This window comes from Rhodoferax sp. GW822-FHT02A01, assembly GCF_038784515.1.
Classification (GTDB): domain Bacteria; phylum Pseudomonadota; class Gammaproteobacteria; order Burkholderiales; family Burkholderiaceae_C; genus Allorhodoferax.
In genome coordinates this window covers 4,043,294-4,158,636 of sequence record NZ_CP152376.1, presented here as the reverse complement: position 1 = coordinate 4,158,636, position 115,343 = coordinate 4,043,294, and the positions used below count along the sequence as shown (strand labels likewise).

Annotated in this window: 102 protein-coding genes, 5 tRNA genes and 1 pseudogene (2 of these 108 running past the window's edge); 46 read left to right on the top strand and 62 right to left on the bottom strand. The window is 57.2% G+C overall.

Going from position 1 to position 115,343, the window contains the following annotated elements; translation table 11 throughout:
• A protein-coding gene (locus tag AAGF34_RS19775; protein ID WP_342617416.1) for a Fic family protein crosses the window boundary here: on the bottom strand, nt 1–370 show its start. 827 nt of this gene lie to the left of the window's left edge; only the first 370 of its 1,197 coding nucleotides appear in the window; the start codon lies at nt 368–370; its stop codon lies beyond the left edge, outside the window.
• Between the two features lie 215 nt (nt 371–585).
• On the opposite strand from AAGF34_RS19775, the gene AAGF34_RS19770 reads away from it, so the two are divergent.
• Nucleotides 586–2,394, top strand: a complete 1,809-nt coding sequence (locus tag AAGF34_RS19770) for a 3'-5' exonuclease (protein ID WP_342617415.1) — start codon at nt 586–588, stop codon at nt 2,392–2,394.
• Nucleotides 2,395–2,973: 579 nt separating this feature from the next.
• Here AAGF34_RS19770 and istB read toward each other — a convergent pair.
• On the bottom strand, nt 2,974–3,759 hold the full coding sequence (istB, locus tag AAGF34_RS19765; RefSeq protein ID WP_342617414.1) for an IS21-like element helper ATPase IstB: 786 nt from the start codon (nt 3,757–3,759) through the stop codon (nt 2,974–2,976).
• Nucleotides 3,752–5,275, bottom strand: coding sequence for an IS21 family transposase (gene istA / locus AAGF34_RS19760; RefSeq protein WP_342617259.1), 1,524 nt, complete (start codon nt 5,273–5,275; stop codon nt 3,752–3,754). Before istA ends, istB begins: the two co-directional genes overlap by 8 nt.
• A 238-nt stretch (nt 5,276–5,513) precedes the next feature.
• Here istA and AAGF34_RS19755 point away from each other — a divergent pair.
• A pseudogene (locus AAGF34_RS19755) lies at nt 5,514–6,146 on the top strand (DUF2130 domain-containing protein); the annotation flags it as partial.
• A 32-nt stretch (nt 6,147–6,178) separates the two neighbouring features.
• Here the strand turns inward: AAGF34_RS19755 and AAGF34_RS19750 are convergent.
• Nucleotides 6,179–6,640 carry a hypothetical protein gene (locus AAGF34_RS19750; RefSeq protein ID WP_342617413.1) on the bottom strand — a complete coding sequence of 154 codons (462 nt, stop codon included), beginning with the start codon at nt 6,638–6,640 and terminating at the stop codon, nt 6,179–6,181.
• Between the two features lie 187 nt (nt 6,641–6,827).
• Here AAGF34_RS19750 and AAGF34_RS19745 point away from each other — a divergent pair, with 187 nt between their 5' ends.
• Nucleotides 6,828–8,231: a Fic family protein gene (locus tag AAGF34_RS19745; protein WP_342617412.1), complete on the top strand. Its 1,404-nt coding sequence runs from the start codon at nt 6,828–6,830 to the stop codon at nt 8,229–8,231.
• Between the two features lie 6 nt (nt 8,232–8,237).
• On the opposite strand, the gene AAGF34_RS19740 is transcribed toward AAGF34_RS19745, so the two are convergent.
• A complete protein-coding gene (locus AAGF34_RS19740) occupies nt 8,238–8,705 on the bottom strand; it encodes a CreA family protein (protein WP_342617411.1) in 468 nt (155 codons plus the stop codon).
• Between the two features lie 208 nt (nt 8,706–8,913).
• On the opposite strand from AAGF34_RS19740, the gene AAGF34_RS19735 reads away from it, so the two are divergent.
• From AAGF34_RS19735 to AAGF34_RS19725, 3 genes are all read left to right on the top strand, one after another.
• The gene (locus AAGF34_RS19735) at nt 8,914–9,501 is read left to right on the top strand and encodes a DUF1439 domain-containing protein (RefSeq protein WP_342617410.1); all 588 of its coding nucleotides are present in this window, start codon (nt 8,914–8,916) and stop codon (nt 9,499–9,501) included.
• A gap of 280 nt (nt 9,502–9,781) precedes the next feature.
• Nucleotides 9,782–10,009, top strand: coding sequence for a (2Fe-2S) ferredoxin domain-containing protein (locus AAGF34_RS19730; protein WP_342617409.1), 228 nt, complete (start codon nt 9,782–9,784; stop codon nt 10,007–10,009).
• Nucleotides 10,006–10,485: a hypothetical protein gene (locus AAGF34_RS19725; RefSeq protein ID WP_342617408.1), complete on the top strand. Its 480-nt coding sequence runs from the start codon at nt 10,006–10,008 to the stop codon at nt 10,483–10,485. Before AAGF34_RS19730 ends, AAGF34_RS19725 begins: the two co-directional genes overlap by 4 nt.
• Nucleotides 10,486–10,581: 96 nt before the next feature.
• Here the strand turns inward: AAGF34_RS19725 and lpdA are convergent, their stop codons facing one another.
• From lpdA to aceE, 3 genes are read right to left on the bottom strand one after another with little or no spacing between them, the layout of a single operon-like run.
• Complete coding sequence (gene lpdA, locus AAGF34_RS19720) at nt 10,582–12,414, bottom strand: dihydrolipoyl dehydrogenase (RefSeq protein WP_342617407.1); 1,833 nt, start codon at nt 12,412–12,414, stop codon at nt 10,582–10,584.
• 14 nt (nt 12,415–12,428) lie between these two features.
• Entirely contained in the window at nt 12,429–14,081 is a 1,653-nt protein-coding gene (aceF, locus tag AAGF34_RS19715) for a dihydrolipoyllysine-residue acetyltransferase (protein ID WP_342617406.1), read from the bottom strand.
• 20 nt (nt 14,082–14,101) lie between these two features.
• The gene (gene aceE / locus AAGF34_RS19710; RefSeq protein ID WP_342617405.1) at nt 14,102–16,801 is read right to left on the bottom strand and encodes a pyruvate dehydrogenase (acetyl-transferring), homodimeric type; all 2,700 of its coding nucleotides are present in this window, start codon (nt 16,799–16,801) and stop codon (nt 14,102–14,104) included.
• 156 nt (nt 16,802–16,957) lie between these two features.
• On the opposite strand from aceE, the gene AAGF34_RS19705 reads away from it, so the two are divergent.
• The 5 genes from AAGF34_RS19705 (at nt 16,958) to AAGF34_RS19685 (ending at nt 23,830) form a co-directional block, all read left to right on the top strand.
• Nucleotides 16,958–19,492 carry a PAS domain S-box protein gene (locus tag AAGF34_RS19705; protein ID WP_342617404.1) on the top strand — a complete coding sequence of 845 codons (2,535 nt, stop codon included), beginning with the start codon at nt 16,958–16,960 and terminating at the stop codon, nt 19,490–19,492.
• 16 nt (nt 19,493–19,508) lie between these two features.
• Entirely contained in the window at nt 19,509–20,135 is a 627-nt protein-coding gene (locus AAGF34_RS19700) for a response regulator (protein ID WP_342617403.1), read from the top strand.
• Between the two features lie 81 nt (nt 20,136–20,216).
• Nucleotides 20,217–21,089, top strand: coding sequence for a bifunctional methylenetetrahydrofolate dehydrogenase/methenyltetrahydrofolate cyclohydrolase FolD (gene folD / locus AAGF34_RS19695; RefSeq protein WP_342617402.1), 873 nt, complete (start codon nt 20,217–20,219; stop codon nt 21,087–21,089).
• A 53-nt stretch (nt 21,090–21,142) separates the two neighbouring features.
• Nucleotides 21,143–23,173, top strand: a complete 2,031-nt coding sequence (locus AAGF34_RS19690) for a M3 family metallopeptidase (RefSeq protein ID WP_342617401.1) — start codon at nt 21,143–21,145, stop codon at nt 23,171–23,173.
• Between the two features lie 27 nt (nt 23,174–23,200).
• Nucleotides 23,201–23,830 carry a glutaredoxin family protein gene (locus AAGF34_RS19685; RefSeq protein WP_342617400.1) on the top strand — a complete coding sequence of 210 codons (630 nt, stop codon included), beginning with the start codon at nt 23,201–23,203 and terminating at the stop codon, nt 23,828–23,830.
• Here the strand turns inward: AAGF34_RS19685 and rpiA are convergent.
• Nucleotides 23,827–24,546 carry a ribose-5-phosphate isomerase RpiA gene (gene rpiA / locus AAGF34_RS19680; protein WP_342617399.1) on the bottom strand — a complete coding sequence of 240 codons (720 nt, stop codon included), beginning with the start codon at nt 24,544–24,546 and terminating at the stop codon, nt 23,827–23,829. The two genes, AAGF34_RS19685 and rpiA, sit on opposite strands and share 4 nt — an antisense overlap.
• 45 nt (nt 24,547–24,591) lie before the next feature.
• On the opposite strand from rpiA, the gene AAGF34_RS19675 reads away from it, so the two are divergent.
• A complete protein-coding gene (locus AAGF34_RS19675; RefSeq protein WP_342617398.1) occupies nt 24,592–25,671 on the top strand; it encodes a quinone-dependent dihydroorotate dehydrogenase in 1,080 nt (359 codons plus the stop codon).
• On the opposite strand, the gene AAGF34_RS19670 is transcribed toward AAGF34_RS19675, so the two are convergent.
• A complete protein-coding gene (locus AAGF34_RS19670; protein WP_342617397.1) occupies nt 25,649–26,767 on the bottom strand; it encodes an NAD(P)/FAD-dependent oxidoreductase in 1,119 nt (372 codons plus the stop codon). The genes AAGF34_RS19675 and AAGF34_RS19670 overlap by 23 nt on opposite strands.
• Nucleotides 26,764–26,976, bottom strand: a complete 213-nt coding sequence (locus AAGF34_RS19665) for a hypothetical protein (protein WP_342617396.1) — start codon at nt 26,974–26,976, stop codon at nt 26,764–26,766. Before AAGF34_RS19665 ends, AAGF34_RS19670 begins: the two co-directional genes overlap by 4 nt.
• A gap of 83 nt (nt 26,977–27,059) precedes the next feature.
• On the opposite strand from AAGF34_RS19665, the gene AAGF34_RS19660 reads away from it, so the two are divergent.
• Both AAGF34_RS19660 and AAGF34_RS19655 read left to right on the top strand, forming a co-directional pair.
• Nucleotides 27,060–28,100 carry an alpha/beta hydrolase gene (locus tag AAGF34_RS19660; RefSeq protein ID WP_342617395.1) on the top strand — a complete coding sequence of 347 codons (1,041 nt, stop codon included), beginning with the start codon at nt 27,060–27,062 and terminating at the stop codon, nt 28,098–28,100.
• A 3-nt stretch (nt 28,101–28,103) separates the two neighbouring features.
• Nucleotides 28,104–28,775, top strand: coding sequence for a PilZ domain-containing protein (locus AAGF34_RS19655; protein WP_342617394.1), 672 nt, complete (start codon nt 28,104–28,106; stop codon nt 28,773–28,775).
• A gap of 29 nt (nt 28,776–28,804) precedes the next feature.
• On the opposite strand, the gene AAGF34_RS19650 is transcribed toward AAGF34_RS19655, so the two are convergent.
• The 3 genes from AAGF34_RS19650 to xseA all read right to left on the bottom strand — a co-directional run bounded on the left by AAGF34_RS19650 (nt 28,805) and on the right by xseA (nt 31,147).
• Nucleotides 28,805–29,104, bottom strand: a complete 300-nt coding sequence (locus AAGF34_RS19650) for a flagellar basal body rod protein (protein WP_342617393.1) — start codon at nt 29,102–29,104, stop codon at nt 28,805–28,807.
• A 99-nt stretch (nt 29,105–29,203) separates the two neighbouring features.
• Nucleotides 29,204–29,785, bottom strand: coding sequence for a Fe-Mn family superoxide dismutase (locus AAGF34_RS19645; protein WP_342617392.1), 582 nt, complete (start codon nt 29,783–29,785; stop codon nt 29,204–29,206).
• 48 nt (nt 29,786–29,833) lie between these two features.
• The gene (gene xseA, locus AAGF34_RS19640; protein WP_342617391.1) at nt 29,834–31,147 is read right to left on the bottom strand and encodes an exodeoxyribonuclease VII large subunit; all 1,314 of its coding nucleotides are present in this window, start codon (nt 31,145–31,147) and stop codon (nt 29,834–29,836) included.
• A 295-nt stretch (nt 31,148–31,442) separates the two neighbouring features.
• Here xseA and AAGF34_RS19635 point away from each other — a divergent pair, with 295 nt between their 5' ends.
• The 6 genes from AAGF34_RS19635 to adk all read left to right on the top strand — a co-directional run bounded on the left by AAGF34_RS19635 (nt 31,443) and on the right by adk (nt 35,317).
• Nucleotides 31,443–32,069 carry a MotA/TolQ/ExbB proton channel family protein gene (locus AAGF34_RS19635; RefSeq protein ID WP_342617390.1) on the top strand — a complete coding sequence of 209 codons (627 nt, stop codon included), beginning with the start codon at nt 31,443–31,445 and terminating at the stop codon, nt 32,067–32,069.
• A gap of 28 nt (nt 32,070–32,097) precedes the next feature.
• Nucleotides 32,098–32,526 carry a biopolymer transporter ExbD gene (locus AAGF34_RS19630; RefSeq protein ID WP_342617389.1) on the top strand — a complete coding sequence of 143 codons (429 nt, stop codon included), beginning with the start codon at nt 32,098–32,100 and terminating at the stop codon, nt 32,524–32,526.
• Nucleotides 32,527–32,530: 4 nt separating this feature from the next.
• Entirely contained in the window at nt 32,531–33,598 is a 1,068-nt protein-coding gene (gene lpxK, locus AAGF34_RS19625; RefSeq protein ID WP_342617388.1) for a tetraacyldisaccharide 4'-kinase, read from the top strand.
• Nucleotides 33,579–33,761, top strand: coding sequence for a Trm112 family protein (locus AAGF34_RS19620; protein WP_342617387.1), 183 nt, complete (start codon nt 33,579–33,581; stop codon nt 33,759–33,761). Before lpxK ends, AAGF34_RS19620 begins: the two co-directional genes overlap by 20 nt.
• Before the next feature lie 11 nt (nt 33,762–33,772).
• The gene (kdsB, locus tag AAGF34_RS19615) at nt 33,773–34,561 is read left to right on the top strand and encodes a 3-deoxy-manno-octulosonate cytidylyltransferase (protein ID WP_342617386.1); all 789 of its coding nucleotides are present in this window, start codon (nt 33,773–33,775) and stop codon (nt 34,559–34,561) included.
• 102 nt (nt 34,562–34,663) lie between these two features.
• Nucleotides 34,664–35,317 carry an adenylate kinase gene (adk, locus tag AAGF34_RS19610; RefSeq protein ID WP_342617385.1) on the top strand — a complete coding sequence of 218 codons (654 nt, stop codon included), beginning with the start codon at nt 34,664–34,666 and terminating at the stop codon, nt 35,315–35,317.
• A gap of 61 nt (nt 35,318–35,378) precedes the next feature.
• Here the strand turns inward: adk and AAGF34_RS19605 are convergent, their stop codons facing one another.
• On the bottom strand, nt 35,379–36,359 hold the full coding sequence (locus tag AAGF34_RS19605; protein WP_342617384.1) for an asparaginase: 981 nt from the start codon (nt 36,357–36,359) through the stop codon (nt 35,379–35,381).
• 113 nt (nt 36,360–36,472) lie between these two features.
• On the opposite strand from AAGF34_RS19605, the gene lexA reads away from it, so the two are divergent.
• Nucleotides 36,473–37,147 (top strand): transcriptional repressor LexA, encoded by a 675-nt coding sequence (lexA, locus tag AAGF34_RS19600; protein WP_342617383.1) that lies wholly within the window; start codon nt 36,473–36,475, stop codon nt 37,145–37,147.
• A gap of 110 nt (nt 37,148–37,257) precedes the next feature.
• Complete coding sequence (locus AAGF34_RS19595; RefSeq protein WP_342617382.1) at nt 37,258–37,500, top strand: hypothetical protein; 243 nt, start codon at nt 37,258–37,260, stop codon at nt 37,498–37,500.
• A 28-nt stretch (nt 37,501–37,528) separates the two neighbouring features.
• Here the strand turns inward: AAGF34_RS19595 and AAGF34_RS19590 are convergent, their stop codons facing one another.
• Complete coding sequence (locus AAGF34_RS19590) at nt 37,529–38,044, bottom strand: DUF1993 domain-containing protein (RefSeq protein ID WP_342617381.1); 516 nt, start codon at nt 38,042–38,044, stop codon at nt 37,529–37,531.
• A 102-nt stretch (nt 38,045–38,146) separates the two neighbouring features.
• On the opposite strand from AAGF34_RS19590, the gene AAGF34_RS19585 reads away from it, so the two are divergent.
• Entirely contained in the window at nt 38,147–39,154 is a 1,008-nt protein-coding gene (locus AAGF34_RS19585; RefSeq protein WP_342617380.1) for a D-2-hydroxyacid dehydrogenase family protein, read from the top strand.
• Between the two features lie 6 nt (nt 39,155–39,160).
• Here the strand turns inward: AAGF34_RS19585 and AAGF34_RS19580 are convergent, their stop codons facing one another.
• Complete coding sequence (locus tag AAGF34_RS19580; protein WP_342617379.1) at nt 39,161–41,152, bottom strand: hypothetical protein; 1,992 nt, start codon at nt 41,150–41,152, stop codon at nt 39,161–39,163.
• A 139-nt stretch (nt 41,153–41,291) separates the two neighbouring features.
• Between AAGF34_RS19580 and AAGF34_RS19575 the strand changes: the two genes are divergently transcribed.
• Together AAGF34_RS19575 and AAGF34_RS19570 are read left to right on the top strand one after the other, a co-directional pair.
• Entirely contained in the window at nt 41,292–42,011 is a 720-nt protein-coding gene (locus AAGF34_RS19575; RefSeq protein WP_342617378.1) for a Crp/Fnr family transcriptional regulator, read from the top strand.
• Nucleotides 42,012–42,028: 17 nt separating this feature from the next.
• Nucleotides 42,029–43,111, top strand: coding sequence for a phosphotransferase (locus AAGF34_RS19570; RefSeq protein WP_342617377.1), 1,083 nt, complete (start codon nt 42,029–42,031; stop codon nt 43,109–43,111).
• Here AAGF34_RS19570 and AAGF34_RS19565 read toward each other — a convergent pair.
• The 32 genes from AAGF34_RS19565 to AAGF34_RS19410 form a co-directional block, all read right to left on the bottom strand.
• A complete protein-coding gene (locus AAGF34_RS19565) occupies nt 43,108–44,337 on the bottom strand; it encodes an HD-GYP domain-containing protein (RefSeq protein ID WP_342617376.1) in 1,230 nt (409 codons plus the stop codon). The genes AAGF34_RS19570 and AAGF34_RS19565 overlap by 4 nt on opposite strands.
• A 15-nt stretch (nt 44,338–44,352) precedes the next feature.
• Complete coding sequence (locus AAGF34_RS19560; RefSeq protein ID WP_342617375.1) at nt 44,353–44,979, bottom strand: DUF6806 family protein; 627 nt, start codon at nt 44,977–44,979, stop codon at nt 44,353–44,355.
• A 21-nt stretch (nt 44,980–45,000) separates the two neighbouring features.
• A tRNA-Leu gene (locus AAGF34_RS19555) sits at nt 45,001–45,093 on the bottom strand.
• Between the two features lie 69 nt (nt 45,094–45,162).
• Nucleotides 45,163–45,236 (bottom strand) — tRNA-Cys (locus tag AAGF34_RS19550).
• 54 nt (nt 45,237–45,290) lie between these two features.
• Nucleotides 45,291–45,366, bottom strand: a tRNA-Gly gene (locus tag AAGF34_RS19545).
• Nucleotides 45,367–45,439: 73 nt separating this feature from the next.
• On the bottom strand, nt 45,440–47,875 hold the full coding sequence (gene lon / locus AAGF34_RS19540) for an endopeptidase La (RefSeq protein WP_342617374.1): 2,436 nt from the start codon (nt 47,873–47,875) through the stop codon (nt 45,440–45,442).
• 146 nt (nt 47,876–48,021) lie between these two features.
• Complete coding sequence (gene clpX / locus AAGF34_RS19535; RefSeq protein WP_342617373.1) at nt 48,022–49,287, bottom strand: ATP-dependent Clp protease ATP-binding subunit ClpX; 1,266 nt, start codon at nt 49,285–49,287, stop codon at nt 48,022–48,024.
• Nucleotides 49,288–49,393: 106 nt separating this feature from the next.
• Nucleotides 49,394–50,023, bottom strand: a complete 630-nt coding sequence (gene clpP, locus AAGF34_RS19530; protein ID WP_342617372.1) for an ATP-dependent Clp endopeptidase proteolytic subunit ClpP — start codon at nt 50,021–50,023, stop codon at nt 49,394–49,396.
• A gap of 118 nt (nt 50,024–50,141) precedes the next feature.
• Nucleotides 50,142–51,452 (bottom strand): trigger factor, encoded by a 1,311-nt coding sequence (gene tig / locus AAGF34_RS19525; RefSeq protein ID WP_342617371.1) that lies wholly within the window; start codon nt 51,450–51,452, stop codon nt 50,142–50,144.
• Between the two features lie 86 nt (nt 51,453–51,538).
• Nucleotides 51,539–52,495 (bottom strand): GDP-L-fucose synthase, encoded by a 957-nt coding sequence (locus tag AAGF34_RS19520; protein WP_342617370.1) that lies wholly within the window; start codon nt 52,493–52,495, stop codon nt 51,539–51,541.
• A gap of 74 nt (nt 52,496–52,569) precedes the next feature.
• Nucleotides 52,570–53,640: a glycosyltransferase gene (locus tag AAGF34_RS19515; protein WP_342617369.1), complete on the bottom strand. Its 1,071-nt coding sequence runs from the start codon at nt 53,638–53,640 to the stop codon at nt 52,570–52,572.
• A 76-nt stretch (nt 53,641–53,716) separates the two neighbouring features.
• Nucleotides 53,717–54,592 carry a GDP-mannose 4,6-dehydratase gene (locus AAGF34_RS19510; RefSeq protein WP_342617368.1) on the bottom strand — a complete coding sequence of 292 codons (876 nt, stop codon included), beginning with the start codon at nt 54,590–54,592 and terminating at the stop codon, nt 53,717–53,719.
• The gene (gene gmd / locus AAGF34_RS19505; RefSeq protein WP_342617367.1) at nt 54,589–55,629 is read right to left on the bottom strand and encodes a GDP-mannose 4,6-dehydratase; all 1,041 of its coding nucleotides are present in this window, start codon (nt 55,627–55,629) and stop codon (nt 54,589–54,591) included. Before gmd ends, AAGF34_RS19510 begins: the two co-directional genes overlap by 4 nt.
• Nucleotides 55,630–55,692: 63 nt before the next feature.
• Nucleotides 55,693–56,985 carry a class I SAM-dependent methyltransferase gene (locus AAGF34_RS19500; protein ID WP_342617366.1) on the bottom strand — a complete coding sequence of 431 codons (1,293 nt, stop codon included), beginning with the start codon at nt 56,983–56,985 and terminating at the stop codon, nt 55,693–55,695.
• 64 nt (nt 56,986–57,049) lie between these two features.
• Nucleotides 57,050–58,429 (bottom strand): class I SAM-dependent methyltransferase, encoded by a 1,380-nt coding sequence (locus AAGF34_RS19495; protein ID WP_342617365.1) that lies wholly within the window; start codon nt 58,427–58,429, stop codon nt 57,050–57,052.
• Nucleotides 58,430–58,913: 484 nt separating this feature from the next.
• Nucleotides 58,914–59,855, bottom strand: coding sequence for a glycosyltransferase family 2 protein (locus AAGF34_RS19490; protein WP_342617364.1), 942 nt, complete (start codon nt 59,853–59,855; stop codon nt 58,914–58,916).
• 6 nt (nt 59,856–59,861) lie between these two features.
• Nucleotides 59,862–62,024: a glycosyltransferase family 39 protein gene (locus AAGF34_RS19485; RefSeq protein ID WP_342617363.1), complete on the bottom strand. Its 2,163-nt coding sequence runs from the start codon at nt 62,022–62,024 to the stop codon at nt 59,862–59,864.
• Entirely contained in the window at nt 62,021–64,570 is a 2,550-nt protein-coding gene (locus AAGF34_RS19480) for a glycosyltransferase family 1 protein (protein WP_342617362.1), read from the bottom strand. Before AAGF34_RS19480 ends, AAGF34_RS19485 begins: the two co-directional genes overlap by 4 nt.
• A gap of 42 nt (nt 64,571–64,612) precedes the next feature.
• A complete protein-coding gene (locus AAGF34_RS19475) occupies nt 64,613–66,370 on the bottom strand; it encodes a glycosyltransferase family 4 protein (protein ID WP_342617361.1) in 1,758 nt (585 codons plus the stop codon).
• Between the two features lie 480 nt (nt 66,371–66,850).
• Nucleotides 66,851–67,789: a hypothetical protein gene (locus AAGF34_RS19470; RefSeq protein ID WP_342617360.1), complete on the bottom strand. Its 939-nt coding sequence runs from the start codon at nt 67,787–67,789 to the stop codon at nt 66,851–66,853.
• A gap of 8 nt (nt 67,790–67,797) precedes the next feature.
• The gene (locus AAGF34_RS19465) at nt 67,798–68,403 is read right to left on the bottom strand and encodes a histidine phosphatase family protein (RefSeq protein ID WP_342617359.1); all 606 of its coding nucleotides are present in this window, start codon (nt 68,401–68,403) and stop codon (nt 67,798–67,800) included.
• Between the two features lies 1 nt (nt 68,404).
• A complete protein-coding gene (locus AAGF34_RS19460) occupies nt 68,405–69,592 on the bottom strand; it encodes a glycosyltransferase (protein WP_342617358.1) in 1,188 nt (395 codons plus the stop codon).
• On the bottom strand, nt 69,589–70,791 hold the full coding sequence (locus tag AAGF34_RS19455; protein ID WP_342617357.1) for a glycosyltransferase: 1,203 nt from the start codon (nt 70,789–70,791) through the stop codon (nt 69,589–69,591). Before AAGF34_RS19455 ends, AAGF34_RS19460 begins: the two co-directional genes overlap by 4 nt.
• A complete protein-coding gene (gene wecB, locus AAGF34_RS19450) occupies nt 70,784–71,908 on the bottom strand; it encodes a UDP-N-acetylglucosamine 2-epimerase (non-hydrolyzing) (protein WP_342617356.1) in 1,125 nt (374 codons plus the stop codon). Before wecB ends, AAGF34_RS19455 begins: the two co-directional genes overlap by 8 nt.
• On the bottom strand, nt 71,905–73,503 hold the full coding sequence (locus AAGF34_RS19445; protein WP_342617355.1) for a polysaccharide deacetylase: 1,599 nt from the start codon (nt 73,501–73,503) through the stop codon (nt 71,905–71,907). Before AAGF34_RS19445 ends, wecB begins: the two co-directional genes overlap by 4 nt.
• Nucleotides 73,500–74,882, bottom strand: coding sequence for a phenylacetate--CoA ligase family protein (locus AAGF34_RS19440; protein WP_342621141.1), 1,383 nt, complete (start codon nt 74,880–74,882; stop codon nt 73,500–73,502). Before AAGF34_RS19440 ends, AAGF34_RS19445 begins: the two co-directional genes overlap by 4 nt.
• Nucleotides 74,882–75,613, bottom strand: a complete 732-nt coding sequence (locus AAGF34_RS19435; RefSeq protein ID WP_342617354.1) for an ABC transporter ATP-binding protein — start codon at nt 75,611–75,613, stop codon at nt 74,882–74,884. The genes AAGF34_RS19440 and AAGF34_RS19435 overlap by 1 nt, the downstream gene beginning before the upstream one ends.
• 4 nt (nt 75,614–75,617) lie before the next feature.
• Nucleotides 75,618–76,451 carry an ABC transporter permease gene (locus AAGF34_RS19430; RefSeq protein WP_342617353.1) on the bottom strand — a complete coding sequence of 278 codons (834 nt, stop codon included), beginning with the start codon at nt 76,449–76,451 and terminating at the stop codon, nt 75,618–75,620.
• Complete coding sequence (locus AAGF34_RS19425) at nt 76,448–77,884, bottom strand: mannose-1-phosphate guanylyltransferase/mannose-6-phosphate isomerase (RefSeq protein ID WP_342617352.1); 1,437 nt, start codon at nt 77,882–77,884, stop codon at nt 76,448–76,450. The genes AAGF34_RS19430 and AAGF34_RS19425 overlap by 4 nt, the downstream gene beginning before the upstream one ends.
• A 137-nt stretch (nt 77,885–78,021) precedes the next feature.
• Nucleotides 78,022–78,108, bottom strand: a tRNA-Leu gene (locus tag AAGF34_RS19420).
• A 31-nt stretch (nt 78,109–78,139) separates the two neighbouring features.
• Nucleotides 78,140–81,295, bottom strand: coding sequence for an efflux RND transporter permease subunit (locus tag AAGF34_RS19415; protein WP_342617351.1), 3,156 nt, complete (start codon nt 81,293–81,295; stop codon nt 78,140–78,142).
• 7 nt (nt 81,296–81,302) lie between these two features.
• Nucleotides 81,303–82,427 (bottom strand): efflux RND transporter periplasmic adaptor subunit, encoded by a 1,125-nt coding sequence (locus AAGF34_RS19410; RefSeq protein WP_342617350.1) that lies wholly within the window; start codon nt 82,425–82,427, stop codon nt 81,303–81,305.
• 115 nt (nt 82,428–82,542) lie between these two features.
• On the opposite strand from AAGF34_RS19410, the gene hpnC reads away from it, so the two are divergent.
• Genes hpnC through AAGF34_RS19390 form a run of 4 tightly spaced genes read left to right on the top strand, consistent with a single transcriptional unit; the run spans nt 82,543 to nt 88,058 of the window.
• Complete coding sequence (gene hpnC, locus AAGF34_RS19405) at nt 82,543–83,397, top strand: squalene synthase HpnC (RefSeq protein WP_342617349.1); 855 nt, start codon at nt 82,543–82,545, stop codon at nt 83,395–83,397.
• Between the two features lie 34 nt (nt 83,398–83,431).
• Nucleotides 83,432–84,271, top strand: a complete 840-nt coding sequence (gene hpnD / locus AAGF34_RS19400) for a presqualene diphosphate synthase HpnD (RefSeq protein ID WP_342617348.1) — start codon at nt 83,432–83,434, stop codon at nt 84,269–84,271.
• Complete coding sequence (gene hpnE, locus AAGF34_RS19395) at nt 84,232–85,587, top strand: hydroxysqualene dehydroxylase HpnE (protein ID WP_342617347.1); 1,356 nt, start codon at nt 84,232–84,234, stop codon at nt 85,585–85,587. The genes hpnD and hpnE overlap by 40 nt, the downstream gene beginning before the upstream one ends.
• Nucleotides 85,588–85,616: 29 nt before the next feature.
• The gene (locus AAGF34_RS19390) at nt 85,617–88,058 is read left to right on the top strand and encodes a penicillin acylase family protein (protein ID WP_342617346.1); all 2,442 of its coding nucleotides are present in this window, start codon (nt 85,617–85,619) and stop codon (nt 88,056–88,058) included.
• A 13-nt stretch (nt 88,059–88,071) separates the two neighbouring features.
• Here the strand turns inward: AAGF34_RS19390 and AAGF34_RS19385 are convergent, their stop codons facing one another.
• Complete coding sequence (locus tag AAGF34_RS19385; RefSeq protein ID WP_342617345.1) at nt 88,072–88,767, bottom strand: HAD-IA family hydrolase; 696 nt, start codon at nt 88,765–88,767, stop codon at nt 88,072–88,074.
• Nucleotides 88,768–88,784: 17 nt separating this feature from the next.
• Between AAGF34_RS19385 and hemH the strand changes: the two genes are divergently transcribed.
• The 4 genes from hemH (at nt 88,785) to AAGF34_RS19365 (ending at nt 94,722) form a co-directional block, all read left to right on the top strand.
• Nucleotides 88,785–89,876 carry a ferrochelatase gene (gene hemH / locus AAGF34_RS19380; protein ID WP_342617344.1) on the top strand — a complete coding sequence of 364 codons (1,092 nt, stop codon included), beginning with the start codon at nt 88,785–88,787 and terminating at the stop codon, nt 89,874–89,876.
• 84 nt (nt 89,877–89,960) lie between these two features.
• Complete coding sequence (locus AAGF34_RS19375; protein ID WP_342617343.1) at nt 89,961–91,202, top strand: efflux RND transporter periplasmic adaptor subunit; 1,242 nt, start codon at nt 89,961–89,963, stop codon at nt 91,200–91,202.
• Entirely contained in the window at nt 91,199–94,297 is a 3,099-nt protein-coding gene (locus AAGF34_RS19370) for an efflux RND transporter permease subunit (protein ID WP_342617342.1), read from the top strand. The genes AAGF34_RS19375 and AAGF34_RS19370 overlap by 4 nt, the downstream gene beginning before the upstream one ends.
• 23 nt (nt 94,298–94,320) lie before the next feature.
• Nucleotides 94,321–94,722 (top strand): RNA-binding S4 domain-containing protein, encoded by a 402-nt coding sequence (locus AAGF34_RS19365; RefSeq protein WP_342617341.1) that lies wholly within the window; start codon nt 94,321–94,323, stop codon nt 94,720–94,722.
• 30 nt (nt 94,723–94,752) lie between these two features.
• Here AAGF34_RS19365 and AAGF34_RS19360 read toward each other — a convergent pair whose 3' ends face one another.
• Entirely contained in the window at nt 94,753–95,919 is a 1,167-nt protein-coding gene (locus tag AAGF34_RS19360) for a nucleotide sugar dehydrogenase (RefSeq protein WP_342617340.1), read from the bottom strand.
• Nucleotides 95,920–96,192: 273 nt separating this feature from the next.
• On the opposite strand from AAGF34_RS19360, the gene AAGF34_RS19355 reads away from it, so the two are divergent.
• The 13 genes from AAGF34_RS19355 to fabG all read left to right on the top strand — a co-directional run bounded on the left by AAGF34_RS19355 (nt 96,193) and on the right by fabG (nt 107,400).
• Entirely contained in the window at nt 96,193–96,480 is a 288-nt protein-coding gene (locus tag AAGF34_RS19355; protein ID WP_342617338.1) for a phosphopantetheine-binding protein, read from the top strand.
• Nucleotides 96,480–97,115, top strand: coding sequence for a hypothetical protein (locus AAGF34_RS19350; protein WP_342617337.1), 636 nt, complete (start codon nt 96,480–96,482; stop codon nt 97,113–97,115). Before AAGF34_RS19355 ends, AAGF34_RS19350 begins: the two co-directional genes overlap by 1 nt.
• Nucleotides 97,115–98,491, top strand: a complete 1,377-nt coding sequence (locus tag AAGF34_RS19345; protein WP_342617336.1) for an AMP-binding protein — start codon at nt 97,115–97,117, stop codon at nt 98,489–98,491. The genes AAGF34_RS19350 and AAGF34_RS19345 overlap by 1 nt, the downstream gene beginning before the upstream one ends.
• Complete coding sequence (locus AAGF34_RS19340) at nt 98,488–98,781, top strand: hypothetical protein (RefSeq protein ID WP_342617335.1); 294 nt, start codon at nt 98,488–98,490, stop codon at nt 98,779–98,781. Before AAGF34_RS19345 ends, AAGF34_RS19340 begins: the two co-directional genes overlap by 4 nt.
• Nucleotides 98,778–99,701 (top strand): acyl-CoA synthetase, encoded by a 924-nt coding sequence (locus tag AAGF34_RS19335; protein ID WP_342617334.1) that lies wholly within the window; start codon nt 98,778–98,780, stop codon nt 99,699–99,701. The genes AAGF34_RS19340 and AAGF34_RS19335 overlap by 4 nt, the downstream gene beginning before the upstream one ends.
• Nucleotides 99,688–100,287: a LolA-related protein gene (locus AAGF34_RS19330; RefSeq protein WP_342617333.1), complete on the top strand. Its 600-nt coding sequence runs from the start codon at nt 99,688–99,690 to the stop codon at nt 100,285–100,287. The genes AAGF34_RS19335 and AAGF34_RS19330 overlap by 14 nt, the downstream gene beginning before the upstream one ends.
• Complete coding sequence (locus AAGF34_RS19325; protein ID WP_342617332.1) at nt 100,284–102,638, top strand: MMPL family transporter; 2,355 nt, start codon at nt 100,284–100,286, stop codon at nt 102,636–102,638. Before AAGF34_RS19330 ends, AAGF34_RS19325 begins: the two co-directional genes overlap by 4 nt.
• Complete coding sequence (locus AAGF34_RS19320; protein ID WP_342617331.1) at nt 102,622–103,308, top strand: hypothetical protein; 687 nt, start codon at nt 102,622–102,624, stop codon at nt 103,306–103,308. The genes AAGF34_RS19325 and AAGF34_RS19320 overlap by 17 nt, the downstream gene beginning before the upstream one ends.
• Nucleotides 103,305–104,102 carry a polysaccharide deacetylase family protein gene (locus AAGF34_RS19315; RefSeq protein ID WP_342617330.1) on the top strand — a complete coding sequence of 266 codons (798 nt, stop codon included), beginning with the start codon at nt 103,305–103,307 and terminating at the stop codon, nt 104,100–104,102. The genes AAGF34_RS19320 and AAGF34_RS19315 overlap by 4 nt, the downstream gene beginning before the upstream one ends.
• A gap of 102 nt (nt 104,103–104,204) precedes the next feature.
• Complete coding sequence (locus AAGF34_RS19310; protein ID WP_342617329.1) at nt 104,205–105,398, top strand: beta-ketoacyl-[acyl-carrier-protein] synthase family protein; 1,194 nt, start codon at nt 104,205–104,207, stop codon at nt 105,396–105,398.
• The gene (locus AAGF34_RS19305; RefSeq protein WP_342617328.1) at nt 105,395–106,195 is read left to right on the top strand and encodes a beta-ketoacyl synthase chain length factor; all 801 of its coding nucleotides are present in this window, start codon (nt 105,395–105,397) and stop codon (nt 106,193–106,195) included. Before AAGF34_RS19310 ends, AAGF34_RS19305 begins: the two co-directional genes overlap by 4 nt.
• Nucleotides 106,186–106,668, top strand: coding sequence for a 3-hydroxylacyl-ACP dehydratase (locus AAGF34_RS19300; RefSeq protein WP_342617327.1), 483 nt, complete (start codon nt 106,186–106,188; stop codon nt 106,666–106,668). Before AAGF34_RS19305 ends, AAGF34_RS19300 begins: the two co-directional genes overlap by 10 nt.
• 12 nt (nt 106,669–106,680) lie before the next feature.
• Nucleotides 106,681–107,400: a 3-oxoacyl-ACP reductase FabG gene (fabG, locus tag AAGF34_RS19295; RefSeq protein ID WP_342617326.1), complete on the top strand. Its 720-nt coding sequence runs from the start codon at nt 106,681–106,683 to the stop codon at nt 107,398–107,400.
• Here fabG and AAGF34_RS19290 read toward each other — a convergent pair.
• The 11 genes from AAGF34_RS19290 to AAGF34_RS19240 all read right to left on the bottom strand — a co-directional run.
• On the bottom strand, nt 107,397–108,179 hold the full coding sequence (locus AAGF34_RS19290; protein WP_342617325.1) for a glycosyltransferase family 2 protein: 783 nt from the start codon (nt 108,177–108,179) through the stop codon (nt 107,397–107,399). The two genes, fabG and AAGF34_RS19290, sit on opposite strands and share 4 nt — an antisense overlap.
• A 1-nt stretch (nt 108,180) precedes the next feature.
• Complete coding sequence (locus tag AAGF34_RS19285; RefSeq protein ID WP_342617324.1) at nt 108,181–108,834, bottom strand: lysophospholipid acyltransferase family protein; 654 nt, start codon at nt 108,832–108,834, stop codon at nt 108,181–108,183.
• A gap of 441 nt (nt 108,835–109,275) precedes the next feature.
• Complete coding sequence (locus AAGF34_RS19280; protein ID WP_342617323.1) at nt 109,276–109,716, bottom strand: hemerythrin family protein; 441 nt, start codon at nt 109,714–109,716, stop codon at nt 109,276–109,278.
• Between the two features lie 201 nt (nt 109,717–109,917).
• Nucleotides 109,918–109,992 (bottom strand) — tRNA-Val (locus tag AAGF34_RS19275).
• A gap of 39 nt (nt 109,993–110,031) precedes the next feature.
• Nucleotides 110,032–110,736, bottom strand: a complete 705-nt coding sequence (gene dnaQ / locus AAGF34_RS19270) for a DNA polymerase III subunit epsilon (RefSeq protein ID WP_342617322.1) — start codon at nt 110,734–110,736, stop codon at nt 110,032–110,034.
• Between the two features lie 15 nt (nt 110,737–110,751).
• A complete protein-coding gene (fdx, locus tag AAGF34_RS19265; RefSeq protein WP_342617321.1) occupies nt 110,752–111,090 on the bottom strand; it encodes an ISC system 2Fe-2S type ferredoxin in 339 nt (112 codons plus the stop codon).
• Between the two features lie 8 nt (nt 111,091–111,098).
• The gene (hscA, locus tag AAGF34_RS19260) at nt 111,099–112,955 is read right to left on the bottom strand and encodes a Fe-S protein assembly chaperone HscA (RefSeq protein ID WP_342617320.1); all 1,857 of its coding nucleotides are present in this window, start codon (nt 112,953–112,955) and stop codon (nt 111,099–111,101) included.
• A gap of 8 nt (nt 112,956–112,963) precedes the next feature.
• Nucleotides 112,964–113,479 carry a Fe-S protein assembly co-chaperone HscB gene (gene hscB / locus AAGF34_RS19255; RefSeq protein WP_342617319.1) on the bottom strand — a complete coding sequence of 172 codons (516 nt, stop codon included), beginning with the start codon at nt 113,477–113,479 and terminating at the stop codon, nt 112,964–112,966.
• Nucleotides 113,476–113,799: an iron-sulfur cluster assembly protein IscA gene (gene iscA / locus AAGF34_RS19250; RefSeq protein ID WP_342617318.1), complete on the bottom strand. Its 324-nt coding sequence runs from the start codon at nt 113,797–113,799 to the stop codon at nt 113,476–113,478. The genes hscB and iscA overlap by 4 nt, the downstream gene beginning before the upstream one ends.
• Nucleotide 113,800: 1 nt before the next feature.
• Nucleotides 113,801–114,187 (bottom strand): Fe-S cluster assembly scaffold IscU, encoded by a 387-nt coding sequence (gene iscU, locus AAGF34_RS19245; protein ID WP_342617317.1) that lies wholly within the window; start codon nt 114,185–114,187, stop codon nt 113,801–113,803.
• A 22-nt stretch (nt 114,188–114,209) separates the two neighbouring features.
• A protein-coding gene (locus AAGF34_RS19240; protein WP_342617316.1) for an IscS subfamily cysteine desulfurase crosses the window boundary here: on the bottom strand, nt 114,210–115,343 show its 3' portion. 87 nt of this gene lie beyond the right edge of the window; 1,134 of the gene's 1,221 nt are visible here — the last part of the coding sequence; its start codon lies beyond the right edge, outside the window; the stop codon is at nt 114,210–114,212.

Genomic DNA, 115,343 nt, shown 5'->3' with positions numbered 1-115,343 from the left:
GGTGAATCACCTGCACCGCCTCTGTGGAATACAGCGCACGGGCGGCATCGCCACTCGCAAAGCGCTGCTCCAGTGCCACCTCGGCCTCAATATGCGCCACGGCCACACGCTGCTTGGCGGCCAGCTTGGCGTCTTTGGAAAAGTCTTTGCGCAGTGCCTGGTCAATCTCATGCGGGCGGGTGTGCTGCCCCTCAATGCGGTTGGTGTAGTAGGAGTTCATGCTGCGCAGCAAGGTGCGCAGCTCGCGCGGCACACGCGTGCCCGCCAACAACGTGGCAGCGCGAGACAGGTCATGCGCCTTGGCCAACAACGGCTCCAGGTGCGCATCCGCAGGCAGCAACGGCTCAAACTGGTGGGGTTCGCTATACATGCCACCATTTTGCCAAGTTATGAAACTTTGTAAATGGTTGATTTATTATGATTTTTTGTAATTTTCACCAGAACTTTTGCCAAGTTTTTTGCGAACTTTCCGGCAAAGTACGATCAGTCTGTAGTGCGCTTCCGACGCTCCCCTCTAGCCATGCTGCACCTTTGCCAGCATGATGGGCGCATAAAAACACCCATAACAAGGGAAGCGACTCTGGGATGGCAACTCTCATACCTTCAATAGGCTCGTGTATCGCGCGCATGACAAGCGGCGAGCGACGGCTGGCAGAGCGGCTGGAAAGCAAGCTCGATAACGATTACCTGCTCTGGTACGACGTGCCCATGGGGCCGCGCAACACCCACCCCGACTTTTGCATCATGCACCCGCGCCGCGGCATTCTGGTGCTGGAGGTGAAAGACTGGAAGCCCAGCACCATCCTGCAAGCCGACAAGCAAACCTGGGAAATCATGGGCGACAACGGCCCCAAGACCGTCATCAACCCGCTGGAGCAAGCGCGCCAATATGCCCACCAGGTGGTCAGGTCACTGGAGCGCGACACGCAACTGGTCCACCCCGATGGCCCGCACGCTGGCAAGCTGGCTTTCCCCTGGAGTTACGGCGTGGTGTTTACCAACATCACACGCAGGCAATTTGACGCGGCAGAACTGAACCGCGCCATAGAACCCCACCGCGTGGTGTGCCAGGACGAAATGCTGGAAAGCGTGGAAGCCGAAGCACTGCAAAGCAGGTTGTGGGACATGTTCCCGTTCATGATGCGCGGCGTCATGAGCCTGCCGCAGATGGACCGCGTGCGCTGGATCATGTTTCCCCAAGTGCGGGTGCAGGCGCAAGACACGCTGTTTGACGACAACGACGAAGAGGCCGAACTGCCCAGCATCATGCGTGTGATGGACCTGCAGCAGGAGCAGCTTGCCCGCTCGCTGGGCGAAGGCCACCGCGTCATCCACGGCGTGGCGGGCTCGGGCAAGACCATGATCCTGGGCTACCGCGCCGAGTACCTGGCCCAGGCCAGCACGCAGAGTAGCAAACCCATCCTCATCCTCTGCTTCAACGAGCCTCTGGGCGTGAAGCTGCACAGCGTGATGCAGGCCAAGGGCTTGGGCGGCAAAGTGCATGTGCGGCACTTTCACAAATGGTGCTACGACCAGCTCAAATACTCCGGGCAAGCCCTGCCGCCGCAAGGCCCCCGGTTTTCGGAAGAACTGGTGGAGCGCGTCATCCGCGCCGTGGAGCGCAGCCAAATCCCGAGCGGCCAATACCAGGCGGTAATGATTGACGAAGGCCATGACTTTGCCCCCGAGTGGCTCAAGCTGGTCACTCAGATGGTGGACCCCGCCACCAACAGCCTGCTGGTGCTGTACGACGACGCGCAAAGCATTTACGAGCGCTCGCGCTCCAAGCAGTTCAGCTTCAAGAGCGTGGGCATACAGGCGCAGGGCCGCACCACCATCCTGAAGATCAACTACCGCAACACCAAACAGATACTGCAAACCGCCAGCCTGGTTGCCGCCGACCTGCTGACAGCGGAAGACAAAGACGACGACGGCATCCCACTGGTCAAACCCATCAGCTGCGGACGCGAAGGCCCTGCCCCACTCATCATCCGCCTGCCCAGCCTGCGGGAAGAAGCCTTTGCCATTGCAGATGAAATGGCCCACGCACACCAAGAAGGCTTTGCCTGGGGAGACATGGCCATCCTGTGCCACGACTACTTCGCCATGGACCTGTGTGCCCATGCGCTAAACCAGCGCAAGCTGCCATTCAACGTGCGCAAGAAATCGGGCGACTTCAGACCCGGCGCCAACGCCATTCAGGTTATGACCATGAAGGTCAGCAAGGGTTTGGAGTTTCCGGTGGTGGCGTTGCCGGGTGTGGGACATATGCCTGCGCCTGGGGAGGATGAGAAGGAAGCGGCTCGGGTGTTTTATGTGGCGGCTACGCGGGCTACACAGAGGTTGGTGATGGGGGTGGGTGGTGGAGGCGGACTTGGAAATCGCCTTAAATAACGGTTCATTAGGGTAAGAGACAACTATGCAAATCGCACACATCGAAATAGCTAATTTCCGCAAACTACTTTCAGTTCGCATTGACTTGTCCAGCGAAAAAACACTATTTGTAGGCGCAAACAACAGTGGAAAGACTTCGGCAATGTTGGCGTTGAGAAGGTTCTTGGTTGAGAAAGGGAAGCGATTCAGAACTCAAGATTTCACCCTATCGCACTGGGAGGCAATTAATGAGATTGGAGTAAGGTGGGAGAGCTCCACGGGACTCGCTTCGACACAAGTTACCTCAGCGGAATGGTCGTCGCTGCTTCCCGCAATCGACATCTGGTTGAACGTCGGAAATACAGAACTTCATCACGTGAGTGCGCTGTTGCCCACACTAGATTGGACAGGTGGATTGCTTGGTGTCAGGATGAGACTGGAGCCAATAGACATCGAGGCTCTTTACCGGGAATATCGCACGGCGATTCAGAATGTGCGTGCGCTTCGCGAAGCAGCACCGGAGGGATCACTGTCCTTATGGCCTAAAAATTTGACAGACTTTTTAAGTCGTAGTCTGTCTCAACACCTTGCAATCAGGGCCTACAAATTAGATCCGACCAAACTGTTGCCGTCCAAGAAAGGACTGGCACAGCCGCAAGTGATTGCCGATGATGCCCTCCCGCTCGAAGGTGATCCTTTGCAGGGATTAAGCCTATCAAGCAATGCGGTAGTCATCTTTGCATCCCCGAACACGGCAGACCATTCCGCAAACGTCAGGTTGGTGGTGATCAGAACGCTGGTGTGTTCATAGAGCTTGGACAGCAGATGGAACAGCAAGGCGCCGCCCGCTTGGCTGAATGGCAAGTACCCTAACTCATCCAGAATGACCAAGTCCATTCGCATCAAACTCATGGCTATGCGTCCCGGAATGCCCTTGGCTTTTTCATGCTCCAACGCATTGACCAGATCCACTGTCGAGTAGAACCGCACACGCTTTGAGTGGTGGGTCAAGCCAGAGATTCCCAGTGCGGTTGCGAGGTGAGTCTTCCCGGTGCCGGGTCCACCAATCAATACAACGTTCTGCGCGTCCTCTGTGAAGGTCAGGTCTGCCAGCTTCTTGATGAGCGCCTTGTCGACTTGCGATACGTCGAAGTCGAAGCCCGCGAGGTCCCGATGAATCGGGAAGCGTGCAGACTTCATCTGGTGGGCAATGGAGCGCATATGCCGGTCCACATCCTCTGCCTGGAGCAAATGCTCGACCAGCCAGCGTGAGCTCTGAATTGCTGAGCCACCATCTTGTTCCATGAGATCGGCCCAGGCAGTGGCCATACCATTCAACCTCAGGGCCTTGAGTTCGCTCTGAACGTTTCGTTCTGAATCATGCATGGAAGACTCCTTGATCATCGTTATGAGTTGGGCGCAGGCGGTCGTAGCGTGCGGTATCGGCTATAGGAAGGTGGGTCAATTGCAGAGCAGTCTGTGCATGCTCCGGCACCGGTGGTGCATTCAGCCGCGCCAGCACATTGCGTACGTGCTCGGCACTGACGCTTCCGTTGGGTGTGGCCCCTTCAAGCACCAGATCCACCGCCACCAGAACCGCGTCTAATCCGGCTTGTGGAACGGTGGCCAGCACCTGTGCCATCGTGCGGTCACCGCCGGGGTGTCGCAGCAGCGATTTGCGCAACCGCTGTAATGACGCAGGAAGATCCAGAAACGGTGCCCCGTTTCTCAATGCGCCGGGCTTGCGTTGCACCAATTCGATGTAGTGCTGCCAGTCGTATGTCGTCTGACCGCTGCCAGGTGTTCGGGCATGACTGGCGATGATAGTTTCCGCGCAGGCAACATCCACCCGGTTCGGATACAGCCGGGTGCTCACCAAGTGCCCCGCCCATTCGCATGGCACGGAGTAACGGTTGCGTGCCACCGCGACCAAGCAGGTGCTGCTGACCCGAGCAGGCTTCTCCACATAGCCATCAAAGAGCACTGGCATAGACATGAGATGGGGGCGCTCGAGCTCCAGCATTTCTGCCACGGTGAATTGCTTGTGGATGGGATGCACCGTATCCGCCCAGATGGAGTGGCATCGTTCTCCGAGCCAGGCGTTGAGTTCAGCGAATGACCCAAAGCGTCTGGTGCCAGCCTCAATCCAGATCCGCCTGCGGCTGTCCTGAACGTTCTTCTCCACCACGCCCTTCTCCCAGCCTGATGCCACATTGCAGAAGTCCGGATCAAACAGGTAATGACTGCACATGGCAGAGAAGCGTGCGTTGACGATGCGGCCCTTGCCCTTCTTGACCTTGTCAACCGCCGTCTTCATGTTGTCGTAGATGCCACGCCTGGCAATACCACCCAACGCATGGAATAATCGGGTGTGCGCGTCGAACAGCATCTCGTGACCCTGGCCAGGGTATGCCACCAGCCAGAAGGCACGACTGGCACATAGCTTCAGATGGGCCACCTGCATCTTGTAAAACACCCCACCAACCAGCAGCCCCTCCTCACTCCAATCGAACTGGAATGCCTCGCCGAGCTCGAAGCTCAGTGGAACAAAAGCCCTGGTGGGATCCTTGACACTTTCCTCTCGCCAAGCACGAATGAAGGCAGTAACTGCGCTGTAGCCGCCTCGGTATCCCTGAGCCTGAATCTGCGCAAACAGCGCCTTGCCGCTGCGCCGTGCGTGCTTGGCCCTATGCGCATCCGTACGCAGCGCTTGCACCAGCACCGGCTCAAACGGCGTGAGCTTGCCATCCGCCTGCTTGCGTTGGTACTTCGGCGTTGTATCGCCGGGGGCTTTGAGCCACTTCTTGACCGTGTTTCTGGCCAGTCCCGTCCTTCTGCAAATCTCTCCGTCAGAGAGTTGGTCGCGCAACTTCATGCGCCGCACCTTGCCAATCATGTCCATGGTGATCACCTTTTACATCCCTGCTGAAAGTTTCAGCAGAGCAGTGGAACACCCCTGTCAATTTTGGATCGGCACTCTCGGCTTCAGACTGTCAATTTTCGGTCAGCGGCAACAGAGCAAGAACTTTGGTGATCTCAAATGTCCAACATACATCGGCGAAGGGCTCAAGTGGCTTGAGGATCGCCTTTGCAGTGAACGAAAAGAAGTTGTTGCATTACCCGGCGACGTGGTGGGAGCTGACTACATTTTTCGTGAGTCGGATGAGTCGGGCACCGAGATCGTTTCCATCATGTTCGAGATGAAGAACGAGAGCGACGAGACGGCAACCAAGAAGAGGAACGAAGATTTCCTGAAAGAGCTGGACAAGGACCGCACTGAAAAGGCGTGCGAATACGCGGTGCTGGTGTCCATGCTGGAGCCGGAGAGCGAGTTGTACAACAGCGGCATCGTCGATGTTTCGCACCGCTACCCGAAGATGTACGTGGTGCGGCCGCAGTTCTTTATTCCCCTGATAACGCTGCTGCGCAACGCAGCTTTGACCTCGATGAAATACAAGTCCGAGCTGGCGCTGGTGCGCTCGCAGAATGTGGACATCACAAAGTTCGAGACCCAGCTGGACGAATTCAAGACGGCGTTTGGGCGCAATTGGCGCCTGGCCTCCGAAGGCTTTGAAGAGGTCGTCAAACGCATTGACGAAGCGATCAAGGACCTGGAGAAAACCAAGGAAGCGCTGCACAAGTCCGCCAACAACTTGCGCCTGGCCAACGACAAGGCCGACGACCTGACGATCAAGAAGCTGACGCGGGGCAACCCGACGATGGCAGCCAAGTTTGCGGAGTTGTCGGGTGGCCCTCCCCTTGGCGGTGAATGAGGCCGTAGGTGTGACCGCACTGGATCGTATGTCTATACCCGGCCGCGAAAGACGCGCCACTGGTCTCGGGTGAACCAGCCAGTGACAACGCCGAGCGCCGCATAGAAAGCAAACAAAGCCCAATCTACCGTTGGAAAGTGCCAGATATCGCTGGCCACGGCCAATGCGCTGATCAAACACAGTACACCGGAAAGCAGCGCCCAGATCAGTGCCAGAAAACGCTCTACGCCGGTCTTGGCGTTCTGCATGGTCTTGCGCGTTTCTTGCCAGGCGTCGGCCGCGTCTTCCAAAGGGCTTTGTGCCTGGGCCTCCAGAGCTTGTGCGACGTTGCCTTGTTGGACCAGCGCAGCAAAGTCACCGTGTTGCGGGCGACGGGCCCGCTTGCGCCACCACAGGCCGAAAAAGACTGCGGCAAAAAGGGCGATGATGAGGCCGGCATACAGCAACTGGTCTTGCCAGGGGACTGCGCCAGCGTGCAGCACGTAATGGAGCATGGTGGGTTCCGGTGGGCTTTTAGGCGCTGGTTTCGAAGGATTAGGCTAGGAATTTCAACCGCTTGGAGCCAAGTGCAGTGAATATTGCACTTATTCGCTGCAGCACGCCACTTTAAATGACGCAATACATCTTGCGCGTCAGTTTAAGTGGCGCGATACTGGCGCGATTCCACTAAAACCCAAACACATGCCACGCCTTACGCCACAAACCGAGCTAGACCAACTGCTCGCGCTGATTGCTGCGCAACCCGATGGTTTGGGAATAGAGGCCATTGCCCAAGCGCTGGGCGACAGCTTGAAGCGGCGCACCTTGCAGCGTCGGCTGGCCACTTTGGTGGCGCAAGGGCTGGTTCACATGCAGGGCGAAGCGCGAGCAGCGCGTTATGTGCGCAACCCGCGGGCAGTTACCGGATTCCTTTCGGCACATGAGCCAGCGGACACGGTGCAGGCTGTTGCCGAGGTCTACGTGCCGACATCGCCAGAGGGCGAAGCAATCAAAGCATTCGTGCGCCAACCGCGCACCATGCGCCCCCCAGTGGGCTACAAGCAGTCGTTTCTGGAGCAATATCACCCCAACCACACGGCCTACTTGCCACAAAATTTGCGAGACCAGTTGCACGCCATGGGCAGCGCAAGCACCGAGCACACACCCGCTGGCACCTTTGCGCGCGACATTCTCAACCGCTTGCTGATTGATCTCTCCTGGGCTTCGTCGCAGCTAGAAGGCAATACCTACAGCAGGCTCGACACTGAGCGGCTCATCGAGTTTGGTCAGGCCGCCGAGGGCAAGAACGCGCTGGAAACCCAGATGATTCTGAACCACAAGCAGGCCATTGAATACCTTGTGCTTGACCCTGCGCATGCCCAGCTGACCCCTGACTGCATCATTGCCTTGCATGCATTTTTGTCGGATGGTTTGATGGCCGACCCCACAGCCGTCGGGCGTCTGCGCCGCCGGGCGGTAGAGATAGGTGGCAGTGTGTATTTACCTGTCGCCCTGCCGCAGCGGATAGAAGAACTGTTTGGCTTCGTCATGCAGATGGCGGCGCAAATTGGCGATCCATTCGAGCAGGCGTTTTTTCTGATGGTGCACTTGCCCTACCTGCAGCCTTTTGAGGATGTGAATAAACGCACCTCCAGGCTTGCGGCCAACATACCGCTGATTCGCCATAACCTGTGCCCTCTATCGTTCATCGACGTGCCGCAGTCGGCCTATGTGGACGCCATGATCGGTGTGTATGAGCTCAACCGCATGGAGCTGCTGCGTGACGTGTTTGTGTGGGCCTACGAGCGGTCATGCCAGCAATACGTGGCGGTCAAGCAAAACCTGGTACCGCCCGACATTTTTCGTCTGCGCTACCGTCAGGCCTTGAGCGAAGTAGTGGCCAACATTGTCAAACACAACGAGGCCCCAACCGCTGCCGCTGTAAATGCCAGGGTGCCCGCCACGGTCGCCGTGGCGGACAAGGCCCATTTCACACAACTGGTCCTGGAAGAGTTCGCCGCCTTGCACCCTGGGAACGCGGTGCGTTTTGGAATCAGGCCCTTGGAACTTGCTGCTTGGAAAGACCGGCATGGCGGTGCAGGTTGATGCTTGTTACTTCACCGGAATCGGCAGTTCCGCGGGCACGGCCACCGCCGTTACGTTGTTCTTGGGGCTGCCGTCGATGATCTTGTCGGAGTACACCAGATAGACCAAGGCGTTGCGCTTCACATCCACCATGCGCACCACGCGCACGTGTTTGAAGAGGAAGGAGGCGCTGGCCTTGAACACCTCGTCTTGCTTGTCGATCTTCTCCTTGAAGCGTATGGGGCCCACCTGACGGCAGGCCACGGCAGCGTCTGAGGTGTCTTCTGCCAAGCCCAGCGCGCCAGAGTAGCCGCCGGTTTTGGCGTGCGATAGATAACAGGCCACGCCGTCCACCGCGGGGTCGTCAAACACATCGACCACCACCTTGTCGTTGGGGCTGAGCAGTTTGAAGGTGGTGCTGACAGCGCCAATGGTCTCGGCGCTGGCGGCCAGCGAAAGGCTGCTGAGCAATAGGGAGGCAAATAGTGTTTTCATTGCAATATCTCTGGGTTGAATAGGGGCTGGTGCTTCATTGTGTGCCCATGCACACGCAACCCTCCAGCGGCTAGGGGCTCAGTTGGTTTGAATTTGCTGCCGCAATCTGCCTGAAGTCGGTGGAGATACGCACGTCGGAAGCGGCAGCATGTAGCGCTGCTTGCGCGCCGCCCCCGACAGCGCACAATCCCCCCAAAGGAGTCCATCCATGCGACGCCGGTTCTTTCTGCTGATTCCCGCTTTGCTTCCCCTGGCCCAACAAGCCTCGGCACAACCGGCCCAACCCGGCGCCGAAGACGCGCCACAGGCGCCACCCAACTACAAGGTGTCTGCCGCGCAGCTGCAGTCCGCCGTGGCGCAGCGCTTCCCGTTGCGCTATCCCCTGGCTGGTTTGATGAATCTGGACGTGCAGGTGCCGCAGCTGCGTCTGCTGCCTGCACTGAACCGCCTGAGCGCCGAGATGGTGGTGAACGCGGCCGGCCCTGCCCTGCAGCGCAGCCACCAGGGCACGCTGGAGGTGGAGTTTGCATTGCGCTATGAGGCCACCGACCGCACGGTGCGGGCGCACCAGCTGCGCCTGGTACGTCTGCAGTTCCCCAGCTTGCAGCCCGGCGTCGTGGAGTTGATCAACACCTACGGCCAGCAGCTGGCTGAGCAGACGCTTCTGGAAGTGGTGCTGCACCGGCTTCGCCCGCAGGACCTGGCGTTGCCTGATTCAATGGGCTTGCAGCCTGGCAACATCACGGTGACGAACGAAGGATTGACGATTGCATTTGTTCCCAAGGCGTTGAGCTAAGCAATTGCCCCGCTAGCAAGCCCTTTGTCGCATCCCCTTCAAACCCGCCAAAAAGACGACTGAGTCGCAAGGAAATACACCCGAAATACATGGTTTGAGCGCATTTCGGTATGGCACCAAAAATGCGTAGTCCTGACATCCACCCAACCCTTGACCAACAAGCTGGTCACACTGGAGTCTTGCCATGTCTCGCCCCGAACGCAGTGTTTTTGTTTGCTCACAACAGCGCCCGCCTGGTCATCCCCGCGGCTCCTGCGCAGCGCAAGGCAGTCAGGCTGTCTTGCAAGCTTTCTGGAAAGAATTGCAAACCCGCAATGCCTTTGAAAAAGTCGGCATCACCTATTCTGGCTGTTTGGGCCCGTGCGAAGGTGGAGTGAACGTGGTGGTCTTCCCCGACAGCGTGCTCTACAGCCGGGTCACGGTCGACGACGTGCCGGAAATTTTTCAAAAACACCTTTTGGACGGCGAGGTCGTGGCACGCCTGGCGGCGTCTGCGGGCACCTGGTGAACATCCTCACGGGCGAACCGTCAACCGAACTGTTCGGTGGCGAAGTTCCTGAGTCGGTCAAACCGCTGCTTGACCAGGCACGCGCTGCTGAGTCAACTGAAGAAGTCTTGGCGCTCTTGTTGACAGCCCAGGTCAGCGCACCGGACTCTGCGTCTTTGTACTACTTGCTTTACAAGTTCTACGCCAGACAAGCGGACTTCGAGCAGGCGGAACGGGTCGCGCTCAAAGGCCTGGCTGTGGCCGCCAAACAGGCGCACTTGCCTGACGATTGGCGCACCGTGACACCCGACATGGCCGATTTCACATCTCCTGGGCCTGCACGCTTTTGGCTGTTCACGCTCAAGGCGCTGGCCTTTATCCGATTGCGTCAAGATGATTCGACATCGGCTACCGCCTACCTGGCCAAGGTCCAGTGCCTTGACCCTGAAGGTGGCACAGGTGCGGGGGTGATTGAATCCTTGATTAAAGGCAGTTGAACCTGCAGCGGCGCTACTGGCGTTGCAATAAAAAACCGCGCAGCCCTTTCGGGTCCTGCGCGGCTGACTACTGGGTTTGTAGCTTCAGGCTTTGGCCTACTTGCGCTGTGGCGGCACATCCGTGCAACTGCCGTGTGCAATCTCCGCCGCCATGCCAATGCTCTCGCCCAGCGTGGGGTGCGGGTGGATGGTCTTGCCGATGTCCACGGCGTCTGCGCCCATCTCGATGGCCAGGGCGATTTCGCCGATCATGTCGCCCGCGTGGGTGCCGACCATGCCGCCGCCCAGGATCTTGCCGTGGCCGTGGGCTTCGGGGGAGTCATCAAACAGCAGCTTGGTGACGCCTTCGTCGCGGCCATTGGCAATGGCGCGGCCCGATGCGGTCCAGGGGAACAGGCCCTTCTTGACCTTGATGCCTTGTGCCTTGGCCAGGTCTTCGGTGAGACCCACCCAAGCCACTTCGGGGTCGGTGTAGGCCACGCTGGGGATCACGCGGGCGTTGAAGGCGGCGGATGCCAACTCCTTGTTGCCCTGCAGTTCACCGGCGATGACTTCTGCTGCCACGTGTGCCTCATGCACCGCCTTGTGCGCCAGCATGGGCTGGCCGACGATGTCGCCGATGGCGAAGATGTGCGGCACGTTGGTGCGCATCTGGATGTCGACGTTGATGAAGCCACGGTCCGTCACCGCTACACCGGCCTTGTCGGCGGCAATCTTCTTGCCGTTGGGCGTGCGGCCCACGGCCTGCAGCACCAGGTCGTACACCTGCGGTGCCGGAGCAGTGCCGCCCTCTTCCGCCGACGCAAAAGTAACTTCAATGCCTTCGGGCAAGGCCCGTGCGGACACGGTCTTGGTCTTGAGCATGATGTTGTCGAAGCGCTTGGCGTTCATCTTCTGCCAGATCTTGACCAGGTCGCGGTCGGCGCCTTGCATCAGGCCGTCGAGCATTTCCACCACGTCCAGGCGTGCGCCCAGCGTGCTGTACACCGTACCCATTTCCAGGCCGATGATGCCGCCGCCCAGGATCAGCATGCGCTTGGGCACATCCTTAAGCGCAAGTGCGCCGGTGGAGTCGACCACGCGCGGGTCGTTGGGCATGAAGGGCAGACGCACGGCTTGCGAGCCTGCGGCAATGATGGCCTTTTTGAACGCCACCACTTTCTTGGTTCCGGTCTTCTCTTGGCCGTCGCCCGTGGTCTCTTCCACTTCCAGGTGGTTGGCACCCACGAATGCGCCGTAGCCGCGTACGGTGGTGACCTTGCGCATCTTGGCCATGGCAGCCAGACCGCCGGTGAGCTTGCCAATGACTTTTTCCTTGTGACCGCGCAGCTTTTCGATGTTGACCACGGGTTTGCCGAAATCCACGCCCAGGTCGGACATGTGGCTGACTTCGTCCATGACAGCCGCCACGTGCAACAGCGCCTTGGACGGGATGCACCCCACGTTCAGGCACACGCCACCCAGTGTGGCGTAGCGCTCCACGATGACGACCTTGAGGCCCAGGTCAGCAGCACGGAATGCCGCGCTGTAGCCGCCGGGGCCGCCGCCCAGAACCAGCACGTCGCACTCCAGATCGGCGCTGCCGCCGAAACTGGAAGCCGTGGGCGCGGGAGCCGCGGGGGCTGCCGGTGCGGAAGCAGCAGCAGGCGCTGCAGCGGGCGCAGCGGCAGGAGCCGGGGCAGCAGCAGCACCCTCGCCTTCCAACACCAGTACCAGCGTGCCTTGCTTGACCTTGTCGCCGAGCTTGACTTTGAGTTCCTTGACCACGCCGCCGTGGCTGGAGGGAATTTCCATGGAGGCCTTGTCGCTCTCCACAGTGATCAGGCTCTGGTCCGGCTTGACGGTATCGCCCACCTTGACCATCAGCTCAATCACGGTGACTTCGTCGAAGTCACCAATATCGGGAACCTGGATGTCTATGTTTGCCATTCCGATTCCTTCGCTTAGAGCAATACGCGGCGGAAGTCGCCGAGGATCTGGGCCAAGTACACGTTGAAGCGTGCGGCGGCAGCACCGTCAATCACGCGGTGGTCCCACGCCAGCGACAGGGGCAGCATCAGGCGCGGCTGGAAGGCCTTGCCGTCCCACACCGGCTCGGTGGTGGAGCGGCACACGCCCAGGATGGCCACTTCCGGCGCATTGATGATGGGCGTGAAGTAACGCCCGCCAATACCACCCAGCGACGAGATGGTGAAAGTGGCACCGGACATTTCAGCGGGGCTGAGCTTGCCGTCGCGGGCCTTCTTGGCCAGCTCGGACATTTCCTGGCTGATCTGGAAGATGCCCTTCTTGTCGGCGTCCTTGATGACCGGGACCATCAAGCCATTGGGCGTGTCGGCGGCAAAGCCGATGTGCCAGTAGTTCTTGTAGATGATCGCGTCGCCGTCCAGCGAGCTGTTGAACTCGGGGTACTTCTTGAGCGCGGCCACACAGGCCTTGATCAGGAAGGCCAGCATGGTGACTTTGACGCCGCTCTTCTCATTCTCCTTGTTGGTGGAGACGCGGAAGGCTTCCAGATCGGTGATGTCGGCGTCGTCGTGGTTGGTGACGGCCGGAATCATGATCGCGTTGCGCAGCAGGTTGGCGCCGCTGATCTTCTTGATGCGGCTCATCTCCTTGCGCTCGATCGGGCCGAACTTGGCAAAGTCCACCTTGGGCCAAGGGATCAGGCCCAACGCAGCGCCGTCGCCACCGCCACTGGACTTGTTCTGTGCCGCAGCAGCCAGGGTCTGCACCGCACCGCTCATCACCGAGCGGGTAAAGCTCTGGACGTCGGATTCGGTGATGCGGCCCTTGAGACCGGTGCCTTTGACTTCACTGAGCGGCACACCCAGCTCGCGAGCGAACTTGCGTACCGAGGGCGACGCATGCGGCAGACCGATGGGCGCGGCACCCGGCACATGGGCCGGTACCGCTGCTGCTGCCGCCGGAGCCGCTGCAGCTTGTGCAGGTGCTGCGGCAGGCGCCGCGGCCGCAGGTGCGGGCGCTGCAACCGCTGCTGGAGCGGCGGCTGCGGGAGCACCCACGCCTTCCAGTATGGCCACCAGATCGCCCACATTGACCTTGTCACCCAGCTTGACCTTGAGTTCCTTGACCACGCCGGCGGCGCTGGAGGGGATTTCCATGGAGGCCTTGTCGGACTCCACAGTGATCAGCCCTTGATCGATTTTGACCGTGTCGCCCACCTTGGCCAGCAGTTCGATGACTGCCACATCCTTGAAGTCACCGATGTCGGGAACACGCACTTCCACCGGACCGGCAGCAGCCGCAGGTGCCGCCGCAACGGGCGCAGGCGCTGCTACGGGTGCAGCAGCGGGAGCCGGAGCACTGGCCGCGGGCGCGGCAGCAGATGCTTCGCCCGCCGCTTCCAACACCAGCACCACAGTGCCTTCCTTGATCTTGCCACCCAGGGCGACCTTGATTTCCTTGACCACGCCAGCGTGGCTGGAGGGGATTTCCATGGATGCCTTGTCGGACTCCACGGTGATCAGGCTTTGCTCAGCCTTGACTGAGTCGCCCACCTTGACCATCACTTCGATGACGGAGACTTCATCGAAGTCGCCAATGTCCGGGACTTTTACTTCTACGAGTGCCATATGGTTTGTCTCCGGTCTTATTAGGCGTACAGGGGGTTGATCTTGTCGGCATTGATGCCGTACTTGGTGATGGCTTCAGCCACCTTGGCAACCGGCACCGTGCCTTCTTCGCTCAGGGCCTTGAGTGCGGCCACGACGATGTAATGGCGGTTCACCTCGAAGTGCTCGCGCAGCTTGCTGCGGAAGTCGCTGCGGCCAAAGCCGTCGGTACCCAGGACCTTGTAGGTGCGGCCCTTGGGGATGAAGGGGCGGATCTGCTCGGCATAGGCCTTCATGTAATCGGTGGAGGCAACCACCGGGCCCTTGTTGGCTTCGAGCTGTTGCGACACGAAGGAGACGCGCGGGGTTTCCAGCGGGTGCAGCAGGTTCCAGCGCTCGGCGTCCTGACCGTCGCGGGTCAGTTCGTTGAAGCTCGGGCAGCTCCACACGTCGGCAGCCACGCCCCAGTCTTTCTCCAGCAGCTCTTGCGCAGCAATGCTCTCGCGCAGGATGGTGCCGGAGCCCAGCAGTTGCACGCGCGGCGTCAGCTTGGCGCCGGGCTTGCACAGGTACATGCCCTTGATGATCTGCTCTTCCGTGCCAGGGATGAGGCCGGGCATGGCGTAGTTTTCATTGAGCAGGGTGAGGTAGTAGAAAACGTTGTCCTGCTTTTCCACCATGCGCTTCAAGCCATGGTGCAGGATCACACCCACTTCGTGCGCGAAGGTGGGGTCGTAGCTGACGCAGTTGGGGATGGTGCCAGCCATGATGTGGCTGTGGCCGTCTTCGTGCTGCAGACCTTCGCCATTGAGCGTGGTGCGTCCGGATGTGCCGCCCAGCAGGAAGCCGCGCGCTTGCATGTCGCCAGCAGCCCAGGCCAGATCGCCAATGCGCTGGAAGCCGAACATGGAGTAGTACACGTAGAACGGCACCATGATGCGGTTGCTGGTGGAGTAGCTGGTGGCTGCTGCAATCCAGCTGGCCATGCCGCCGGCTTCGTTGATGCCTTCTTGCAGGATCTGGCCGGCCTTGTCTTCGCGGTAGTACATCACCTGGTCCTTGTCGACCGGGGTGTACTGCTGACCTGCGGGGTTGTAGATACCGACCTGGCGGAACAGACCTTCCATACCGAAGGTACGGGCTTCGTCCACCAGAATGGGCACCACGCGCGGGCCCAGGGCCTGGTCACGCAACAGTTGCGTGAGGAAACGCACATACGCTTGCGTGGTGGAGATTTCGCGGCCTTCGGCCGTGGGCTCCATCACCGACTTGAACGTCTCGAGTGACGGCACGGTGAAGCTCTCGTCGGCCTTCACGCGGCGGTGCGGCAGGTAGCCGCCCAAGGCCTTGCGGCGCTCGTGTAGGTACTGCATTTCCGGGGTGTCGTCGGCCGGCTTGTAGAACGGGATGTCGGCAATCTGGCTGTCGGGCACCGGGATGTTGAAGCGGTCGCGGAAGGCCTTGATGTCCTCGTCCGTCAGCTTCTTGGTCTGGTGCACATTGTTCTTGCCTTCCCCGGCCTTGCCCATGCCAAAGCCCTTGACGGTCTTGATCAGCAGCACGGTCGGTTGGTCCTTGTGCTTGACCGCAGCTGCGTAGGCGGCATACACCTTTTGGGGATCGTGACCGCCGCGGCGCAGGTTCCAGATGGCGTCGTCGCTCATCTTGGAGACCATTTCCAGCGTGCGGGGATCGCGGCCGAAGAAGTTCTTGCGCACGAACGCGCCGTCGTTGGCCTTGAAGGCCTGGTAGTCGCCGTCCAGCGTGTCCATCATGATCTTGCGCAGGGCACCGTCGGTGTCGCGCGCCAGCAGCGGATCCCACTCGCTGCCCCACAGCAGCTTGATCACGTTCCAGCCGGAGCCGCGGAACTCGCCTTCGAGTTCTTGCACGATCTTGCCGTTGCCGCGCACCGGGCCGTCCAGGCGTTGCAGGTTGCAGTTGATCACAAACACCAGGTTGTCGAGCTTCTCACGGGCAGCCAGGCCGATGGCGCCCAAGGACTCCACTTCATCCATTTCGCCGTCGCCGCAGAACACCCAGACCTTGCGGTTTTCAGTGTTGGCAATGCCCCGGGCATGCAGGTATTTGAGGAAGCGGGCCTGGTAGATGGCCATCAGTGGGCCCAGCCCCATGGACACCGTGGGGAACTGCCAGAACTCGGGCATCAGCTTGGGGTGCGGGTAGCTCGACAGCCCCTTGCCGCCGGTTTCTTGACGGAAATTCAGCAGTTGTTCTTCGGTCAGACGGCCTTCCAGATAGGCGCGTGCATACACACCGGGTGACACGTGGCCTTGGATGTAGAGGCAGTCGCCACCGTGGTTTTCACTCTCGGCATGCCAGAAGTGGTTGAAGCCTGCACCAAACATATGGGCCAGCGAAGCAAAGGAGCCAATGTGGCCCCCCAGGTCACCACCGTCGATGGGGTGGTGGCGGTTGGCCTTGACCACCATGGCCATGGCGTTCCAGCGCATGTAGGCGCGCAGGCGCTCTTCAATCTCGATGTTGCCGGGGCAAATTTCTTCTTGATCTTTGTCAATGGTGTTCACGTAGGCCGTATTGGCCGAGAACGGCATGTCCAGGCTGCTTTGCCGGGCGTGTGACAACAGTTGCTCCAGCAGGTAGTGAGCGCGGTCAGGGCCCTCTTGCTGAATCACGGCGGACAGGGCGTCCAACCATTCGCGGGTCTCCTGGCTATCTGCGTCAACGCTGCTAGCCGGGCTTTGGGGAACTGCTGACATTCTTGTCTCCTGGTTACTTATGAGGGTTCGCCGACGTAATTTAGTACGACGCCTGAAGTTTCTCACATCTTTTTTAAAATTTCAAGTTATGCTTATTACATTCACATTATGAAATTTGGAAGATCAATTCTTACAGCCATCGCCTACACTTGACGCATGGCTTTGCCCGATCTCATTTCCATTCCCAGCGCCCTGGATTTGCCTGCCGTGCAGCAGGCCAAACACTGGTGGACGCGCCAGCATCCGCAGCGGCAGGACCGGCTGGCCATGCTCGCGCCCCTGGTTGCTGTGTTGTTATTCTTTGCCGCCATCGTCACGGCATTTGCCTATTTGCGCGCAGAAGAATTCGATCGCGAGCAGGAGGCTGTGCAACGCGATGTGGAATACACGCAGCAGAGGCTGCGCCTGCGCCTGCTGGAACGTCAGGAGCAGCTCACCCGGGTGGCGCGCGAAGTCTCCAACCGTGAGCTGGATGTAGAGGACTTTCGCAGTCGCGCCATTTCCATGCTCAACCAATATCCTGAAATCCAGGGTCTGGCGTGGATTGACGAACGTCGCCGGGTGCGCGTGGGGACCGGCACCGCCGTGCGCCCGCCAGCCCCAACCCACAATCTGAACGACCCGGCCACGCGCTTGGACAACGAGCAGGCCTTCAACTCGGTCAAGCAAAACGGCCAACCCGTGTTTCTGCAACGTCTGCGCTCAGCCGATTTCGCACCGCTGATGCAGATCTACATTCCCCTGAATGAGCGCAACCGCTTCTCGGGTGTGCTGCTGGCGGAGCTTTCGGTCGATGGCTTGTATCGTTACGGTGTGCCGGATGAGGTGACTGCGCGCTACGCCATCTCGCTGCTGGACGCCAACGGTGGACTTCTGGCCGGCACCGTGATTCCAGCGCGCAAGGCCGGCAGCAATTGGTTGCCCTGGAGCACCCGCAACAACGCCTTCTCCATGGCGGTGTCGCCCGTGGGCAGTGGTTTGGTGGTGCGTGGCCAGGCTTATCGAGCGTCCCTGGGCGTGATCGGCAGTGGCTTCTTCTGGCTGGTGGGCACACTCAGTGTGATGACGGCGTGGATGCTGATCGCCAACTGGCGCCACACCCGCCGCCGTCTGCAGGCGCAACAGGCCTTGATGTCCGAGACTAACTTCCGCCGCGCCATGGAAAACTCCATGCTCACCGGCATGCGCGCCATGGACCTGCAGGGCCGCATCACCTATGTCAATGCGGCCTTCTGTCAGATGACAGGTTGGCAGGAGTCCGATCTGGTGGGCCACACCGCACCCTTCCCCTACTGGCCCGAGTCCGACCGCGAACTGCTGGCGTCCAAGCTCGAAGAAGAACTGTCTGGCAAATTCACGCCGGGCGGATTCCAGGTGCGCGTCAAGCGGCGCGACGGCACCATGTTCGATGCACGGCTCTACGTGGCGCCGCTGATTGACGCCATGGGCACGCAGACCGGCTGGGTCACCTCCATGACCGACATCACCGAGCCCAACCGGGTGCGCGAACAGTTGTCGGCATCGCACCAGCGCTTCACCACCGTGCTGGAAGCGCTGGACGCCTCGATATCGGTCGCCCCCCTGGGTAGTGACGAACTGCTGTTTGCCAACAAGCTCTACCGCCAATGGTTTGGCACCCATGCCAACGGCCATCTGCAGTTGGTGGCAGAAGCCGGTGTGCCCAGCAGCCCCACCAGCAGCGACTCCGACGACAGCGTGGACGCCCTGGCCGGTCTGCCCACCGAAACTATTGCCGACACCGAAACCGAGAGCGGTGAAATCTACGACAGCGCCCTGGGCAAGTGGCTGGAGGTGCGCACCCGCTACCTGAGCTGGGTTGATGGCCGCCTGGCGCAGATGGTGATTGCCACCGACATCACCAGCCGCCGCTTGGCCGAGCAGCAGGCCGCCACGCAGGCCGAGCGCGCGCAGAACTCCAGCCGGCTGATCACCATGGGTGAAATGGCCTCCAGCGTGGCGCATGAACTCAACCAACCGCTGACTGCCATCAACAACTACTGCAACGGCATGATCTCGCGCATCAAGGAGCACCAGATCACCGAGGAAGACCTGCTGGGCGCGCTGGACAAGACCGCGCGCCAGGCCCAGCGCGCCGGGCAGATCATCCAGCGCATACGCTCGTTCGTGAAGCGTAGCGAGCCCAACCGCACGCCGTCGGACGTAGGCGTCATGGTGAGCGAAGCCATCGAACTGGCCGAGATCGAACTGCGCCGGCGCAACGTGCGGCTCAACCACTACGTTGCCGCGCGGCTCCCTGTAATGCTGGTGGACCCCATCCTGATAGAGCAGGTGCTGGTCAATCTGCTGCGCAACGCCGCCGAGTCCATCGACATGGCGCAACGCCCCACGGCGCAGCGTCTGGTGGAATTGCGCGTAGTGCCGACCAAGGTGGACGGGCAGTCCGCCATCGATTTTTCCGTGCGCGACTCGGGCAAGGGACTGGCACCCGAGGTCATGGCCCGACTGTATGAAGCATTCTTTTCCACCAAGGCTGATGGCATGGGCATCGGCCTGTCGCTGTGCCGCTCCATCGTCGAATCGCACTTGGGCAGAATGAGTGCGGAGAACATCTACAATGGCACCGAAGTGGCAGGATGCCGTTTCTCCTTCTGGATACCCGTGGCAGATATTGGCTACCAAACGCCTGTTGCACCAACCCTAAGCACATAAACGTCTGGACATTTGAATGAGCCTGATTCCAAAAAAAGGTACGGTCTACGTCGTTGATGACGACGAGGCTGTAAGAGACTCCTTGCAATGGTTACTTGAAGGAAAGGGCTACCGGGTACGGTGCTTCGATTCCGCAGAGTCCTTTCTCAGCCGCTACGACGCCCGCGAAGTCGCCTGCCTGATTGCCGACATCCGCATGGATGGCATGACCGGACTGGAGCTGCAAAACCGCCTGATCGAAGGCCGCTCTCCTCTGCCCATCGTGTTCATCACCGGCCACGGCGACGTGCCCATGGCTGTGGACACCATGAAAAAAGGCGCCATGGACTTCATCCAAAAGCCTTTCAAGGAAGACCAGTTGGTCAGCTTGGTGGAGCGCATGCTGGACCACGCCAAGGACTCGTTTGCCGACTACCAGCTTGCCGTCAACCGCGATGCCCTGCTGTCCAAGCTGACACTGCGCGAGTCACAGGTGCTGGAGCGCATTGTGGCGGGACGGCTCAACAAGCAGATTGCCGACGACCTGGGCATCAGCATCAAGACGGTAGAAGCGCACCGCGCCAACATCATGGAAAAGCTCAGCGCCAATACAGTTGCCGACCTGCTCAAGATTGCCCTTGGACAAAATGCTCCCAAAGTTTGAACTGACCTGACCACCGGCCCAACCGGCCCGCAACTGCAAAGCTGCGGGCTTTTTTATTCCAGAACGACTCCAGAGACACGCATGACCACTACCGCAACCATCATTGACGGCAACGCCCTGGCCGCATCCACCCGTGCCGATGTGGCACGCCGTACTGCCGTGCTGACCCAACGCGGCCTGACACCCGGCTTGGCCGTTGTGCTGGTGGGCGAAAACCCCGCGTCCCAGGTCTATGTGCGCAACAAGGTCAAGGCCTGTGGCGACGCCGGTCTGCACTCGGTACTGGAGCGCTACCCCGACACCATGACCGAAGCCGAGTTGCTGGCCCGCATCGACTCATTGAACAACGACGACAGCATCCACGGCATCTTGGTCCAGTTGCCCTTGCCCGCACACATGGATGCCCACAAGGTGATCGAAGCCATTTCCCCGGCCAAGGACGTGGACGGTTTCCACGTCTCCAGCGCGGGTGCCCTCATGGTGGGCCAGCCCGGCTTCTGGCCCTGCACCCCCTACGGCTGCATGAAGATGCTGGAGAGCATTGGCTACAAGCTGCGCGGCAAACATGCGGTGGTGATTGGCCGCAGCAACATCGTGGGCAAGCCCATGGCCATGATGCTGCTGGCGCAGAACGCCACCGTCACCATCTGCCACAGCGCCACTGCCAACCTCAAGGAAATGACCCTGCAGGCCGACGTCATCGTGGCTGCCGTGGGCAAACGCAATGTGCTGACCGCCGACATGGTCAAACCCGGTGCCGTGGTGCTGGACGTGGGCATGAACCGCAATGACGAAGGCAAGCTCTGTGGCGACGTGGACTACGCTGGCGTGAGCCAAGTTGCAGGCTACATCACGCCAGTGCCCGGCGGCGTGGGCCCCATGACCATTGCCATGCTGCTGGTCAATACCCTGGAAGCCGCCGAACGCGCGGCCGCCGCCAAGGGTCTTGCATAAACACGTTCAGGCGCCACCTGTTACCCATTCCTTCCATTACCTGAACTGCCTCCATGAATCCATTGCTTCGCTTTGACTCCCTTCCCTTGTTTGACCAGATCCGCCCCGAGCACGTGGCGGAGGCGATCGACGCGTTGCTGGAGCAGGCGAACAAGGCGCTGGAGACTGTCACGGCAACGGACTTCCCCGCGCAGTGGACGGAAGTGGCGCGGGTGCTGGACGTGGCCACCGAGCGGCTGGGCATGGCCTGGGGCGCTGTGAACCACCTCAACAGCGTGGCCGACTCGGCTGATCTGCGCGCTGCCTACAACGCCGCCCTGCCCCGAGTCACCGAGTTCTGGACACGCCTGGGCGCTGACGAGCGGCTGTTTGCCAAGTACAAGGCGATGGACGTGCAGTCACTCAATTCCGAACAGCGCCAGGCCCACAGGAATGCCATGCGCAACTTCGTGCTAGGTGGGGCCGACCTGACGGGCAGCGCCCGCACGCGCTTTGCCGAAATCCAGGAAAAGCAGGCCGAGCTCAGCCAGAAGTTCAGCGAAAACACGCTGGACGCCACCGACTCCTTTGCCTACTACGCCAGCGCGGATGAGGTTGAAGGCATACCGGCAGACGTGATGCAAACCGCCCTGGCGGGCGCCCAGGCCGATGGCAAGACGGGCTACAAGCTCACCCTCAAGATGCCTTGCTACCTGCCGGTGATGCAATTCGCCAAGAGCAGCGCGCTGCGCGAAAAGATGTACCGTGCCTACGTGACACGCAGTTCGGATCAGGCGCCCGAAGACGCGCGCAAGTTCGACAACAGCGCCATCATTCGCGAGATCCTGGCCCTGCGCAAGGAAGAGGCGCAACTGCTGGGATACGACAACTTCGCCCAGGTATCGCTGGTACCCAAGATGGCCGAGTCGCCCGAGGCGGTGGTCGCCTTCCTGCGCAATCTGGCTGCCAAGGCCAAGCCCTTTGCGCAGAAGGATCTGGCCGACCTGCGCGCCTTCGCCCGCGAGGTCCTGGCCCTGAACGACCCACAGCCCTGGGACCTGCCCTATATCAGCGAAAAGCTCAAGGAAGAGCGCTACGCCTTCAGCGAGCAGGAGGTAAAGCAGTACTTCACGGCGCCCAAGGTGCTGGCCGGGCTGTTCAAGATTGTGGAGACCCTGTTTGACGTGGCCATTGAGCCCGACCAGGCTCCGGTATGGAACCCGGGCGTGCAGTTCTATCGCATCACCCGCAAGGGCCAACTGGTTGGCCAGTTCTACCTGGACCCCAGCGCACGCACCGGCAAGCGCGGCGGCGCCTGGATGGACGATGTGCGCGGGCGCTGGCTGCGCCCAGACAATGGCGTGATGCAGACGCCGGTGGCCCATCTGGTGTGCAATTTTGCCGACGGCGTGGACGGCAAACCCGCCTTGCTCACACACGACGACGTCACCACCCTGTTCCACGAATTCGGCCATGGCCTGCACCACATGCTGACTCAGGTGAGCGAGCATGACGTATCCGGCATCAGCGGCGTCGAATGGGACGCCGTCGAGCTGCCCAGCCAGTTCATGGAAAACTTCTGCTGGGAGTGGAGCGTGCTGCAGCACATGACTTCGCATGTGGACACCGGTGCCGCCCTGCCACGCGAACTGTTCGACAAGATGCTCGCCGCCAAGAATTTCCAGAGCGGCCTGCAGACCCTGCGCCAGATCGAGTTCTCCCTGTTCGACATGCTGCTACACAGCTCGCACAAACCGGAGGACGACTTCATGGCGCTATTGCAAAAGGTGCGTGACGAAGTGGCTGTGGTGCCATCCCCACCTTGGAGCCGCACACCGCATACCTTCAGCCACATCTTTGCCGGCGGATACGCGGCGGGCTACTACAGCTACAAGTGGGCCGAAGTGCTCAGCGCCGATGCCTATGCGGCATTTGAAGAAACCGCGGCACCCGATGGCACACCCAGCGTGGAAACCGGCACAAAATACCGCCAAGCCATTCTGGAAGCGGGCGGCAGCCGTCCGGCCATGGAATCCTTCAAGGCCTTTCGTGGCCGCGAGCCCAGTCTGGACGCATTGCTTCGCCACCAGGGCATGTCGGCTTAAACTGTGACCAATTGGGGGAACCGGAATATGAAACCATCACACCTGCTGAAATGCGTGGCCGTTGCGCTGACCCTGTGCGCTGCGGCGCAGGCACAGACCGTTTATCGGATCGTGGGCCCGGACGGCAAGGTCACATTCTCGGACAAGCCACCGATCACAGCCGATCAAGGCAAGGTTGCCACAACCGGTGTGGGCGCTGCCGCTGCTGCCTCCAATGCATCACTGCCGTTCGAGTTGCGCCAAGTGGTGAGCAAGTACCCGGTCACACTCTACAGTGCACCCGATTGCGCCCCTTGCGGCAATGGCCGCTCGCTGCTCAGCGCACGCGGTGTTCCCTTCTCCGAGCGCACGGTCACCTCACAGGAGGACATTGCCTCGCTGCAACGCATCAGCGGTGAGACTTCGTTGCCCGTTCTGACGATTGGCAGCCAGCGTATCAAGGGCTTTTCGGACGCCGAGTGGACCCAGTATCTGGATGCCGCAGGCTACCCCCGGACCTCCATGCTGCCTGCCGGCTACCGCAATGCCCCTGCCAGCCCTCTGGTGACAGTGCAGAAGCCTGCGCCGGCCAAGGCGGAAGAAAAACCGGAAGCGCCAGCGGTGCCTGCATCACCCTCGGCCCCCGGTCCGTCCAATCCGGCAGGTATCCAGTTCTAGCCCTGAAAATCCAGCGTCTTGACGCCGCTGGCCGTGCCTAGCAGGCACACGCTGGCGCGCTGGAATGCAAATACACCAACGGTCACCACGCCCGGCCACTGGCTGACTTCCGCCTCAAACGCCAGCGGATCGCTGATCTGCAGGCCTGTCACGTCCAGAATGTGTTGCCCGTTGTCGGTGACCAGAGGTTTGCCATCCTTCAGGCGAATGGTTCCAACGCCGCCCTTGGCCGCGAAGCGCCGGATCAACTGGCTGGTAGCCATGGGAATCACTTCCACGGGCAGAGGAAATTTGCCCAGCGTTTCGACCAGCTTGGACTCGTCTGCGATGCAGATAAAGCGCGCTGACTGCGCTGCCACAATCTTTTCGCGGGTGAGCGCCGCGCCCCCGCCCTTGACCATATTGCCCTTGCCGTCGATCTCGTCGGCTCCATCGATGTAGACCGACAGTCGCTCGACCTCATTGGACTCGAATACCGGGATGCCCAGGGCCTGCAGGCGCTGCGTGCTTGCCACGGAGCTGGATACGGCGCCCTTGATCTGGTCCTTCATGCTGGCCAACGCGTCAATGAACTTGTTGACCGTGGAGCCGGTACCCACGCCGACGATTTCGCCCGGCACGACGTACTGGAGGGCCGCCTGCCCCACCAGGGTTTTGAGTTCGTCCTGGGTCAAGGCAGGCGTGGCAGAAGGCATTGGCGAGGTAGGTGGGTTCATTGGGGGAAAATCAGGGAAGTTACACAATAGATCAGGAATTATCCGATGGCTCTCGTCCCCTACGGCCTGGTGCGCCCCTTTTTGTTCGCCATGGATGCCGAAACCACGCATGACCTCACCCTGTCGGCTTTGGCCGGAACCCAGGGCAATGCACTGTCATGGGCCTATCGCACTGCGCGGGTGGAAGACCCCATCGAAGTCGCCGGACTGCGCTTTCCCAACCGGGTCGGCATGGCTGCCGGGCTCGACAAGAACGCACGCTGCATCGACGGCTTGGGCGCCATGGGCTTTGGTTTCGTCGAGGTGGGCACTGTCACCCCTTTGCCGCAGGACGGCAACCCCAAACCGCGCATGTTCCGTCTGCCAAAAGCCCGGGCACTCATCAACCGACTCGGGTTCAACAACCAGGGGCTGGACGCCTTTGTACGCAACGTGCAGAGGTCCGCACTGCGTCAGCAGGCACATCCGTCCCTGTTGCTGGGATTGAACATTGGCAAGAATGCAGCAACGCCCATTGAAGACGCCACCAGCGACTATCTGCGCTGCCTGGACGGCGTGTACCCCCATGCGGACTACGTCACGGTCAACATCAGCAGCCCCAACACCAAGAACCTGCGCAGTCTGCAAAGCGATGCGGCGCTCGACGCCCTGCTGGGCGCCATTGCCGAACGCCGGGAGGCGCTGGCCCAACGCCATGGCCAGCGCAAACCGGTATTCCTCAAGATCGCCCCCGATCTGGATGCTGACCAGATTGCTGTCATTGCCGCCACACTCCAGCGCTACGGCACAGACGGTAATGGCAAAGTCAATAATGCCTGGGGTGTGATTGCCACCAACACCACACTCAGCCGCGATGCAGTCAAAGGCTTGCCGCACGCAGAAGAAACCGGCGGTCTCTCTGGTGCGCCAGTACTGGCGATGAGCAACCAAGTGATTGCGCAACTTCGCGCTGCGCTGGGCAGGGAATTTCCCATCATCGGCGTGGGCGGCATCCTCAGCGCACAGGATGCAGTGACCAAGATCCAGGCCGGTGCAGACCTGGTACAGATCTACACCGGCCTGATCTACAAGGGCCCGGCGCTGGTCGGCCAGGCCGCTCAGGCTATCCGTTCGCTGCGAGCCTAGCCACCATCTCGCCGATCGCCAGCGCACTGGTCAACCCTGGCGACTCAATGCCAAACAGGTTGACCAGCCCCGGTACGCCGTGATCCTGCGGACCTTGTATGCAGAAATCGGCAGCAGCCTCACCCGGACCGCTGATCTTGGGCCGCATGCCCGCAAATGCCGGAACCAGCGCGCCATGCGGGAGCTCGGGCCAGTACTTGCGCACTTCGGCATAGAACACATCCCCGCGTTGCGGTCGGACTTGCAAGTCCTCTGGATCATCGACCCACTCCACATCAGGCCCGAAACGGGCCTGCCCGCCCAGATCCAATGTGAGGTGAACGCCCAGACCAGCCGCCTCGGGCGCAGGGTATATCAGCCGCGAAAAAGGTGCGCGGCCTGTCAGTGCAAAGTAATTGCCCTTGGCAAAGTGCGGCGTAGGGATATGGGCAGAGTCCAGGCCCTCAATCTGACAGGCCAGGTCAGGCGCCTGTAGACCGGCTGCATTGACGACGGACATCGCAACAACACGGGTGCCATCCTGCAGCACCCATTGCGCACCACGTTCGCCTTGATCATCCCGGCGCTCCACTCGCGTATTGAACACGACGACACCACCCGCGTCTTCCAGATCGGCATGCAGCGCACGCATGAAGGACTGGCTGTCCACGATGCCGGTAGAAGGCGAATGCAAAGCCGCCACGCAACGCAGTGCAGGCTCCAGAGTGTGTGCCTGGGTCCCATCGAGCCAGACAAGGTCCGAAACGCCATTGGCCTGTGCCCGCAATTGCAACTGCACCAGAGCCTTTAGTTGGTCCTCATCGGTGGCGACTATGAGTTTGCCGCAACGCCTGTGTGCAATGGTGCGCTCGGCGCAATAGGCGTAAAGCAGCTGCCGTCCCCGCACGCACAAGCGGGCTTTCAGTGAACCTTCGGGGTAGTAGATGCCCGCATGGATGACTTCGCTGTTGCGAGCGCTGGTCTGGGTGCCGATGGCGCTTTGTGCTTCCACGACCACCACATCGCGCCCTTGCTGCGCCAAGGCACGGGCAATCGCCAATCCGACCACCCCGGCACCGATCACCAGGCAATCCAGATGTTCAGCGGATGGGTTCACTGCAGGGCGAGCGCTCCGTCTGCGCCCACCACCAGTTTCTTGCCAGGCGGGGCCTTGAGAAAGGCCAGGGCATCACTTTCCGACACGCCGTAGGCAACGCTGACCAGCCACCTGCCGGCGTCATTCACCTTGGCACAGGCCCCCAGCAGGAGCGCACCTCCCAAGACCATGAACCGAGCCAACGTACGCAATAAAAGAATCTTTTTCATGGGTAAATCTCCCTGCGTCTGGACCCAAGGGTTCACGCAGTGCCGGTGTACCATCACAGTCAATCAAGTCCCGATGCTAGCCCATGTCACCTCCCCCCACCACATCCATTGCAAGCGGCAAGACCACCCCATGGCTGCGTCGTGCAGGCGCCCTGTTTTTGCTGTTGGTACTGCTGGGAGCGCTGGGCTTCTGGCTGGGGCCACGCAACCCGATGGGAGGCTCTGTGGCGACCGTTAGGCCTCTGCCTCCGCAGGACATAACAGCGTTGGCCGATTGGGTCGACGCCAGCGAAAAGGCGTTTCCCGACATCAAACCCGGCAATGCCAAAGGCATTGTCTGGGCCAGTGCGCCAGGCGTGCGCACGCACTGGTCCGTGGTGTACATCCACGGCTTTTCGGCCAGCCGCATGGAAACCGCGCCGCTGGCCGAGACGGTGGCGGCGCAGTTGGGCGCCAATGTGTTCTACACCCGACTGACAGGCCATGGGCGTACCGATGGCGCAGCCATGGGAGAAGCCAGCGCACAGGACTGGATGGCAGATACGCTGGAGGCCGTGCGCATAGGACAGACGCTGGGGGACAAGGTGCTGCTGATCAGTTGTTCGACTGGCTCCACGCTCGCGACCTGGCTGGGCACATCGCCGGATGCATCACGGGTTGCCGCCCATGTGTTTGTGTCGCCCAACTTCGGTCCCAAGGACAAACGCTCGGAACTGATCAACGGTCCTTGGGGCCAACGCATCGCGCTGTGGGTGCAAGGCCCCACCCGCAGTTCAACGCCCGAAAGTGCCGCGGAGGCGCAGGCCTGGACCGAAAGCTATCCCACAAAGGCACTTTTCCCCATGATGGCCTTGGTCAAAAGCGTGCGCAACAGCGACCTGTCGCGGTTTCAGACGCCTGTGCTGGTGCTGTTCAGCGAAGCTGATCAGACCGTGGATGTGGCACAGACCCGCTCTGCATTTACCCGGCTGGGTGCGGCCCATAAGTCCATTGAGCCAGTAACCTATAGCAAAGCCCAGGGGCAGCACGTGCTGGTCGGCGCCATCAAGGACCCGGCAGCCGTTGCGCCCATGGCTCAGACCATTGTCCAATGGGTTCAATCCCTTCCCAAGGAGCTGCGCTGAGCGATGTCCGATAACGAGAACACTCCCGACGCAGTCAACCGGTTGCCATTGCGTGCCCTGGGGCTAAAACCCGGCATGGCACTGCAGACCCGACGCCTGGTTGCAGGTGCCAGCAAGCGGGAGTCCCAGTTTTTCGGCGCTATTGAGGGCAAAGGTGTGATGGTGGGGGCATTGGGAACCGATACCGAGCCCAGCGATCTGAAGGCGGGTGACATATGCCTGGTACGTGGCTTTACCGGGCAATACGAATACTCGTTTCCATCCAAGGTGCTGCAAACCTTTGTGCAGCCTTTCACCTACGCGCTGCTGGCCTATCCGGCCCAGGTTGACGCCAAGCTGGTACGCCAGAGCATGCGCGTCAAGCGCTCCTGGCCAACTCGCGTCGCTTTGCCGCAACCCGGAGACCAGACCAGCAATGTGGCGGTCACGCTGATCGACATCAGCGTACGCGGCGCCATGATCAAGGCCGACAGCAGTCTGGCCCCGGTAGGCGCCAACCTGCGCATGACCATGTCGGTTCAGGTTGATGAAACGCCGCAAGAACTGGTGCTGCAGGCAATCGTCTGCCACAACAACCGCGCCAGCTACGAAGACGCCTACTTCGTGGGTGTTTCGTTCAAGGATTTGAAGCAGCAGGACAAACTGGTGCTGAGCTACCTGACCCAGACTTCCTGAGAGGCTGGGGCATTGGGCTGCTAACGGGGCTACGCCTTCTGATCCAGCAGAGCGCCGGCGATGGCGTCGCCCGCCTTGAAAACTGCCAAATTGGCGAGGAACGAATTCTTGGCTTGCAATTGCGTTACCAGATCGGTTGCCAGGGATGACCCAGAGGACCCTGAACTCGCGACATTCGCTACCACGCCACCCACAGCCAGTGCCGTTTGCAGCACATCGCGGTTCTGGAGTCCTTCGGTGGCGAATTTGGCGACATTGGTGGCCACCGCATCCAGCTGGCGCTGCGCGGCATTCATCCCAGACTGGGCTATGGAGCTGATGGAGGACATGAACGGCTCTCCCGAGAGTTGGCGAAAAAAAGGCCTGAAGACAGCTTCAGGCCTGGGAGACTATCAGGAGACCGCAATCCCCCGAGTTGGCCACCTGGATCAGGCGAAGTTGCCTTCCGCAAAGCCCCAGTTGACCAGCTTGTCAAAGAAGGTTTCCACATATTTCTGGCGCAGATTGCGGTAGTCAATGTAGTACGCATGTTCCCATACGTCAACCGTCAGCAGTGCCTTGTCAGCGGTGGTCAAGGGAGTGCCGGCAGCGCCGGTATTGACGATATCAACCGAGCCATCGGGTTTCTTGACCAGCCAGGTCCAGCCGGAGCCGAAATTGCCGACCGCAGACTTCACGAAGGCTTCCTTGAAGGCAGCGTAGCTGCCCCACTTGGCGGAAATGGCGGTAGCCAGTGCACCTGTGGGTTCACCGCCGCCTGCGGGCTTCATGCCGTTCCAGAAGAAGGTGTGGTTCCAGATCTGTGCTGCATTGTTGTAGATGCCGCCGCTGGACTTCTTGATAATTTCTTCGAGGGTCATGCTCTCGAATTCGGTGCCCTTTTGCAGGTTGTTCAGGTTCACCACATAGGCGTTGTGGTGCTTGCCGTGGTGGAACTCCAAAGTCTCTTTGGAATAGGCAGGTGCCAGTGCGTCAATCGCGTAGGGCAAGGCGGGCAAGGTGTGTTCCATGGATTCCTCTTCGGTTGGTTGGTTTTTGACAGTTGCACATTGTAGGAACTAATTGCTTTTCGCGTTTTGCACCAACAGATCAACCGTACCGTCGGCCAAAGTTGCCATCAACTCCTCGCCCTTTGCGACCTGGCTCACAGAAGTGATGGGCGCACCACTGTGCGTGGTGAGCCACGCATATCCGCGCTGCAGAACCAAAGCCGGATCCAGCGCACGCAGCCGCAGCTCTGCCCGGTCGCAGGAGTCATGCAACCGCTGCACGGCAAGCTGGGCAGCACGGGGCAGGCTTTGCCCTAGTCGATCCACTGCATCGCAGCGTCGCTGCACTCCCGCACGCAGGGCGTATTGCATGCCCTGCTGCAATGTGGCCAGACCAGCGGCATGGCGGGTCAAGGCGCCCGACGGACGTCCGATCCGCGCAGCCAGATGATCCACCTGCTGTGCCTCGCGCTCCATGAAACGCACCAAGGCTTTGCGCAGGTGTTGCTCCAGGTCGCTGAGCTCCCGCAAATACGAATCACGGTCGGCACTGACCATTTCCGCCGCAGCCGTTGGCGTGGGAGCGCGCAGGTCGGCAACGAAGTCGGCTATGGTGAAATCGGTTTCATGCCCTACCCCGCTGATGACGGGTACCGGGCTTGCCGCCACGGTACGCGCCAGTTGTTCGTCGTTGAAGGCCCACAGGTCTTCCAGCGCGCCGCCACCACGCACCAGCAGAATCACGTCGACCGGAACGCCGTTGCCTACTGCCGGCCCGTCCTGCGCTTGTGCATACAGCGATTGCAGGGCCTGCACCAGCTCTCGCGGTGCGTTTTCCCCTTGCACAGAAGCGGGCGCCAGGGTTACGGGGATGTGCGGTACACGCCTTTGCAGCGCACTTACCACATCGTGCAGGGCCGCCGCGCCCAGCGAAGTCACCAAGCCTATGCCCCTAGGCATAGCTGGCAATGGGCGCTTTCGGGCGGGGTCAAACAGCCCCTGCGCCTCCAGCTTGGCTTTCAACTGCAGAAACTGCTCGAACAGACTGCCCTGTCCTGCCCGCGCCAGACTTTCCACAATTAGCTGCAATTCGCCTCGGGGCTCGTATACACCCAGACGCCCACGCACCTCCACCTTGTCGCCGTCGCGCGGAACAAAGTCCAGCATGCTGGCAGCCCGGCGAAACATGGCGCAGCGCAATTGACCGCTTGCGTCCTTCAACGAGAAATAACAATGCCCGCTGGCAGCGCGGGAAAAGCCGGATATCTCCCCGGCAACCGCTACCGGATTGAAGCGCGATTCCAGCGCATCAGCGATGGCGCGGCAAAGGGCGCCAACCGGCCAAACACGCTGCCTTGGCTCTGCATCGAAGGCATCAACCATGCTGGATTTCCAAAAATGTTGTAAGCGGATGCATAACTGTCATCCCCAGTTCAGGCGTTCGGTAGGACGCTGTCAGCAATGCTGCCGACAGCCGCAAGCCTCCGTCCAAGTAGCTTGATTTCATTACGTTTTTTTCTGCTGCAAATGTCATCAAAGTGTCAAAGCCCCATGCCAGCGTGGTTCGCGAGCCTGATTGCACAGACTTCTACACAAAGTTATCCACAGAAACTGTGCGTTGCCGGGGCAGCCATGTGGGTCATAATCCCGACGCACACCAATCGCACGGAGGGGACACTTGCTTTCCATCATACAAGCCGCTGGCTGGCCAATTTGGCCTCTTGTCGCATGCTCGGTTCTCGCCCTGGCAATCATCATTGAACGCTTCATCAGTCTGCAGACCAAGAAGGTGGCGCCCGCCCGCCTTTTGGACGAAGTCATTGGCGTGACGCGCAAAGGAATTCCTGGAAGCGAAGTCATCAACCAACTGGAGAAGAACTCCGCCTTGGGAAAGGTGCTTGCCAGCGGACTGCGCGCAGTGAATACCGAGCCGCTGCTCAGCGAAGAAGACTTGCGGGCTAGCATGGAGAGCGTGGGTCGCCAGGTCGCCCATCGACTGGAGCATTACCTCAGCGCGCTGGGCACGATTGCTTCTGCCGCACCCCTGATGGGACTGTTTGGCACGGTGGTGGGCATGATCGAAATTTTTGGCTCGCAGGCGCCAGGGGGATCAAGCGGTGGCAATCCGGCGCAGTTGGCGCACGGTATTTCCATTGCGCTCTACAACACCGCTTTCGGTCTGATCGTGGCCATCCCTTCGCTCATCTTCTGGCGCTACTTCCGTGGTCGTGTGGACGAGTACCTGCTGACATTGGAGTTGTCTGCTGATCGGCTGGCGCGCCATCTCAAAGCGTTGCGCAAGTAAGCCGCAGGACCGCATAGGCAATCGTTCCATGAACTTTCGCAAAAGAACCAATGAAGAGCCGGAAATCAATCTGATTCCGTTCATCGACGTGCTGTTGGTGGTGCTGATCTTTCTGATGCTTTCCACCACCTACAGCAAGTTCACGGAAATGCAGATTGTCCTGCCCGCAGCGGATACGGAAGCCCAGAAGGACTACCCCAAGGAATTGATCGTGGCCATCGCCGCGGACGGCAATCTCAGCGTGAACAAGATGCCCCTGGTAAGTCGCACACTGGACAGCATCGCGGCGGCACTGACAGATGCGGCCAAAGGTGGAAAGGATGCCGTTGTGGTGATCAGCGCGGACGCCAGCGCCAAACACCAGTCCGTGATCACGGTCATGGAAGCTGCACGGCGCGCAGGCCTGAACCACATCACGTTCGCGACACAGACGTCCGCTCAGGCTGGTATTCAGTAAAGGCATGGGCGTTGGCCATGATCTGCCCCAGAAGCTGGGCATGACCTTGGTCAGCGCCTGGCAGCGTCGCGGAGTCATTGCCACCCTTCTGCTCCCCATCAGTCTTGTCTACGCCGCCTTGGTATTTCTGCGCCGCTGGACCTATCAATCAGGACTGCGCAAGGCAAAGGTATTAGACCGCCCTGTCATCGTGGTCGGCAATGCCATTGCGGGCGGAGCCGGCAAGACGCCAACCACGGTGTCCATTGTTTTGCACTTGCGCTCGCGTGGATGGAAGGTGGGCGTTGTGTCACGCGGTTATGGGCGCCAAAGTGACGACGTTCGCGCAGTTTCCGCCAAGGACAACGTTGCATCCGTGGGTGACGAGCCTTTGCTGATTGCACGCGCTACGGATGTGCCGGTTTACGTGGGGCGTGACCGCCACGCCGCAGCTAGCGCCTTGCTTATGCAACACCCGGATACGCAGCTACTGGTGTGCGATGACGGGCTGCAGCATTACGCCTTGTACAGAGACATAGAGGTTTGTGTATTTGATGATCGCGGCGTGGGCAACGGCTGGATGCTACCCGCCGGCCCCCTGCGTGAGCCGTGGCCGCGAAAGGCCTTGCAGGCGGTGGGACAGGATGATGCGCGCTTGCTGGTATTGCATACCGGCTTGCACAAACGCTTGCCTGGATTCTCCGCAGAGCGCTCTCTGGACCGCCATGCTGTTGACCGCCATGGCGCAAAGATCGAAATCGCCACGCTGAGGCAGCCGTTGTTGGCGCTGGCTGGTATTGCCAGACCCGAAGCGTTCTTTTCGTCTCTTACCGCGATGGGTATTGCGCTGGACAAATCGCTACCGCTGCCCGACCACTTCGACTTCCAGTCACTGAACGCCGACCTGTTGCAGGGTTACCAGGTTCTCTGCACCGAAAAGGATGCCGCCAAGCTTTGGGAAATCTGGCCCGATGCGTTGGCCGTACCGTTGATCCAGACGCAGGAATCCGCCTTTTGGGTTGCACTGGATGGTCTGGTGGATGATGTGCGCCGTACAAAGCTATCATCCACACATGGACACCAAACTGCTTGAACTGATTGTCTGCCCCGTCACCAAAGGGCCACTTGAGTACGACCGTGAGAAACAGGAGCTGATCTCCCGCTCTGCCCGCTTGGCTTATCCGGTGCGAGACGGCATACCCGTGCTACTGGAGAACGAAGCACGGACACTCAGCGACGCCGAACTTGGCCTGTAAGCGTCCCGGAGATGGCGTTTACCGTATTGATACCGGCGCGGTTGGCGTCGACCCGGCTTCCCAACAAACCGCTGGCAGACATTGCTGGCATTCCCATGGTAGTCCGCGTGGCGCAACGTGTGACTCGGGGGATGCCACCCACGGTGCGGGTTGTGGTGGCGGCGGATCACCCTAGCATCCTATTGGCATGCCAACAGTTTGGCGTGGAGGCCGTGCTGACCCGTGAAGACCACCCCTCGGGCAGCGACCGCCTGGCCGAAGCCTGCGTGCTGCTGGGTTTGGCCGACGAAGACATCGTCGTGAACGTGCAAGGGGACGAGCCCTTGATAGACCCCGCCTTGGTACATGCAGTTGCTCGATTGCTGGAACAAAACCAGGGCGCGAGCATGGGCACGGCAGCGCACAGCATTGACAGTGTGCAAGACTTCAAGAATCCGAATGTGGTCAAGGTTGTCCTGAACGCTTCGGGAATGGCTTTGTATTTCAGCCGGGCACCTATCTCCTGGTGGCGTGACGGCTTTGCCGAAGGCATTCAGACGCTGCCAAAGCCTGCGCCACTTCGCCACATCGGTATCTACTCCTACCGTGTGGGGTTCTTGCGCAGCTTTCCCTCTCTGGCACAGGCGCCCATGGAAATAACCGAAGCACTGGAGCAACTGCGCGCCCTGTGGCACGGCCACCAGATTGCCGTACATACGACCGATGCTGCGCCGGGCGCAGGGGTCGATACACCGGAAGACTTGGAACGTGTTCGACGCGTGTTTGCTGCCGGCGCCCCACCTGCATCATCTGTAAGTTAGCCTATAGGCACGCCATGCTATTCTCGCGCGTTAATTTGCATTCTGTAGCTGCGGGCGAAAGCTCCGTGATGAGCACATCATTTAAGTAAAAAGAGGGGTTCCATGAGACTGATTCTGTTGGGCGCACCCGGCGCCGGGAAAGGCACACAAGCCACATTCATTTGCCAAAAATTCGGCATCCCGCAGATTTCCACGGGTGATATGTTGCGCGCAGCGGTCAAGGCCGGTACTCCCCTGGGCTTGGAAGCCAAGGCGGTGATGGCTGCGGGTGGTCTGGTCAGCGACGAGCTGATCATCAATCTGGTCAAGGAGCGTCTCACGCAGCCGGACTGTGCCAACGGCTTCCTGTTCGACGGATTCCCTCGCACCATCCCCCAAGCTGATGCCATGAAGGCCGCTGGTGTGACGCTGGACTATGTGCTGGAAATCGACGTTCCCTTTGAAGCCATCATTGAGCGCATGAGCGGACGCCGTTCGCACGCAGCATCGGGCCGCACTTACCATGTGAAATTCAACCCACCCAAGGTGGAAGGCCTGGACGACATTACCGGCGAGCCGCTGATCCAGCGCGAAGACGACAAGGAAGAGACCGTTCGCAAGCGTCTGGATGTGTACAGCGCGCAAACGCGCCCACTGGTGCAGTACTACTCCGAGTGGGCCCAAAAGGAGCCAACCAAGGCACCCAAGTACCGCGCCATCAGCGGCATGGGCGATGTGGACTCCATCACGGCGCGGGTGTTTGAAGCACTTCAGTAATCAACTTCGTACAACCCCAAAGGGCCGCACTTGCGGCCCTTTGCATATGTGGTGATCGCGCCTAAGTCGCCTCAACCAGGTCCAGCATGAGCGCGATGCGAGCCTTTACGGCCGACAAACCGTAATGCGCAAAGGCACCATCGGCGGCGGCAGAACCCACTACACAGCCGTAGGCGCATCGGCTAACGCGCACGACCCGTACGCCCTGACGTTGTGCAAGCTGCAACGCGGCCTCAAGATCCTTGTGAATAGTGCCGTTGCCGGTTCCGGCAACGACAATGCCGCGTACCGGTGCGTCACCCTCCACAGGGTTGAGCAGGCTGCGCACGATGGCACCACTGGCACCTGCGTGATTCAGCAAGACTTCCACACGCGGCAAACCGCGCGCCTGCAACTGTGCGCAGTCCAGTCCAGGCCGCAGAGCATCCGCATTCGGCCAATTGAACAACAGGCGAACGCTCCCTTCCTCCACCACGCCGAGGGGGCCGGCCTCGCCCGCATCAAATGCGTCGACGCGATAGGGATGCACCTTCTGCACATGCGCCGCTTCGAAAATCTTGCCCGCGCACACCACCAACAGGCCCCGCGCACCTTGAAAACATGCCACCGTGGCTGCATCCGCCATATTCGTGGGCCCGTCCGGCGCCAGTGAACTGGCCGGCCGCATGGCGCAGGTCAATACCACTGGCTTCTGGTTGAGCATCTTCCCTGGCAACGCTCGCGACAACCAGTAGGCGGTTTCTTCCAGCGTATCCGTCCCGTGCGTGATGACGACTGCGCGCACATCCGGCATCTGCAGATGGTGGAGAACCCTGGCAGTCAACGTGAACCAATCACAGTGCTCAAGATCCTTGCTGTCGATCTGACACACCTGTTCAGACACAGGCAGATCGTCGCCCACTGCCTTGTCAAGACCAGGCACCGACTGAAGCAACTGTTGAACGCCCACTTGGCCGGCCGTGTATCCCACGTTGTCTCCAGCGTTCTGCGCCTTGCCAGCAATCGTCCCACCCATACCTAGAAAAACCACTTTTTTCGCCATATCACGTCACCCTCTTGTCAAAAGCATAAAACTGGTTAAAAATACAGTCACTGGATAAGAAAACAGTGTCTGCAATCCCAGTGATCCATCCAGTGCACACCAAAGGAGTCAGCATGCTCGAAAGCCCCAAACTCACTGCCCGACAACAGCAGATTCTGGATTTGATCCAAAGCGCTATCGCACGTACCGGGGCGCCTCCTACCCGTGCAGAAATCGCCAACGAGCTCGGTTTCAAGTCCGCCAATGCGGCTGAAGAGCATCTGCAAGCCCTGGCCCGCAAAGGTGTCATCGAATTGGTCAGCGGCACTTCTCGTGGCATCCGACTCAAGAGTGAGACTTTGCGCTCCATCAACGAGTCCAGAGTCAAACAATTCTCCCTGCCTCTCCCCGGTTTGGCCCAACTGGCGTTGCCTCTGGTGGGCCGCGTTGCAGCAGGCTCTCCCATTCTCGCCCAAGAGCATGTGGACCAAACCTACTACGTGGAAAACAGCCTGTTCCAGCGGCAACCGGATTACCTGCTCAAGGTACGAGGCATGTCCATGCGTGATGCGGGAATCATGGACGGCGACTTGCTCGCCGTGCAAGCTACCAAAGATGCCAAGAATGGCCAGATTATTGTGGCCCGGCTCGGCGACGAGGTGACTGTCAAGCGCTTCCGCCGCAACAAACACCTGATCGAACTGCATCCGGAAAACCCGGATTACCAAACCATCGTGGTGGAACCTGGAGACCCCTTCGAAATCGAAGGACTCGCAGTTGGCCTTATCCGCAACACCATGCTCATGTGAGCCGCAACCGGGAGAAATCTATGAATATCGCAATGCTTATGCAAGATAAACTGGTCCAGGGTTTGCTCCGCCTTATGGGCGGCCGGCCACATAGTGCCAGGCCGACACCCATGGCCGTTCAAAATGCGTTCCCTCGAGGCGGCATGACAGCCTGTCTGGCTGGCGTCAGCCGTGGGACTGATGCGATCAATCTGTCGCCCGCCATGGCTTCTTCCAGGCCTTTGCGGGTCTTGCGTGTGGTGGACAGAGGCCAAACGCCTGCCGGCGTAGGCAGGCTGGTCATTTCGGGGCGTATGGCTGACGTTTGTGCCGAGTTGGACCGCTTGGCCGCCAGCGAGGCGGCGCTGCACTAAGAGTGGCCCGTCTGGGTGTGCCCCCCGGTCAGGCGGCTGCACCCAGCAGATAGTCCTTTTTTCCCACATCCACGCCGTTGTGACGCAGGATTGCATAGGCTGTGGTGATGTGGAAAAACAGATTCGGCAGCACCCACTGTTTCAGGTATGCCTCACCTTGCATTGTGCGCATGGTGTCCCTTCCTACTGGGAAGGTGATTTCCTTGGACTCGGTTCCGTCCACTGCGTGCGCTGGCACGGTCTGCAAATAGGCCAATGTTTTTGCAATGCGTTCTTTTAGTTCAGCCAGTGTTTGCTCGTCATCCGGAAATCGGGGCGCCTCCATCCCAGACAGCCTGGCAATTCCGTTTTTTGCGGCGTCACATGCAATCTGAATCTGCTTGGTGAATGGCAGCATGTCCGGCGCCAGACGGTACTGCGTGATGGCAACAGGATCACACTTCTTGGTATCCACAAAGGCTTGCGCCTTATCCAATAAATGACTCAGGTTGCTGAGCATGCCTGCAAATACCGGAAGGCTGGCCGATGACATGGAAATGGACATGGATATCTTTCAAACGAGTAAACCAAAGGGAAGCGCATGTTAGCGCCTATCCGCCGCCGTTCTGCCTGAGTTTTTCTGTCTCCATCAAGGCACAATGGGGGCATGAACATAGTGATTCTGGACGATTACCAAGATGCGGTGCGCAAGCTCGAATGCGCCAGCAAGCTGCAACCCTATCAAGCCAAGGTGTACACCAACACGGTCAAGGGTCTTGGGCAGCTTTCGGTGCGACTCAAGGATGCCGACATTCTGGTGCTCATACGTGAACGCACCGCAATCAATCGCCAGCTCATTGACAAGCTGCCCAAGCTGAAATTGATTTCCCAGACCGGGCGTGCTGGCAGCCATATCGACCTGCAAGCCTGTACTGAACGTGGCATTGCTGTATCCGAAGGCGCCGGCTCACCGGTGGCGCCGGCTGAACTAACCTGGGCGTTGCTGATGGCGGCCATGCGCAGGTTACCCCACTACATTGGCAATTTGAAGCACGGGGCCTGGCAGCAGTCCGGACTGAAGGCGAGCTCCATGCCCCCAAATTTTGGAATTGGCACCACACTGACCGGCAAGAAGCTGGGCATATGGGGATACGGAAGAATAGGCAAACTGGTCGCCGGATATGGCAAAGCATTTGGAATGCAGACCATCATCTGGGGAAGTGAGTCTTCCCGCGAGGCGGCAGTGCACGATGGCCACATTGCGGCGCCCAGCAAGGAACTGTTCTTTACACACTCCGACGTGATTTCCTTGCATCTGCGACTGAATGAGGCAACGCAACACATTGTGCGAGCCAGTGACCTTGCCTTGATGAAACCCACCTCGATTCTGGTCAATACATCCAGGGCCGACTTGATTGAACCTGATGCACTGATCAGTGCCTTGAACCGGGGGCGCCCCGGTCTGGCGGCGGTGGATGTGTTTGAGACGGAACCCATTCTTCAGGGCCACGCTTTGTTACGCCTGGAGAACTGCATCTGCACTCCCCATATTGGCTACGTGGAGCAAAGCACCTACGAGGAATATTTTGGTGCTGCGTTTGACAATGTGGTGAACTTCATCAAAGGCACGCCAACCAATATCGTCAACCCTGGCGCACTGCAGGTGCGCCGCTAACCTGGCTTATTTCTGTTCCGGCTTGTTCGGCTCGGGTTTGACAAAACCGGACATATCGAAATCGATGAGGTTCCCGGGCTCCGGCTCTTTGTCCGGTACGCCTTCGCCACCGATGTCCAGATCCAGGTCCACAACTGGCTCATCCACCGTGCCTGAAATCGTCGGCAGAGGCACAGCGGCGGCCTCGATATCTATATGCTCTATATCAGGATGCTTCGGCTCCAGAACCGCGACCTGAGAGCTGGACAGCCGCGACGTACTGAAGGGCACCATAGACGAATCTGCCGGTTGACTCAACCGCTTGAGGATGCCGTAGAGAAGCAACAAGTCTTTGAACGCCTCCAGGTCAATGCCCTGTTCCGGATCATCCTCAGGAGTTCTCACCAAGCACTGTTCGATGAAGTCCACCGTGTATTCGGTTGGCCACAACACGACGATCTGCTGACAGATTTCATCGTAGGCGTCCAGACCATTGCCTTCCGACAAAAAGTCGGCATATGAGGGCACGCGACCTGTGAAGTACTGGTTGAATTCAGCGCGATAACGCTCGAAATCCTCGCGCCGACTCAAGGTGTGGAAGATCTTTAGCAAGTCCAGATACACCAGAGGATTGGCTTCGGAACTGTTTTGAATACTCTCTTCCAACAAGCGCACGGCGTCATCATGCTGACCTAACGCCATGAAGAATTCGGCTTGCTGCCGAACATCGAGCATTTCCTTCGTATTGATGACACGATTCTGGACTGCGTTGACCGGAGTCGCCGTGGCCTTGTCCGGACTTTCCTCCTTCAATGCGGACGCGGGTGCAACAGGCGTCATGGGACTCGCATCGCCAGCGGGGGCTGCAGCAAAGTCAATATCGAAATCCACATCAACGGCTGGGGCAGCAGGTTTGCTTTCGGTGGCCGCAACCGCAATGGTCTGGACAGCCTCAGGCAATTGCGACGATCCCGCTATCGACTGCGATGCAGAGGTAGCAGTGGACTCAGAAGTGCCAGCCTTCGGTGGCCTTGCCTCGGCGCGCCCTTCTCCGCCCAGCCACCAGGGCGAAGCGTCGGATCCACTTGAACGCGAGCGTTTCAGGACGTATGCCACCGCCACCGCACATACCACGAGCAAAGCGCCCAACGCGTAGACCAGTGGGCGTCCATAGTTCTCGGACTCCATCCCTTCCAAGGCAGCAGCAACCTGTTGGAGGTTTTGTTGATTCTTGGCTGTCACCACTTTCAGGCCAGTCAGCCCCGCCTCCAGTACCTGATTGCGGTCCTGACTCTTGAGCAAATCCTCTGCTGCCGTGCTCTGAGCCTGCCACTTTTCAATTCCATCCACACGGTGCTGGAGATCTTCCAGAATCAGCGCATTGGCTTGGTTGGCCGCTTTCGCCGCAGCCGCATGTTCAGCAACAGGGCTGGCAGTTGCTGTCTTCTTGACGGGACTGCTAGCCGGTGCCTTCTTGGCAGCAGGAGAAGAAGTTACGCCCGTTGTTTTGGCGACAACGGGCGCTGCAGCGATGTCTCCCGTTGGTTTGACTGCTGCCGAGGCAGAGTCAGACTTTCGGGTCGGTTGTACGTTGGCAGAGGCCAACGCCCCACCAGGCGGAGCGGCATCAGACTCACTGAGAACATCGGCCAGCAAAACATAACGCCGCGAGGCCTTGGGCCCGCAGGATGTGCGAAGGTTGACGGTTACGACTGCATCTCCCACACGGGAGCTGGTTGTGATGTGAACGGTCTTGGTTTGGGGTTGCGGCCCCGAAACGACGTTCACCGACAAACGACTGCCTTCAACCGCAATATCCCCAAAGCGCACATCGGCATTGAAGCAATTGGGCGCAATATCCTCATCTGCAGCGTACTCTACGGATACCGCCAGATCGAGTTCCTTACCCAAAAGTGCAGAACCGCGCATTTTTCCCAGAGTCAGGGCAGAGACGTTTGTCGAAGCCACGAACAGCGCGGCCAATAAGACTCCGAAAACGGTTTTGCGATTGAGCTTCATAGTTATTTCACATTTTGGCACAGGTATGCGGTTTATTAACCACCTGACACCCGCGTGACACAACACTGTGCAAATGGCGCCACGCCAGTCGACAATAGAAGTTGGACGGAATTAGCAAACAACCCGAATTTGGATGCGCATGGATGAACCCATATTGACGGTAGAAGAACGCACAGCCATAAACAGCGGGCGTTGGTTTTCATCACTATCCCCAAGCCTGCGGCACGACATATTGCGATGCGCATATGTACGCCGATTTCAGGATGGCGATTTGATAACTGCACGGGGAGAGCCGCCTGAAGAATGGTTTGCGTGCGCCAAAGGAGCTATACGGGTTAGCTCGACATCCATATCCGGCAAGCAAATTACGTTGACTTACGTGGAGCCCGGCATCTGGTTCGGGGATGTTTCCATTTTCGATGGAGACCGCCGGACCCACGACGCCTATGCCCACGGTGAGTGCACCACCATGTGCGTTGCCAAGGCAGACTTCAAGAAGATCCTGGCCAGCCATGTGGAACTCTACGAAGCCCTGTTGCGCCTGCACGCACGGCGGATCAGGCAGCTCTACGGCTTGGTGGAGGATCTCAACACCCTGCCCTTGCGGGCCAGACTTGCCAAACAGCTGCTGCATCTGGTGCGCAGTTACGGGGTGCCTTCACTCAGCAATGGCAACGAGGTGCGTATTGGTCTGCACTTGGCGCAAGAAGAGCTGGCGCAGCTTTTGGGTGCTTCGAGGCAACGCGTCAACCAAGAGCTCAAGTCCATGGAGCGTGAAGAGGCGATCCGCATTGAATCCGGCGGCCTGGTGGTGCGTGACCGGCAAGCCCTGATGCGCATCATTGAATTAGAGCATTGACGTCGAGGCAATATACCGTGAGCGAATCTGATTCATTTACAGGCACACGCCAGGCAACAGGCAAACATGCGATCGATACCCAGGCGCTGACTGCCTGGCTTGAAGCCAATCTGCCAGGATTTCAGGGCCCCATCCACGTAGAGATGTTCAAGGGTGGGCAGTCCAACCCCACCTACAAGATCAGTACCCCGAAAGGCAGCTACGTCATGCGGTCCAAGCCGGGACCGGTTGCACAGTTGCTGCCTTCGGCTCATGCGATTGAGCGGGAATATGCGGTCATGCGGGGATTGGCAGGTACTGCGGTGCCCGTGCCGAACATGCTCTGCCTATGTGAAGACGAGTCCATCATCGGGAGAGCGTTCTACTTGATGGAATACATAGAGGGGCGCGTGCTGTGGGATCCATCTCTGCCCGACATGACACCTGAGCAGCGAGGCTCCATCTATGACGAGATGAACAGGGTCGTTTCCGCCCTGCACACGGTCGATTTTGCTCAGCGTGGTTTGAGCGATTATGGCAAGCCCGGCAACTACTTCGAGCGGCAAATTGGCCGGTGGAGCCGGCAATACGTGGCATCCGTCACCAAGCCAATTTCTGAAATGGATCATTTGATAGAATGGTTGCCCCGCAATATTCCAGACATGGCTCGGGATGACCGGATGATGGCAATCGTCCATGGCGACTTTCGCCTGGACAATCTGATGTTCGACATGCAGGCACCCAAGGTGATTGCCGTTCTGGACTGGGAACTGTCCACGCTAGGCCATCCACTGGCGGACTTCAGTTACCACTGCATGGCATGGCATATCCCCTATGGGATGTTCCGCGGAATTGGCGGGCTCAATCTGCCGGCTTTGGGCATACCTGCGGAGCAGGAATACATACAAAGATACTGCGAACGCACAGGTCTGGCCAGACCTGATCAGTTGCTGGAGGATTGGAACTTTTACATGGCGTACAACATGTTCCGCATCGCAGCCATCCTGCAAGGCATTGCCAAACGCGCCCAAGAGGGCATCGCCTCCAGCGAGGAAGCCGAGCGCTCAGGCGCCGGGGCGCGTCCCTTGGCGGAACTGGCTTGGTCCTTTGCTCAGCGTTAGTCGGGCAACCCCGACCAGAGCTCATTCAGATCGTGGAACTGCCACTTTGCGGGGTCTTCCCGGCTGACGATCTTTTCCTTCACACCTGCGCCGGACAAATCAATCACTTCCGGCATGATGCGCATGTTGGACTTGGTGGAGAAAAACACTTTCACGCACGGCATGGTCAGTGACTTGCCAGTTTGCTCTACCACCACGCCCAGTCGCCCGGAACTCAGCTGCACAAGGCTGCCAATGGGATAGATACCCAAACTCTTTACGAACGCCTGAAACACTTGCATGTCGAAATGGCCCTTAGCCCATTCCGCCATACGTCGGAGTGATTCGGCAGGATCCCAGCCGGGCTTGTACGGGCGATTGGAAGTGATAGCGTCGTACACGTCACAAACTGCGCCCATTTTGGCAAAGAGACTGATCTCGGCATCTTTGAGCCCCTTGGGATAACCAGAGCCATCCGTTTTCTCGTGGTGATGCAAACAAACGTCCAGTACCAATGGATGCACATCCGTACCGGTAAGCAACAGGCGATGCCCCTCCTCCGGATGCCGCTTCACGATGTTGAACTCTGCCGTGCTGAGCTTTCCCGGCTTGTTCAGAACATCCATTGGAATCATGGCCTTGCCCAGGTCGTGCATGAGACCCGCCAAACCGGCAACCCGTGTTTGCGCCTCGTCCAACTTGAGCTGCTTTGCCAGTGCAATCATCATCGCGCAGACCGCAACCGAATGCATGTAGGTGTAATCGTCCGCCGTCTTCAATCGTGCCAGACTGATCAACGCTCCAGGATTGCGCGCTACTGAATCGTTGATTTCTTCCACCAGTTTTCGCGCATCACCGGTGTCCACGGCCTTGCCCATGCGGGCTTCTTCAAACATGGAAATAACTGCACGCTTGGACTGCTGACAAATTCTTGCGGCAGTTTCAATTTCTTGCGCAGAAGATGTCGGAGAGACATTGCGACGCTCTTGGACCACCTTTGCCAGAGTTGCATTGACTTCTGCTTCGGACTCCGCCTCGGATATGGAGGGCTCTCCGCTGGCAACGTCCAGCCCTTTGGAACAATCAATCCAGACTTCCTTGATGCTGCTCGCCAGAACGCTCTCGATGTCCTTGGGGTCGGCAATTACGAAACCGTTTCGCCAAAACGGATGCTCCATCCAGGAGCCACAAAACTCCTTCAAGTGCATCCCAACCCTTAATTGCTGAACCTGTATTTTTTTTAGCATGAAAGCCCGGATAACTCAATGCAGATGGCGCGGCTTTCTCCCCCCACCGTGGCCACCGTGATTGCCTCCCGATCCCCTGGGAGGCTTTCCAATTTCCAAGGAGTGCACCAGTGCATCGAAGCGTTGCGCAAACAACTTGTCAACTTCTGCAACCACCCCGCCCAATTCACTGGCATCAAAGTGGCGCTCCATCATATTGATCATATCCTGCACCAGCAGATCTCTTTGGACCTGCATGATGGCGGCCGGATTGGGTCCCACAAACAACATAAGAAAGTCATCACGTGATTCACCAGACTGCGGGTCTTCCTCGCTGTCATAGTCGGCATCGTAGAAGGTCACTTCGATGGCAGCGCCCGTTTCGGCAATTTCATTGAGATTCATGCAGACCTCATCCAGCGTCTGTCTGAAGTCTTCGTCTCCAGGAACCGTCCAGCACATCTGCAGCACGTGGTCAGCCGCGTCAAACTTGATGCCCGGCTCGTCTTCGTAAGAACTGACAGCCCCGTCCGCAAACGAGTTGCTACCGGCGTATTTCCAAAGTGGCTTGAGAGATTCCTGCAAGGTGGAGAAACCCACATCCGCCCGCAAAGGCACCTGACCATGGACATGAATCTCGAAGGGTGCGTTGTAGCGTGCCATGGTGATGAGTGTAATGTTAGATGGTGCCCGAGACCGGAATCGAACCGGTACGCCCGTTATTCACGAAGCGGCGGATTTTAAGTCCGATGTGTCTACCTATTTCACCACTCGGGCACGCTAGCTATTGTGGAACAAAAATGCCCCGCCAAAGAACAATGACGGGGCATTCAAGAGCCTGATGGATGGAGGCGCGATCCGGAGTCGAACCGGACTAACCGGATTTGCAATCCGGGGCATAACCGCTTTGCTATCGCGCCACTATTCTTTTCGTTAAAGAAAAAGGGAAGCGGCTGCTTCCCTTTTCTGGAATGTGGAGCGGGAAAAGAGTCTCGAACTCTCGACCTCAACCTTGGCAAGGTTGCGCTCTACCAACTGAGCTATTCCCGCGTTTCAAGCCTCAAATTATAGCGCGTTTTTTGAATCTTTTGGCACTAAGCCAAACTTTTCAAAAAATTTTGCCTCAATGCTTGATCGTCTCTTGCACGCCGCCGGTCTTCACTGCGGCCACTTCGGACGGAACCACATCCTCATCAGGCAATGGGACCGGCATGGACTCCAGCGCGACTTCCAACACCTTGTCGATCCACTTCACAGGAACGATCTCCAGTCCGTTCTTGACGTTTTCGGGTATGTCCTGCAAATCCTTGGCATTCTCTTCCGGGATCAGCACGGTCTTGATGCCACCACGCAATGCGGCAAGCAACTTTTCCTTCAAGCCACCAATCGCCGTTACTTCACCCCGCAAGGTGATTTCACCGGTCATGGCAACATCCCCACGAACAGGTATACCTGTCAAGGCTGAGACAAAGGCAGTCGTCATCGCCGCACCAGCACTTGGACCGTCCTTGGGCGTGGCGCCATCGGGCACATGTATGTGAATGTCCTTCTTCTCGAACACTTCATCCTTAATACCTAAACGGCGGGCCCGGCTTCGCACTACAGTGCGTGCTGCCTCAACAGACTCCTTCATGACGTCACCCAACGAGCCGGTGCGTGTAATCACGCCCTTACCTGGCGTGAGCGCCGCTTCAATGGTCAGCAGATCACCGCCAACTTCGGTCCATGCCAAGCCCACCACCTGACCGACCTGGTTTTGCTGCTCCGCACGTCCATAGGTGTACTTGCGCACACCCAAGTACTCGTTGAGGTTCTCTGCCGTCACCTTCACCTGGGGCTCCAGCTTCTTCAGGAGCAGGCCCTTGACCACCTTGCGGCAGATCTTGGACAAGTCGCGCTCCAGGGAGCGAACGCCGGCTTCTCGGGTGTAGTAGCGGATGATGTCACGCACAGCATCTTCCGAAATGGCCAACTCGGACTCTTTCACGCCATTGTTCTTCATCTGCTTGGGTAGCAGATACCGGATGGCAATGTTGGCCTTTTCGTCTTCGGTATAACCCGACAAGCGGATTACTTCCATGCGGTCCAGCAATGCTGGCGGTATGTTCATGGAGTTCGAAGTCGCCACAAACATCACGTCGCTCAGGTCGTAATCGACCTCCACATAGTGGTCGCCAAACTTGTGGTTCTGCTCCGGGTCCAACACTTCCAACAACGCACTACTGGGGTCGCCCCGGAAGTCAGTACCCAATTTGTCGATTTCGTCCAACAGGAACAACGGATTGCGTGTTCCGACCTTTGTCAGGCTCTGCAGAACCTTGCCGGGCATCGCGCCAATATAGGTGCGACGGTGACCACGGATTTCCGCTTCGTCACGCATGCCACCCAGTGCCATTCGCACGTACTTGCGTCCAGTTGCCTTGGCAATGGATTGCCCCAGCGACGTCTTGCCAACGCCCGGAGGGCCGACCAGGCACAGAATCGGCGCCTTGACTTTGTCCACCCGCTGCTGCACTGCAAGATATTCCAGAATGCGGTCCTTGACCTTGTCCAGGCCATAGTGGTCCTCATTCAGCACATTTTCCGCATTGGTCAGGTTGTGCTTGATCTTCGTCTTGGTGTTCCAGGGAAGGCCGGTCAACACGTCAATGTAATTGCGCACCACAGTGGCTTCTGCGGACATGGGCGACATGAGCTTGAGCTTCTTCAGCTCCGCTTCTGCCTTCTTCTGCGCTTCTTTAGGCATCTTGGAAGACTTGATCTTCTTTTCGATCTCTTCGATGTCTGCGCCATCTTCGCCCTCGCCCAGCTCCTTCTGGATCGCCTTGACCTGTTCGTTCAGGTAGAAATCGCGCTGGTTCTTTTCCATCTGGCGCTTGACGCGACCACGGATCTTCTTGTCGACATTGAGGATGTCCACCTCACGCTCGATCTGTTCGAACAGATTCTCCAGGCGATCCTTCACGCTCGACAGGCTCAAGACGGCCTGCTTGGCATCCAGCTTGAGGGGCAGGTGTGCCGCGATGGTGTCCGCCAAACGGCCGGCATCGTCAATGCTGGATATGGAAGTCAGGATCTCGGGCGGAATCTTCTTGTTCAGCTTGACGTACTGGTCAAATTGCTGCATGACCGCACGGCGCAAAGCCTCAATTTCGCTGCTCTTTCCATGAACTGCTTCATCACTGGATTCGCCCATATCAATGGGAGACACGTTGGCCGTGAAGTGCGATTCGCTTTCTTCAATGTGGTTCACTGAAGCGCGCTGATGCCCCTCTACCAAGACCTTGACGGTTCCATCAGGGAGTTTGAGCATTTGCAGGATGGTGGAAACGCACCCCATATCGAACATGTCCGATACCAGGGGATCGTCCTTAGCCGCGGCCTTTTGCGCCACCAACATGATGCGGCGTTCTGCTTCCATGGCGGCTTCCAGAGCCTTGATGCTCTTGGGGCGCCCCACGAAGAGCGGAATCACCATGTGGGGAAACACCACCACGTCTCTCAGAGGCAGCAGCGGCAAATTGATTGCGTCGGTGGGTAGGGGTGTGTGGCCAGACATGATTAAACCTTTTCGTAACCGTTCAAATATGGTTCGCTATCCTGCGAATTCAAGCGCTTGCCCACTAGCAACTGGACAAATGTCTTCGTATCTGCGCCAAACCTGCCCGAAAGCCTTTTCAAACAGCATTTCGGGCATGAGGTTCACTAGGCCTTCTTGGCCGCTTCGCGGTACACCAACAAAGGCGGCTTGTTCTCGTCAATGGTGGACTCATCTACCACCACCTTTTCGACGTTTGCCACGTTGGGCAACTCGTACATGGTGTCAATCAAGGACTGCTCCAGGATGGAACGCAGTCCCCGGGCTCCAGTTTTGCGGGCCAGAGCGCGCTTGGCAATCGCCTTGAGTGCAGACGGGCGGATTTCCAGCTCTGCGCCTTCCATGGCCAGCAACTTGGCATATTGCTTCACCAATGCATTCTTGGGCTCGGTCAGAATCTGAACCAATGCGTCTTCGGTGAGCTCAGCCAATGTGGCAACCACCGGCATACGGCCGACCAGCTCAGGGATCAAGCCAAACTTGATCAGATCCTCAGGCTCCACGTCCTTGAACACCTCGGTGAGGCTGCGCTGCTGCTTGCTCTTCACACTGGCTGAAAAACCGATGCCAGAAGACTGGGTACGCGCCTCAATGACCTTTTCCAGACCAGCGAAAGCACCTCCGCAAATGAACAGAATGTTGGTGGTATCGATCTGCACGAAGTCCTGGTTGGGGTGCTTGCGACCGCCCTGGGGGGGGACGCTTGCCATGGTGCCTTCAATCAGCTTCAGCAGTGCCTGCTGCACGCCCTCCCCCGACACGTCACGGGTAATGGACGGGTTGTCGGACTTGCGGGAAATCTTGTCGATTTCATCAATGTAGACGATGCCTCGCTGAGCACGCTCCACCTCGTAATTGCAGCTTTGCAGCAACTTCAGGACGATGTTTTCCACGTCTTCACCCACATAGCCCGCCTCAGTCAGAGTGGTGGCATCGGCCATGACAAAAGGCACGTCCAACATGCGCGCCAGGGTCTGTGCCAGCAACGTCTTGCCTGAGCCGGTGGGGCCAATCAGGAGAATGTTGCTCTTGGCAAGCTCCACGTCATCCTTCTTGGACTTGTCCTTGTGGCGCAGTCGTTTGTAATGGTTGTACACCGCAACGGCCAGTGTCCGCTTGGCGGGCTCCTGTCCAATGACGTAATTGTCCAGATTGGCCTTGATTTCCGCCGGAGTCGGCAGTTCGCTCTTGATGTCTTTGCCTTGGGTTGTAGCCGGCAGCTCGTCCCGAATGATCTCGTTGCAGAGCTCAATGCACTCATCGCATACGAAAACCGACGGTCCGGCTATCAGCTTCTTGACCTCGTGCTGACTCTTGCCACAAAAGGAGCAATACAGGGTTTTCTCGCTGGAAGTGCCTTTTTTCTCGGCCATGTGCTAACTGCCCTTTAACAACTTGTTACGCGGATGATAACCAAATAAAAAACGGTGCCTACCCGCGAATAGGCACCGCTTCAGCAGGGTTTAGACCCAGGCCGGATCAGGGACGCTTGGAAATCACCTGATCCACCACGCCGTACTCCTTCGCCTCGTCGGCCGACATGTAGTAGTCACGCTCGGTATCACGCTCGATCTTGTCCAAAGGCTGGCCGGTGCGCTCGGCCAGAATCTTGTTGAGCTGCTCGCGCGTCTTCAGGATTTCGCGCGCGGCAATCTCGATTTCCGTCGCCTGCCCCTGGCTGCCACCGGATGGCTGGTGAATCATGACCTTGGAATTCGGCAATGAGAACCGCTTACCCTTGGCTCCAGCAGCCAGCAGGAACGCGCCCATGCTGGCGGCCATGCCTGTGCACAGAGTCGACACGTCGGGCTTGATGAAGTTCATCGTATCAAAAATCGCCATGCCGGCGCTGACGGAGCCGCCAGGTGAATTGATGTAGAAAGAGATGTCCTTGTCCGGATTTTCACTTTCCAGGAACAGCAACTGGGCCACAACCAGATTCGCAGTCTGGTCATTGACCGGACCCACCAGGAAAATCACGCGCTCTTTGAGCAAGCGTGAGTAGATGTCGTAAGAACGCTCGCCACGCCCCGACTGCTCGATCACCATGGGCACCATGCCCAGGCCTTGAATGTCCATTGCGCTCGGCGCTCCGTATTTCACGTTCATAGCAACTCCAGAAAAGGTCTACCAACTGTAACTAAAAATTTGACACAAAAACAAATGGGGCTATTGCGCGGAACTGCAAGTCCCGCACAAGCCCCATTTATTTCGCGTTCTTGGCAGATCAGTTCTGAGCCATCAGGTCGTCGAAGGACACAGACTTCTCGGTCACCTTGGCCTTGGACAACACGAATTCAGTCACATTGTTCTCAATGACAATGGCTTCCACTTCCGCCATGCGACGGTTGTCGCCGTAGTACCAACGCACCACGTCAGCCGGTTTTTCGTAGCTGGCAGCCAGTTCGTCGATGTGTGCCTTGATCTGCTCGGGCTTGGCGGCCAGGTCGTTAGCGCGCACCAGCTCAGCCACGACCAGGCCCAGACGCACACGGCGTTCAGCTTGGGGGCGGAAGATGTCATCTGGAATGGGCGCCTTGTCTGCGTCCTTGATGCCACGTTGCTTCAGGTCGGCGCGAGCGCCCTCCACCATGCGGTCCAGTTCAGCTTGCACGCTGGACTTAGGCAAGTCCAACTCAGCCTTGGCGATCAGGGCGTCCATCACCGCTTGCTTGTTGCGGTTCAACAGGCGGTATTTGACTTCGCGCTGCAGGTTCTTGGTGATGTCGGCACGCAGGCCTTCCACGGTGGCATCGGCAATGCCCAGCGCCTTGGCCAGAGCTCCGTCCACTTCGGGCAAATGCGCTGCTTCAATCTTCTTGACCGTGACCAGGAAGTCGGCTGTCTTGCCGGCCACATCCTTGCCGTGATAGTCCTCAGGGAAGGCCAATGGGAACGTCTTGCTTTCGCCGGACTTCATGCCGCGGGTCGCTTCTTCAAACTCCTTGAGCATCTGGCCATCGCCCAGAATGAACTGAAAGTCGGTTGCCTTGCCGCCGGCAAAGGGTTCGCCATCAATCTTGCCTTCGAAGTCCACAGTCACGCGGTCTGTGTCCTGGGCAGCAGCGTCGTGCGGGCGCTGAGCGAAAGTGCGACGCTGCTTACGCAGAATTTCGACCGTCTTATCGACTGCAGCGTCGGTCACTTCGGTGCTGATCTTTTCAACTTCAGCAGTGGACAGATCAGCGATCTTGACTTCGGGAAAGACTTCAAAAACGGCATCAAAAGCCATTTGGCCTTCGGGAGACGCTTCGGATTCGGTAATTCTGGGCTGGCCCGCAACGCGCAGCTTGGCTTCATTGGCGGCGGTGGCAAATGCCTCGCCGACCTTGTCGTTCATCACTTCGTAATGCACGGAATAGCCGTAGCGCTGGCTCACCACATTCATGGGAACCTTGCCAGGACGGAAGCCGTCCATCTTCACCGTGCGAGCGAGCTTGCGAAGACGGGACTCCACTTCATTCTGGATGATGCCCACAGGCAGCGTCAGCGTGATCTTGCGCTCAAGTTTTTCTAGGGTTTCTACAGTAACAGCCATCACTCACTCCTGGTATTTTGGTGTGCTTAAGTCAACCCGCGATTGTAGCCGACGGGCAAAGTTGGCCCGCAGAGACCCGCTTCGTCTCAGAGTCCACGGCGCAGGAAGTCTTCGTAGGCCTTAGCAAGTCCAGTAGATAAGGATGTCTTGGCAGTCCACCCCAACGCATTGAGTTTGCTACTGTCCATCCACTTACGTGGTGCACCATCGGGCTTGGAGGTATCAAACGTGACTGCGCCGCTGTAGCCCACTGCTTGGGCGACCGCCTGGGCAACCTCCGCAATCGTCACGTCGCTGCCATAGCCCACATTGATATGGCTCTGCATGGGCTTGGTCTGAGATTGGTAGACCTCCAAAGGCAGCTGCATCACGAAGACGCTGGCTGCGGCCATGTCGTCCACGTACAGAAACTCCCGGCGTGGTGTCCCTGTTCCCCAGATGGCCACTTCGGGCGCGCCACTGAGCTTTGCCTCGTGGAAACGACGAATCAATGCAGGAATGACGTGGCTGTTATCGGGGTGGTAACTGTCACCTGGACCATATAGATTCGTCGGCATTACGCTACGATAATCCCGCCCATATTGGCGGTTGTAGCTCTCGCACAACTTGATGCCGGCAATTTTGGCGATGCCATAGGGTTCGTTTGTAGGTTCCAGAGTGCCTGTCATCAGTGCGTCCTCCGTCATAGGCTGCGCGGCCAGGCGAGGATAGATACAGCTTGAGCCTAAAAACATCAGCTTTTGCACCCCGTTGACGTGGGCTGCGTGGATGACGTTGGCCTGCACCATCAAGTTGTCATAAATGAAATCCGCTGGATAAGTATTGTTGGCGTAGATGCCGCCGACCTTGGCCGCGGCCATGTAAACCTGTGTGGGGCGCTCTTGTTCGAAGAAATGATGCACTGCTGCTTGGCTGCAAAGATCCAGCTCTACTCTGGTGCGGCGCACGATCTGATCTTCACGAATCCCGCCGCCTAATAACGTCCTAACAATGGCAGAACCTACTAGACCATTATGTCCTGCGACAAAAATTTTTTCTGACATGAATGCCTCTACCAACTAGTTAAGTAATGCGAAGCATGGCGAGCAAAAACACAACTGCTCTCCAAAATCTTCAATCAACGAATACATACTAGCCGATACAAGTTACAGTATGCTCCGCCAAGCGCTTCGCCTGAGAAAAGTCGCTCGTAGCGCGCGCGCGCGGCGTCACCCATCTTTTTTGCCAGGCGTTGATCTGTCAATAAGCGATTGCAAGCCGAAGCAAATTCTTGAGGTGACTCAGGAGGAACCACCAAACCAGTCACTCCATCTTCGTTGACGAATGACGTACCAGAGCCCACTTCGCAACACACCATGGGTTTGGAAAACATTGAAGCCTCGACCAACACCATACCAAAGGCTTCAGATCGCATATGTGATGGAAACACAACAGCCCTGCATTGGCGCAAAAGATCGTCTCTGCGCTCTTCCGTTACTTGCCCCAAGAATGTAACGTTGTGCGCGCCAAGACGTTGTGCAAGCTCCTTCAACGCCTCGCCTTCTGGACCGGACCCTGCAATGACAATTTGCCCCTTGATCTCTAAAGCAGCTTGAATCAGAGTGTGCAGTCCCTTGTAGTAACGCAAAACACCAATAGCCAAGACAAACGGCACACTTTCGCCGGCCACCGGTCCGGAGCCGTCCTCAGATTGAATTGAAGTATCGCGGCGATCTACTATTCCCAACGGGATTGTGTGCAATTTATCGCTCGGCACATCCTGTAGCAACACGGGACTAGTCTTCGCGTACGCAGGAGAGGTTGCAACGACAGCAGCCATAGAACGGATGGTGCGAAGCATCAAAGGACGGTACACCATATTCAGAACACGCTGCCTGACGATGTCCGAGTGGTAGGTGATTACGGCAGGCTTATTGGCACGTCTGAAAAAATTAAGAATGTCTCCGAAAGGCCAAGGGAAATGGAAGTGAATTACATCCGCCCATTCCGCCAAATTCAGAAACTCAGCAATTGAATCGAAACCACCAATGTCACACGATGCAGGAGCCATCCAGGACTTGCTGCGAACCGTCTCAGACGGACCATTCAAAACGACTTTAGGTATAGGATTCGGAGACAGGGCAAAAACTTTTGATTCAACACCATATCCTGAAGTGGCCAAGCAGATTTGGCGGATAGCTTCCTGCAACCCTCCCGGCGGATCAGGGAAGTACGTCCTATAAACGTGAAGTACTCTCATGAAGCAGATCTAATTTCGAACAGGATCATGCCAAAGAAGCTTTAGCGACTTGGAGCATGCCAATCAGAGTTTCCTCCAAAGATGGCATCCGCAGAGACACCCCATGGGATGAAAGTAACGTTAGCAGCTTATCAGGGCATCCACTTAGGCGATGTAATTCATTTGCACGAACAAACGCCGGATTGACATCGACCTTCAACGCATGTCCCGACAGACGGGCAAGGTCCTTTACAACCTCGGCCAAGTCGTGCGGATGTCCAGAACACACGTTGTAAACCTCACCGGCGGCTCCAAAGGCAAGGAGAGACATGTAGGCCTCACATACCATGCTCACATCGTTGAACTCGCGCTCCACGTGCAAATTTCCCAGACTGACACTCGATGCCCGTCTCACAAAGTGGTCCACCAATTTAGGAATCACGAAGTTCAGGTGTTGTCCAGGGCCTGTGTAGTTGAACGGCCTCACGATTACCACGGGTAGCCTATCCAGATACGTCAGCGCCATATGCTCCATCGCCAATTTACTAGCGGCATAGTGATTGACAGGTGCAGGTGCCTGAGTTTCCACAATGGGAGAAGAAATACAGTTGCCATACACATTGGCACTGCTAGCCAGCAACACACATTGGGGTGAGCGAGGTAGCTGTGTAAGCGCCGCAAGCAGGTTGCATGTTCCAACCACATTGACGGCATAAAAGGCCGCATCATCCGAATGCCCGACAAAAGCGATCCCAGCCAAATGAACCACAGCATCTGGTGCGCTGGCCAAGACTGCCCCCAACACTCCCTTTTGGTCTGTCAGGTCTGTATCGAAAGGAACAATTTCGTGCCCGGAGTTTCGCGCCAAATTGGCAAAGTGAATCCCGGTAAAACCGTTTGCACCAGTCAGCAGAATCTTCAAAACGAGAACCCTTGTGCATTCCGACGCAAGTCCGCATCCACCATCATCTGGCACAATTGCTCCAGCGTGGTTTTGGGTTCCCAGCCCAATTTCTCCTTTGCTTTGGCGGGGTTACCGATCAATAACTCCACCTCGGAGGGACGGTAATACTTCGGATTTACACGCATGACCGTCTTACCTGTTGCAACATCTACTGCAGTTTCCGTCTCGCCAGAGCCACGGAAATCAAGCTCCACTCCCACCCCCTTGAAAGCCATACGCACAAAATCTCTTACCGTTTCGGTACGGTTGGTCGCCAGCACATAGGTGTCTGGCTCATCTACCTGAAGCATGCGCCACATACCCTCAACATACTCTTTGGCGTAGCCCCAGTCACGTTTGGCATCCAAGTTTCCAAGCTCCAACAAATCCAGCTTTTCCATCTTGATCTTCGCGACCGAATCCGTGATCTTCCGGGTAACGAACTCCCGGCCTCGCAAGGGACTCTCATGATTGAAGAGGATGCCGCTGGTCCCAAAAATGCCATAGCTCTCACGATAGTTGATGGTCATCCAATGGGCGTACAACTTGGCCACTCCGTAAGGACTACGCGGATAGAAGGGCGTCTCTTCCACCTGTGGAATAGCCTGCACCTTACCAAACATCTCTGACGTACTCGCCTGGTAAAAGCGAATCTTTGGGTTCACCAAGCGAATTGCCTCAAGCAAATGAAGGGCACCAACTCCGGTAATCTGCGCAGTAGTCCCGGGTTGCTCAAAACTCACACCAACAAAGCTCTGCGCTGCCAGATTGTAAATTTCATCAGGCTGCACCCGCTGAACAAGCGCAATGCTGGCTCCCAGATCCGTTAGATCATATTCAACCAAGTGCAAGTGCGGGTGCACATGACCACCTGCATCGTCAAGGCGCCAAAAATTCACCGAGCTGGTACGGCGATAAGTGCCGTACACAGTGTAGCCCTTCGCCAGCAAAAGGTGGGTTAAGTAGGCACCATCTTGTCCGGTAACACCTGTTATCAATGCAGTCTTCTTTTTCATGATTTTTATCAGAACAATAGTATTAATTATATCCCAACAACGAATCCTTTCGTCATCGAAATTTCATTCGCAAACTTGAATTTTAATAATGCAGGAATCAAAGTCAGCCGTTTCGAACCATATATTAGCCTCATGGACCAAAGTCAACTCCAGACTGAAAATACCTATCGACGCTGGGGCGACCACATCCACCATCTGCGAAACATTTGAATTCAACGCTATAAAATTATTCGCAAGATTAGTTCGAATTCCGTCAAATATAATAATTTCTCCACTGTCACTTCGCCAATGGTAACTAATATGTATTGGGCATTCACCAAAACCATTCCAATTCTTTTGAGAAATATTAGAAATTATTACTTCAACTGAAAATTTTTGGTCAGCTGAAACACTCTCAGGAATAGACTTAACATCTAAATTCCCTGCATAGTCTTCTGGATCGCAAAGTGGCAAATTACTGTCATGCAAAAGCCTCGGATTTCGCCAAAGTTGCACACCATCAACTTTCGTGTGCAGTTTTCTGCCAACTGAAAGTACTGCAGGTCTCTCAACTTCTAGCACCCAGCCAAAGGAAAGGAAGCTGTCAAATAAAGCTGCTTCAATCTGCTTGCTATGTGTTCCGATAAGTACCATCGCTACTTTTTCATTTAAAAACTCCATAGAAGCTGGAATCAGCGGGATTTCGGCACCCTGAATGTCTACATGAACTAAGTCGATATGGTCGCAATCTTGTGGAAGAAGCGATGACAGCGGTATTTGACGAAGGTGCATGTATTTTCCAGTTTCCAATAAACCGACTAACTCATCGTCAGAAACATTGAAGCGTGCCTCCAATCCCCAGGAAACACCCGAGTGCTCTTGAATTGGGAACAAAGCGTGACCTTCTTGCCAACTTGCTATGCCGTGATGCACTACATAGTCACCACTATTAAAACCATTTTCAGTAAGTGCTTCGTGGGCAAACTGAACGTGGCCCGGATCGCCTTCGACGCCGATCAGAGTAACGTCTAACCCCTTCTGCCTCGCAACTACACCCGTAATATTCAACCAGCAACCCCAGCCACATCCAAGCTCGACTACTGTAAATTTTTTTCTTGCTAGATCTAAGGCCCGTAATGCAGCACCAAACTCGGCTAAATCAGCATGCCAGTTAGCGGGAATGGGTGGGGCCTCGACACCTTCCCTGTCTCCAACAACAAGCGGCAAGTGTTTCGGGTTTACTTTAACGCCAAATGCATTAGTTACGAACCCTGGAGTCGGAGTGATGTCTGTCAAAACATACTTCATCACTAGTTTTTCTAGTCGACCAATTGACGACTGATAAAAGTAAAACTGGTCACTTGAATTTAATTGCATCTAAAACCCCATGTAAAACGCATACCAATTATTTTCATTTCTTTCTTTTTAATAACGCAACACATTACTTGCAGGTCGCTTTAAATATTCGACCAGCGGACGTCTGAGGGCATTGAAAATCAGTAACTGAAAATCCAAAATCATCAAGCATGTTAAGAAAATATTTTGTATTAAAACACAGCTCCATCCAGCCATGGTGTGATATAGACCAAATTCCTTGACCTGTTGGATTCAGCCCCCAATCATACGGAAGTTCGTCAGTGACCGTCTCACCAGCGAAAATTATCGAACCTCCCGGCCTAAGTATTTCCTTTAAACGCAGCAGCAATGCACGGTGATGGATGCAATGATGAAAACTTTCATAAAACACAATTACGTCGAACTTAGAATTTAGGTTAAAAATACTAAAGTAATCGCCATGAATTGGCTCAACAGGAAGAGAGTATTTTGAAAACCTATTTTTAACAATATTTAGGTATTTTTCTTCTATGTCAAGTACTGTTACTCTATAGCCCGACAATGCCAATTGCAACGCCGGCGTACCCCAACCAACACCCATTTCGAGAACCGAACTTCCGATGGGAATGCCATCAAATGATTTCACGATGGATCCCGCAGCAATAAGTTGATCGCCAATAGTACGTGGCGACTTAGTGTTATACGGATAAATATTATCTAACAGATCATCAGAAAAGTTATACTTCTCATTATTTACATCATAACTTTTGTCATGCAAAAAATTATATTGATTCAGCCAAAAGTTCAAATACTCATCCGAGTTTGGATCAGCTGGTGGGGTTGGAAATTCAAAACTGAATTTTGTGAAAAAATGTAGTAAGCACTCGTCAGAATGATTTGCCATGTGATAAGACAAACCTATAAATCGATCAAGATCAGGCTTTGATTTAATTCTATAGCCGCATGTCAGAATACTCTCCCCCCACCCCTCCCTTCCCCCGATATTATTACTAGCACCAATTTCCTTAATCATCAGCCCCAATTCACGAGAATCATTGCCTGACGGATACCTTTCTGATACAGTCATCGAAATTAATCCATTGCTTGATGAACAAACATGATTTCTATTAATTACTATAACTTGGTTACCAGACAAAACCTCAAACTCAATACAACCGCGATCCCCCTTAAACTCAATTCTCGCACCAATAGAAGGAAGTGAATATATATAATGAATTAAAAAATACGAGTTGTCGCCTTCAACACCAAAATTAACCACCGCAGTTTTTTCCATCCATCTCCAAAGTTCATCTTGCGAGGTTTCAACAGCATGCCAACCTTTAACCAAATGCACATCACCCGCAACTATGTCGCATACATAAGGATCGATAAATGGGTTAAAAACACCTGGCGTCCTTTTTTTCTTTATTATTCCAGTCGATAAAAAATATTTTTTAATTCCTTGCTTTATTTTATTTCTTAGCACACCCCCCCCTTTTTAAACGAATACATCATTACGATCTATTGTATTAATTAATATATTGCGAGCACTACCTTCTTGTAAAGACATACACCTTGGAACCGATAAAATTGAAAATAAGTGCCGCGCCAGAACCCAATGCCAATGAAATGAAAGGCAATTTTTGCAACTCCCCAGATATATTTTGGGTATAAAAAAAAGTTGCAAAACTTATACCCATTCCAACCCCTTGAACGATTAAGTACTTTAAATACTCCTTTTTTTTCCAGTTTGGACGATTTGGCCTTTGAAAGCCATATTCCTGTTAAGGTGCCAAGTAGCAACAGTGGCAGGCAAAAAAGCGAGCACCCTTGCCGGGACCATTGACATATCTAGTATATATAGAAAAAACATGAAGCAACTTGCATCAACCAAAAATCCAATCATTCCGACGCCAACAAAAGCAAATACCTGATTTGCCAACTTGCCTGCTTTAGTTCGGGCCATAAGATTATGATCGCCACGAAAGCAATCGCATCTCATAATTCATTTTTTCCTGATGACTGATACTATCAAGGATAAGTCCTATGGATATCGTGACCACGGCAATAATTTCAAAAGCTGTCGCAAGAATTGCAAGGGGAACGTGGTAGATATACCTGTACGCGATCCAGTCATGAAAAACCGGAATTGCAGAAACTACTCCTGTTATAACCATCATTAACGAAATGAAACCGTAAAATCTCAGTGGCTTGTAATGACGAAATATGTGAAAGATGGTGAAAATGACCTTAACACCATCTGCAATAGTGTTAAGTTTTGAATAACTCCCTTCTGGTCGATCGACATATTCAATCTCCAGCTCCATGATTCGAAAGCGCTTATCTAATGCATGAAGTGTCAACTCGGTCTCAATTTGAAAACCAGCAACCAAAATAGGATAGTTCTTGACGAACTTACGATTAAAGACCCGATAGCCACTCATTATGTCCTTCAGAGAAGATTGGAAGAACATGTTGATCATTTTCTTTACCAATTCGTTACCGAATCCATGGAGACTACGTTTATTCTGTTCCGAATAATGGCCACCTGAATGGCGGTCGCCCACCACCATATCTGCTTGACCTGATAGTACAGGTGCGATGAGATCCCGGACCCGACCAGCTGGATAGGTTAAATCTGCATCGGCCAAGACGTATATGTCAACGTCAATATCCAAAAATGCGCGGCGCATTGCATTACCTTTTCCTTGCTGGAATTCGTCTATAACCGAGCCTTTGCAACCGATGTTACTCAATGTTGACCGAGCAATCTCTGCGGTGCGGTCTTTTGAATTGTTGTTGATAACGTATATCTCGGCCTCAGGCAATGCCGCGTTAAATTCAATAATAACGCTTTCAATAGTTACTTCTTCATTGTATGCGGGAAGAATGATTGCGATGGAATGCGTCATATTTATTTAATTAGTGTGGAGAGGTTCACGAATTGTGATTAGCCGTAAAGCAACACCCAGTTTTCTGGTATCCGAACTTAACCCTAAATCTTCAGGCGATATGGGATCTGGTATTTCGATTTTTATATTTTCATCTCTGCGATCTGATGCGATTGATATTTTCACCGTCGAAGGTTTTCCGCTTAGGACGAATTTATACAGTTTCCCACCTATCTCCATTGAGATTGGTTCACCGATATTCGGACCAAAAGCAAATGCATCTAATGTTAATTCAAATTTCTCCGGAAGTGGCTTGGAAAATGTTAATAATAGTTGTTTTCCAGTAGACCATCGACCAATCTGCTCTTTAACTGCAAGGCCTTCGACTTTTCTAAGCTGGGGTGATAGTGATTCGTCGAGAAAATTCACCGTTAAGCTAGACGCAATACGCACCAAAGTATATGAATCTAATGAGGACTCCTTTGGCGCCACATTGAAATTTGACAAATTAAAAGGTTGCGTCCTTTCCGGTATGCGAATCATTTCTTTTATATCAAATGGATTATCATATGATCCCATTAACAATAGCCACTCCTTGTTTTCCGAGATCGAGTGTGGATCGATACGACTATTATTTGGAAGAGTTATAAATGCCGTTTTCTGGCTCTTCATATAGAAATGTGCCCTAAATATACTGCTCAATTCTGGCGCAACTATAACGAGCTTCGCGACATCCGACCCCAGGTATCTCTGAACAAATTGTCCTGCTTCATCATAGGCATCGGACTCCAAGCGCAATCTCATTTCTTTGTTGGTAAAGTGCCCTGACAGTAATATTGTTAGTGGCAAATAAAACCATATATATAGCTTTGCGCCTGTTCGTAGATGAAACATTGACACAATCGAACAAATTATTCCTAATACCCCCAAACCTGAAAAAACGTAAGGGTTGTAGGTAAAGGCACGTAATTCGGGGCCATCAGCAATGCCTGGTAAATAGCCTCGCATTCCGGTAGCTACAGCATATGCCGAAATTAGCGCGATTACGCCAATACTTAAGAGTTTAAATTTAGAAGTTCTTGAACCGTCGATATCCTTGTTTACTTCAACGCCAATGATAATATAAAACAATGGAAATAAAAAATCGTAATATCGTAGTGAAAGACGTTGTATATTTTCATATGGACTAGTGCCTTGTACTCTAGCAAAAAAAATGGCGGTGACCACAATCAATAAAATAAGCAATGTTGATGTGAAAATATTCAGCGCCCTAAGTTCTAAGCGTTTTCTGTCTTCGTCATTCTTAAAGTAAATACTGATATTCGACAGCATCGCTAGCGGCAAGGCAAACATCACTGCGACCGCAAGAATATTCCCCCAAAGGTTGTATGCTGTCAGGGGTATTAAATGGCGAATTTGCTGCATTCCGCTGGCTGATGTCGCGGTTGCAGTGTAGTCCGTCCCCAGAATATCTAAGCCCGCTTTACCCACTACCAGATAACCTATGCCGAGCCTGCAGCTCAGAAATGCGATGAACGAAATAAATACTAACCCACAAACTTTTACGGCATTTTTATAATTTGGTGTGGATAGCAGAGGTAAGGCAATCACTGCCCATAGTCCAGGCAAGAGGAATACAGCATGGACCTTAACCATAGTCATTGCACCCAGTGCAAAGCCTGCGAAAATTACGGATGCAATTGGCTTCCGAGAAAACCCTTTTAGCGTTATCCAAGCAAAGAGATAAAACCCAAAGTAGTACATGGACTCGGGCATGAAATATGCCGTGTACACGTTAATTGGTGAAAAAACAGAAATCGCTGTTACCCAGAGCGCTATACGTCGTGAAAGGTATTGACGAGCCAAGCTGTATATAAACGGAATAGCGGCTAGAAAAAACAATGCATTAATCAGTCGTGCGCACTCCAGAAACCCATCGCCGCATTGATTCGTGAGGCTGTAAATGCCAAAGTAGAGGTACGAGGGCCGCTGCGCGTACTTAATGTCGTAAAGGCGAGAAAACAGGTTGTAAAACCACTCGTCAGCAAAGACAGAGGGATACATGCCAGCATTTCTTGCCGTAAGAAATACAAGTAGTGAAATCGCCAAAATAACCAGACTGCCAACCATAGTGAAACGCGATTGTGCAACCGAATTTCGGCTCTTGCATTTAGAGTCTAGAAGGCTCATGGTCGTCTGCTTTTAGGCAGTGTGTTCTTCAGCAGTTGCTCACTGCTTTGAGCCCACGTTAGCCACCGCATGCCTGCACTGGATGGCGCCTTGTTCCTCTCCTTCAGCACCAGCCAAGCTTTTATAGTGCGAGCAAGAGTCCTCCCGCCAACACCATCAAAGTAATACGCGTTTTTACCTGCGACCTCCTTAAACACCGGCAATCCTCGAGCGATGATGGGCAATGCATATTGCGCGGCTTCAATGAGTGGCAGCCCGAAACCTTCAGCCTGTGAAGTTGCCAACAATGCGGTGCTTGTGGTGTAAATTTTCTGCAGATACTCGTCGCTGATTCCTTCTAACCAGTGCAACCTCTTATCCCTCTCAGGGTGGCTCCGCAATTTGTCTATGAGTACATCGACGTTCCAGCCCCCTTTGCCTACGATCACTAGATTAACGTCCAACCCTTTCTTCCAAAGCTGTTCAAAAGCGCTCAGTGCCTGCGCGTAACCCTTACGCGGCTCGACGGTACCAACCATCAGAAATGACGGGGCAGAAGACAATATGCCCAGAGTGACTTCGGCCCCCTCGGGTAACCCATTGGTTGGCTGACTGCTTTGAATATCAGCACCTAGATGGAAATAGGTCACTGGCAGCCGTCTAGCCGGTTTAGGTGGATGCCGGTGCAACCAAGCCTTAACTTCGTCGGCGACTGCCTTTGATATACATACCAGGCTGTCGGCATATTTTGTCAAGGAATCAATCCAACCGGTGAAAGCAGCAGTCATTCCTTCGGAATGCCATTGCCGATTGTTTAACGGCGTTAAATCATAAACAACATAATGGATCTTCACTCCGACACCGCGCATCTGACTAAGCGTTGCGTTCATGCCAGGAAAGAGATGGGCCGTCAAATCCAGGCCGATATACACATCTCCCTTGTTAAATAATAACGGTGCATTTTCTCCCGCTTCTTGCTTCGATCCAACGAACCCCGCTGCGAAATGACGCGCGTATCGAAGTCCGCTAAAACCTGTCTCCGAATAAACAGGCTCCACACGGTACCCGTCTGGTTGATTAGTAATTAGATGCAAGAGGATGCTACGAACTACCCGCTGGATGCCGGATTTTGCGTCGCGGTTAACTAGTTCGGAGATGTCGACCAGTAGCTGCTTTTGCTGCAGCTTTGGCTGGTTGTAATTTAAGGCCTGCATTACCCGATCCGCATCAATCACGGATGGGTTGACCGCCAGCTTTAATTTGTCCAAACGTTTAGCAATTTGGGTGCATCGTTGCTTGACGCTGCCAAACTTCGGGGACACTTCGGCAGAACTACGGGATTGGAACTTTTCCTCAAACGCATCCAATGCAATCCGCGCGCTACGCTCCCAAGAAAAGCGCGCAGCTTGCTGGAGTGCATGCGCTTTAAGCGACTCTCTGAAGGCCCCATCTTTCAAGGCCTTTTGTATAAGCTCAGAAATATCCTGAACGGAAAGGGGATCGAACAACGCGTCTTCTCTACCAATGACCTCGGGAAGGCTCGTCGTATTAGAGGCAATCACTGGCGCACCGCACGCCATCGCCTCTAAAGCGGGTAGGCCAAATCCTTCGTGCAGCGAGGGGAAAACATAGAGTTTGCAGAGGCTATACAGCCCACGCAGATCCACATCACCGACATAACCTGTAAGCAATAACTCGTCCTTCTTGAGCCCCAGTGACTTTGCCTTCGCCGATAAATGGTCCCGAATGCCATCTGGAACCTTACTGCCGATGACCAACTGGTGCTGTTTGCGAAGTTTTGGAGGCAGCGCCGCGAAGGCCTCAAGTAATCGGTCAAAATTTTTTCGTGGGTCGAACCCGCCGGGCACATAAAAAATGAAAGGGCGTGCAATATGGTACTTGGCAAGAAGGGCTGACGCAGATTCAGCAGAGAGGCTTTGAGGCAGAAAACTGCTGTCAACTGCTGCGGAAATATTGACTACACGATTCGGAGAAATTTTCAGAAATTGAATGGCTTCTTTTTGGGACGAGGACGAGATCGCCAGTAATAGTTCACTTCGTTTGAGCGACTCCAGTTTGTTCAGGTAATACGCACGGTAACCAATATCTTGGAGATATAGCTCTGGTAAGGCATATGGAATAAGGTCATATAGAGTTGTTGCCGTCGGCATTTTTAAGGATGCATCGGAGTGTACTGAAGTCACTACATTGTCCAGCCATCCCTCGAACAAACTTGCCACATGCAGAACATCCGGCTTTAGGGCGGCGATGTGTTGTTCGCGAAGAAGCTCCGATGCACGGGTGCGCCAAATGTTCTCTGGAACCATTTCAGCAGATTGCCCTGCCGTCGCGAAGATTGATATGCTGCCTTGATCAACGATTCCGTCGAATGTCTGCCTCAATACAGGTACTGATTCCGGGAACATCTCGTTAAGTACCAAAGTTACGCGATGTTTCCTTGCCTTTGCCTCAACGGCCATCGCCCGGGCCAGAGACAACGAATATCGGCCAATACCTCTAAAACGACTTTCGCCTTGGACGGCGTTAAGGTCAATAACAATATGCATTTGCAATCCAATAATAGTTTAAATCGGTCTTTTGCCGCGTATTCAGTTAGCGATTAGGGTTTGGTTATCCAGCGAGAAAGCACCGATTGCAACTGCTAATTCTCGTAAGTCGCCACCAAACTGAGATTGCTTGGCATCGACAACAAAACGGACATGGCGGTAAGAATTGCCGTTATGTGGAATGGTCAACGTATGAAACGCTCCGTCTGGAGAAACATAGATATTTCGCTGAACGGCGATGTCATCAACAAAAATATCTACATCCGCGCCTGCAAGAGAACTCCACCAAAAAGTCAGCAAACCTGGTTCGCAGTCGAAAGCAGGCTCACGCCGAACCCAAGCCTGGCGTCTAAAAACTGTTGTTTCTGTAGAGTAGAAGTTGGTGAGATTTTTGATGAACGGCACGTCCAATGCCGCCAGAGGCAAGCCATTGTGATCGGATTTAAATGGAGTCAAAGTGACCTCTGCCATTGCTACGCCATGGAATTTTCCGCCAATCCAGTTTTCGTCGCTTGCTCTCAACTTGAAATGGAGACTACTGTTGGATGATCCCTTTCTATGCGGAATTTCCAAGGTGAAATATGACCATTCGCGATAAACCTTCAAATCACGCTGCACTATCAAACCATCGATGAATATGTCCACAAGTGTCTGATGAACTGAACGCCACAGAAATTTCAGCTCTCCCGGTGCAGATGAGAATCCAAATTCGGGCAGCGACCAAGCGAACAACCGGTATCCGTCGTATTCGATCTCATGGAATCCATCTGTTATTGAATGAATCACCTCTCCGCTTTTAACTTCCCGATAAAGATCAGCCAAGGTACGAGCGGCCTGCCGCCAGGTAAAGTTTGCGCGCGTAACGAGTGTAGAAATCAAGCTTCGCGGTTGCGACATCATTTGGGCTATACCGCGAACAATGTCGGATACGTCGTCATGCCTGACATACTCTGCTCCCTTACCAAAATATTCTTGAGCGCACCCTTCATCGGTAATAACGAGTTTGGCGCCGCACGCTGACGCTTCCAAGGCTGCAAGCCCCGGAGTCTCCAGCGTACTCGGTAAAGCAAATAACTCACAGGCGGCGTAAGCCGATTTGAGGATCGGCGAATCATGAGGAAGCGAGCCTATGTATTTCACCTGATCACCGCCTTCGGCAAAGCAGGCTTTCGCGTATTCTGGATCGCGTTGGTAACCGATCAGCACCAGCTTGAGATGGGGAAATTCCCTCATCGCTTTTATCAAATTAATTTGGTTCTTCCTGGCCTCGATATTAGCGACGTTCAGCACAAATGGCCCATCGATACCGAAAGTGCCGCGAAATAGCCTTGGGTCTGATGGCTCGAAAAACTCCTCATTCACACCGTTATAAACAGTAGAAAATTTTTCCCGAGGAATATTAAAAACCTTAGCCAGAAGCGCGCACTCCATATTGGAGTTACAAACTACGCGATCAGCAAGAACAAACATCGTTCGGATTTCATCAAAAGGATAGTTGCCTTTGTTATCCTCCGTGATCCATAGATTTGGGGATACAAGGAGAGGGAGGTTAAGGCTTTTAATGAAGGCGCAAAAGTGCAATGATCCACTCATACAAGAAAAAAAGTGTACGACGTCAAATTGCTGAAAGCTAGGCTCCCATGGATCAAATAGCGTAACGTTCACCGATTCGGCCGGTAGAAATTCTCTATATTGCAGTAGCTGGACTTCCCCCCCTCCTGGCGTATGAAAAGCCGTCGGGTATGTGCTAAATAGTATATTCATTTGCTTTAGACTTTTTTCAATTGCAATTGAAGTCACGAGTAGCACCTGCAGCGAAAATCAACTCCAAGGCAATATCAGCCCAGCTTATTAGTTCAATCATTTTAGAAAAAAGCAACATTACCATCTTTCAACTTAATCTATTTCTCTATGCGATCAAAAAGCTCACAGGCATTCGTATCATTTTGCAGCTAGCGTACTTTACCCCCACACACTTCACGAAAAATACTGAGCTCGCAATTGGCATTTATTATGTTGTAACTTTTATAGTTGGAAATCCAAACTTCTATTTTTTGGAATGGGACAGAAAATCACTTACATTTGAATGGCAGTATGCGAATTCATCAACAGCTAACGCGCAACCCGTTTTCTGCTCAATTGCTTCCAACATCAGAAATGCCCTTGAAACCGTAAATATCTACTCATCCCACTAAATTATTTAAAAATCAACAACCCTAAACATCTAACACAACCATGTTATATTTACAATTAAAACAATCGATGAAAATGCATTATGTATTAATATGAATCAATATATGAGGCCAAAGGTTGGATTGCATTTTTTAAATCCATGGGAAGTGATGCCCTCGGGGTAATTTTATTTCTCTTAAGCAAATTATTTATTGATAATCTTATTTCATCAATATCGCTCGGATCTACTTGAACACACTGATCTGCAAGAAGCTCTTGCACCCAAGCTCCACGAGATAGAACCATTTGGCAACCCATTGCCGCAGCCTCTATCGCAGAAGATCCTGGAAAATCAAATGGCAATTCGACATAAAGATCACTATATGCAAGTGCAGATAAATGCAATTCGGATCCGAATGGCATTGAAGGTATAAAATGAATGTTTGAACCTGCTTCGCTTCTGCAACGCATTAAATAATCTTGATCTCGCACACGACCAGAAATAATTAAATCAATATCCAATTCATTAAAAGCCCTTACCGCTGCAAGTTGATTCTTCTGTGGCTCAATAATTCCCGGCCATATTGCATAGCGACTAAACCCATACGATTCACGAAAAACATCGGACACTCCAGATCGAAGAAAATGATGTGACAAGAGAAAAGAAACCTGAATTACCGACTTTCCTTCCAGGTCAAAAAATTGACGAAAATGAGCTTCCTCAGCTCGTGAGCGAAATACAACTGCCTTAAAATATGAAAGCAGATATGCCATGTGAGCAAGGTGCTCAGAGGTTGGTGGTGTAACGAACCAAAGATTGGGCCAAAGAATCAGGGGAATACCGGCGTCGACAAGAGGCAATATCAAATACTCTGAGCCGCCACCCAAGGAAGTGTGGATAGCGAAGTCATATTCGGACACATCAATGGAGTTTGAACCATATATATCAGCAATATAGCCGGACTCCGTCAACGCTTCTCGTAGCAAAAGAATTTCACGTTCACCACCGCCTTGGAACATGAAAGCACCGGGGTTCGTTGTCAACATTACTCTTTTCATGGATTAATCTTCACTTCGCCATTCAGAGTTAAATGCCTGTGTTCAATCACTCGCCCATTATTGAGCATAAAATAAAGCTGTTCACAGTTACCAATCGGAAAATCTGGATATTCATCCAATTTCAGCCCCATCAACTTTAGATAAATAACGCGTAGCGTTCCTTCATGGCCGACGATCAATATTTTCTCGCCATCTCGCCACGATTTTGAATGAATGTCAAACCAGGCAGATATACGGATGATCATTTCTCTGAATGTCTCGCCGCCCGGGTGACGTAAGTCCGGGAAGAGCCAAGGGCGACGGTATCGCGCATCGCTTGCCCGCAATTCCTGCAGCGTAATATGGCTTACGTCCCCCGTATCTAGCTCCATAAGCTGATCATAGACTTGAACATCAACTTCTTTCATTAAGGGCTTGACCGTATGAATGGCACGCGACAACGACGATGAATAGACTCTGTCAAAACCAATAGTCTTGAGGTAATTACATGCAGTGGCGGCCTGCGCGATTCCGTTTTGAGTTAGGGGGTAGTCCAACTGCCCACATACCAAATTAAGTACATTGGCCTCGCTCTGACCATGACGAAGTAAATAAATTTCCACTTCAAAATCCGTAGGTGCTGAATATTTCCAATTCCAAATCGATTTCGCGATCACTCATATCATCATGAAACGAGAAGCCCTTGCTGATAAGGTCTATCCGCGCCCGCATGATCTCCCCAATTTCACGCACAGAAAACTCCTGCTCGATACGTAGTCTAGCGCGCGCCGCCTTTCTCACCCACTTGACATGATCTTCCACAAGTTCAGAAAAGGCATCCGTTGCATCTCCCAAGTCAGGTTCGGCCCACACATCTTCTCGGCGGAAACGTGAGCGGTTATGACCGACTTCCCGTAGGGTATAAGCCACTAGACGGGTATCGGTATTGCAAAAATCCATATTGCCAGAATATCCGGTCACAATAACAGGAATTCCACGACTCATTGCATCGGAAATTGTCAGACCGAATCCTTCCGCACGATGCAAAGACACATATGCATCCGCTTCTGCATAAAGCTCATCCATAGCAGCCTCATCTAAATACCCATCAATTATAGAAATGTTTGAATGATCTTTTACGATTTGTCTTAACTTATCTGCCAGACTAGGGTCAAGTGTCAGGTTGCGCGTTTTCATTATTAATCGTACACTAGAGTTTCCCGCATGTGCATTTAGGAAGGCGCGAATTACAAAGAGAGGGTTTTTTCTCTCTGCATCGGCATAAACATCCCATATCGACAAGAAGTTATAACTGCTAAAGATATTACCCTCAGAAATCCGTTTCATACGTTCACTGAGCGGTTGCTTTTCAATTGGGTATGGGACCTTCAAAACAGGAATATTCGATGACTTTGATACGGCATTCTGAAAATGCGATGACGGGGTCCATATCTCTTCGAAGAACTGTAGTTGACGTGCCCAAAGACTCGGAATATCTTGCATGTCGTGCACCCAGAATCCGATATTGTAAAAACCTTTTAAAGAGTCCTCTCCCAACCTGGAAAAATATAGCGGAACCCGTCGTGGATTGATATGAAAGAGATTTATCCTGTACTTAAGTGAAGAGATAAGATGATCATCTATGGGCGTAAAGCTGGAATATGTGTACCTGTCTTTTGGTGTTGGCCGCGAAAGTTTGTAAAGATCATAAGAGATGCCTGCAGACCTTAGACAGAGAATGTCCAACTCTGCCGCGTCGCCGATACTTTCTGATACACCAAAAGGTCCGAAGAAATTGATTCCTTTTATCATGTTTGATCAGCAATAGTGCCGAGAATATTAAAAAGTCGTCCACGCCATGTGTTGTTTCCAATTATGCGAATCACATCAATGCTGCGAAGCCTGGGCCTAATTAGTTGGCGTTTAATTGCTTCAACAAATTCATTCGACTCTTTTGCAATCAATAAGTCATGCCCAAGACCCTCTAATGAGGATAAGGGTGTCGAGACAACAGAAACACCGGATGCAAGATATTCGTAATACTTCATCGGGAACATCCCCCGCGTATAATCGTTGATGAGGGAGGGAAGCAGTCCCACCTGCACACTACGTAGATAAAAGGGAAGCATTGCATAGGGTTTGTAGCCAAGAAAATGTACGTTGGATAATGTTCTAAGCTCTGCCACAAGAGGGCTTTTCTGGCCTTCACGCTCTTCGCCAATTAGAACCCAACTCCATTCAGGTTTCGCACGGGCACAATCCAATAACAGCTGAAAATCTATCTTAAAGTCTGACAACACACCGTGGTAACACAAACGCGGTTCGGGAATGGCCGCCAAATCTGGTGGGATTGGCCCGGGTTGCAAGGCTTTTCCAAAATGTTCCGCATCCACCACATTGGGAAAAAAGTGCGTATTGGGATTAATCGTGCGGCAGTGTTCTGCCAGCGCGGGGGCAGTCACAAACACCACATCAGCCTTTTGCAACAACTGTGCTTCCGCTTCGCGGAATGTATTGGCATCCACACCGGGCACGGCCGCCAAGTCATCCACACAGTGATAAAGAAGTTTTCCTTTGCTCACACCTTCAATCGCATCCAGCATGAAAGGGTGATAGGTCCAGATTAGTGGGTTTTTGAAGTTTTGCTGGTTTACTGAGCGCTTGATCGCAAATTGCAACAAATGTCTGTTGAGCCAACGCAAAACAGGGTGGCGGTGCCCCGCAGGCACCACCAGGGGCGAGAGCACAAAGATGCCTGTCGCGCGCTTGGTCGCGCCCCACAACAGGGATGCAAAGCCTTTGCGAAAACGAATCGCAAGCCGTTGCCAATCGCGTTTACTGCCTGCCTTGGGACTGCGTAGGCCAACGCTTTCTATGTAAAGAACTTTGACACCCAATTCAGCCAGTGACATGGCGCAGTGCTGCTTGTTGGTCCAATAAGGTTCATCCCAGTCGGCCGTAGCGAACAAGATGCAGCTTTGGGGAATGTGCTCTGGTGACGGCTCAGCCATTGAATTTGTCCTGATCTTGCCCAGCCAAGGCCGCCAAGATGCGTTGCGCGGCATGCCCGTCGCCGTAAGGGTTGATGCCTTGATGGCTGACCAAGTTAGGTACCTGAGCGAGATAACTGTCTGCCGTCTTTACGATCAGGTTGACATCGGTGCCAGTAAGTGTGGCCAGTCCGGCTTTGAGGCCCTCGCCCCTTTCAGTGTATTCGCGCATCACGACCACCGGGATGCCAAAAGATGGTGCTTCTTCCTGGATGCCACCAGAGTCGGTAATAATAAGCGCGCATTGGCTTTGCAGGTGCAGGCTGGCCTCAAAGTCAACTGGCTCGATAAGTTGCAAATTAGGCAATCCTTCTAATGCACCAAACACGATCGCGCGCACTTCTGGATTGAGATGCACGGGGAACACAAAGCCCAGCTCGGGGTGGGATGCGCTAAGTGTTTTGATAGCGGTGCAAATTTGTTGCAGGCCTTGGCCAAAGTTTTCGCGGCGGTGGGTGGTCACCAGCACTAGGCGCTTTCCCGGAAAATAAACTGGAAAGCGAGTTCCGGCTTTATGCGATATCCAGCGCAGGCGCATCCAGTCTATGGCGTCCACCACCGTGTTGCCCGTGACAAATACCTTAGAGGGATCAACCGCTTCGGCGAGCAGCCTCGCGGCGGCATGCTCAGTAGGAGCAAAGTGCCAGCTGGCAATTCGGCTGATTGCCACCCGATTGAATTCTTCAGGGAAGGGGCTGTCCCAAATGCCGGTTCGCAAGCCCGCCTCAACGTGGGCCACAGGTATGCGAAGATAAAATGCGGACAGTGCTGCCGCTAATGCTGTCGTGGTGTCGCCCTGCACGATCACTACATCCGGCCGGTGCTGAACAAAGGCCTCGGAAAGCCGATCGATTAGACGAGCCGTAAGCCCGGCCAAGGTCTGACCATCTTGCATGACCGCCAGTTCAACGTCAGGCGTAATACCGAAGACAGCCAGTGCCTGATCGAGCATATGCCGGTGCTGCCCCGATGAGCAGACAACCAGTTCGATCTCTTCCTCATGCTTTCTGGCCTCTATCACCACGGGCGCAAGTTTGATGACCTCGGGGCGAGTGCCAAACACAACCATGAGCTTCATAGTGATACCCCGCTGGCTGTCACCTCAACCACTTGGTCGTGGTACTCAACCGCAACCGGCCAGCGCGCGCTGCCCTCACTCATATAGGCCTTAAATCCGGCCTGTCCTCTCTCAATTCGAACAGACGCCTTGCGCGCCAGGAAATCCATGGCATCAGATTCGTTGCACATCAGGACATTGCCTGACTGAAGGATGTAGGCAATGAAGCTTCTGTGAACGTTGATGCGCTGTGCTTCTGTTTCCCATCCGTACTGGTAGCGAGCAGAAAATGGATGGTCCAGGTAGCCGAAGAATGCGCCACCCGCCTTGGCAATATCAAACGCCAGTTTGAAGGTAGCCAATGGGTCCGCCTCATCAAGCACGCAATCACCGTGCAGCATGCACTGCTGGCTGTGACCGATAAAGCCGGTGCCGGCACCACTGACTTGGCCGGATCGGGCTGTTAAAAAGTCGGGGTCGTTGCGGATAATGCCGCCGATACAGCCAGAGTAACCAGCATCAGCCAGGGCTGCGCGAGCGTAGTCAGGCGTCTGGTGAAAGGGAGAAACGGCATAGCGCACCGCGTAACCGGTGGCCTGCTTGATAGTGGCTGCTGAACTGCTGCCTTCCAAAAAAGCAGCTTCATAGCTACCACCCCAGTCCGGCGCATGCGTGGCGGTGTGCGACAACAATGTACCACCAAGGGCCAGCACTTCTTTAGGTAACCCATGGTGCACTGGGTCCACCAGCACTTTGGCGTGCAGTGCCAAGGAAAACGGGATACCCAAATCGCAGTAGGCGTCCCACAGCGGTCGGGCAGATTCAACGTCTTCATCGCAATCCAGGCGCATCGTGACCGCTGCCGCATAGCCGTAAGGCACTTCGCGCAAGACCGGCCAGCAAGGCAGCTCAGAGTATCGGTAGCTGGAGACAAAGTGCTCAACCAGTGCCCACTCCTGAGAGTCAACCGGCCCGACTGAACGGTTGAACCAAAGCAGACTGCTATGCGGCCTGTCCCAAGCAGCGGCATAAGAGCCCACTACATCGCCCTGGATTTGGACCTGGGCGATGGTGTTGACGGAAGGGGCCACCGCAGACTGGGCAAGCGCCCAGATGGGCGGTTGCTCCGCGCTTACCGGAATGGCCCCATAGCCAAGGTTGTTCCACTCGTCCGTATAGTCGTAGCGCAGAAATGCGCGTTCCAAGATGGGCGATGCGCGCGCTCCAAGTGGCGCTATGTAGTGCACCGAGGCAGCACTTTGAGAAAACTGACCGGCCAAAGCTGGCGAACATTGCGCTGCTTCGACCAAAGCCTGAGTAGGCTGCGCAACCGAAACATTAAGGAATTGCGCTAGACTGGGCGGTAAGGCGCCAAAAACGATGATTTTGCATTGCCCGGAATCAAGCGCTGAAATGATGTGCTCTGACCAGGCTTCCAAAGGGTCCACCAGCACCCAGCAGCGGGGCGCAGCAAGTTCCCTCGTGGCCGAGGTGGTCAGCATCAGTTGGTTGATAGAGGCGCGCTCGACCTGAGCGCCGCTGCAACTGCGGGCGAAGGCCAGGCTGACGATCTCTCCGGCTTGGGCACACATGCCGGGACTGATGACTTGGATCATGGGTGGACTACATGCCTGAACTTGGCGTGGCGGCCCAAGCGGACAAATGCATCGTGGTCCACGAACTGCAATTCAAAGCCCTGCCCCCAAAAAACGGTGATCTTGCGGCGTATCTCTTCTTTGTCGGCAAATACTTCGGGCACGATTTTGAGCAAAGGCGGCGTGAATCGCAGGTCAATCTGGAACTCTTGAATACCGCCCACACGGTGATCCAGCATGTCCTGAATATGGTGGGTGGGGTGGTCAATACCGTTAATGGAGACCAGATCATGAATGCGGCCCACCACGTGGGTGAGGTGAAAGCCCTGCGGCCCATCTTCCACCTGTGCCAGGTCACCGGTACGGTAGCGAATGAGCGGCATGAGATTATTTCGAAAGCCGGTAAACACGAGTTCGTGTTCTCCGTTTTCAGCGCTCTCGATTTCAAATGACTCAGGCCAGGCTTCGGACTCCATGACTTGCAGTCCGTTTTCCATGCCCGAGAGCTCGTAACCGACCACGCCCAGCTCTGCCAGCCCGTAGCGGTCCACCACCCGGCAGCGCAGCGCGCGGGCAATAGCCTCGCGCTGGTAGGGTTCAAGCAACTCGCCGCTGGATTCAAAGACCTCGAAGGCCTTGGCCCCCCCGTACTTGCGCTCCACATAGCAAGCCAATGCATAGATGGTGGAGGGGTGAGCATGCGCCAGATAGGGGCGCCTGCGCAGCAGCGTCTGCCAGATTTCCTCCAGGCCAGCGTCGTCCACGCTGCCAAAGAAGATGTTGCTGCGGTTCATGGCAAAGCACTTAAAGTCCTCGCGCGTTGGCCATTGCGGAACCGTCGCATCAGGAAAACGGCATGCGAAATGCAACTCGGTTTTGTGCTTAAGTTTGCCAATACGTTCACGCGCGTACAGGGTAACGGCGGCTGAATAGTCAGCGCCCGCCTGGTCATAGTAAATGACACAAGACAGCCCCGTAGATCCACCAGTCTTGCAGACATGGTGGCGCGTTTGATCGAGTGGTGCAGACAGCATGCGATCCCCCTGCTCCCGGATGATGTCCTTGGTCAGGTACGGAAGGTCGGACAGGTAACCCACATCAGAACGCACCTTCTCCGGATCGAAACCCAATTGTGCAAACAAGTCACGGTAGTAAGGCACGCTGGCGCCTGCGAGCTGCAACATATCAGCAAGGCGATTGACAGAAATGACTCGGCGCTGCGCTCTATCCAAACGATAAAACTGCCTTAGCTCATCCAGTTTGGAACGAATCTCACGCTGCTCGCGCTTCTCGGCGTAGGGGTAAGCGATATTGGCACTGATCAGTCCCTTGATCAGCCTGAGCGGCTGGTAGGAAAACGCAATTTCCCCTGCCCGCAGTATGGGGTGATCTGCTGCAATCATGCTGCCACTGCCGTAACCGGCTCATCAGAAATAATGCGACCATGCTCCATCGTGATCTTGCGATTGCAAATGTGTTGAATGAGCCCGGGATCATGCGACGCCACCACCAATATGGACGCCTTGCCAACCAGATTCTCGAGCCGGACCGCCGCCTTGGCACTAAATGCGGCATCGCCCACGCTGAGCCACTCGTCCATGATGATGATATCCGCCTCGATACTGGTGGATATGGCAAACGCAAGGCGAAGCATCATGCCACTGGAGTAGGTCCGCACGGGCAGGTTGAGATAGTCACCCAGTTCACTGAACTCTGCAATTTCATCAACCTTGGAGCGAATCTTGGTGGGCTTTAAACCATCCAGGATGCCACGAAGGTAAATATTCTCGAACCCGGTCGCATCCGGATCCAGCCCCATGGATACATCCAGCAAGGATGCTATGGATCCGGTAACTTTAAGCTGACCGCGAACAGGCGCATAAACGCCGGACAAAACACGCAAAAGCGTTGTTTTACCGGAGCCGTTGTGTCCCAGTAGCCCGACACGCGTACCTTCCTCAAACGTGAAGGTCAGATTATCGAGGGCTGTGACGATAGAGTGCTTTCCCGCATCCTGACCGATTTTTCCTCCGGTCGAGAGGTTAAGTACGACCTTCTTTAAGGAGCGGTGCGAGTTCTCATAAATCGGAAACTCAACTCCTAGGCCGCTTGCAACAATGGAGGTACTCACGTATTTACAACCAGTAGGGCACGCGATTGCGGTACCGTTTCATTAAGAACTGTGCGAATGCAAATCCTAGCAAGAGCAGGCCAATAGCCCAGCCCCATGACTCCAACCGCACAGGACGACCGATAATAGGGCCTCGTGCAATCTCAATCAGGTGGTAGAGCGGGTTTAACTCAGCTACCCAGGCGCGGTCCTTCAATATCTCGGGTGACCACATTACGGGTGTAAAGAAAAACGCCACCTGAACCAGGTTGGTCACTATAGGCGCGATGTCCCGGAAGCGCGCGCACAAAATACCAAGCGCAACACCGATCCATACACCCTGCAGCCAAAGAATCAATAGAGCGAACGGCAAGAGCAGTATCTCAGCAGTCGGCCAACGACCGAAGACCAACAAGGTGAGTATTACCACCGGCAGACTGTGCAACAGGATCACAAAATTTCGCCATGCAATTCGGCACACATGCACGGTCAAGGGCAGCCGTATTTGTTTGATCAAATAGGCTGACCCGATAAAAGCCGTACAACCTTCATTAACTGCAGATGCCAAGTACTGCCAAACGACCAAACCAACCGCGAGGTAGGGAAGGTACGTGCTGATTTCCTGATGCAAAAGCTGCGAGTAAAGGAGCCCCAGAACAACCACCATGATGAGCGTGCTCAGCGTGAACCAGAAAGGTCCGAGCACTGAGCGGCGGTACCGCTGTTTGATGTCGTGCCACCCCAGAGTACCCCAAACGGTATACGCGGCAATACCCAGTGACAGGTCGCTAGAAGGAGCATGGTCGCCAAGACCTCGCTCGGCCGCGCCGTTGCTATGCGTCAGTGAATGGGCTGTCATGCACGCCCGTAGTTGTCTTGAAATCGCACGATGTCATCCTCCCCCAGATAGCTTCCGCTCTGAACCTCGATCATCACCAGATCGATTAAGCCCGGGTTTTCTAAACGATGTTTGTGACCAGCCGGAATGTAGGTGGATTGGTTGGTATTTAGAAGTAACTCATGTTCGCCGTTTACCACCTTAGCCATGCCATTGACCACAATCCAGTGCTCGCTGCGGTGGTGGTGCATCTGCAGACTGAGAGAGGCGCCCGGTTTGACTTCAATGCGTTTGATTTTGAAGCCCACCCCCTCTTCGAGAATAGTATAAGTGCCCCAAGGACGGTGCACCGTTCGGTGCAACTTATGCGCTTCATGCCCCTCAGACTTGAGACGTGCATAGATATGCTTAACGTCCTGCGCACAGGACTTGTCCGCGACCAGCACAGCGTCCGGCGTATCAATGATGATCAAATCGTTTACGCCCACAGCGCCTAACACGCGCTCTTTGCTGTGGATGGTGCAGTTTCGGCTGTTGTACACCAACGCCTTGCCTTCAATCCGGTTGCCATTCTCGTCAGGTGCCGCCAGGTCGCCCAGCGCGTTCCAGGACCCGATGTCGCTCCAGCCAATATCACAAGGCACCACGGCCACGTTGGAGGACTTCTCCATCACGGCATAGTCGATCGATTCGCTGGGCACTTCCTTGAAGCTTGCCGCGTCCAGCTCCGTCTGCACAAATCCCTTGCCTGCAGCAAGCCGAGATACAGCCAGACAAGCCTTGCAGGCCGCCAAGATCTCGGGGCAATGCCGCTCCATTTCGGCCAATATGGTTCCAGCAGCAAAGCAAAAAATGCCTGCATTCCAATGGAACCGACCACTGCGCAGATATTCCTGAGCCTTTTCAAGATTGGGCTTTTCCACAAACCGCAGCACGGTATTGCCCTTGGCCTCGATATAGCCGTACCCGGTTTCAGGTGATTCCGGTTTGATGCCGAATGTGACCAGCTTGCCCTCTTGGGCAAATGCCACAGCCTCGCCAACCGCGGCTGCAAAGGCCGGTTGGTTGCTGATCATGTGGTCTGCCGCGAGCACCAGCATGACCGCATCCGCGCCATGCCGCTCCACAACTTGCAATGCCGCAACCGCTATGGCTGCAGCGGTATTGCGACCGACCGGTTCCAGAATGTAGGCAGTGCCCAATCCTTTCGAATTGACCTCCCGCAATTCATCTTCCGTCTTGAAAAAGAACTCCCGATTGGTGACCGTCAGCACTTCGGTCGCATCGGGCAACAGTGCACCGCGCAAAAAGGCCTTCTGCAGCAGACTTTGACCATCTGCGAGCCGGATAAACGGTTTGGGATGATGTTCACGAGAAACCGGCCAAAGCCGGGAGCCTGCGCCTCCGCACAGGATGGTGGGTATTAGTTTTTTGGACACCAGTGTTTGAGCCATTAATGGCCCCCTTGAAGTACTGCCCCCATTCTAATTGAGTACGTATTACAGCTAGAACCAAGTTCCCGTGGGCAAACCGATTACACAAAGTAAAACGGCCAAAGTACAGTAACAATTTGTACTTTGGCCGTTCAGAGTGGTGCGCGGGGGGGGACTCGAACCCCCACACTGTTGCCAGCGTCAGGACCTAAACCTGGTGCGTCTACCAATTTCGCCACCCGCGCGCTATTTCAATCAATTGGCAAGCCTGCGAGTTTAACCTGCCGCGGGAGTGTCCTTTCGAATCCGGAACCAGGCAGCGTACATGGCAGGCAAAGCCAGCAGTGTCAGCACGGTAGCCACAATCAGGCCGCCCATGATGGCCACGGCCATTGGTCCCCAAAAAACCGAGCGGGACAAAGGAATCATTGCCAGTACCGCCGCAGCAGCGGTCAGCACGATGGGGCGCAGCCTGCGCACGGCAGACTCCACAATCGCGTCCCAGGCCATGACCCCAGCCGCCCGGTCCTGTTCAATCTGATCGATCAGGATGACAGAGTTACGCTGGATCATGCCCATCAAGGCGATCACCCCCAGCAGAGCCACAAAACCAAACGGCCGGTCAAACAGCAGCAGTGCAGCGGCCACGCCCGAAATGCCGAAAGGCCCGGTCAGGAAGACCAGCATGGCGCGGCTGAAGCTGTGCAGTTGCAACATCAGCAATGTGAAGGTGATGAACAGCATGATGGGAATGCCAGCGGCAATCGAGGAGGACCCTTCCGAACTCTTTTCGACCGAACCAGCCACTGCCAAGTGGTAGCCGGGCGGCCATTTGGCACTGAGCTCCTTGAGTTTGGGCAACAGTTCTGCCGTCACGGTGGCACCTTGCAGCCCGCTCACCACGTCGCACTGCACGGTGATCGCATAGTCGCGGTTCTCCCGCCACAGGACCCCGGGCTCCCAGGCAAAGACGGGCTTGGCGATCTGGGTCAGCGGAATCGACTTGCCTGAAGTGGTGGGCAGGTACGCATTGCCAATGTCGGTTATGGCGTTGCGCTCCTCCAGGGGTTGACGCAACACGATGTCGATCAGCTTGTCGTCCTCCTGGTATTGGCCAATGGTGGTGCCCGCCAATATGGTCCTGGCCGACTGGGCAATCGACTGGCTGGTCACACCCAGCGCGCGCGCCTTGGCCTGGTCCACTTCCATGTGGAGTGCCTTGATGGACTCGTGCCAGTTGTCGTTTACGCCGCGCGTGTTCGGGCTGGCGCGCATGGCCGCCTTGACCGTGTCGGCGTAGGCCCTCAAGGCAATCGGATCGGGCCCTTCCACCCTGAATTGCACTGGGTACTCCACCGGCGGGCCATTGGGCAGCAACTGGATCCGTGCCCTCACCTCCGGAAACTCCTGAGCCATCAGCCCGGGTAATAGCGACAGCAAACGCGAGCGGCTCTTCAGATCCTTGGAGACGATCATGAATTGCGACACATTGGTCTGCGGAAAGATCTGATTCAGCGGCAAATAGAAACGGGGCACGCCGGAACCGATCCAGGTGGATACCGTGCTGATGCCTTCCACACCCATCAAGCGCGACTCGATTCTCTTGGACACCTCTTCATTGGCGGCGTAAGCTGCCCCCTCTGGGAGCCAAGCGTCCACCAGAATTTCCGGGCGTGCCGAGTCCGGGAAGAACTGCTGCTGCACCTTGCCCATACCCACGATACCCAAGGCAAACACCAGCACTGCAGCGCCAATCGTGAGCCAGCGGTGGGTCAAGCAGGCATTCAGCACACGCCTAAAGGCCATGTAGAAAGGCGTATCAAAGTGCTCGTGGGGCGCGTCGTGGCGAGGATCCTGTGGGTGGAACTGGTTGGGTTTGATCTTGAGCAGAACAGTTCCCAGATAAGGCACAAAGTAGACCGACACAATCCAGCTCAGGACCAGCGCAATCACCGTCACGGCAAAAATGGCAAAGGTGTACTCACCCGTCACCGACTTGGCTATGCCGATGGGCAGAAAACCCGCCGCCGTAATCAGCGTTCCCGTCAGCATGGGCATGGCGGTTACTTCATAGGCAAAAGTGGCCGCACGTACCTTGTCGTAGCCCTCTTCCATCTTGCGCACCATCATTTCCACCGAGATGATGGCGTCATCCACCAGCAGTCCCAGTGCGATGATCAGCGAGCCCAGCGAAATCTTGTGCAAGCCAATGCCAAAGTAGTCCATGGCCAGGAAGGTGACTGCCAACACCAACGGAATCGTGATGCCCACTACCAAGCCAGGACGAAAGTCCAGGTAGTACTTGCGCCACCAAGGGTTTTGTCCGGGATGTTTGTGGGTTCCCAGGGCCAGGAAGCTCACCGCCAACACGATGACTACCGCCTCTATAAGCGTACGCACAAACTCGCCCACCGAGTCCGACACCGCGCGTGGCTGGTCCTGGATCTGCACCAGTTGCACCCCTGCCGGCAGTGCCTTGGCAATCTTGTCAAAGGAAACCTTGAGCGATTTGCCCAGAGCAATGATGTCGCCGCCCTTGGCCATGGACACGCCCAGCGCGATGACTTCCTTGCCCTGGTGATGCACCTTCACGCTGGGCGGATCGATATAGGCCTGGGTGATTTCGGCAATGTCGCCCAGGCGAAATTGCTTACCGGAGGCTCCGCGTATCGGCATAGCGCGCAACTCGTCCAGCGACTTGAATTGCCCACCCACGCGCACCTGCACCACGTCCAGCGGCGTCTGCACCGCGCCGGCACTTTCCACCGCATTCTGCTGGCTGAGCTGGGACAGCACCTGATTCATATCCAGGCCCATCTGCGCCGCGCGCTTTTGCGATATCTCTACAAACAGCTTCTCGTCCTGGTCGCCAAACATCTGCACCTTGGCCACGTCGCGCACACGCAGCAGCTCCAGCCGCGCCTCGTCAGCAAAGGTTTTCAGTTCGGCGTAATTGAAGCCATCGGCTTCCAGCGCGTAGATCACCCCATACACGTCGCCAAAGTCATCGTTGAAGAAAGGCCCCTGCACGCCCTGCGGCAAGGTATTGCGCATGTCACCAATCTTCTTGCGCACCGTGTACCAGACGTTGGAGACCTCCGAGGGCTTGGAGGAGTCTTTGAGTTCCAGCGTGATTTGCGACAAGCCGGGCTTGGAGTAGCTGTGAATCTTGTCGGCGTAAGGTACTTCCTGCAGCGTTTTTTCCAGCTTGTCAGTGACCTGCTCGGCCATCTGCTGCGCCGTGGCTCCCGGCCAGTAGGTTTGCACCACCATGGCGCGAAAGGTAAACGGCGGATCCTCGTCCTGGCCGAGCTGGAAATAGGCCGCAATGCCCAAGACCATCAGCACCACCATCAGGTAGCGCGTCAGGGGGCCATGCTCAATGGCCCAGCGGGAAAGGTTGAATCCGGTGGAAGGCTGATCCTGTTTCATGGACGGCTCACTTCGCAGCTGCAGGAGTTACAACTGCGTTGGCCTCTTGCTGACGTGGCTGGTACAGCATGACCTTCTGTCCTGGGGCAAGCACGTGCACGCCTGCCACGACCACTTTGGCACCTGGCTGCAATCCGCTGCTTATCACCACGTCATTTCCATCCGCCGTGGCAATGCCCACAGGATTCAGCCGCACCGTCATGGTGGCCGTGTCCAGCACCCATACGGCAGATTGGTTCCCGTCTTTGAGCAAGGCGCTGGTAGGCACCTTGATGACCGACGCATCACCATGCTCAAAGGCCGCGGCCGTCACGGCCACCGTAGCGCCCAGTTGAACATCCGGTTTGCCATCGAGCGCCACCTTGACAAGGTAAGTGCGTGTCACAGGGTCTGCGCTGGCCGCCACTTCGCGTACGGTTCCGGGCAATACCGTGTTGCCCGGCCAGAGTCGCACCTTGGCAGTCGAGCCCACGCTGACAGCGCGAACCTTGTCTTCCGGCACGGAAAACACCACATCCCGCGGACCGTCCTGCGCGATTCGAATCACCGGCGTGCCGGCAGCCACAACCTGCCCCACTTCGGCGTCCACCGAAGTCACCACGCCCGATGCATCTGCCACCAGCACGGCATACCCCGCCTGATTGCCCTGCCCAGTCATTTGCGCCTGCGCCTGATCCCACTGTGCTTGCGCACTCTTGAGCGTAGTCTCACGCCGCTCCAGTTCTGCGCTGCTGATGAAGTTCTGCTCACGCAGCTCCTTGTAGCGCTTGAAATCCGCCGCAGCGAGATCCCGATTGGTGGCGGCAGAGGCCAGTTGTGCACGCGCGGCGTCCAGCGAGAGCTTGAGATCCTGTGCGTCGAGTTGCGCCAGAACCTGACCCGCCTTGACGTGTTGGCCCAGCTCGACTGCCCGACGGATGATCTTGCCGCCTACGCGAAATCCCAATTGCGATTCGACACGGGAGCGCACTTCACCCGAGTACTCCACGCTGGAGAGTAGCGAGCTCTCTCCCACCGTCATGACTTTCACCGCTCGCAGCGGTTCCTCTTTGGGTTCTGGCTTGGAACAGGCGGACAACGCAAAGACAGCTGATACAAGCAGCAAGCCAATACGGTAAGGCGTGAGAGACATATGTGTGACCCGGAAAATTGGAGAGATGCTGGCAAGCAACGCATTTTACTGACCAACGGGTTATTAATTTAAAGGATGCGATTGAGGCTGTCAAGCGACAAGGCAAAATCACCGCATGCCCAGCACCTCCATCGATCACTACGAAAACTTTCCGGTTGCATCGCTGCTGTGCCCATCCCATCTGCGCGCGCCGGTGGCCGCCATCTACCACTTTGCCCGCACCGCGGATGACATTGCCGATGAGGGGAATGACTCGGCAGCTGAGCGCCTGATGAAGCTGCTGGCCTATCGCCAGCAGCTTCAAGCCGTGTCGCAACCGGGCAAAGACGTAGACGCCACGTTGGACCCGCGCTGGAGCGGCGTGTTTTTAGCCCTGAAAAAAGCAATCGCGCAACACAATCTACCAGTGCCTTACCTGCACGACCTGCTCGACGCTTTTGTGCAGGACATAGAGAAGACCCGAGACCGGGCCGGATACAGCGACAACGCCGAGCTGCTTGATTACTGCCGCCGCTCGGCCAACCCGGTTGGACGCCTGCTGCTGCACCTCTACGGGGTGGACTCGGCCGAGTCCTTGCAGCAAAGCGATGCCATCTGCAGCGCGCTGCAACTCATCAATTTCTGGCAGGACCCCAGCGTGGATATTCCACGTGGGCGTTTCTACTTCACGCAGTCCGCCAAGGACGCGCATGGTGTGCTGGACACCGACCTCCTTGCGCTGCGCCAGACACCCGCCATCACCCGCATGATTGCGCAATGTGTGCAGGAAGCCCGCGCACTGATGCTGCAAGGGATTCCGCTGGTGCGTGCTGTTGGCGGGCGGGCAGGATGGGAGCTGCGCCTGGTGGTCCAGGGAGGACTGCGCATCCTGGACAAGATAGAAGCACTGAAGTACAGCACGCTCACTGCGCGCCCCACCCTGCGCCCCTGGGACTACGCCCTGCTCGTGTGGCGTGCCCTCTGGATGTAAACGCCATGCAATCCGCGGATGGGACAATCAAGGCATGACCCCTGAACAATATGTCCAGCAAAAAGCCGTCGCATCCGGCAGCAGTTTCTATTACGCCTTTCTCTTTCTGCCCGCACCGCGCCGCGCCGCCATCACCGCCTTCTACGCTTTCTGCCGTGAAGTGGATGATGTCGTGGATGAAATGACCGACGCCGGCGTCGCCGCCACCAAGCTGGCCTGGTGGAAGAGTGAAGTGGCCCAGGCCTTTGCCGGCAAGCCCAGCCACCCGGTGATGAAAGCGCTGATGCCCCATGCTTCCCCCTATGCGATCGAGGCGCGGCACCTGACCGACGTGATTGACGGCTGCCAGACGGATCTGGAGCAGACCCGCTACCTGGACTACCCCAACCTGCAACGCTACTGTCATCTGGTGGCGGGCGTCGTGGGCGAGGTAGCGGCGCGCATCTTCGGGCAGACCGATCCGGCCACCACGGAATATGCCCACACGCTGGGCCAAGCATTGCAGCTGACCAACATCATTCGCGACGTCGGTGAAGACGCCCTGCGCGGACGCATTTACCTGCCAGTAAACGAACTGCAGCGCTTTGACGTCAAGGCCCATGAAATCCTCAAGCGCACCTATTCGGACCGTTTTACCGCGCTGATGCGCTTCCAGGCTGAACGCGCCCATGGCCTCTATGAGCAGGCCCTTCAGCTCTTGCCCGCACAGGACCGCCGCGCGCAAAAGCCTGGGCTGATGATGGCCAGCATCTACCGCACCCTGCTGCGTGAAATCGAGGCCGACAACTTCCAGGTTCTGCACCAACGCATCAAACTCACCCCCTTGCGCAAGCTATGGCTGGCCTGGAGAGTGCAGGCATTGGGAAAAATGTGAGCGTGCAGCGGATTGCCGTCATCGGCGGCGGTTGGGCGGGACTGGCTGCAGCCGTGCAGGCCAGCCAAAACGGACACCACGTCACTTTGTTTGAGGCATCCCGCCAATGGGGTGGCCGCGCCCGCGCAGTCCCCAGCACCCTGCCGGACGGAACCGAACGGACGCTGGACAACGGCCAACACATACTCATAGGCGCCTATACCGAAACCCTGGAGCTGATGCGTACCGTTGGCGTGGACCCAAACACGGCTCTGCTGCGACTGCCCTTATGCCTGCAATTCCCCGATGGGCAAGGCCTGCAACTGCCGGACTGGCCGGTGCCACTGGACGTTCTGGCTGGCGTGCTGCAAGCCAAAGGCTGGGCGTGGGCAGACAAATGGTCGCTGTTGCGCCATGCCCTTCGCTGGCAAATCAATGGATTTCATTGCGCCGAGGAATTGTCAGTAGCAGGCCTTTGCACAGACCTGTCCGCGCGTGTCATGCAGACGCTGGTGGAGCCCTTGTGCGTGTCGGCGCTCAACACACCGGCAGACCGGGCCAGCGCCAAGGTGTTCTTGCGGGTGCTGAAAGACTCCCTGCTGGGCGGCAAAGGCGGGTCCAACCTGCTGCTGCCCCGCGTTGACTTGTCCGCCCTCTTTCCCCTCGCAGCGACCCAATGGCTGCAAAACCGCTGCGCAACCTTGCGCCTGGGCCAACGGGTGCAACGTCTGGAGCGCACAGCGCAGTGGTTGGTGGATGGCGAGGCTTTCGATGCCGTACTGTGCGCCTGTTCCTCTTCCGCCGCCAGCCAGTTGCTTACAGGTACGGTCGCAGACGCAGCTACGCAGTCGGCCATTCAGTCATGGGTAGGCGTTGCGCAGCAGCTGCAGTTCGAAGCCATCACCACCGTGTATGCGCAAGGGGCTCAGATCCGATTGCCGCAACCCATGCTGGCATTGCACAGCGGCCGACAAGCGCCCGCGCAATTTGTATTTGATCGCGGACAACTGGGAGGCCCAGCCGGTCTGCTGGCCTTTGTGGTCAGCGCCAGCGATGGTGAACGCAGCAGCCTGCAGCAAGACGTTGTGCGGCAGGCACAACAACAGCTTGCTCCCTGGCTTCAAAACCGGCCACTGCAGGTCGTGCAAACCATTGTGGAGAAACGGGCCACATTTGCCTGCACTCCTGGCCTTGTGCGACCACCCCAGACCATCGCGCCCGGTCTGCTGGTTTGTGGCGACTATGTGCAAGGCCCCTACCCGGCCACGCTGGAGGGCGCCGTGCGCAGTGGCTTGGCCGCCGCAGACTCTTTATCTAGCGCCCCAGGAGCACGCTAGACTGCCTGCCAACATATCGGGAAGGACACATGAAGAAAATTGCCATCGTGGTCGCTGTCTGTATCGCTTTGGGCCTGCTGGTTGTGGGTCTGGGAGCGCTCTGGTATGTGCATACCAAGCTGCCGGTGCGCAGTGGCAATGTCACCCTGCAGCACCTGACCTCTGCGGTGACTGTTCAATACGACGAACGCGGCATCCCCCACATCGAGGCAGGCAACCAGGCTGACCTCTACCGCGCTCTGGGCTATGTGCACGCCCAGGACCGTCTGTTTCAAATGGAGCTGGTGCGGCGAGCCGCCAACGGGGAACTTGCCGAAGTGCTGGGCCCCGCATTGCTGGACTCCGACAAGCTGTTCCGTACCCTGGGTCTACGCGAACATGCCAAGGCGACCCTTGCCAACTTGGACATGAACAGTCCCGTCGGCCAAGCCATCACCGCCTATCTGGACGGCGTCAACCAGTTTCAGGCCACTCATCCTGCGCCCATGGAGTTTGACCTCATCGGCATTCCCAAGCGCCCCTTTGCTGCAGAAGACGTGCTGGCAGTCACGGGCTACCTTGCCTACACCTTTGCGCCGGCCTTTCAGAATGCACCTCTGATGACGTTCATCCGAGACAAGCTGGGCCCGCAATACCTCAGCGTGTTTGACGTGGACGGCCATCCGGAAGGCGGACTGCAAAGCCTGGCTTCCGCAGCGCCCGGCCGCAAAAGTCACCCTGCCTTGGCCTTGGGGCCGGACGACTGGAACCACCTGAACCAGCTTGCCAGCATCAGTCGGGGCGCCCTGCAGGCGGCAGGAATGGGTGCTTTTCAGGGAAGCAATGCCTGGGTCATTTCCGGCAAACGCACCGTCAGCGGCAAACCGATTTTGGCAGGAGACCCCCACATCGGATTTTCGATTCCGGCCGTCTGGTACGAGGCGCACTTGCACGCCCCGGACTTTGAGCTCTACGGCCAGTTTCAGGCCCTGAACCCGCTGGCCCTGTTGGGGCACAACACCGAATTCGGCTGGAGTCTGACCATGCTCGAAAACGACGACATGGACCTAATAGCCGAAAAGACCAACCCGGCCAACCCCAACCAGGTCTGGAGCCAGGACCAGTGGGTGGACCTGCAAACGCGCAGTGAAACCATCAAGGTCAAAGGCCAGCCCAGCGTCACGCTCAGCCTGCGCCATGGGCCGCATGGCCCCATCGTCACTGACGTGGTCAAGAACAACCCGGGATCCACGCCCATTGCCATGTGGTGGGCCTACTTGGAGACGGAGAACCCGATCCTGCAAGCCTTCTACGAACTCAACCGCGCCAACACGCTGGATAAAGCGCGCGAGGCTGCCAAGAAGATCCACGCGCCTGGACTCAACGTCCTGTGGGCCAGCGCCAGCGGAGACATCGCGTGGTGGGGTGCGGCCAAACTGCCGCAGCGCCCCGAAGGCGTCAACCCCCTGTTCATACTGGACGCCGCCAAGGGTGAAGCGGAGAAACCGGGCTACTACAACTTCAGCTTCAATCCGCAAGAAGAAAACCCGGCGCGCGGCTACATCGTCTCTGCCAACCAGCAGCCCGGCGGCGTGGTGCCCGTGTTCGGCCACTACCCGGTGCCGGACCGCGCCAAGCGGCTGGACGACGCATTGCAGGACATCAAGCCCAAGTGGGCTTCCGACCGCGCGGCGTTACTGCAGCTCGACAACTGCAGTGGCTATCCCAAACGGGTGCTTTCCGCCTTGCTGCCGGTGATGGAGCAGGTCATCAGCGATCCCAACCAGCGCGCCTTCATGGAGCCGCTGCAAAAGTGGGATGGATGCTATGACGGCACCAGCGTGGCAGCCACGCTGTTCACCCAATTCCGCTACGACCTTGCCAAAGCGATTTTTGAGGATGAGCTCGGTGAGGCCCGGTTCCAGAGCCTGCTGGGTTCCGAGGCAGGCTCTACGCTGCTGGACCATGCCCTGCCGCTGCTGATGGCCGATGCCAAATCGCCCTGGTGGGACAACGTGAAGTCACCAGCAAAGGAAAGCCGCTTTGAAACCGTGCGCGTGGCCTGGACCAACACGCTCAAGCATCTGGAAGGGCTTTACGGAACCAATCTGGTTGAATGGTCCTGGGGGCGTACCCACACCATCACCCACATTCACCCCATGGGCACGCAAGAGCCATTTGGATGGTTGTTCAATGTGGGGCCCTTTGCGGTGCTCGGCGGGCAGGAAGCGCCCAACAACCTCACCAACCGGGCCGGGCCCGGGCCGTGGACTGTCACCTACGGCCCCTCCACGCGCCGCGTGATTGACTTTGGTGCACTGGACAAGTCTCTGGTCATCAACCCACTGGGGCAGAGCGGCGTGCCCTTTGACAGCCATTACGCCGATCAGGCGGAACGCTTTACGCAAGGTGGCTATATGCACCAGCATCTGAGCGCAGCCGATGTGAAATCACATGCAAAAGAAACGCTCACCCTGGCACCCGCCCATTAGCTTGGCGCAATCGTCATAGCGCCAGCAATGTGCAGAGTTCAGCCATGGTGGCAACCGTGGCATGGGGTTGTGCGTCGTGCGTCCACAAGTGCCCGTTGCGATTGACCCATGCAGCCTGCATACCCACCTCCAGCGCGCCCAACACATCCAAAGCGGCATCGTCCCCCACGTGCAATATGGCTTGGGGCGCCAGCCCCAGGGCGTCACATGCGGCCTGGAAGATGCGCGCATCGGGCTTTGCGGCACCCACATCGCGGGCGCTGACAGAGCCGCAGAAGTACCCACCGATGCCTATGCGGTGCACGTCGGCATTGCCGTTGGACACGGCAAGCACGGGCCAGCGCGCGGACAGGGCCTGCAGGGCGACCTGCGCGTCATCAAACAGGCTGACATCGTGGCGCGCCGCAAAGAAGACCTCGAAAGCAGACTCGGCCAGATCCTGGTCTTCGCCACAGCTGCCCAGGCCCAGCCGGATCATTTCCCTGCGCATATGGCTCAGGTCATGCTGCAAATGCGGCCATTGGAGCTGCACCTGATCACGCAGTTTCTGACGCGCATCCGCGTTGGCAAAAAGCTCCGCAGTCGCTGGTGCTTGAGGCTGCAACCACTGCTGCAAACGCTCTTCTGCCCGGGCAATGGTGGGCCATATCGGCCACAAAGTGTCGTCCAGGTCCAGGGTAATCGCCTGGATGCGTGAGATGTCGAGCATATACAGGAGAATACCGCATGCCTTTCAACCCGGAACCCCCTTACTCCCACGGCCAGCCGGCCCGCACCGCCGTACTCTATTGCAACCTGGGCACTCCCGACGAACCCACTCCCGCAGCCGTGCGCCGTTATCTCGCCGAATTCCTGAGCGACCGCCGCGTGGTGGAAATTCCGCGCCTGCTGTGGATGCTGATCCTGCACGGCATCATCCTGCGCTTTCGCCCGGCCAAGTCGGCGGCCAAATATGCCAGCATCTGGACGCCAGAAGGCTCCCCCCTGAAGGTGTGGACGGAAAAGCAGGCCAAGCTGTTGCAGGGCTGGCTGGGCCAGCGCAACCACTACGTCAAAGTGCGCTGGGCCATGCGCTATGGCAGCACCCCCATCGCCAGCGAACTCGATGCCATGATGGCCGACGGCGTGACCCGCGTGCTGGTGATCACCGCCTACCCGCAATATTCGGCCACCACCACGGCCAGCGTGCAGGATGCCGTGTACGAATGGGCGCAGCGCACCCGCAACGTGCCCGAGCTGCGCTTCGTGAAGCACTACCACGACCACAGTGACTACATCGGCGCGCTGGCTGCCAGCGTGGAGCGCTACTGGCGCAAGAACGGAGTGCCCGACAAACTGGTGATGAGTTTTCATGGTGTGCCGGAGCGCACCCTGCACCTGGGCGATCCCTACCACTGCGAGTGCTACAAAACGGCGCGCCTGCTGGCGCAAAGGCTGGGACTGGAAAAGGACCACTTCATGGTGACTTTTCAATCTCGATTGGGCCGAGCCAAATGGCTTGAGCCCTATACCGAACCCACGCTGATAGAGCTGGGCAAGTCTGGCACCAAACGGGTCGATGTGATCTGTCCAGGCTTTACCAGCGATTGCCTGGAGACGCTGGAAGAGATCAACATCGAAGCGCGCGCAGCCTTTCTGCGCTCGGGCGGCAAGGAGTTCCACTACATCCCCTGCCTAAATGACGATCCCGAATGGATCACCGCGCTGTGCAATCTGACACAGACACACCTGCAGGGCTGGAACACACTGGAGATGGCCGACCCGCGCACACTGCAGCGCAGCCGCGATGCGGCATTGGCAATGGGCGCTACCGACTGAGGATTTACCGGGATTTACCTGAGCTTTGCCTGAAGTTCAACTAGGCCCGTGCGGTGCAACAAAGCTGCCCTATCATTTCAGACCATGACAAAAATCAATCGCCACGCGCTTTTTGCGCTCTGTGCACTGTGCAGCTTCGTTTTCGTAGCCTGCTCCGGCAAGTCAGATACTGCAGCGGGAGCTGGCTCCGGCAGTCCGGCTACGACCAGCGGCGCCAGCGCCCCTGCCGCCGCCGCGTCGGCTCCACTGCCACCGGTCACAGTGACCACCGTGAAAGCGCAAAAGCGTGACATGCCTGTCACACTGCAAATCACTGGCAGTGTGACCCCGCTGACCAGTGTGGATCTGCGCTCACAGGTTACCAGCACGGTGGCCAAGGTACATTTTGTCGAAGGACAGTTCGTCAAGGCGGGCCAGTTGCTGTTCACGCTGGACTCCCGCACGGACGAAGCCAATTTGGCCAAGGCAAAGGCGCAACTGGCCAAGGATCAGGCCAGTCTGGCGGACGCCAAGCGGCAGTTTGATCGGGCCCAGCAACTCTTCGCACAGAACTTTGTTGCGCAAGGCTCAGTGGACACGGCCCAGGCCGTGATGGAGTCCGCAACGGCCACGGTGGGAGCAGACCAGGCCGCAGTGGACGCGGCCAAGGTAGCGCTCTCTTTTGACCGCATCACTGCGCCCACCTCTGGCCGCGTCGGCATCATCAATGTGTCGGAAGGCAGCCTGGTGCAGGCCAACGTCACCAGCCTGGTAACCATTACGCAACTGGACCCGATTGCCGTGGCCTTCAGCATCCCGCAGCGCAATCTGGGTGACGCACTGGCCGCACTCAAGGGCGGCGGCGCGCCCGTGACAGCCAAGCTGGCCGATGGCGGCGGCACCTTCAAGGGCAAGCTGCAGTTCGTTGACAACAACATCAATGCCAGCTCAGGCACGCTGCAGGCCAAGGCCGTGTTCCCCAACAAGGATGCCAAGCTCTGGCCCGGCGCCTTTGTGGAGCTCTCCCAGACCGTCAACAGTCTCAGTGATGCCACGGTGATTCCACAGGCAGCCATCGTGCAAGGCCCGCGCGGCACCATTGTGTATGTGGTCGAAGACGGCAAGGCCCGGCTGCAGCCCGTCAAGGTAGTCTATGCCGAAGGCGGCAATGCAGCGGTTACCGGCATCAAACCGGACGATGTCATCGTGTTGGATGGCAAGCAGAACGTGCGCCCCAACAGCCCTATCGTCGAGCGCGCCAAACAGCCCAAGGCTGGAGCATCCAGCCCTGCCGCAGATGCAGCCAAACCTGCCGTGTCCCAGGCGTCCGGGGCTGACAAACCATGAACCTGTCGGAACTGTTCATACGCCGTCCGGTCATGACGGTGTTGCTGAACCTGGCCATCGTGCTGGCCGGTGTGATCGGTTACCGCAATATCCCGGTCGCCGCGTTGCCCAGCTACGACACGCCTGTGATCAACGTGTCGGCCAATTTCCCGGGTGCCAGTCCGGAAACCATGGCCAGCGCCGTGGCGCTGCCTCTGGAGAAGCAATTCCAGACCGTTCCGGGACTCAAGACCATCAGCTCCACCAGTCTGCTAGGAAGCACCTCGCTCACACTGGAATTTGACGAAGGCCGCAACATCGACGCAGCGGCTGTGGACGTGCAGGCGGCCCTGTTGCGCGCCCAGCGCTCTTTGCCGGTGGATATGACGCAAACGCCGTCGTACCGCAAGGTCAATCCGGCGGACGCCCCCGTGCTGCTGATTTCCATGCGCTCGCCCTCCATGGCGCCGTCGGATCTGCAGGACTTTGCGGAACACCTAATTTCCCCCAACCTGTCCACACTGGACGGCGTGGCCCAGGTGAACGTATTTGGCGCCAAGCGCTACGCGATCCGGGTACGCGCCAAGCCCGACGCCCTGACCGCGGTGAACATGGGTCTGGATGATCTGAGCAACGCCCTGCGGCTGGCCAATGTGAACACACCTGTCGGAACGCTGGAAGGAGACAAGCAGACGCTGGTGCTGCAGGCCAACAAGCAGTTGGAGAATGCACAAGCCTTCTCCAATCTGATCATCGGCGTGCGCAACGGCAACCCGATCCGGCTCAAGGATGTAGCCAACGTGGAAGACAGCGTGGAGACCTTCAAAAGCTCTGCCACGTACAACGGTGAAAACTCCATTACGCTGGCCATCCAGCGCCAGCCCGGAGCCAACACCGTGCGGGTGGTTGATGCCATTCGTGCCACCCTGCCTTCCCTGCAAAGCCAGATGCCGGCGTCCGTGTCGCTCACGCCTATCAATGACCGTTCCCTGTCCGTGCGCGAGGCCTTGCACGACGTGACGTTGACACTGATTGGCACCATTGCGTTGGTGGTGCTGGTGATTTTTTTGTTCCTGCGCCGCTTTGTGGCCACCGTCATTCCGACGCTGTCCCTGCCCGTATCCCTGGTCGGCGCCGTGGCATTGCTGTGGGGCCTGTCCTACAGCCTGGACAACATCTCGCTGCTGGGGCTGACCTTGGCCGTGGGGCTCGTGGTGGATGACGCCATCGTGGTGCTGGAAAACATCATCCGCCACGTGGAGAATGGCGAGGAACCCTTTCAGGCCGCCTTGCGCGGCGGGCGCGAAGTGGGTTTCACCATCATTTCCATTTCCACTTCGCTGATTGCGGTGTTCATCCCGATTTTCTTCATGCCAGGGGTGATTGGACTGCTGTTTCATGAGTTCGCAGTCGTCGTGGGGCTGGCCATCATCGTGTCAGCCTTTGTGTCACTAACGCTGGTTCCCATGCTGGCCAGCAAGTTCCTGACGGATGAGGCCCACAAGAAGCCGCCAGGTGGTCTGGTCAAGCTGTTTGAAATCGGCTTCGACAAACTGCTGGCGGGCTACACAGCCTTGCTGGACAAGGCGCTGTCGCACCGCAAGACCATCCTGCTGGTGGGTGCTGCGACCTTTGTCGCCACCGCCTGGCTCTTCACCATCATCCCCAAGGGCTTCTTCCCCGAGGAGGACATTGGGCAGATCCAGGTCTCTACCGAAGCATCGGAAGATGTGTCTTTCCCCGAAATGATTCGCCTGCAGGAGCGTGCTGCGGAAGTCTTCCGCAATGACCCGAACGTGGGCGCGGTGAATTCCTTCATCGGTGGTATCAATGCGCTGAACACTGGCCGCATGTTCATCACGCTCAAGCCGCGTGGCGAGCGGCTGCCCATGAAGCAGGTCATTGAAAACATGCGCAAGAAGTTGCGTGCGGTGCCGGGCATCAACGTGTTCATGCGCCCGGTGCAAAACCTGCAATTGGGAGGCCGCCCCAGCAAAGCGCAGTTCCAGTACATCCTGCAAAGCGTGAAGTCCGACGAGCTGAATGTCTGGGCCACCAAGCTGCAGGAGAGGCTACGGGATGACCCCCTGTTCCGTGACGTCACCAGCGATGCGCAATTGCGTGGCCTGCAGGCGCAGCTCAAGATCGACCGGGACCGCGCCAACGCGCTGGGTGTGTCGGTGGATGCGATTCGCACCGCGCTGTTCAGTGCCTTTGGTGAGCGCCAGGTGTCCACCATCTATCTGCCGACCGACAGCTACCAGGTCATCATGGAAGTGGCACCGGAATCCAAGCAGGATGAACGGGACCTGAGCCGCATCTTCGTGCGTTCGTCCACCGGCACGCTGGTTCCGTTGGCGGCCTTCACCACGGTGGAGCGCAGTGTGGGGCCGACTTCCATCAACCACGTGGGGCAACTGCAGGCAGTCACCGTTTCCTTCAATCTGGCGCCTGGCGCCGCTCTGGGCGACGCCACCGCCAAAATCGATGCTGCGCGAGCAGCCATTCAGATGCCGTCCTCCGTCATCACCAGCTACGGTGGCGATGCAGCGGTGTTCAAGAGTTCGCAGGGCAGCCAGGCCATATTGGTCATCTCTGCGCTGCTGGTGATCTACGTGCTGCTGGGCGTGCTGTATGAGAGCTTCATTCACCCCATCACGATTCTGGCTGGCTTGCCGTCGGCTGCCGTCGGCGCTCTGGCAACACTGATGCTGTTCGGGCAGGATCTGACACTGATTGCCACCATCGGCATCGTGCTGCTGATCGGCATCGTGAAGAAGAACGCCATCATGATGATTGACTTTGCGCTGGATGCCCAAAGGCACCATGGCATGACACCGGCCCAGGCCATCCGCGAAGCCTGTGTCATGCGTTTTCGCCCCATCATGATGACCACCATGGCCGCCTTGATGGGTGCTTTGCCCATTGCCTTGGGTCTGGGCGCTGGCGCCGAGCTGCGTCAGCCTCTGGGTCTGGCGGTGGTGGGCGGACTGGTGTTCTCACAGGCCATTACGCTGTTCATCACGCCGGTTCTGTACCTGCTGCTGGACCGCTTCAGCGGCACCGGTCCGGTGCTGACGCCGGAAGTGCCGGTAGTTGAAGACGCAACGGGCTAGGCCCAAACCAGGGCCCCGCTTTGATGGAAAAAGTCCGCATCGACAAGTGGCTTTGGGCCGCGCGCTTCTACAAGACACGCTCGCTGGCCACCGACGAAGTGCATGCCGGCCGCGTGCAGGTCAATGGCGCCGATGTCAAGGCGTCCCGCGAAGTCCGGGCAGGTGACACGGTCAGGTTGGTACAGGCCAAGTTTCCGCGTACCGTCGTGGTCAAGGGCGTGTCCGACCAGCGCGGCTCAGCACCCGTCGCGCAGCAGCTCTATGAGGAAACACCTGAGAGCATTCATAGCCGTGCAGAGGAAATGGAAAGGCGCCGCGTCAGTCCGGAACCAGCGCTGTCGATCGAAAAGGGGCGCCCCACCAAGCGCGACCGTCGCGATCTGGAAAAGAACTGGGGAGACCGCTGGTCGGCGTCACTGGATTGAGTCGCCAGCGTCCTCACGATACCGGGCAGGTCAGTCCTGCCCGAACAGATCCCGCGTGTAGACCTTGTCTGCGACATCGCCGAGCTCTACGGCCATGCGGTTGGCCACAATCACGTCCGATACCTGCTTGAACTCCTCCAGGTCGCGCACGACGCGGCTGTTGAAGAAGGCATCTTCCTTCATTGCTGGCTCGTAGACGACCACCTCCACACCCTTGGCCTTGATGCGTTTCATGATGCCCTGGATGCTGCTGGAGCGGAAATTGTCGGAACCGGCCTTCATCACCAGGCGGTGGATGCCCACAACTTTGGGATTGCGCCGGAGGATGTCCGAGGCGCAGAAGTCCTTGCGGGTGGTGTTGCTGTCCACAATGGCACGCATGATGTTTTGCGGCACTTCGTTGTAATTGGCCAGCAACTGCTTGGTGTCCTTGGGCAGGCAGTAGCCGCCGTAACCGAAACTTGGGTTGTTGTAGTGGCTGCCTATGCGCGGGTCCAGGCAGACGCCCTGGATGATCTGCCGGGTGTCTAGGCCATGGGTGGCGGCATAGGTGTCCAGTTCGTTGAAGTAGGCCACGCGCATGGCCAGGTAGGTGTTGGCGAACAGCTTGACGGCTTCGGCCTCGGTGCTGTCGGTCAGCACCACATCGATATCCTGCTTGATGGCGCCCTGCTGAAGCAGCGCGGCAAACGCCTGGGCCCGCTCGGAACGCTCGCCAATCACAATGCGTGACGGGTACAAGTTGTCGTACAGCGCCCTGCCCTCGCGCAGGAACTCCGGGCTGAAGATGATATTGGGGTGACCCGTCTCCTCGCGCAATTTGGCGGTGTATCCCACTGGAACAGTGGACTTGATCACAATGACCGCCGAAGGATTGATCTCCATCACGTCTTTCACCACCGACTCGATGGAACGGGTGTTGAAGTAGTTGGTGACGGGGTCGTAATCGGTGGGTGTGGCCACGATGACGTAGGTGGCACCGGCGTATGCCTCGACCTTGTCCAGGGTCGCCTTGAAGTTCAGAGGCTTGTGCGCCAAGTAGTCTTCCAGCTCGCGGTCCTCAATGGGGCTCTTCTTTTGGTTCAGCATATCCACCTTGGCAGCCACAATGTCGATGGCGACCACCTCGTTGTGCTGTGCCAGCAGCACTGCATTGCTCAAGCCTACGTAGCCGGTTCCTGCGATCGCAATTTTCATAACATCACTTGTAATTACTGCATTGAGGGGATTCCTGAGGCGAACCTCGCGCAACACCGATTTTGCCTTGCCTTTGTGACGCAAAAGTAACGTGCCCCGACGGCATCACAAACTTTCGCAAGACTTGTGCCCGGCCCATAGGCCTCCGATGCGCTACCCCCTTGGATTAAAATGCCCGGCAAAGATCTGCCTCATCCCTACCCTCCTACTGCCAGCAAGGCATATGGGCCGACCAGTGCCCATCACCAGAATTTCCAGAGCCCTCCCTAGACCATGAACCAAGAACCTGCAAGCACTGCACCCAACCTGAGCCTGGAGTTGGAAGTTGCCGAACTGATCGTGTCGGCACTTAACCTGGAGATCGCGGCAAAGGACATTGCCCCGGAGGCCACTCTGTACGGCGACGGGCTCGGGCTGGATTCCATAGACATTCTGGAAATCGCACTGGTAGTGTCCAAGCGTTTCGGCATACAGATCAAGGCCGAGAGCGAAGACAACTTCCAGAACTTCAGTTCCCTGCGCAGTCTGAGCGCGTATATCGCCGCCAACCGGACCACCTAGTGTCAATCAAGCAGTCGCTGGGATTGGCTTTGCTGGCCATTGTCGGCGCGACCTACCTCGGCTTGAGCTACACCATCACGGTGGCCGAGCATCCGACGTTGGCCATGCTGGCCTTCAGCATCGCGCCGCTGGCGACGCTTGCGCTGGCCTCTGCCTGGAATGCCAAGGCGCGGGGTCTGGCGCTGGGCCTCTTTGCCGTTGCCGCCATCGTCACCCTGCTGAATCTGGAGCCGCTGCGCGCCCACACGGCCTGGCTGTACTTCATACAACATGCGGGCACCATGACGCTGTTGTGCTTGAACTTCGGCCGCACCTTGGGCCATGGTCATGAAAACGCGCTGTGCTCCCGTCTCACGACTCTGATCCTGCACACCTCCGTGGACGCGCGCTACATGTACTACACATGGAAGGTCACGCTGGCCTGGACCATTTATTTTGGCTGCAGCGCACTGCTTTCGGTTGTGCTGTTCTTTGGCGCGCCCATTGCGGTTTGGTCCGTGTTTGCCGACCTGCTGACCCCTTTGCTTATTGGCGCGATGTTTGTAGGCGAATATCTGATCCGCGTGCGAACCATGCCGCAACGCATGCATTTCAGCATTGCCGAGACCATTCGCGCGTACCGCAAGCAGTCCTGATGGCCCCCACCCTGCTGCCCCCCCAGACGTGTTTGCCTCTGTTGCCGGACGCACCCGGCGATTCGATTCTGGCCTACCGCCAGACGCAGCCCGTTACGCGTGCCGAATTCCTGGGCCATGTACAGGGTGTGGCCGAGAAACTGCCTGCCGGTGCACCGGTGCTGAACCTCTGCGCCGACCGCTACTGGTTTGCCGTGTCCCTGTTCGCCGCGATCGCGCGCGGCAGCAACAGTCTGCTGCCAAACTCATCCGCACCTGAGCACCTTGCCGCCGTGGCGGCCACCCTGCCGAACCCGATCTGCGTGAACGACCAGCAAACCGTCACGCTGGGTCATCTGCCCAACATACGTGTGGACGCCGTGCCGCCGCAAGCCAGTTCCTGGGTGGAAGAAATTCCACAGATTCCCTTCGGTCAGCGCATAGCCACCGTCTTTACCTCGGGCAGCACGGGAGTGCCCCAGGCACATCACAAGACCTTCGGACGCCTGCAACACTGTGCCGAGCAGGCACGCAAGCGTTTGTGGGCCGTAGCCGGTGGTCCATGCACGGTCTTGGGCACCGTGCCCTTTCGCCACATGTACGGTCTGGATTTGACCGTGATCCTGCCACTGTTGGGCGGTACCTGCTTAAGCTCCCGGTTGCCCTTTTTTCCGGCAGATATTGCCGCCGCCTTGGCCGAGCTACCGGCGCGGCGTCTGTTGGTGACGACTCCGTTTCACCTGCGTACGCTGCTCAACGCCGAGATTGACCTGCCACCGATTGCTGCGGTGCTGAGTGCCACAGCCCCCCTTTCCCTTGAGCTGGCCACCCGGGCCGAAAGCATGCTGGGTGCACCGGTGTCGGAGATATTTGGCTCTACCGAAACCGGTCAGCTTGCCATGCGCAGACCGACGCAGCACGCGGAATGGGAAGTCTATGACGGCATCCACCTGCAGCAGCAGAACGGAGTGACCACGGCCAGTGGAGGCCACCTGGAAGCGCCGCAGGTACTGAACGACACCGTCGAAATCCTGAGCCCGACGCGCTTTCGCCTGCTGGATCGCCACGCCAACATGGTCAATATCGCGGGAAAACGCAGTTCCCTGGCCTTTTTGAACCACACCCTCATGCAGGTGCCGGGAGTGCAGGACGCTGAATTCTGGCTACCGCCCGTCAAGAACTCCATGGAGATCAGCCGCCTGGTCGCCTTTGTGGTGGCACCCGGACTTCAAACTGCCGACGTATTGCAAGCCTTGCGTGGGCATCTGGACCCGGTCTTTCTGCCCCGTCCCATCGTGCAATTGGCAGCCCTGCCACGAGATGGCAACGGCAAGCTTTCGCAACGCGTACTGCAGGCACTGGCTGAGGCTCACCTGCCTACGCGTCCTGCGCCATGAGCACATTGCATATCGCCGCTGACCACCCAGCGTTTGCCGGCCATTTTCCAGGCCGGCCCATCGTACCGGGCGTGCTGTTGCTGGACCTGGCAAAGAGCGCCATTGAAAGCGAAACCGGGTGTCTGCTGGTTGGTCTGGCGGAGGCCAAATTTCACAGCCCGGTCGGCCCCGGAGAACCGCTCGAATTGCGCTACGAATTGCGACCGGCCATGGTGCAGTTCGAGATTTTCAGCACCACACGCCGGGTCGCCAGCGGCCGCTTTCTGCTGCAGAAGGCAGTGCCCCCATGAGCAAGGCTGGTCAGAATCCGGAATGGATGCTGCGCAAGGAGCGAGGCAGCGTGTTCTGGCTGCATGCGATGGCCCAGCTCTCCCTTCGCCTGGGGCGGCGTTTGACGCGTCTGCTGGTGTTTTGCATCGCGCTGTACTTCCTGCTGGCTGCTCCCGCAGCGCGGCGCGCTTCACGGGACTATCTGACGCGCTGCCTGCAGCGTCGACCAGGCTGGATCGACGTGTACCGGCATTTTCTTGCCTTTGCCAGCACCATCCATGACCGCGTCTACTTTCTCAACGGCAGCACGAACCTGTTTGACATACGGACTCACGGTGCCGAAGCCGTCAAGGTGCTGCACCACGGGCAGCAGGGGCTGCTTCTGTTTGGCTCCCACCTGGGTAGTTTTGAAGTGCTGCACACCCTGGCTCGCGAAGAGTCCGGCATGCGTGTCTGTCTGGCGATGTACCCGGAAAATGCCCGCATGATCAATAGTGCGTTGCGGGCCATCAATCCCAGCCTGGTTCAGGAAATCATTGCCCTGGGTCACGCCCGTTCCATCCTGTTGATGCACCAACGCCTGCAAGAGGGCGCCATGGTCGGTATCCTGGCCGACCGCGCCACCGGGGCCAGCGATTATGAAGAGGTCATGTTTCTGGGGACACAAGCCAGTTTTCCGCTGGGACCATTCCGCATGGCAGCCATGCTGCGCCAGCCGCTGTACTTCATGGCCGGCCTGTACCAGGGCGCAAACCGCTATGACGTACATTTTGAAAAGTTGAGCGACTTCTCTGACACAACCAACGCGGGGCGCGAGGTGTTGGCAAGGGAGCTGATGCATGCCTACGTGGCGGTGCTGGAGCGACATTGCCGCGCGGCACCCTACAACTGGTTCAATTTCTATGACTTCTGGAAACCCGACAGCCGTGCCGAAAACTGACTCATGGACGTGGCGGTCGCGCCGCTTTGCCGCTGCCCTGCTGTGTCTGGGAGCGTTGGGCGCGCAGGCAGCCGACTTCAAGCTACCCGATCTGATGAAGCTGCTGCAGCAACAGAAATCCGGCACCGCAAGCTTTGTGGAAACCCGGCGTCTGGCTCTGATCGACAAGCCGCTGGAATCCTCCGGCGAACTCAGTTTCAATGCACCGGACCGGCTGGAAAAGCGCACGCTCAAGCCCCACACGGAATCACTGATCCTGGACGGGGACAAGCTCAGCATCACGCAGGGCGACAAGCGTCCCTATACCGTCAGACTGCAACAGTATCCGGAAGTCGCCGCACTGGTCGACAGCATTCGGGGCGCGTTGGCGGGAGACCAGCAGGCGCTGGAGAAAAACTACACGCTTGAATTGAGCGGAACGGCCGACAAATGGCAGTTGGTGCTGGCGCCCAGCCAGCCCGCGCTGACCAAGATCGTTCGCCGCATCCGCATGGCCGGCCATCAGGCGGCACTGCAAACCATTGACATCGAGCAGGCTGACGGTGACAGCTCCGCCATGGTGATTTCCCGTCCAGCCACGCCATGAATCGGGCGCACCGTAGGCTGACGCTGTCGCTCTGGTTGGGCGCCATGGCAATCTGCGTGGCACTGATCGCGCAGACCCACTTCGTGTCTGACTTGTCGGCCTTCATGCCGCGCATGCCAAGCGAGCGGCAACAATTGCTGGTGGAGCAGCTACGTGATGGCATCGTCGCCCGCCTCGTCATGATCGGCATCGAAGGCGGAACCCCACAGGAGCGTGCCCGCGAGTCCCAGGCGCTGGCGCAGCGCCTGAGCACGCAGGCGGCCTTCAAATCGGTGCAAAACGGTGATGAACGGACCCAGCAACGCGACCGTGACTATTTCTTCCACAACCGCTACCTGCTCAGCCCTGCCGTGTCGGCCGAACGTTTCACGCCGGATGGCCTGCGCCAAGCCATTGGCGCCTCCATTGATGCCCTGTCGGGCGATGCCGGCATGCTGCTCAAGAAACTGCTGCCGCACGACCCCACGGCAGAAACCCTGCAGGTCCTGCAGCAGTTTTCGGGCGACAACCAGCCCAATTCCAGCGAGGGGGTATGGTCCTCACCTGACGGTTCTCGAGCCCTGCTGCTGGTCCAGCTGAACGCTCCCGGCACCGACACCGAGGCGCAATCCCAGGCGCTGTCCCTGATCCGCAGCAGCTTTGAAAGCGTGCGCGGCGGGCAGGCGCAAACGCGGCTGCTCATGAGCGGTACCAGTGTGTTTGCCGTGTCCTCACGCGCCACCATCGAAAATGAGGTGCGTCGCCTCGCCATTGCCAGCTTCTTGCTCGTGATCGGTCTGCTCCTGCTGGTTTACCGATCGCTTGCTCTGCTGCTGCTGGGCCTGGTGCCGGTGGCGTCGGGCGCGCTGACCGGCGTTGCGGCGGTCAGTCTGGGTTTCGGCCACGTACACGCGCTGACCCTGGGCTTTGGCACCACTTTGATTGGCGAGGCGGTGGACTATTCCATTTATCTGTTCATCCAAGGCAGCGCACAGACAAACATGCGCAGTTTCTGGCGCACGATCCGCCTGGGTGTGATGACCTCAACGGCGGGCTTTGCCGCGCTGCTGTTCTCGGGCTTTCCCGGTCTGGCCCAATTGGGCTTGTATTCGATTGCCGGACTGGTAGCCGCCGCACTCGTGACCCGATTTGTGCTGCCTCTGCTGATGCCTCAACAACCAAAGCTGCGCGACCTGGGCCGCGCCGGGCAGCTGCTGGACCGGGTGTTTCATCGGGCTGTCCGGCTGAACTGGGTGGTTGGCGCTCTGCTTCTGCTGGCAGGAGGCACTGTCCTGTACCACGGTGCCCACATCTGGAACCTTCAGGTATCCGCGCTCAGCCCGATCTCTGCAGCGGATCAAGAACTGGATGCGCAGTTGCGTGCCGAGCTGGGGGCGCCAGACATGCGCTACATCGCAACCATCAATGCCGCCGATCAGGAGAGCGCGTTGCAGCTGGCGGAGCGGACCGGTGCTGTATTTCGCCACCTGGTCGAGCAAGGCTTTCTGGGAGGCTACAACTCGCCAGCTTTGGTACTGCCCAGCCTGGCCACGCAACAGGCGCGTCGTACCGCGTTGCCTGATGCGCGCCAGGCGCGTGCCACCCTGCAGGCGGCCTTGGCCGGCTTGCCACTCAAGGCTGAACGGCTGGAAGGGTTTCTGCAGGACCTGGAAACCAGCCGCAACGCCCCCCCCCTGGTGCGCGCCGACCTGCAAGGCAGTTCCGGTGCCCTGCTGCTGGATTCCCTGTTGATCCAGCGCGCGGGCAAGTTCATGGCTCTCATGCCTTTGCGCCCTGTGGCCACAGGCCACGAGGCGCAGCCCATTGATCTTGCCCTGCTCCGCGCGGCCTTGCAGCAGGCCGGTTTGTCGCAGGTCGTGCTGATCGATCTGCAGGAAGAAACCTCCAGTCTGTTTCAAAGCTATCTGCATGAGGCTGTGTTGCTGTCCGGTCTGGGCTGCCTTGCAATTGTTCTGCTCTTGCTGCTGACCCTGGGTTCACTGCGCCGTACCGTGCGCGTGGTGCTGCCATTGGCCTGTGCTGTGCTGTGCGTCACAGCCCTGCTGTTGGCACAGGGCATCCAGTTGACCATCCTGCATCTGGTGGGGCTGTTGCTGGTGGTGGCGGTAGGCTCGAATTACGCGCTCTTCTTCGACGGCAGCGACCCTGCCGAGACCGACGCCAGCCGACGCCAGAAGCAGACCTCTCTGGTTGTCGCCAACCTGACCACCGTGGGCAGCTTTGGCTTGTTGGGCTTTTCCTCCGTTCCGGTGCTGTCCGCCATTGGCAGCACCGTGGGCCCGGGTGCTTTTCTGGCCCTGGTCTTTTCGGCCGTTCTGGCACGTGCACGCACCCATGCTGGCGTTGTTTGATCGTTGTCCTGGGAAAGCACCGGCACGGCGACTGCTGATCCTGCTGCCGCCGGCCGAAGCCACTCCCGAAGATTTCTTTGCCCAGGGCTTTGTGGACGCAGTGCGCCAACACGGCATCGATACCGACATTCTTCTGGCGGGTGTCGACTACCAGCACGTCATGGCAAAAACCGTGTCCGCCGAACTAGCCCGGCAAATCCAGTCGTATGCACAAGGCACGCCCTATTCGGAAATCTGGCTGGCTGGCATCTCGTTGGGTGCATTCAATGCCCTGGGGTTCGCCGCCACGTGTGACCAAGCCCTGGCAGGATTGCATTTGATGGCCCCCTATCCCGGAACGCGTGACATCCTGCGAGAGATACATGATGCTGGCGGCGCGCTGAAGTGGGTGGATTCGCCGCAATGCACGGATGTGGACGAGCGACAGTGGTGGCGCTGGCTTGCCCGTCAGGCGAAAACCGGTAGATGGGATATGCCCATCTCCCTGAGCCTGGCTACGCGCGACCGGTTTATCACGGGTCAGAATTTGCTGGCCGCATTGCTACCCGAGCAGCAGGTGCATTGCGTCGACGGCGCCCACGACTGGGCCGCCTGGATGACAATGTGGGAACACTGGCTGGCGCACGGCCCGCTGACCACCCCGATGTCCCACCCTGCACTTGCCCCATGACTGGCTGGCGTCCCTCTCTTTTCCTGCTGACCACAGCGTTGCTGCACCTGGCGGCGCTGCCGCTTCTGGCCATGGGTCTATGGGGGTGGGCATTGGGCTGGCTGGTCACGTTGCACCTGCTGATCATGGCGGTGAGCCTGTGGCCGCGCAGCCAATGGCTGGGGCCCAACATGCTGCGTTTGCCAGCGACCGCTGCGCGCAGACGCGAAGTTGCCATCACCATAGACGACGGCCCTGATCCGGTCGTCACGCCGCAGGTGCTGCGCATCCTGGCTGCCCACGGCGCGAAGGCCACCTTTTTCTGCATTGGCGAACGTGCCGCGCGCCACCCGGAGTTGTGCCGCTCCATTCTTGCCGCGGGCCATACGATCGAAAACCATGGGCAAACGCACCACATGCTGTGTTCGCTGTTTGGGCCGGCTCGGTGGCGCCGCGAAGTGGGTGACGCACAGGCCACACTGCTGGGCATCACGGGGCGCAGGCCGATCTACTATCGCGCCATGGCGGGCTTGCGCAACCCTTTTCTGGCACCGGTGCTGCACGCCTTGGGGCTGCAATTGGTGACGTGGACGCGACGCGGTTACGACAGCCGCGATGGCAACGCCGACCAGGTGCTGGCGCGCTTGCTGCGCCAACTGGCCGCGGGTGACATTTTGCTGTTGCACGACGGCCACTGTGCACGCACGCGCCAGGGTCAGCCTGTCATTCTGGCGGTGCTTCCGCGCCTGCTGGAGCATTTGTCCGCACATCACCTTCAGGCGGTGACGCTTGCCGACGCATGTGCAACGCCCTGATGTGGACGTATGCGCTGGACTGCGGCAATGGCCGGTAGCGTGGTCCGCTTGAATGTCCGCTAGCTTCGCTAGAATTCCCCCACTTTCACAGGTACTTGCTGCGTGTCTTCCCTTTGCCTCACGGCCTTCACCATGACCAGCGCGCTGGGTGCCGGATTGGACGCCACGCGCCTGGCTCTGCGCAGCCGGCGTTCCGGCCTGCGACCTGGCCCCTGGCGAGACGTGGCACTGCAAACTTGCATCGGTGAGGTCGATGGCCTCGACCAGATGGCCTTGAGCGCGAATCTGGCCGCGTACGACAGCCGCAACAACCGACTGGCGCAACTGGCGTTGGCGCAGGACGGATTCAGCGACCATGTGCAGCGCGCCATCACCCGCTATGGGCAACAACGGATCGGCGTGTTTCTGGGCACAAGCACCTCTGCCATCCTGAGCTCCGAGCTGGCTTACCGGCAGCGCGACCCGCACAGCGGTGCCTTGCCCGAAGGTACGCCTTACCAGACCACCCACAACATGTACTCGGTTGCCGACTTTGTGCGGCGACGCCTGGGCCTGCAAGGCCCGGCCTGCGTCGTTTCCACCGCCTGCTCCTCCAGCGCCAAAGTGTTTGGCATGGCCCGGCGCATGATGTCCGCTGGCCTGATCGACGCGGCGCTGGTCGGTGGCGTCGATTCGCTGTGCTACACCACGCTGTACGGGTTCCACTCCCTGCAGCTGCTGTCCGGGCAGCCCAGCCGGCCTTTTGACGTGGAACGCGATGGCATTTCAATTGGCGAAGGTGCGGCCTTTGCACTGCTGGAACGTGAAAGCCTGGCACAGGCAGGCGATGTGCTACTCACTGGCGTCGGGGAGTCCAGCGATGCACACCATATGTCGGCACCGCATCCGCAGGGCCTGGGGGCGCAACTGGCCATGCAAAAGGCACTGACCATGGCGGGTCTGCAGGCAGACCAGATCGACTACATCAATTTGCATGGGACCTCCACGCCCGGCAACGATTCGGCAGAGGACAAAGCAGTGTGTGCGCTGTTCGGTCAGCAGACTGTCTGCAGCTCCACCAAAGGCCATACCGGCCACACACTGGGTGCAGCAGGCGCCATCGAGGCGGTGGTCTGCGCCCTGGCGCTGCAAGATGGTTTTGCACCGGGCGGTGTTGGCACCCAGGTGCTGGACCCGGCTTTGCATTGCAACTACCTGCTGACCAACCTGGATCAGCCCATGCAGCATGTGCTGAGCAATTCCTTCGGCTTTGGCGGCAGCAACTGCAGCCTGGTGTTTTCCTTGAAGTCCGTATGAGCACGCTTTCCATCCATGTCGACGGCATTGGCCTGTTTGGCCCTGGTCTTTCCGGGTGGAGCACAGCCGTACCCGTGCTGACGGGAGAGCAGGCCTACGTGCCGGCGCCCATGCAGTTGCCGCCCCTGGACGCGCTGCCTGCGGCCGAGCGGCGGCGGGTGGGCACGGCTGTCAAACTTGCCTTGTCCATCGGCTTTGATGCCGTGCGCGGGGCCGGGGCCGACGCCGCTCAACTGGCCACCGTTTTTTCTTCCAGCGCCGGAGACTGCGACAACTGCCACAACCTTCTTGAAGCGCTGGCCTCAGCGGACCGTTCCGTGTCGCCCACACGATTTCACAATTCGGTACACAACGCGGCCTCCGGCTACTGGAGCATTGCTACGGGTTGCATGGCGCCGTCCACCAGCCTGAGCGCCTTTGATGCCACCTTTGCCGCTGCGCTGTTGGAAGCCGCCACCCAGGCGCTGGATAGCGCGGCGCCCTGCCTTCTGGTGGCCTACGACACGGTGTACCCTGAACCGCTTCACAGCTTGCGGCCCATCGCCTCACCCTTTGGCGTGGCCATGGTGCTCAACCCGCAACGCACTGAGCAATCGCTGGCACGGCTGGAAATCGGTTGGACGAGCAATGTGGACACATCCATGGCGGATGCAGCACTGGAATCCCTGCGACGGAACAATCCGTCGGCCCGCAGTCTGCCTTTGCTGCAGCAGCTGGCGCGGGGAACGCCCGACAAGGTGGTGATCGAATACCTGGATACAACGAACCTTGCGCTGACGGTGCTGCCATGCCAATGAGCCCCCCTCCTGGGCCTGCACCCTACCTGCCAAACAGGGACTGGATTGCCGCCCATATCCCACATCAGGGTGATATGTGCCTGCTCGACGCGGTCGAGCAATGGGATGAGACCGACATCGTGTGCCGCGCCAGCAGCCACAATAGCCCGGACAACCCGCTACGCAGCCAGCAAGGGCTGGGCATCTGTATCGGCATCGAATATGCGGCCCAGGCCATGGCGGTGCATGGGGCACTGCTGGCAGGAACCGACCGCGCCCCCGGTAGCGGATACCTGGCCAGTGTGCGCAACGTGGAGTGGACACAGCCCCAACTGAACACGGCGGGTGAAGATCTGCATATTCGAGCGCAGCGAATTTCCGGCAACGAAGGCAGTTTCTTATATGCCTTCAGCATCCACGCCGGGACACGACAGCTGCTGAGCGGACGTGCCAGCGTGCTGCAGGCAACGGCCTCGGCCAACCCACTTTTTTGAATCGGAACCCGCATGAAACGTGCTTTGGTTACAGGGGGAAGCGGTGCGATTGGCGCCGCCATCTGCCACCAGTTGGCCAACGATGGCTACCATGTGGTGGTTCATGCCAATAGCCAACCGGCCTTGGCCCAGGCCGTGTGTGAGTCCATTGTCGCGGCTGGCGGGTCGGCCCAAGCCCTGCAGTTCAACGTGGTGGATGCCGAAGCGACGCGTCAGGCGCTGGAGGCGCTGCTGGAAGACGGCCCAGTACAAGTGCTGGTGAACAATGCCGGAATTCACGATGACGCAGTATTTCCAGGCATGCGCCCCGACCAATGGCACAGCGTCATCGACGTATCGCTCCACGGTTTCTTCAACGTCACCCAGCCATTGTCCATGCCCATGATTCGCAGTCGCTGGGGTCGCATCATTTCCGTCTCGTCGATCGCCGGCATCACCGGCAACCGTGGACAAACCAATTACGCGGCAGCCAAGGGAGGCCTGCATGCTGCCACCAAGTCCCTGGCGCTGGAGCTGGCAAGCAGAGGCATCACGGTGAATGCCGTGGCGCCAGGCATCATCGATACCGCCATGAGCAGCGGCAGCTTCAACGAAGCGGCCATTGCACGCATGGTGCCCATGAAGCGCGCCGGCACGGCACAGGAAGTGGCACACCTCGTCTCTTTTCTGGCATCGGAGCGAGCGGCCTACATCACAGGCCAGATCATCTCGATCAACGGCGGCATGGCCTAGGCAGCACCTCCACGATCGGCCAGCGCAACCAGTCGTCGCAGCAGCAACCACGGAAGGCGCAAGACAAAGCCCAGCATCAGACGGGTGTGCATCCACGTCAGCAGCCGGTTATCACGCCAGTAGTTGAAATGAGAGACGCCGCCTTCGTTCGCCGTCAGGTATTTGACCGGTGCAGGCAGATTGATCGGTCGAACGCCGCTCCAGCAAAGGCGCACCACGGCCTCCGGGTCGAAGTCAAATCGCCGCATCCAGCGCCGATCGTGCATGATCTGGCGCAACGGCCCTATGGGATACACCCGAAAACCATACAAGGAGTCACCAATGCCCATCCACAGCGTTTCCAGATTGGCCCACCCGTTGGAAATTTTGCGCCCATAGACACGCAATGCAGGTGCCGATGCATCAAACACCGGCACTCCCAGCACCATTGCACTAGGGTTGGCCGCAGAGCACGCCATGAAGTCCGGGATCAGCACCGCGGGATGTTGACCATCCGAATCCATGCACAAGGCATGCGTAAACCCTGCGGCGGCGGCCACGTCAATGCCGTGCAACACGGCGGCACCTTTGCCCTGGTTCTGCGTCAATACCAGCACTTTGAGGCCGTCGTCGCCTTTCGCCATTTCCTGCAATCCCGCCGCCGTGCCGTCGCTGCTACCGTCCACCACCACCCATACCGGATTCCAGCGGGTGCGCGCTTCACGCACGGTCTGGTAGACCCGAGGACCGGGGTTGTAGCTGGGTATCAAGACCAAATGGGTGGCAGATGCAGTGTTCACTTTAGAGCGTCAGGTTGGGGTCGATTGAGCAGTGCATCGCCTGCAGATAGTAATTTTGCAGTTGCTCGACCGTTTCGCAGCTGGGTACCGATGTTGGCAGGTCAGCGCCCAGCCTGGCCTGGTAACGCACCGGAAACTGCGGGGGGCGCCAAATTTTCCAGCCCTTGCTTAGATACGGAGAGTTGGTCAGCAGCAAAATCGGCTGCAGCGGAGCCTGGGCGCGCCTGGCAATCACGGCAAACCCTGGTTTGATCGGATTGAGTGGCTGGCGCGTCGTGCGGGTGCCCTCAGGAAACGCCAGCAGCAAGTCGCCACTTCGCAGTGCGGCAACGGCTTCGCGCAAAAGGCGCTCGGAACTGCGATTGGACACATATCCGGCCAAGTATGCACCGACCGCCAGGAACAGATTGGTCCCAATGCTTGCCTTCATCAGACAGGTCACCCGCCGCACCCGTGACAAGACCAGGAACACATCGATCATGCTGGGGTGGTTGGCGACCAGCAACAGCCTTGTGCGGCCATTGAGTGCGTCCAACGCCCGCAGATCCAACTCCATCAACCCGCAACTTACACAGCTGGCCAGAAAAAGCCTGAAGACTGCACTGATCAACTCCTGCACCAAGGGCTTGCGAAACGTACGATGTGTGGCCAGCAAGGGTAGACAGACAGCACTTCCCAACAGAAGAAGCAGGCCCAGCCAAAGTAGCAACAGGTAGAAAAGGCAGACTTGTATAAATCGGCGTGGCGTAAATTGTTTAACGTGCATCTGTCTCTGAATACTACCGCGTCACCCATCCCAATATTCAAGAAATCCACCAGAGCTGACGCTGCCTGCCGCACCTGTTGCGGAGTTAAAGGCAACTTCAACCTTGAGAGGTATGTCAGCACATGCCCATGGTGGTCTCGGTCCGGCGGAAATTCTATCTGCTGCCATTTCGTCCACATCCAGGAAAGATCATCCCCAAGGGACGATGGCGAACAGCATGCGAGATTCCATGCAACAGTATTCGATACGTCGTCGCGCGGCTAATGCCCAGTAATGCGGCGACCTCCGGGATACTCCCCTGTGCATTTTCCCGTAACGCACGCGAGGGGACTACATCGAAGCGCTGCGGAAGTGGCGCTCTGACGCTAGATGCTCTCTTTCCGCCATGGCCTTTGCCAAGGGCACATCCCAAAGCCGGATGTGATCCTTGACCCACCAAGTCAGATAGCGGTACATGGCCATGGGTTCGAATCTCTGGCCCGATTGCAGCTTGTCATGCATCTCTTGCAGTTGCTTGAGCAACTCGGCGTGCGCTGCAAAGTGGTACTCCGCGAACTTATAGGCAACGTGCTCCATCTCGCGCTCTTCCCGCGAAAAATGCTCACTGGCGAAGTTCTGCAGTTCTTCGACACTGGCACACAGATCGGCGCCACCCAGCTTGCGCGCAATGGCCTCCAGCACAACATTCACGTGCCTCACCAGCTCTTGGTGTTCGGCATCAACATAGGGGTTGCCGGTGGCAAGGGACTGTGTCCAGACAAACAAGCTCATGAGTTCCCCTTTCGCGTGCACCCAGACAGATTTGGCGCTCCATGGAAAGCGCAGTATCAAGAAGGAAATGACAATTCGTTTTGCGCAAGATCAGTTCATCATTGATTTGCCAACCTGGAAGGCGGCTGAATTCACCGTGGATAACAAAAAAGCCCGTAACCATGTGGGTTACGGGCTTCTCGGATGTCAGACTGGGTTGTCTGGTGGGCGATGCAAGTTTCGAACTTGCGACCCCTGCAGTGTGAATGCAGTGCTCTACCCCTGAGCTAATCGCCCTGAATTTGTTTCAGGAAAGCCTGCGATTATACATAGAAATCAGGCCGCTTCTTTCCAAATCGCTTTTCCGCCGCTGGCTTTGTCAATTTGCTGGATCAACTCCAGGTGGGCGGTGAGCTCCTGCGGGTTTGCGGCAAGCACGGGCAGATCCAGTCGGCTGAAGTCAACCTTCTCCACGACGATGCCGGTCTGCTCGGCTGGCTCACCGGCATCCATGAGCAAGGCATCCTGACCGCGCGTCATGTTGATGTACACATCCGCGAGCAGTTCTGCATCCAGCAGCGCGCCGTGCAACGTCCGTCCGGAGTTATCGACTTCCAGGCGATCACACAAGGCGTCCAGGCTGTTGCGCTTGCCAGGAAACATCTCCTTGGCCATGACCAGCGTGTCGATCACACCGGACACATGCTCCTTGAACAACGGGAGCTTGAGCAGGCTGAGTTCAGCGTTCAAAAAGCCAATGTCAAACGCCGCGTTGTGAATGATGACTTCGGCATCTTTCACGTAGTCGAGGAACTGTTGCGCCACCTCTTGAAACTTGGGCTTGTCCTTGAGGAACTCGGACGTGATGCCGTGCACCTTGAGTGCCTCTTCGTGGCTTTCGCGGCCCGGGTTCAGGTACAGGTGCAGGTTGTTGCCGGTGAGCTTGCGGTTGACCAGCTCCACGCAACCGATTTCAATCACGCGATCGCCCTGATCGGCGTACAGGCCAGTCGTTTCGGTATCCAGAAAAATTTGACGCATAAACCGATTGTCTGCCTAGTGGTTTTCTTTGGCGTGGTTGATGGAGTACTTGGGGATTTCCACCACCAAGTCCTTTTGCGCGAGGATGGCCTGGCAGCTCAGACGCGAGTTGGGCTCCAGTCCCCAGGCCCGGTCCAGCAGGTCTTCTTCGGTCTCCTCCAACTCGTTGAGCGAGGAAAAGCCTTCACGTACCACCACGTGGCAGGTGGTGCAGGCGCAGCTCATATCGCACGCATGCTCGATGGCAATGCCGTTTTCCAGCAGCGCTTCACAAATGGATGTGCCGGCAGGCGCTGACACCTGGGCGCCCTGCGGACAGTATTCCGGGTGCGGCAGTATCTTGATGATGGGCATAGTGGGGCTTAAATGGTTTCTATGTTCTTGCCTGCAAGAGCCTGGGCAATGCCATGGTTCATGCGGGCGGCCGCAAATGATTCGGTGGCCTGCGCCAGAGCCTTGGATACGGCTTCTATATGGGCCGCATCGGTACTGGTCAAAGACTGCTCGCTGGCCTGCATGGCCTGATCAATCTCCAAGCGCTCCTCTTCGGACAGCAGTGCGCTGTCAGCCGCCAGGGCACTGCGGGTTGCCAGCAGCAGGCGATCGGCGTCCACACGGGCCTCCACCAGGGCACGGGCCTGCATGTCCTCTTGCGCGGTGCTGAAGCTGTCCTTGAGCATCTGCGCAATCTGGTCATCCGTCAGACCATAGGAAGGCTTGACATCAATATGGGCTTCCACGCCGCTGAGCTGCTCCTTGGCGCTCACGCTCAAGAGCCCATCCGCGTCCACCGTGAAGGTGACGCGAATTCGCGCCACGCCGGCAGCCATGGGAGGAATGCCGCGCAGTTCAAAACGCGCCAGGCTGCGGCAATCGGCCACCATGTCGCGCTCACCCTGCACCACATGCAGCGCCAGCGCCGTCTGGCCATCCTTGTAGGTGGTGAAGTCCTGCGCCATGGCGGTAGGGATGGTCTGGTTGCGCGGAACAATGCGCTCCACCAGTCCGCCCATGGTTTCAATGCCTAGCGACAGCGGAATCACATCCAGCAGCAACAGGTCGCCATCGGGGTTGTTGCCTGCCAACTGATTGGCCTGAATGGCAGCGCCCAGGGCCACCACTTCATCCGGATTCAGATTGACCAGCGGCTCCTGCTCAAAGAACGCGCGGGCGGCGTCACGAATCTGCGGCATGCGGGTGGAACCACCCACCATGACCACGCCCTTGATGTCATTCTTGGTCAAGGATGCATCGCGCAGCACCTTCTTGACAGCCTGCATGGTGCGCTGGGTCAAGGCTGCGGTCAAAGTCTCAAACTGCTCGCGGTTGAGTGACAGATCCATGTCGCCACTGGCAAGCTCCACTTCTGCCGGAACAATTTCCTCCGAAGAAAGCGCTTCCTTGCATTGCCGAGCCGCCGCGAGCAGCCGTGCCTGGTCTTCCATGGAGCTCACTGTCAGGCCGCTTTGTTGCAACAGCCAATCGGCCAGTGCGCGGTCGTAGTCGTCACCGCCCAGTGCCGAATCGCCGCCGGTTGCAAGTACTTCAAACACACCTGCAGACAAGCGCAGGATGGAGATGTCGAAGGTGCCACCACCCAGGTCGTACACCGCATACACGCCCTCGGAAGCGTTGTCCAGGCCATAAGCAATCGCTGCAGCCGTGGGCTCGTTGATCAGGCGCAACACGTTCAACCCGGCCAACTGGGCAGCGTCTTTGGTGGCTTGGCGCTGTGCGTCGTCAAAGTACGCCGGCACAGTGATCACCGCACCAAAAATATCGTCATTGAAGGTGTCTTCAGCACGGTAACGCAAGGTCGCCAGAATCTCTGCGCTGACCTCTACCGGGCTTTTTTCACCGGCGATGGTCTGCACTTTCACCATGCCTGGGGCGTCAACCAAGGCATACGGCAACTTATCGGCATGGGCGACATCCCGCAGTCCACGCCCCATCAAACGCTTGACCGAGGCAATCGTGTTGCCCGGATCACTCACCTGGTTCTCCAGGGCTTCAAAGCCGATTTGGCGGCGCTGCGCATCCAGGTAGCGCACCACACTGGGCAGGATCACGCGACCCTGGGCGTCTGGTAGACATTCGGCAACACCATTGCGAACAGCTGCCACCAGGGAATGAGTGGTACCCAGATCAATGCCAATGGCCACGCGCCGCTGATGCGGGTTGGGTGACTGCCCAGGCTCGGAAATTTGTAAAAGCGCCATCGTACCTACTATGCGAACTGATCCAGCCGCTGATTCAAATCCTGGGTGAACTTCTCAATAAACATCAAGGTGCGCACCACCGACACGGCGGCGGCAAAGTCCTGCTTCTCGTCCAGCAGGGTGACGCATTGTTGCAGCAGATCCTTGCGGCTTCTTTGCACGTCCTGCGAAAGGGACTCCAGCACGTCCGCACTGTCGGCGTCGTCCATGGCTTCACGCCATTCCATCTGTTGCATCAGAAAGGCTGCGGGCATCGCCGTGTTGCTATGGGCGTTCACCGGAAAGCCAGCCAGTTCGCACAGATATGCGGCACGGGCCAGCGGCTCCTTGAGACGCTGATAGGCCTCGTTGATACGGACCGACCATTGCATGGCAATGCGTTGTGCCGCCGCGCCTTGCGCAGCGAACTTGTCGGGATGCGCCTCACGCTGCAACGCCTTCCAGCGCGCATCGATGGCAGCGCGGTCTTGCGAAAACTGCCGGTTCAGACCAAACAGTTCGAAATCATCATCTTGTAGATTCACACCCGGAACGACTCGCCGCAGCCGCACTTGTCCCGTTCATTGGGATTGTTGAAACGAAAGCCTTCATTCAAGCCCTCACGCACGAAATCCAGCTGGGTACCGTCAATGTAGGCCAGGCTCTTGGGATCCACCAGCACCTTGACGCCATGGCCCTCGAACACGATATCTTCGGGAGCCAACTCGTCCACATACTCCAGCTGATATGCCAGGCCGGAGCAGCCGGTGGTCTTGACGCCCAGACGCACCCCCACACCCTTGCCACGCTTGGCAAGGTAGCGGTTGACGTGACGCGCAGCGGCCTCTGTCAGGGTAACGGCCATATCAGTTCAGGTGCTTTTTCTTGTAATCTTCCACCGCTGCCTTGATGGCATCTTCGGCCAGGATGGAGCAGTGAATCTTCACGGGTGGCAATGCGAGTTCCTCGGCAATCTCGCTGTTCTTCAAGGCAGCTGCCTGATCCAGCGTCTTGCCCTTGACCCACTCGGTCACCAGTGAGCTGGACGCAATGGCTGATCCACAACCGTAGGTCTTGAAGCGTGCGTCTTCAATGACACCGGTTTGCGGATTGACCTTGATCTGCAGCTTCATCACGTCGCCACAGGCAGGTGCACCCACCATGCCGGTGCCGACATCCTCATCACCTTTTTCAAAGGAACCCACGTTGCGGGGATTCTCATAGTGATCCACGACTTTTTCAGAATAGGCCATTTGGTTTACCTCTTTATATGGTTCAGTGTGCAGCCCATTGGATGGTGCTGATGTCAATGCCGTCTTTGTACATGTCCCACAGCGGACTCAAGTCGCGCAGCTTGGCCACGTTCTTCTTGATGGTGTCCACTGCGTAGTCAATCTCTTCTTCGGTGGTCCAGCGGCCAATCGTCATGCGCAGGCTGCTGTGTGCCAATTCATCGCTGCGCCCCAGGGCGCGCAATACGTAGCTGGGCTCCAGACTGGCGGAGGTACAGGCAGAGCCACTGCTGACGGCCAAGCCCTTGATTCCCATGATCAGCGACTCGCCTTCCACATAGTTGAAGCTCATGTTCAGGTTGTGCGGCACACGCTTTTCGGTGTGGCCGTTGATGAACACCTGCTCCACATCCTTCAAGCCGTTGAGCATGCGATCGTGCAGGGCACGGATGCGGATGTTTTCGGCGCCCATTTCTTCCTTGGCGATGCGGTAAGCCTCACCCATGCCGACGATCTGGTGCGTGGGCAAGGTGCCACTGCGCATACCGCGCTCGTGGCCACCGCCATGCATTTGCGCCTCCAGGCGGATGCGGGGCTTGCGGCGCACGAACAGTGCACCAATGCCCTTGGGGCCGTATGTCTTGTGGGAGGTCAGGCTCATCAAGTCCACCGGCAACGTAGCCAGATCAATGTCCACACGTCCGGTAGCCTGCGCCGCGTCCACGTGGAAGATCACGCCCTTTTCGCGGCAGATGGTGCCGACGGCGGCAATGTCCTGGATCACACCGATCTCGTTGTTGACGAACATGACGCTGGCCAGAATGGTATCGGGACGGATAGCCGCCTTGAAGGCTTCCAGGTCCAGCAAGCCGTCCGGCTGCACATCCATGTATGTCACGTCAAAGCCCTGGCGCTCCAACTCGCGGCAGGTATCCAGCACGGCCTTGTGCTCGGTCTTGACGGTGATGATGTGCTTACCCTTGGACTTGTAGAAGTGCGCTGCACCCTTCAAGGCCAGGTTGTTGGATTCGGTAGCGCCGGAGGTCCAGACGATTTCGCGCGGGTCTGCGCCAATCAGTGCTGCCACCTGCTCCCGGGCTTTTTCCACCGCGGCCTCCGCTTCCCAGCCCCAGGCATGGCTGCGCGAAGCAGGGTTGCCAAAATGGCTGCGCAACCA

Bases quoted from the DNA above. Each gene is read 5' to 3' on its own strand.
- AAGF34_RS19770 (WP_342617415.1), top strand. From the start codon at position 586: ATGGCAACTCTCATACCTTCAATAGGCTCGTGTATCGCGCGCATGACA.
- istB (WP_342617414.1), bottom strand. From the start codon at position 3,759: ATGCATGATTCAGAACGAAACGTTCAGAGCGAACTCAAGGCCCTGAGG.
- istA (WP_342617259.1), bottom strand. From the start codon at position 5,275: ATGGACATGATTGGCAAGGTGCGGCGCATGAAGTTGCGCGACCAACTC.
- AAGF34_RS19750 (WP_342617413.1), bottom strand. From the start codon at position 6,640: ATGCTCCATTACGTGCTGCACGCTGGCGCAGTCCCCTGGCAAGACCAG.
- AAGF34_RS19745 (WP_342617412.1), top strand. From the start codon at position 6,828: ATGCCACGCCTTACGCCACAAACCGAGCTAGACCAACTGCTCGCGCTG.
- AAGF34_RS19740 (WP_342617411.1), bottom strand. From the start codon at position 8,705: ATGAAAACACTATTTGCCTCCCTATTGCTCAGCAGCCTTTCGCTGGCC.
- AAGF34_RS19735 (WP_342617410.1), top strand. From the start codon at position 8,914: ATGCGACGCCGGTTCTTTCTGCTGATTCCCGCTTTGCTTCCCCTGGCC.
- lpdA (WP_342617407.1), bottom strand. From the start codon at position 12,414: ATGGCAAACATAGACATCCAGGTTCCCGATATTGGTGACTTCGACGAA.
- aceF (WP_342617406.1), bottom strand. From the start codon at position 14,081: ATGGCACTCGTAGAAGTAAAAGTCCCGGACATTGGCGACTTCGATGAA.
- aceE (WP_342617405.1), bottom strand. From the start codon at position 16,801: ATGTCAGCAGTTCCCCAAAGCCCGGCTAGCAGCGTTGACGCAGATAGC.
- AAGF34_RS19705 (WP_342617404.1), top strand. From the start codon at position 16,958: ATGGCTTTGCCCGATCTCATTTCCATTCCCAGCGCCCTGGATTTGCCT.
- AAGF34_RS19700 (WP_342617403.1), top strand. From the start codon at position 19,509: ATGAGCCTGATTCCAAAAAAAGGTACGGTCTACGTCGTTGATGACGAC.
- folD (WP_342617402.1), top strand. From the start codon at position 20,217: ATGACCACTACCGCAACCATCATTGACGGCAACGCCCTGGCCGCATCC.
- AAGF34_RS19690 (WP_342617401.1), top strand. From the start codon at position 21,143: ATGAATCCATTGCTTCGCTTTGACTCCCTTCCCTTGTTTGACCAGATC.
- AAGF34_RS19685 (WP_342617400.1), top strand. From the start codon at position 23,201: ATGAAACCATCACACCTGCTGAAATGCGTGGCCGTTGCGCTGACCCTG.
- rpiA (WP_342617399.1), bottom strand. From the start codon at position 24,546: ATGAACCCACCTACCTCGCCAATGCCTTCTGCCACGCCTGCCTTGACC.
- AAGF34_RS19675 (WP_342617398.1), top strand. From the start codon at position 24,592: ATGGCTCTCGTCCCCTACGGCCTGGTGCGCCCCTTTTTGTTCGCCATG.
- AAGF34_RS19665 (WP_342617396.1), bottom strand. From the start codon at position 26,976: ATGAAAAAGATTCTTTTATTGCGTACGTTGGCTCGGTTCATGGTCTTG.
- AAGF34_RS19660 (WP_342617395.1), top strand. From the start codon at position 27,060: ATGTCACCTCCCCCCACCACATCCATTGCAAGCGGCAAGACCACCCCA.
- AAGF34_RS19655 (WP_342617394.1), top strand. From the start codon at position 28,104: ATGTCCGATAACGAGAACACTCCCGACGCAGTCAACCGGTTGCCATTG.
- AAGF34_RS19650 (WP_342617393.1), bottom strand. From the start codon at position 29,104: ATGTCCTCCATCAGCTCCATAGCCCAGTCTGGGATGAATGCCGCGCAG.
- AAGF34_RS19645 (WP_342617392.1), bottom strand. From the start codon at position 29,785: ATGGAACACACCTTGCCCGCCTTGCCCTACGCGATTGACGCACTGGCA.
- xseA (WP_342617391.1), bottom strand. From the start codon at position 31,147: ATGGTTGATGCCTTCGATGCAGAGCCAAGGCAGCGTGTTTGGCCGGTT.
- AAGF34_RS19630 (WP_342617389.1), top strand. From the start codon at position 32,098: ATGAACTTTCGCAAAAGAACCAATGAAGAGCCGGAAATCAATCTGATT.
- lpxK (WP_342617388.1), top strand. From the start codon at position 32,531: ATGGGCGTTGGCCATGATCTGCCCCAGAAGCTGGGCATGACCTTGGTC.
- AAGF34_RS19620 (WP_342617387.1), top strand. From the start codon at position 33,579: ATGGACACCAAACTGCTTGAACTGATTGTCTGCCCCGTCACCAAAGGG.
- kdsB (WP_342617386.1), top strand. From the start codon at position 33,773: ATGGCGTTTACCGTATTGATACCGGCGCGGTTGGCGTCGACCCGGCTT.
- adk (WP_342617385.1), top strand. From the start codon at position 34,664: ATGAGACTGATTCTGTTGGGCGCACCCGGCGCCGGGAAAGGCACACAA.
- AAGF34_RS19605 (WP_342617384.1), bottom strand. From the start codon at position 36,359: ATGGCGAAAAAAGTGGTTTTTCTAGGTATGGGTGGGACGATTGCTGGC.
- lexA (WP_342617383.1), top strand. From the start codon at position 36,473: ATGCTCGAAAGCCCCAAACTCACTGCCCGACAACAGCAGATTCTGGAT.
- AAGF34_RS19595 (WP_342617382.1), top strand. From the start codon at position 37,258: ATGGCCGTTCAAAATGCGTTCCCTCGAGGCGGCATGACAGCCTGTCTG.
- AAGF34_RS19590 (WP_342617381.1), bottom strand. From the start codon at position 38,044: ATGTCCATTTCCATGTCATCGGCCAGCCTTCCGGTATTTGCAGGCATG.
- AAGF34_RS19585 (WP_342617380.1), top strand. From the start codon at position 38,147: ATGAACATAGTGATTCTGGACGATTACCAAGATGCGGTGCGCAAGCTC.
- AAGF34_RS19580 (WP_342617379.1), bottom strand. From the start codon at position 41,152: ATGAAGCTCAATCGCAAAACCGTTTTCGGAGTCTTATTGGCCGCGCTG.
- AAGF34_RS19575 (WP_342617378.1), top strand. From the start codon at position 41,292: ATGGATGAACCCATATTGACGGTAGAAGAACGCACAGCCATAAACAGC.
- AAGF34_RS19565 (WP_342617376.1), bottom strand. From the start codon at position 44,337: ATGCTAAAAAAAATACAGGTTCAGCAATTAAGGGTTGGGATGCACTTG.
- AAGF34_RS19560 (WP_342617375.1), bottom strand. From the start codon at position 44,979: ATGGCACGCTACAACGCACCCTTCGAGATTCATGTCCATGGTCAGGTG.
- lon (WP_342617374.1), bottom strand. From the start codon at position 47,875: ATGTCTGGCCACACACCCCTACCCACCGACGCAATCAATTTGCCGCTG.
- clpX (WP_342617373.1), bottom strand. From the start codon at position 49,287: ATGGCCGAGAAAAAAGGCACTTCCAGCGAGAAAACCCTGTATTGCTCC.
- clpP (WP_342617372.1), bottom strand. From the start codon at position 50,023: ATGAACGTGAAATACGGAGCGCCGAGCGCAATGGACATTCAAGGCCTG.
- tig (WP_342617371.1), bottom strand. From the start codon at position 51,452: ATGGCTGTTACTGTAGAAACCCTAGAAAAACTTGAGCGCAAGATCACG.
- AAGF34_RS19520 (WP_342617370.1), bottom strand. From the start codon at position 52,495: ATGTCAGAAAAAATTTTTGTCGCAGGACATAATGGTCTAGTAGGTTCT.
- gmd (WP_342617367.1), bottom strand. From the start codon at position 55,629: ATGAAAAAGAAGACTGCATTGATAACAGGTGTTACCGGACAAGATGGT.
- AAGF34_RS19500 (WP_342617366.1), bottom strand. From the start codon at position 56,985: ATGCAATTAAATTCAAGTGACCAGTTTTACTTTTATCAGTCGTCAATT.
- AAGF34_RS19490 (WP_342617364.1), bottom strand. From the start codon at position 59,855: ATGACGCATTCCATCGCAATCATTCTTCCCGCATACAATGAAGAAGTA.
- AAGF34_RS19485 (WP_342617363.1), bottom strand. From the start codon at position 62,024: ATGAGCCTTCTAGACTCTAAATGCAAGAGCCGAAATTCGGTTGCACAA.
- AAGF34_RS19480 (WP_342617362.1), bottom strand. From the start codon at position 64,570: ATGCATATTGTTATTGACCTTAACGCCGTCCAAGGCGAAAGTCGTTTT.
- AAGF34_RS19470 (WP_342617360.1), bottom strand. From the start codon at position 67,789: ATGTTGACAACGAACCCCGGTGCTTTCATGTTCCAAGGCGGTGGTGAA.
- AAGF34_RS19460 (WP_342617358.1), bottom strand. From the start codon at position 69,592: ATGATAAAAGGAATCAATTTCTTCGGACCTTTTGGTGTATCAGAAAGT.
- AAGF34_RS19455 (WP_342617357.1), bottom strand. From the start codon at position 70,791: ATGGCTGAGCCGTCACCAGAGCACATTCCCCAAAGCTGCATCTTGTTC.
- wecB (WP_342617356.1), bottom strand. From the start codon at position 71,908: ATGAAGCTCATGGTTGTGTTTGGCACTCGCCCCGAGGTCATCAAACTT.
- AAGF34_RS19445 (WP_342617355.1), bottom strand. From the start codon at position 73,503: ATGATCCAAGTCATCAGTCCCGGCATGTGTGCCCAAGCCGGAGAGATC.
- AAGF34_RS19430 (WP_342617353.1), bottom strand. From the start codon at position 76,451: ATGACAGCCCATTCACTGACGCATAGCAACGGCGCGGCCGAGCGAGGT.
- AAGF34_RS19425 (WP_342617352.1), bottom strand. From the start codon at position 77,884: ATGGCTCAAACACTGGTGTCCAAAAAACTAATACCCACCATCCTGTGC.
- AAGF34_RS19415 (WP_342617351.1), bottom strand. From the start codon at position 81,295: ATGAAACAGGATCAGCCTTCCACCGGATTCAACCTTTCCCGCTGGGCC.
- AAGF34_RS19410 (WP_342617350.1), bottom strand. From the start codon at position 82,427: ATGTCTCTCACGCCTTACCGTATTGGCTTGCTGCTTGTATCAGCTGTC.
- hpnC (WP_342617349.1), top strand. From the start codon at position 82,543: ATGCCCAGCACCTCCATCGATCACTACGAAAACTTTCCGGTTGCATCG.
- hpnD (WP_342617348.1), top strand. From the start codon at position 83,432: ATGACCCCTGAACAATATGTCCAGCAAAAAGCCGTCGCATCCGGCAGC.
- hpnE (WP_342617347.1), top strand. From the start codon at position 84,232: ATGGCTGGCCTGGAGAGTGCAGGCATTGGGAAAAATGTGAGCGTGCAG.
- AAGF34_RS19390 (WP_342617346.1), top strand. From the start codon at position 85,617: ATGAAGAAAATTGCCATCGTGGTCGCTGTCTGTATCGCTTTGGGCCTG.
- AAGF34_RS19385 (WP_342617345.1), bottom strand. From the start codon at position 88,767: ATGCTCGACATCTCACGCATCCAGGCGATTACCCTGGACCTGGACGAC.
- hemH (WP_342617344.1), top strand. From the start codon at position 88,785: ATGCCTTTCAACCCGGAACCCCCTTACTCCCACGGCCAGCCGGCCCGC.
- AAGF34_RS19375 (WP_342617343.1), top strand. From the start codon at position 89,961: ATGACAAAAATCAATCGCCACGCGCTTTTTGCGCTCTGTGCACTGTGC.
- AAGF34_RS19370 (WP_342617342.1), top strand. From the start codon at position 91,199: ATGAACCTGTCGGAACTGTTCATACGCCGTCCGGTCATGACGGTGTTG.
- AAGF34_RS19365 (WP_342617341.1), top strand. From the start codon at position 94,321: ATGGAAAAAGTCCGCATCGACAAGTGGCTTTGGGCCGCGCGCTTCTAC.
- AAGF34_RS19360 (WP_342617340.1), bottom strand. From the start codon at position 95,919: ATGAAAATTGCGATCGCAGGAACCGGCTACGTAGGCTTGAGCAATGCA.
- AAGF34_RS19355 (WP_342617338.1), top strand. From the start codon at position 96,193: ATGAACCAAGAACCTGCAAGCACTGCACCCAACCTGAGCCTGGAGTTG.
- AAGF34_RS19345 (WP_342617336.1), top strand. From the start codon at position 97,115: ATGGCCCCCACCCTGCTGCCCCCCCAGACGTGTTTGCCTCTGTTGCCG.
- AAGF34_RS19340 (WP_342617335.1), top strand. From the start codon at position 98,488: ATGAGCACATTGCATATCGCCGCTGACCACCCAGCGTTTGCCGGCCAT.
- AAGF34_RS19335 (WP_342617334.1), top strand. From the start codon at position 98,778: ATGAGCAAGGCTGGTCAGAATCCGGAATGGATGCTGCGCAAGGAGCGA.
- AAGF34_RS19325 (WP_342617332.1), top strand. From the start codon at position 100,284: ATGAATCGGGCGCACCGTAGGCTGACGCTGTCGCTCTGGTTGGGCGCC.
- AAGF34_RS19320 (WP_342617331.1), top strand. From the start codon at position 102,622: ATGCTGGCGTTGTTTGATCGTTGTCCTGGGAAAGCACCGGCACGGCGA.
- AAGF34_RS19315 (WP_342617330.1), top strand. From the start codon at position 103,305: ATGACTGGCTGGCGTCCCTCTCTTTTCCTGCTGACCACAGCGTTGCTG.
- AAGF34_RS19305 (WP_342617328.1), top strand. From the start codon at position 105,395: ATGAGCACGCTTTCCATCCATGTCGACGGCATTGGCCTGTTTGGCCCT.
- AAGF34_RS19300 (WP_342617327.1), top strand. From the start codon at position 106,186: ATGCCAATGAGCCCCCCTCCTGGGCCTGCACCCTACCTGCCAAACAGG.
- fabG (WP_342617326.1), top strand. From the start codon at position 106,681: ATGAAACGTGCTTTGGTTACAGGGGGAAGCGGTGCGATTGGCGCCGCC.
- AAGF34_RS19280 (WP_342617323.1), bottom strand. From the start codon at position 109,716: ATGAGCTTGTTTGTCTGGACACAGTCCCTTGCCACCGGCAACCCCTAT.
- dnaQ (WP_342617322.1), bottom strand. From the start codon at position 110,736: ATGCGTCAAATTTTTCTGGATACCGAAACGACTGGCCTGTACGCCGAT.
- fdx (WP_342617321.1), bottom strand. From the start codon at position 111,090: ATGCCCATCATCAAGATACTGCCGCACCCGGAATACTGTCCGCAGGGC.
- hscA (WP_342617320.1), bottom strand. From the start codon at position 112,955: ATGGCGCTTTTACAAATTTCCGAGCCTGGGCAGTCACCCAACCCGCAT.
- iscA (WP_342617318.1), bottom strand. From the start codon at position 113,799: ATGGCCGTTACCCTGACAGAGGCCGCTGCGCGTCACGTCAACCGCTAC.
- iscU (WP_342617317.1), bottom strand. From the start codon at position 114,187: ATGGCCTATTCTGAAAAAGTCGTGGATCACTATGAGAATCCCCGCAAC.